The 115,343-nt window shown below is 51.6% G+C and carries 100 protein-coding genes, 1 tRNA gene and 1 pseudogene (1 of these 102 running past the window's edge); 32 read left to right on the top strand and 70 right to left on the bottom strand.

What is annotated here, in order from left to right; translation table 11 throughout:
• The 16 genes from bamC to HV832_RS09705 all read right to left on the bottom strand — a co-directional run.
• A protein-coding gene (gene bamC, locus HV832_RS09780; protein WP_176803654.1) for an outer membrane protein assembly factor BamC crosses the window boundary here: on the bottom strand, window positions 1-152 show its 5' end (the start). The gene continues 1,015 nt to the left of window position 1, outside the view; the window shows 152 of its 1,167 coding nt (coding positions 1-152); the start codon lies at window positions 150-152; its stop codon lies off the left edge, out of view.
• Between the two features lie 78 nt (window positions 153-230).
• Window positions 231-1,115: a 4-hydroxy-tetrahydrodipicolinate synthase gene (dapA, locus tag HV832_RS09775; protein ID WP_176803653.1), complete on the bottom strand. Its 885-nt coding sequence runs from the start codon at window positions 1,113-1,115 to the stop codon at window positions 231-233.
• Between the two features lie 90 nt (window positions 1,116-1,205).
• The gene (locus tag HV832_RS09770) at window positions 1,206-1,811 is read right to left on the bottom strand and encodes a class I SAM-dependent methyltransferase (protein ID WP_176803652.1); all 606 of its coding nucleotides are present in this window, start codon (window positions 1,809-1,811) and stop codon (window positions 1,206-1,208) included.
• A gap of 11 nt (window positions 1,812-1,822) precedes the next feature.
• Complete coding sequence (locus HV832_RS09765; RefSeq protein WP_176803651.1) at window positions 1,823-2,485, bottom strand: site-2 protease family protein; 663 nt, start codon at window positions 2,483-2,485, stop codon at window positions 1,823-1,825.
• Window positions 2,486-2,582: 97 nt separating this feature from the next.
• Window positions 2,583-3,206 carry an L-threonylcarbamoyladenylate synthase gene (locus HV832_RS09760; protein WP_176803650.1) on the bottom strand — a complete coding sequence of 208 codons (624 nt, stop codon included), beginning with the start codon at window positions 3,204-3,206 and terminating at the stop codon, window positions 2,583-2,585.
• A 52-nt stretch (window positions 3,207-3,258) separates the two neighbouring features.
• Window positions 3,259-4,134: a protease HtpX gene (gene htpX / locus HV832_RS09755; protein ID WP_176803649.1), complete on the bottom strand. Its 876-nt coding sequence runs from the start codon at window positions 4,132-4,134 to the stop codon at window positions 3,259-3,261.
• A gap of 67 nt (window positions 4,135-4,201) precedes the next feature.
• The gene (locus tag HV832_RS09750) at window positions 4,202-5,056 is read right to left on the bottom strand and encodes a 3',5'-nucleoside bisphosphate phosphatase (protein WP_176803648.1); all 855 of its coding nucleotides are present in this window, start codon (window positions 5,054-5,056) and stop codon (window positions 4,202-4,204) included.
• A 109-nt stretch (window positions 5,057-5,165) separates the two neighbouring features.
• Window positions 5,166-7,430 (bottom strand): TonB-dependent receptor plug domain-containing protein, encoded by a 2,265-nt coding sequence (locus tag HV832_RS09745; protein ID WP_176803647.1) that lies wholly within the window; start codon window positions 7,428-7,430, stop codon window positions 5,166-5,168.
• 458 nt (window positions 7,431-7,888) lie between these two features.
• On the bottom strand, window positions 7,889-9,409 hold the full coding sequence (purF, locus tag HV832_RS09740) for an amidophosphoribosyltransferase (protein ID WP_176803646.1): 1,521 nt from the start codon (window positions 9,407-9,409) through the stop codon (window positions 7,889-7,891).
• Window positions 9,410-9,431: 22 nt separating this feature from the next.
• A complete protein-coding gene (locus HV832_RS09735) occupies window positions 9,432-9,920 on the bottom strand; it encodes a CvpA family protein (RefSeq protein WP_176803645.1) in 489 nt (162 codons plus the stop codon).
• A gap of 15 nt (window positions 9,921-9,935) precedes the next feature.
• On the bottom strand, window positions 9,936-11,045 hold the full coding sequence (locus HV832_RS09730; protein ID WP_176803644.1) for an SPOR domain-containing protein: 1,110 nt from the start codon (window positions 11,043-11,045) through the stop codon (window positions 9,936-9,938).
• 68 nt (window positions 11,046-11,113) lie between these two features.
• Complete coding sequence (gene folC, locus HV832_RS09725) at window positions 11,114-12,403, bottom strand: bifunctional tetrahydrofolate synthase/dihydrofolate synthase (protein ID WP_176803643.1); 1,290 nt, start codon at window positions 12,401-12,403, stop codon at window positions 11,114-11,116.
• Between the two features lie 60 nt (window positions 12,404-12,463).
• The gene (gene accD / locus HV832_RS09720; RefSeq protein ID WP_176803642.1) at window positions 12,464-13,336 is read right to left on the bottom strand and encodes an acetyl-CoA carboxylase, carboxyltransferase subunit beta; all 873 of its coding nucleotides are present in this window, start codon (window positions 13,334-13,336) and stop codon (window positions 12,464-12,466) included.
• A gap of 103 nt (window positions 13,337-13,439) precedes the next feature.
• Window positions 13,440-14,237 (bottom strand): tryptophan synthase subunit alpha, encoded by a 798-nt coding sequence (gene trpA / locus HV832_RS09715; RefSeq protein WP_176803641.1) that lies wholly within the window; start codon window positions 14,235-14,237, stop codon window positions 13,440-13,442.
• A 198-nt stretch (window positions 14,238-14,435) separates the two neighbouring features.
• Window positions 14,436-15,713, bottom strand: coding sequence for a tryptophan synthase subunit beta (trpB, locus tag HV832_RS09710; RefSeq protein ID WP_176803640.1), 1,278 nt, complete (start codon window positions 15,711-15,713; stop codon window positions 14,436-14,438).
• Between the two features lie 114 nt (window positions 15,714-15,827).
• Complete coding sequence (locus HV832_RS09705; RefSeq protein ID WP_176803639.1) at window positions 15,828-16,487, bottom strand: phosphoribosylanthranilate isomerase; 660 nt, start codon at window positions 16,485-16,487, stop codon at window positions 15,828-15,830.
• Window positions 16,488-16,613: 126 nt separating this feature from the next.
• On the opposite strand from HV832_RS09705, the gene HV832_RS09700 reads away from it, so the two are divergent.
• Complete coding sequence (locus tag HV832_RS09700) at window positions 16,614-17,396, top strand: WecB/TagA/CpsF family glycosyltransferase (RefSeq protein WP_223827241.1); 783 nt, start codon at window positions 16,614-16,616, stop codon at window positions 17,394-17,396.
• A 170-nt stretch (window positions 17,397-17,566) separates the two neighbouring features.
• Here the strand turns inward: HV832_RS09700 and aceA are convergent, their stop codons facing one another.
• Window positions 17,567-18,862 carry an isocitrate lyase gene (aceA, locus tag HV832_RS09695; RefSeq protein WP_176803638.1) on the bottom strand — a complete coding sequence of 432 codons (1,296 nt, stop codon included), beginning with the start codon at window positions 18,860-18,862 and terminating at the stop codon, window positions 17,567-17,569.
• A gap of 360 nt (window positions 18,863-19,222) precedes the next feature.
• Window positions 19,223-21,664 carry a hypothetical protein gene (locus HV832_RS09690; protein WP_176803637.1) on the bottom strand — a complete coding sequence of 814 codons (2,442 nt, stop codon included), beginning with the start codon at window positions 21,662-21,664 and terminating at the stop codon, window positions 19,223-19,225.
• A 68-nt stretch (window positions 21,665-21,732) separates the two neighbouring features.
• Between HV832_RS09690 and HV832_RS09685 the strand changes: the two genes are divergently transcribed.
• Complete coding sequence (locus HV832_RS09685; protein WP_176803636.1) at window positions 21,733-23,064, top strand: O-antigen ligase family protein; 1,332 nt, start codon at window positions 21,733-21,735, stop codon at window positions 23,062-23,064.
• A 10-nt stretch (window positions 23,065-23,074) separates the two neighbouring features.
• On the opposite strand, the gene HV832_RS09680 is transcribed toward HV832_RS09685, so the two are convergent.
• The 5 genes from HV832_RS09680 to HV832_RS09660 are packed head-to-tail and all read right to left on the bottom strand — an operon-like array spanning window position 23,075 to window position 28,217.
• Window positions 23,075-24,118 (bottom strand): acyltransferase family protein, encoded by a 1,044-nt coding sequence (locus HV832_RS09680; RefSeq protein WP_176803635.1) that lies wholly within the window; start codon window positions 24,116-24,118, stop codon window positions 23,075-23,077.
• A 24-nt stretch (window positions 24,119-24,142) separates the two neighbouring features.
• Window positions 24,143-25,081: a glycosyltransferase family 2 protein gene (locus tag HV832_RS09675; RefSeq protein WP_176803634.1), complete on the bottom strand. Its 939-nt coding sequence runs from the start codon at window positions 25,079-25,081 to the stop codon at window positions 24,143-24,145.
• 4 nt (window positions 25,082-25,085) lie between these two features.
• Window positions 25,086-26,033, bottom strand: coding sequence for a CpsD/CapB family tyrosine-protein kinase (locus HV832_RS09670; protein ID WP_176803633.1), 948 nt, complete (start codon window positions 26,031-26,033; stop codon window positions 25,086-25,088).
• Window positions 26,026-27,465 (bottom strand): Wzz/FepE/Etk N-terminal domain-containing protein, encoded by a 1,440-nt coding sequence (locus HV832_RS09665; RefSeq protein ID WP_176803632.1) that lies wholly within the window; start codon window positions 27,463-27,465, stop codon window positions 26,026-26,028. Before HV832_RS09665 ends, HV832_RS09670 begins: the two co-directional genes overlap by 8 nt.
• Before the next feature lie 8 nt (window positions 27,466-27,473).
• On the bottom strand, window positions 27,474-28,217 hold the full coding sequence (locus tag HV832_RS09660) for a polysaccharide biosynthesis/export family protein (RefSeq protein ID WP_176803631.1): 744 nt from the start codon (window positions 28,215-28,217) through the stop codon (window positions 27,474-27,476).
• Window positions 28,218-28,815: 598 nt separating this feature from the next.
• Between HV832_RS09660 and HV832_RS09655 the strand changes: the two genes are divergently transcribed.
• Together HV832_RS09655 and HV832_RS09650 are read left to right on the top strand one after the other, a co-directional pair.
• Complete coding sequence (locus HV832_RS09655; RefSeq protein WP_176803630.1) at window positions 28,816-29,760, top strand: glycosyltransferase family 2 protein; 945 nt, start codon at window positions 28,816-28,818, stop codon at window positions 29,758-29,760.
• 87 nt (window positions 29,761-29,847) lie between these two features.
• Window positions 29,848-31,197 carry an undecaprenyl-phosphate glucose phosphotransferase gene (locus tag HV832_RS09650; RefSeq protein WP_176803629.1) on the top strand — a complete coding sequence of 450 codons (1,350 nt, stop codon included), beginning with the start codon at window positions 29,848-29,850 and terminating at the stop codon, window positions 31,195-31,197.
• 12 nt (window positions 31,198-31,209) lie between these two features.
• Here HV832_RS09650 and HV832_RS09645 read toward each other — a convergent pair whose 3' ends face one another.
• Window positions 31,210-32,262 carry a GNAT family N-acetyltransferase gene (locus HV832_RS09645; RefSeq protein WP_176803628.1) on the bottom strand — a complete coding sequence of 351 codons (1,053 nt, stop codon included), beginning with the start codon at window positions 32,260-32,262 and terminating at the stop codon, window positions 31,210-31,212.
• Entirely contained in the window at window positions 32,259-33,524 is a 1,266-nt protein-coding gene (locus tag HV832_RS09640) for a YihY family inner membrane protein (protein ID WP_176803627.1), read from the bottom strand. Before HV832_RS09640 ends, HV832_RS09645 begins: the two co-directional genes overlap by 4 nt.
• A gap of 73 nt (window positions 33,525-33,597) precedes the next feature.
• Between HV832_RS09640 and wrbA the strand changes: the two genes are divergently transcribed.
• The 4 genes from wrbA to HV832_RS09620 are packed head-to-tail and all read left to right on the top strand — an operon-like array spanning window position 33,598 to window position 36,478.
• Window positions 33,598-34,209 carry an NAD(P)H:quinone oxidoreductase gene (gene wrbA / locus HV832_RS09635; RefSeq protein ID WP_176803626.1) on the top strand — a complete coding sequence of 204 codons (612 nt, stop codon included), beginning with the start codon at window positions 33,598-33,600 and terminating at the stop codon, window positions 34,207-34,209.
• The gene (locus tag HV832_RS09630) at window positions 34,206-34,592 is read left to right on the top strand and encodes a DUF2069 domain-containing protein (protein WP_176803625.1); all 387 of its coding nucleotides are present in this window, start codon (window positions 34,206-34,208) and stop codon (window positions 34,590-34,592) included. The genes wrbA and HV832_RS09630 overlap by 4 nt, the downstream gene beginning before the upstream one ends.
• The gene (locus tag HV832_RS09625; RefSeq protein ID WP_176803624.1) at window positions 34,579-35,991 is read left to right on the top strand and encodes an FAD-binding oxidoreductase; all 1,413 of its coding nucleotides are present in this window, start codon (window positions 34,579-34,581) and stop codon (window positions 35,989-35,991) included. The genes HV832_RS09630 and HV832_RS09625 overlap by 14 nt, the downstream gene beginning before the upstream one ends.
• Before the next feature lie 16 nt (window positions 35,992-36,007).
• Entirely contained in the window at window positions 36,008-36,478 is a 471-nt protein-coding gene (locus HV832_RS09620; RefSeq protein WP_176803623.1) for a DUF4124 domain-containing protein, read from the top strand.
• On the opposite strand, the gene HV832_RS09615 is transcribed toward HV832_RS09620, so the two are convergent.
• From HV832_RS09615 to HV832_RS09580, 8 genes are all read right to left on the bottom strand, one after another.
• Window positions 36,469-37,311: an FUSC family protein gene (locus HV832_RS09615; protein ID WP_176803622.1), complete on the bottom strand. Its 843-nt coding sequence runs from the start codon at window positions 37,309-37,311 to the stop codon at window positions 36,469-36,471. The genes HV832_RS09620 and HV832_RS09615 overlap by 10 nt on opposite strands.
• A gap of 549 nt (window positions 37,312-37,860) precedes the next feature.
• A complete protein-coding gene (locus tag HV832_RS09610; RefSeq protein WP_176803621.1) occupies window positions 37,861-38,811 on the bottom strand; it encodes a TonB-dependent receptor in 951 nt (316 codons plus the stop codon).
• 132 nt (window positions 38,812-38,943) lie between these two features.
• Window positions 38,944-39,321, bottom strand: coding sequence for a DUF2946 domain-containing protein (locus tag HV832_RS17595; protein ID WP_176803620.1), 378 nt, complete (start codon window positions 39,319-39,321; stop codon window positions 38,944-38,946).
• Window positions 39,322-39,678: 357 nt separating this feature from the next.
• Window positions 39,679-39,755: transfer RNA gene (locus HV832_RS09600), tRNA-Arg, on the bottom strand.
• 111 nt (window positions 39,756-39,866) lie between these two features.
• Window positions 39,867-41,210, bottom strand: a complete 1,344-nt coding sequence (glmM, locus tag HV832_RS09595) for a phosphoglucosamine mutase (RefSeq protein ID WP_176803619.1) — start codon at window positions 41,208-41,210, stop codon at window positions 39,867-39,869.
• 14 nt (window positions 41,211-41,224) lie between these two features.
• On the bottom strand, window positions 41,225-42,064 hold the full coding sequence (gene folP / locus HV832_RS09590; protein ID WP_176803618.1) for a dihydropteroate synthase: 840 nt from the start codon (window positions 42,062-42,064) through the stop codon (window positions 41,225-41,227).
• 65 nt (window positions 42,065-42,129) lie between these two features.
• Window positions 42,130-44,019, bottom strand: coding sequence for an ATP-dependent zinc metalloprotease FtsH (ftsH, locus tag HV832_RS09585; protein ID WP_176803617.1), 1,890 nt, complete (start codon window positions 44,017-44,019; stop codon window positions 42,130-42,132).
• Window positions 44,020-44,140: 121 nt separating this feature from the next.
• Entirely contained in the window at window positions 44,141-44,785 is a 645-nt protein-coding gene (locus HV832_RS09580; RefSeq protein WP_176803616.1) for an RlmE family RNA methyltransferase, read from the bottom strand.
• A 32-nt stretch (window positions 44,786-44,817) separates the two neighbouring features.
• On the opposite strand from HV832_RS09580, the gene HV832_RS09575 reads away from it, so the two are divergent.
• On the top strand, window positions 44,818-45,291 hold the full coding sequence (locus tag HV832_RS09575; protein ID WP_176803615.1) for a YhbY family RNA-binding protein: 474 nt from the start codon (window positions 44,818-44,820) through the stop codon (window positions 45,289-45,291).
• A 108-nt stretch (window positions 45,292-45,399) separates the two neighbouring features.
• Here the strand turns inward: HV832_RS09575 and greA are convergent, their stop codons facing one another.
• From greA to HV832_RS09555, 4 genes are all read right to left on the bottom strand, one after another.
• On the bottom strand, window positions 45,400-45,876 hold the full coding sequence (gene greA / locus HV832_RS09570) for a transcription elongation factor GreA (RefSeq protein WP_176803614.1): 477 nt from the start codon (window positions 45,874-45,876) through the stop codon (window positions 45,400-45,402).
• 122 nt (window positions 45,877-45,998) lie between these two features.
• Window positions 45,999-49,217: a carbamoyl-phosphate synthase large subunit gene (carB, locus tag HV832_RS09565; protein WP_176803613.1), complete on the bottom strand. Its 3,219-nt coding sequence runs from the start codon at window positions 49,215-49,217 to the stop codon at window positions 45,999-46,001.
• 3 nt (window positions 49,218-49,220) lie between these two features.
• A complete protein-coding gene (carA, locus tag HV832_RS09560) occupies window positions 49,221-50,375 on the bottom strand; it encodes a glutamine-hydrolyzing carbamoyl-phosphate synthase small subunit (RefSeq protein WP_176803926.1) in 1,155 nt (384 codons plus the stop codon).
• A 291-nt stretch (window positions 50,376-50,666) separates the two neighbouring features.
• Window positions 50,667-51,074: a GlcG/HbpS family heme-binding protein gene (locus tag HV832_RS09555; RefSeq protein WP_176803612.1), complete on the bottom strand. Its 408-nt coding sequence runs from the start codon at window positions 51,072-51,074 to the stop codon at window positions 50,667-50,669.
• Window positions 51,075-51,248: 174 nt separating this feature from the next.
• Between HV832_RS09555 and HV832_RS09550 the strand changes: the two genes are divergently transcribed.
• Complete coding sequence (locus HV832_RS09550; RefSeq protein WP_176803611.1) at window positions 51,249-51,809, top strand: C40 family peptidase; 561 nt, start codon at window positions 51,249-51,251, stop codon at window positions 51,807-51,809.
• A gap of 215 nt (window positions 51,810-52,024) precedes the next feature.
• On the opposite strand, the gene HV832_RS09545 is transcribed toward HV832_RS09550, so the two are convergent.
• The gene (locus HV832_RS09545; RefSeq protein ID WP_176803610.1) at window positions 52,025-52,957 is read right to left on the bottom strand and encodes a patatin-like phospholipase family protein; all 933 of its coding nucleotides are present in this window, start codon (window positions 52,955-52,957) and stop codon (window positions 52,025-52,027) included.
• On the opposite strand from HV832_RS09545, the gene HV832_RS09540 reads away from it, so the two are divergent.
• The 3 genes from HV832_RS09540 (at window position 52,944) to HV832_RS09530 (ending at window position 56,317) form a co-directional block, all read left to right on the top strand.
• Window positions 52,944-53,162, top strand: a complete 219-nt coding sequence (locus HV832_RS09540; RefSeq protein WP_176803609.1) for a hypothetical protein — start codon at window positions 52,944-52,946, stop codon at window positions 53,160-53,162. The two genes, HV832_RS09545 and HV832_RS09540, sit on opposite strands and share 14 nt — an antisense overlap.
• A gap of 258 nt (window positions 53,163-53,420) precedes the next feature.
• Window positions 53,421-55,502 carry a bifunctional 2',3'-cyclic-nucleotide 2'-phosphodiesterase/3'-nucleotidase gene (locus HV832_RS09535; protein ID WP_176803608.1) on the top strand — a complete coding sequence of 694 codons (2,082 nt, stop codon included), beginning with the start codon at window positions 53,421-53,423 and terminating at the stop codon, window positions 55,500-55,502.
• Between the two features lie 74 nt (window positions 55,503-55,576).
• Window positions 55,577-56,317: a tetratricopeptide repeat protein gene (locus HV832_RS09530; RefSeq protein ID WP_176803607.1), complete on the top strand. Its 741-nt coding sequence runs from the start codon at window positions 55,577-55,579 to the stop codon at window positions 56,315-56,317.
• Window positions 56,318-56,716: 399 nt separating this feature from the next.
• On the opposite strand, the gene HV832_RS09525 is transcribed toward HV832_RS09530, so the two are convergent.
• The 4 genes from HV832_RS09525 to HV832_RS09510 form a co-directional block, all read right to left on the bottom strand.
• A complete protein-coding gene (locus HV832_RS09525; RefSeq protein ID WP_176803925.1) occupies window positions 56,717-57,712 on the bottom strand; it encodes a S49 family peptidase in 996 nt (331 codons plus the stop codon).
• 14 nt (window positions 57,713-57,726) lie between these two features.
• A complete protein-coding gene (locus HV832_RS09520; protein ID WP_176803924.1) occupies window positions 57,727-58,086 on the bottom strand; it encodes a Rieske (2Fe-2S) protein in 360 nt (119 codons plus the stop codon).
• A 22-nt stretch (window positions 58,087-58,108) separates the two neighbouring features.
• Window positions 58,109-58,768, bottom strand: coding sequence for an HAD-IIIA family hydrolase (locus tag HV832_RS09515; protein WP_176803606.1), 660 nt, complete (start codon window positions 58,766-58,768; stop codon window positions 58,109-58,111).
• Window positions 58,769-58,883: 115 nt separating this feature from the next.
• Window positions 58,884-59,846 (bottom strand): RluA family pseudouridine synthase, encoded by a 963-nt coding sequence (locus HV832_RS09510; RefSeq protein ID WP_223827239.1) that lies wholly within the window; start codon window positions 59,844-59,846, stop codon window positions 58,884-58,886.
• A 663-nt stretch (window positions 59,847-60,509) separates the two neighbouring features.
• Here HV832_RS09510 and HV832_RS09505 point away from each other — a divergent pair.
• From HV832_RS09505 to HV832_RS09465, 9 genes are all read left to right on the top strand, one after another.
• The gene (locus tag HV832_RS09505; protein WP_176803604.1) at window positions 60,510-63,431 is read left to right on the top strand and encodes an Rne/Rng family ribonuclease; all 2,922 of its coding nucleotides are present in this window, start codon (window positions 60,510-60,512) and stop codon (window positions 63,429-63,431) included.
• 418 nt (window positions 63,432-63,849) lie between these two features.
• Complete coding sequence (moaA, locus tag HV832_RS09500; RefSeq protein WP_176803603.1) at window positions 63,850-64,974, top strand: GTP 3',8-cyclase MoaA; 1,125 nt, start codon at window positions 63,850-63,852, stop codon at window positions 64,972-64,974.
• A 51-nt stretch (window positions 64,975-65,025) separates the two neighbouring features.
• Window positions 65,026-65,637, top strand: coding sequence for a molybdenum cofactor guanylyltransferase MobA (gene mobA / locus HV832_RS09495; RefSeq protein ID WP_176803602.1), 612 nt, complete (start codon window positions 65,026-65,028; stop codon window positions 65,635-65,637).
• 9 nt (window positions 65,638-65,646) lie between these two features.
• Complete coding sequence (moeA, locus tag HV832_RS09490) at window positions 65,647-66,954, top strand: molybdopterin molybdotransferase MoeA (RefSeq protein ID WP_176803601.1); 1,308 nt, start codon at window positions 65,647-65,649, stop codon at window positions 66,952-66,954.
• Between the two features lie 138 nt (window positions 66,955-67,092).
• Window positions 67,093-67,926: a peptidylprolyl isomerase gene (locus tag HV832_RS09485; RefSeq protein WP_244954609.1), complete on the top strand. Its 834-nt coding sequence runs from the start codon at window positions 67,093-67,095 to the stop codon at window positions 67,924-67,926.
• Window positions 67,927-68,072: 146 nt separating this feature from the next.
• Complete coding sequence (locus HV832_RS09480; RefSeq protein ID WP_176803600.1) at window positions 68,073-68,411, top strand: ComEA family DNA-binding protein; 339 nt, start codon at window positions 68,073-68,075, stop codon at window positions 68,409-68,411.
• 112 nt (window positions 68,412-68,523) lie between these two features.
• The gene (locus HV832_RS09475; protein WP_176803599.1) at window positions 68,524-69,768 is read left to right on the top strand and encodes a porin; all 1,245 of its coding nucleotides are present in this window, start codon (window positions 68,524-68,526) and stop codon (window positions 69,766-69,768) included.
• Between the two features lie 3 nt (window positions 69,769-69,771).
• On the top strand, window positions 69,772-70,200 hold the full coding sequence (locus HV832_RS09470) for a type 2 periplasmic-binding domain-containing protein (RefSeq protein ID WP_176803598.1): 429 nt from the start codon (window positions 69,772-69,774) through the stop codon (window positions 70,198-70,200).
• Between the two features lie 19 nt (window positions 70,201-70,219).
• A complete protein-coding gene (locus HV832_RS09465) occupies window positions 70,220-71,839 on the top strand; it encodes a diguanylate cyclase domain-containing protein (RefSeq protein ID WP_176803597.1) in 1,620 nt (539 codons plus the stop codon).
• A gap of 1 nt (window position 71,840) precedes the next feature.
• On the opposite strand, the gene HV832_RS09460 is transcribed toward HV832_RS09465, so the two are convergent.
• From HV832_RS09460 to HV832_RS09440, 5 genes are all read right to left on the bottom strand, one after another.
• On the bottom strand, window positions 71,841-73,301 hold the full coding sequence (locus HV832_RS09460) for a DNA recombination protein RmuC (RefSeq protein WP_176803593.1): 1,461 nt from the start codon (window positions 73,299-73,301) through the stop codon (window positions 71,841-71,843).
• Window positions 73,302-73,344: 43 nt separating this feature from the next.
• Entirely contained in the window at window positions 73,345-73,764 is a 420-nt protein-coding gene (locus HV832_RS09455; RefSeq protein WP_176803591.1) for a group II truncated hemoglobin, read from the bottom strand.
• Window positions 73,765-73,804: 40 nt separating this feature from the next.
• On the bottom strand, window positions 73,805-76,315 hold the full coding sequence (locus tag HV832_RS09450; RefSeq protein WP_176803589.1) for an ABC transporter permease: 2,511 nt from the start codon (window positions 76,313-76,315) through the stop codon (window positions 73,805-73,807).
• A 161-nt stretch (window positions 76,316-76,476) separates the two neighbouring features.
• Window positions 76,477-77,718 (bottom strand): cystathionine gamma-synthase family protein, encoded by a 1,242-nt coding sequence (locus HV832_RS09445; protein ID WP_176803587.1) that lies wholly within the window; start codon window positions 77,716-77,718, stop codon window positions 76,477-76,479.
• Between the two features lie 297 nt (window positions 77,719-78,015).
• The gene (locus tag HV832_RS09440) at window positions 78,016-78,906 is read right to left on the bottom strand and encodes an alpha/beta fold hydrolase (RefSeq protein ID WP_176803585.1); all 891 of its coding nucleotides are present in this window, start codon (window positions 78,904-78,906) and stop codon (window positions 78,016-78,018) included.
• 142 nt (window positions 78,907-79,048) lie between these two features.
• Between HV832_RS09440 and HV832_RS09435 the strand changes: the two genes are divergently transcribed.
• Window positions 79,049-80,761: an acetate--CoA ligase gene (locus HV832_RS09435; protein WP_399310518.1), complete on the top strand. Its 1,713-nt coding sequence runs from the start codon at window positions 79,049-79,051 to the stop codon at window positions 80,759-80,761.
• 88 nt (window positions 80,762-80,849) lie between these two features.
• Here HV832_RS09435 and HV832_RS09430 read toward each other — a convergent pair whose 3' ends face one another.
• On the bottom strand, window positions 80,850-81,482 hold the full coding sequence (locus tag HV832_RS09430) for a flagella assembly protein FlgT middle domain-containing protein (RefSeq protein ID WP_176803583.1): 633 nt from the start codon (window positions 81,480-81,482) through the stop codon (window positions 80,850-80,852).
• A gap of 151 nt (window positions 81,483-81,633) precedes the next feature.
• Between HV832_RS09430 and HV832_RS09425 the strand changes: the two genes are divergently transcribed.
• Together HV832_RS09425 and HV832_RS09420 are read left to right on the top strand one after the other, a co-directional pair.
• A complete protein-coding gene (locus HV832_RS09425; protein WP_176803581.1) occupies window positions 81,634-82,203 on the top strand; it encodes a GNAT family N-acetyltransferase in 570 nt (189 codons plus the stop codon).
• Between the two features lie 137 nt (window positions 82,204-82,340).
• Complete coding sequence (locus tag HV832_RS09420; protein WP_223827238.1) at window positions 82,341-82,994, top strand: head GIN domain-containing protein; 654 nt, start codon at window positions 82,341-82,343, stop codon at window positions 82,992-82,994.
• A gap of 215 nt (window positions 82,995-83,209) precedes the next feature.
• Here the strand turns inward: HV832_RS09420 and HV832_RS09415 are convergent, their stop codons facing one another.
• Window positions 83,210-83,983: a ferritin-like domain-containing protein gene (locus tag HV832_RS09415; RefSeq protein ID WP_176803920.1), complete on the bottom strand. Its 774-nt coding sequence runs from the start codon at window positions 83,981-83,983 to the stop codon at window positions 83,210-83,212.
• Between the two features lie 230 nt (window positions 83,984-84,213).
• On the opposite strand from HV832_RS09415, the gene HV832_RS09410 reads away from it, so the two are divergent.
• From HV832_RS09410 to HV832_RS09395, 4 genes are all read left to right on the top strand, one after another.
• Window positions 84,214-84,738 (top strand): gamma carbonic anhydrase family protein, encoded by a 525-nt coding sequence (locus HV832_RS09410; RefSeq protein ID WP_176803579.1) that lies wholly within the window; start codon window positions 84,214-84,216, stop codon window positions 84,736-84,738.
• A 92-nt stretch (window positions 84,739-84,830) separates the two neighbouring features.
• A complete protein-coding gene (gene hslO / locus HV832_RS09405; RefSeq protein WP_176803578.1) occupies window positions 84,831-85,757 on the top strand; it encodes an Hsp33 family molecular chaperone HslO in 927 nt (308 codons plus the stop codon).
• Window positions 85,758-85,974: 217 nt separating this feature from the next.
• The gene (locus tag HV832_RS09400) at window positions 85,975-87,027 is read left to right on the top strand and encodes a MerR family transcriptional regulator (RefSeq protein ID WP_176803576.1); all 1,053 of its coding nucleotides are present in this window, start codon (window positions 85,975-85,977) and stop codon (window positions 87,025-87,027) included.
• Between the two features lie 36 nt (window positions 87,028-87,063).
• Window positions 87,064-88,386, top strand: coding sequence for an MFS transporter (locus HV832_RS09395; RefSeq protein WP_223827236.1), 1,323 nt, complete (start codon window positions 87,064-87,066; stop codon window positions 88,384-88,386).
• Window positions 88,387-88,453: 67 nt separating this feature from the next.
• Here the strand turns inward: HV832_RS09395 and HV832_RS09390 are convergent, their stop codons facing one another.
• The 11 genes from HV832_RS09390 to metE all read right to left on the bottom strand — a co-directional run bounded on the left by HV832_RS09390 (window position 88,454) and on the right by metE (window position 103,733).
• Window positions 88,454-89,629 (bottom strand): acyl-CoA dehydrogenase, encoded by a 1,176-nt coding sequence (locus tag HV832_RS09390; protein WP_176803574.1) that lies wholly within the window; start codon window positions 89,627-89,629, stop codon window positions 88,454-88,456.
• 94 nt (window positions 89,630-89,723) lie between these two features.
• Window positions 89,724-91,226: a 3-hydroxyacyl-CoA dehydrogenase gene (locus HV832_RS09385; protein ID WP_223827235.1), complete on the bottom strand. Its 1,503-nt coding sequence runs from the start codon at window positions 91,224-91,226 to the stop codon at window positions 89,724-89,726.
• A 322-nt stretch (window positions 91,227-91,548) separates the two neighbouring features.
• Entirely contained in the window at window positions 91,549-91,878 is a 330-nt protein-coding gene (ftsB, locus tag HV832_RS09380; RefSeq protein ID WP_176803570.1) for a cell division protein FtsB, read from the bottom strand.
• An 83-nt stretch (window positions 91,879-91,961) separates the two neighbouring features.
• The gene (eno, locus tag HV832_RS09375; RefSeq protein ID WP_176803568.1) at window positions 91,962-93,245 is read right to left on the bottom strand and encodes a phosphopyruvate hydratase; all 1,284 of its coding nucleotides are present in this window, start codon (window positions 93,243-93,245) and stop codon (window positions 91,962-91,964) included.
• A 202-nt stretch (window positions 93,246-93,447) separates the two neighbouring features.
• Window positions 93,448-94,302, bottom strand: a complete 855-nt coding sequence (gene kdsA / locus HV832_RS09370; protein ID WP_176803566.1) for a 3-deoxy-8-phosphooctulonate synthase — start codon at window positions 94,300-94,302, stop codon at window positions 93,448-93,450.
• A 3-nt stretch (window positions 94,303-94,305) separates the two neighbouring features.
• Window positions 94,306-95,943: a CTP synthase gene (locus tag HV832_RS09365; protein ID WP_176803564.1), complete on the bottom strand. Its 1,638-nt coding sequence runs from the start codon at window positions 95,941-95,943 to the stop codon at window positions 94,306-94,308.
• Window positions 95,944-96,042: 99 nt separating this feature from the next.
• Complete coding sequence (locus HV832_RS09360) at window positions 96,043-96,972, bottom strand: lipid A deacylase LpxR family protein (protein WP_176803562.1); 930 nt, start codon at window positions 96,970-96,972, stop codon at window positions 96,043-96,045.
• Window positions 96,973-96,986: 14 nt separating this feature from the next.
• Window positions 96,987-97,811 (bottom strand): alpha/beta fold hydrolase, encoded by an 825-nt coding sequence (locus tag HV832_RS09355; protein ID WP_223827234.1) that lies wholly within the window; start codon window positions 97,809-97,811, stop codon window positions 96,987-96,989.
• A gap of 109 nt (window positions 97,812-97,920) precedes the next feature.
• A complete protein-coding gene (locus HV832_RS09350) occupies window positions 97,921-100,431 on the bottom strand; it encodes a DNA internalization-related competence protein ComEC/Rec2 (protein ID WP_176803560.1) in 2,511 nt (836 codons plus the stop codon).
• Complete coding sequence (locus tag HV832_RS09345; RefSeq protein ID WP_176803917.1) at window positions 100,431-101,252, bottom strand: TatD family hydrolase; 822 nt, start codon at window positions 101,250-101,252, stop codon at window positions 100,431-100,433. Before HV832_RS09345 ends, HV832_RS09350 begins: the two co-directional genes overlap by 1 nt.
• Before the next feature lie 153 nt (window positions 101,253-101,405).
• Window positions 101,406-103,733: a 5-methyltetrahydropteroyltriglutamate--homocysteine S-methyltransferase gene (gene metE / locus HV832_RS09340; RefSeq protein WP_176803558.1), complete on the bottom strand. Its 2,328-nt coding sequence runs from the start codon at window positions 103,731-103,733 to the stop codon at window positions 101,406-101,408.
• Between the two features lie 96 nt (window positions 103,734-103,829).
• Here metE and HV832_RS09335 point away from each other — a divergent pair, with 96 nt between their 5' ends.
• The gene (locus tag HV832_RS09335) at window positions 103,830-104,756 is read left to right on the top strand and encodes a LysR family transcriptional regulator (protein WP_317889319.1); all 927 of its coding nucleotides are present in this window, start codon (window positions 103,830-103,832) and stop codon (window positions 104,754-104,756) included.
• Window positions 104,757-104,797: 41 nt separating this feature from the next.
• On the opposite strand, the gene rraA is transcribed toward HV832_RS09335, so the two are convergent.
• Together rraA and HV832_RS09325 are read right to left on the bottom strand one after the other, a co-directional pair.
• On the bottom strand, window positions 104,798-105,298 hold the full coding sequence (rraA, locus tag HV832_RS09330) for a ribonuclease E activity regulator RraA (protein ID WP_176803554.1): 501 nt from the start codon (window positions 105,296-105,298) through the stop codon (window positions 104,798-104,800).
• 55 nt (window positions 105,299-105,353) lie between these two features.
• On the bottom strand, window positions 105,354-106,577 hold the full coding sequence (locus HV832_RS09325; protein ID WP_176803552.1) for an MFS transporter: 1,224 nt from the start codon (window positions 106,575-106,577) through the stop codon (window positions 105,354-105,356).
• A 162-nt stretch (window positions 106,578-106,739) separates the two neighbouring features.
• On the opposite strand from HV832_RS09325, the gene HV832_RS09320 reads away from it, so the two are divergent.
• Complete coding sequence (locus tag HV832_RS09320) at window positions 106,740-107,522, top strand: AraC family transcriptional regulator (RefSeq protein WP_176803550.1); 783 nt, start codon at window positions 106,740-106,742, stop codon at window positions 107,520-107,522.
• Between the two features lie 88 nt (window positions 107,523-107,610).
• On the opposite strand, the gene clpB is transcribed toward HV832_RS09320, so the two are convergent.
• The gene (gene clpB, locus HV832_RS09315; RefSeq protein WP_176803548.1) at window positions 107,611-110,199 is read right to left on the bottom strand and encodes an ATP-dependent chaperone ClpB; all 2,589 of its coding nucleotides are present in this window, start codon (window positions 110,197-110,199) and stop codon (window positions 107,611-107,613) included.
• Between clpB and HV832_RS09310 the strand changes: the two genes are divergently transcribed.
• Window positions 110,200-110,478, top strand: coding sequence for a hypothetical protein (locus HV832_RS09310; RefSeq protein WP_176803546.1), 279 nt, complete (start codon window positions 110,200-110,202; stop codon window positions 110,476-110,478). It begins immediately after the preceding gene.
• Here HV832_RS09310 and HV832_RS09305 read toward each other — a convergent pair.
• The 7 genes and pseudogenes from HV832_RS09305 to HV832_RS09275 all read right to left on the bottom strand — a co-directional run bounded on the left by HV832_RS09305 (window position 110,471) and on the right by HV832_RS09275 (window position 115,196).
• A pseudogene (locus tag HV832_RS09305) lies at window positions 110,471-110,817 on the bottom strand (GFA family protein). The gene HV832_RS09310 and the pseudogene HV832_RS09305 overlap by 8 nt on opposite strands.
• A 90-nt stretch (window positions 110,818-110,907) precedes the next feature.
• Complete coding sequence (gene pip, locus HV832_RS09300) at window positions 110,908-111,876, bottom strand: prolyl aminopeptidase (RefSeq protein ID WP_176803544.1); 969 nt, start codon at window positions 111,874-111,876, stop codon at window positions 110,908-110,910.
• Window positions 111,877-112,073: 197 nt separating this feature from the next.
• Complete coding sequence (gene crcB, locus HV832_RS09295) at window positions 112,074-112,457, bottom strand: fluoride efflux transporter CrcB (protein ID WP_176803542.1); 384 nt, start codon at window positions 112,455-112,457, stop codon at window positions 112,074-112,076.
• Window positions 112,454-112,957, bottom strand: a complete 504-nt coding sequence (gene moaE / locus HV832_RS09290) for a molybdopterin synthase catalytic subunit MoaE (RefSeq protein ID WP_176803540.1) — start codon at window positions 112,955-112,957, stop codon at window positions 112,454-112,456. Before moaE ends, crcB begins: the two co-directional genes overlap by 4 nt.
• A 3-nt stretch (window positions 112,958-112,960) precedes the next feature.
• Window positions 112,961-113,218, bottom strand: a complete 258-nt coding sequence (gene moaD / locus HV832_RS09285) for a molybdopterin converting factor subunit 1 (protein WP_176803538.1) — start codon at window positions 113,216-113,218, stop codon at window positions 112,961-112,963.
• An 82-nt stretch (window positions 113,219-113,300) separates the two neighbouring features.
• A complete protein-coding gene (locus HV832_RS09280) occupies window positions 113,301-114,515 on the bottom strand; it encodes a molybdopterin molybdotransferase MoeA (protein ID WP_176803536.1) in 1,215 nt (404 codons plus the stop codon).
• A 132-nt stretch (window positions 114,516-114,647) separates the two neighbouring features.
• Complete coding sequence (locus HV832_RS09275) at window positions 114,648-115,196, bottom strand: outer membrane lipoprotein (protein ID WP_223827233.1); 549 nt, start codon at window positions 115,194-115,196, stop codon at window positions 114,648-114,650.
• Window positions 115,197-115,343: the final 147 nt, after the last annotated feature.

Here is a 115,343-nt window from a genome sequence, read left to right as displayed (position 1 = left end):
GGGACCTCCAGCGAAGCGGTTGTCACTTTTCCTGCACTCTTATAATCAATTTTATTGGGCTCGATCATATTACTGATCGAGCTGCAGCCGGCTAATCCGATAATAGCGACCGCTCCGATAATCCCATTTTTGGCGACAAAGCTTTTTGCCATGTGAAAGTCCCTAGATTGATAATCAATTAAACTGCACCTGCGCCGCGGACAATGCATATCATTGTCCGCCGGGGATGCTTATTGTAATACACCTGCTTCACGCATCGCTGCACGCACAGTTTCGTGATACTGCTCCGCCAGCGGCACGAGCGGCAAACGGATTCCTGACGGGATCAGTCCCATTTCTGTCATCGCCCATTTCACTGGCAAAGGGTTTGGTTCAATGAATAACTTGTTATGCAAAGGCAGCATACGATTATTGATGCTGACGGCCTGACGGATGTCTCCTCGCATGGCTGCCGCACACAGTTCGCTCATGGCTTTTGGTGCAACGTTTGCAGTGACGGAGATATTTCCTTTACCACCGCAGAACATCAGGCTCATAGCAGTCGCATCGTCACCCGAATACACGGCAAAATCTTCAGGGGCGAGGCGGATCAGGTCTGTACCGCGCGCGATATTACCTGTTGCATCTTTCACACCGATAATGCCCGGTACCTGCGCCAGACGCAAGATTGTATCGTTCGACATATCCGCGACGGTACGGCCAGGGACGTTATACAAAATCACAGGAATATCGACAGATTCAGCGATTTTTTTGAAGTGCTGGTACATCCCCTCCTGGGTAGGACGGTTATAGTAGGGCACTACCTGCAGGGACGCATCGGCGCCGATCTGTTTGGCAAACTTTGTCAATTCAATGGCTTCAACCGTGGAATTGCCGCCAGAACCGGCAATGATGGGAATGCGCTTATTCGCATGCTCAACCGTCACACGGATCAGCTCGCAGTGTTCTTCGACTGAAACGGTCGGGGATTCGCCAGTAGTTCCGACGATCACAATACCATCAGTTCCTTCTGCAATATGCCAGTCGATCAGTTTGCGCAAGCATGGCAAATCAAGACTGCCATCCGCATGCATAGGGGTCACAATCGCGACCAGACTTCCCTGAATATTTGTCATGTTAGTGCAAGAAAAAAAGTAAAACTCCGATTGTAGCGGATACACCATCAATCTGGGCGCAAATGGAATGTAAATAGCTGAAATGAAGACTCAAAGTACCGCCGTCCGGAGACAAAGAGAATCCTGCTCAGTCAGTGCGCTCGTCCTGCGTGCACATATCCTCTGCACCATCGCGGCCTTGGGAGTTTCAATAACACCATTTTCGTAAGCAATGATCTGCATCTGAACAAGAGGATTAGACTGCATTTGCTGCAGAAGTTCGCCTGTGCGTAGCAGAAAATCCGGATTGGATGGTCGCCCGAACTGCGCATTGCCATCTGAGAATGTCTCATAAACCAGTAGGCCCCCTTCTTTAAGGCTGGCGAGCAAATGCGGAAATAGCGGTCTGTGCAAATAATTGCAGACAATGACACTGTCAAACGTATGCTCGCCAAACGGCCAGTGAACACCATCCGGCCCGGATTCCAGATCATGCAGCATCGTTTCGGCGCCAAGCTGCTGCAGCGCATGCAATGCAGCGGGATCGCGATCCAGCGCCAGTACCGGTCTGCCCTGCGCCAACAGCCACTGCGTATGCCGGCCACCGCCGCAAGCCAGATCCAGACACAGGCCTGGTGGCAACACCGGAGTGAATCGCCGGACCCAGCCGGACGGCGGCACTGCTGGCGCAGAAGAAACGAAGGCAGCTTGTTGCATAAATTTCCCGACTACATGCCCAACAAAAGCGTCAGGGGCGACAACAGCAACTGTATCAGCATGCTCGATACCATCATGACAGGCATCAACCAGAATTGCAGCACGTGCAGCATCACCAGCGCCATCACAATGAAAAATCCATATGGCTCGATCTGGGCAAATTTATACGCCAGCTTATAAGGCAGCAGGCTGACCAATATCCGCCCCCCATCCAGCGGCGGCACAGGGAACAGATTGAACGCAAACATGACCAGATTGGTCAGCAGGCCTGCATTCGCCATTTTCAGGAAATACGGTTCAGTAACGCCACCCGCCTGTAAGAATATATCCATACATACCCAGCCAATTGCCATGACAAAATTGGCAGCAGGGCCCGCCAGTGCGACCCACGCCATATCTCTTTTCGGTTTGCGCAATTGAGAAAAATTGACCGGCACCGGCTTGGCATAGCCGAACAAAAAAGCGCCACCTGTTGCCACATAGAGAACAGCAGGGATCACAATCGTCCCCAGTGGATCAATATGCACCATCGGATTCAGGCTTACCCTGCCCTGACTGTATGCTGTCATGTCACCGAAATATTTCGCTGCGTAGCCATGCGCAGCTTCATGCAGGGTGATTGCAAAAATCACTGGCAACGCATAAACCAGCACAGTCTGTATCAATTCATTCATAAAATTTCAGTCACTCTCATTCAGATTCAGGTATCCGGAAAATCATCCGTCACAGAACGCAGTATTCAATCTGCTGGCAGGATATTGACCAGCAAAATTACAAACCAAACAGGCTGGCATCTCCACGCCCCTGCCGGATCAGCTCCAGTGTATCGTGCGTCATATCAATCACGGTTGTGGGTGATAAGCTGCAGGCACCGCCATCGATGACCAGATCGACCAGTTTTTCAAGTTTTTGGCGAATCTGCTCGGGGTCAGTCAGTGGCTCACTCTCGTCAGGCAAGATGAGTGTGGTTGCCAGCAAGGGTTGCTTCAGTTCATGGATCAGCGCATGAATGATTTTATTCTCAGGCACCCGCAAACCGATGGTTTTTCGTTGCGGATGGCTCAGTCTGCGCGGTACTTCTTTCGTCGCTTCCAGAATCATGGTGTAAGGGCCGGGAGTTGCCGCCTTCAGCAAGCGATACTGGCGGTTGTCCACCTTTGCGTACAAGGCAATCTCAGACAGATCCCGACACAATAAAGTCAGATGGTGTTTTTCATCCACGCCACGGATACGACGCAAACGCATGACCGCCTCTTTGTCATCCAGATGGCACACCAGCGCATAACCGGAATCGGTCGGTGCAGCGACTACCCCCCCCTGATCAATGATCTGCACTGCCTGCTTAATCAGCCGCAGTTGGGGATTATCGGGATGAATTTGAAAGAATTGGCTCATAAAAAGAATAAGGCGGCAGCCAAAGCTACCGCCGCAAATCACTACACGGACATTATTTCAGATTTTGCAATGCTGCGATACGTTCTTCCATCGGAGGATGCGAAGAAAATAAAGCGCTCCAGCCAGGCTGATCGCTGATTCCTGACGCAGCCATCGATTTCGGCAATTCGCCCGGCTCCATACCACCGAGTCGCGCCAGAGCATGAATCATCGGCTGGCGGTTTCCCAACAACCGCGCTGAACCGGCATCAGCCCGGAATTCGCGCTGACGTGAAAACCACGCCACAATCATGGATGCGGCGATGCCAAAAACTATCTCGCAGACAAACACGGTAATCATGTAACCAATACCTGGCCGGTCATCATCACCATTCCGGAATACTGTTTTATCAATCGCATATCCGACAACCCGCGCCAGAAAAACGACAAAGGTATTCACCACGCCCTGAATCAGAGTCATGGTGACCATGTCGCCATTGGCAATGTGCGCCACTTCGTGCCCGAGCACCGCCTCAACCTCTTCCTTGGTCATGCTTTCAAGCAGACCGGTGGAAACCGCGACGAGCGCAGAATTTTTAAATGCGCCGGTTGCAAAAGCGTTCGGCTCGCCGTTGTAGACAGCAACTTCAGGCATCGCAATGCCGGCACGCTCCGACAATGCCTTAACGGTATTAACCAGCCACAGTTCAGTCGATGAAGCAGGCGTTTCGATCACGCGCGCTCCGGTGGACCATTTGGCCATGGGTTTGCTGATCAGTAGGGAAAAAATAGCCCCGGTAAAACCGACGACCAGCGAAAACGCCATCAGCGTGCCCATTTGCAGGCCATTGGCGGTCAGATAACGGTTTACCCCGAGTATCGAAAGCACAATGGACATCACTGCCATGACAGCCAGATTGGTCAGCAAAAACAGAAAAATACGTTTCATCCGGATTCTCCCGATAAAAGGAAAGAGTCAATCAATTGGCTTGTATATGGAGTGTGATGTGCTGATTTCAAGTCAGTGGCCAGTTTTCCCAGACTGCTTTGGATGTCGCGGGAAGTGCAGGCAAGCGGCCAATATCGACTTCGGCATCTTCCGGCGAATGAAAGTCGGAACCACGGGATACCAAAAAACCATACTGATTCGCGATGCGGGTGTATTCGTCGTACTGATCCGGCGTATGGCTGCCAGTGACGGTTTCAATGGCCACGCCGCCCAGGGTCCGGAATTCATGAAACAGACTGTCAAAAGCAATCGGGCTGAACTCATATCTTCCCGGATGCGCAATGACTGCCTGACCGCCTGCGCCCCGTATCCAGTCAACGGCCTCTGTCAGCGTAGCCCAGCGATGCGGCACAAAGCCCGGCTTGCCATCGGCCAGATAATGCCGGAATACCTCCGCCACCGAGCTGCAGGCGCCAATTTCGACCAGATAACGGGCAAAATGCGAACGGGAAATCAGATCAGGGTTGCCCACATACCGCAACGCACCTTCAAAGGTACCGTGGATGCCTGCAGTACGTGCCAGATCATCCGCCATGTCATGCGCGCGGCGCTCACGTCCGGAACGGGTTTTTGCCAGCCCCTGTACCAGAGCAGGATTCTGCTCATCAATACCCAGGCCAACAATATGCACGGTCTTACCCGCCCAGGTGACGGAAATTTCAACACCCGAAACAAAAGGCATGCCCAGCGACTGCGCCGCAGCGCGCGCCTCGGCAATGCCGCTGACTTCGTCATGATCGGTCAGCGCCCAGAGCTCAACTTCATTGTCGGCAGCGCGCTGCGCCAGCGTGGCAGGAGACAGGACACCATCGGAAATGGTGGAATGGCAATGCAGATCCGCATTCAATAACAGGACAGACATAATCAACCTTGAACAAACTATTTCACACAACACATTAATTCAAGTCTGATTGTACTCCTGCTGTTTCTATTGCGCTGCAGCAGCCCGATTTAACGACTGCTGCAGACCATTACAGTTTCATTTCCAGACGCAGGGTCCAGGTGGTATAGGTTTTGGCGGTAATGTAATCAATATGATTCAGGTTTGCCGTAGTGAGCTGGCTGCTGCTCAGGAAATCACTGCCCTGCAGATTATTGGCGGAAAAACGCAATTGCAGATCGGGAGAAAATTTCCAGAGACCATATAAATCCAATTGCCGTTTAATACCCGTCAAACTGAGCTGCTGGTTGGTGGACTGAGTGTAATACGCCGGTGTCCAGTTGATGTTGCCGCCAAGGGTCAGCGGTGTGCCGCCGATGCGATAGTCTACCCCTAGATTAGCTGTCTGGGATGGCTGCGTATCAAGGCGGTTATTCGGTCCCTGAATATCATCCACGCTGGACCAGAAATGGCTGTAATTGCTGCGCAAATCAATAGCAGGCCCATTCGGGAAAAATTCCTGCAATTGCAATTTTGCTTCCAGCTCCACGCCTTTGGTGATGGCATGGCCAATATTGACCGGGGAAGAAACCCAGCGCGGACCGGTCGAGGTATTCACCAGTTGCGTGGTACGCCGCATCAGATCATCAATGCTGCGGACAAACAGGTTGGCGCTCAGGATTCCGGCACGGGTCAGGTAATGCTCAAAAGCGAGATCAAGTCCTTTGGACAGCTCTGGCTTCAGATTCGGATTGCCGGTACGGTCCGGCCGCGTCGGGCTGTTCAGGTTGGAAATACTGGGCAAGGCGATCAGATCATTCAACGCTGGCGCCCGGTAAGTGCTGCTGAGGCCGATCCGGAACTGATCCCTGGAATCAGGAATCCGCCAGACACCATGTACAATCGGGCTCCAGACGCGACTGTCATTATTCACAGTACCGGAAGATAGTGTGCTGGAAGTATGGATACGTTCCCAGCGCAATCCGGCATAGGCGGCGAGCTGCGGATTGATATCGAATTCATCCTGCACAAACAAGGCAATGCGTCTTGTGCTGGCATCCAGATTATCGCCGGAATCAGCGAACTGTGGCAGGCCGTTGTCGAGCGACGTACGGGTCTGGGTGCGTTTGCCGGCTTCCAGCTCCCATCCTGCCGCCAGAGTCTGGCCCTCTCCGATTGGACGCATATATTTGCCGCCGGTATTCAGGCTGCTGTCACGGGTATTGTTAACATCGGTAATCAGGTCGATCTGATGTCCACTCTGATCGAATTGTGTGCGCAGCGAGGAACTGTCCATTTTTCCCAAGCCACCGCCAAATTTCACGGTCAATTTGCTGCTGTCCTCAAAGCGATGTTGCCAGTTTCCAAAGCCGCGCAAAAATGTCGTATCCGCATGGGCGGAAGACGAGGCCGATGCGTAAGGTGCGGGCGCTAACAAAGTTGGCGACCTGTACAGCAGGTCAACCTGACTCTGCCCGCTCGAATCGCTGCGGGAATTCATCAGAAAAGGCTGCAGCATCAGGGTATCGCCATTTTCAAAGCGATAATTGAAACGCGGCGTCAGGTGAATACCGGTAGTCTGACGGTTGGTCAGATCATGCTGATTCTGCAGCAGCGTCGTATTTCCGGCGCCATCCTGCTCCTGGGTGGCGGTTTCTGTATCGTCATGCTTCCGGTTCTGAAATACCGATCCGCTGATGGCATAACTCAGGTTGCCGATCTCACCCGGGTAAGTCAGGGACACATTCGGCGCAAGACGGCCCTGCTCGGAACCGAGCGATATCTTGAGATCGGTATTTTTCTGCTTGTATTCCTCACGCAAAACGATGTTGATCGTCCCGGCAATTGCCTGCGTACTGAATTCCGCCACTGCACCGCGCACGATTTCAATCCGCTCGACCTGATCCGGTGTCAGCGAGTCCATCGAAAAACCACGGGGCGCGCGCTCGCCGTTGATGAGAATCTGGGTATAACCGTTACCCATCCCACGCATACGGATGTCTCCGCCACGCCCAGGACGTCCACCTACGGTCACGCCAGGTAAGCGCTTCAAGACTTCGCCGATAGTGGTGTCGCCGTTCCGGTCTAATTCATCGCGACCAAAAATCAACTTTGCGGCTGTTGCCTGACGCCGCTCGTCCAGATCAGAACGCGCTCCGCTGATCGTGACTTTCTGCACTGATTCCGGATTTTCCTTACCGGCTTTATTTGGCGGCGTTTTAACTGGCAATAGCTTGGGATCATCTGTGGCACTGACCGGATAATTGGCAACGTCCTGCGCCCGGACAACCGATACAGGTAACAATGTGGCGGCAATAGCCAGCGTCAGCGATGAAATACGGCAGAGAATCGGCATGGGAAAGAAAGTGAAAATATCGGCTTCATACTGTGCCGTTTTACGACGACATGCAGTACCTCAAACAGCGCTTATTCATGAGTCGGATTTCACCGGAATGCGCTCTCTGCGCACCGTAACAATAACCATCTCATTAAAGCAATGTCATTGTATTTTTCTCAGCCAGTACACACCAGCACTCAAGGCTTGCGTTTTGTATGGAATTGAAACAGGCAAGCGTAGTCGATACTTTGTGATACCTCCTGACTCGTCTGAAATGACACTGCCTGTGAATCACTGAAACGAGATTGGGAAATAAATTATCACGCCAACATACTCCCACCCAGTATATTTACACTCCCTTTATCGACGATGAGAAGCAGCCATTTTCAGCATATACTCCCATAAAAAAAGCCTGCTCTGAAAATCAGGGCAGGCTTTTTATCTCACAATTCCCGCTGTGCCGGGAATGGTCTGAGTCAGTCAGACTGAACAGACAAATTCAGATTCAATTGAGAACGCAGCAAATCCTCCGCCTCGGGGCGAGTATTGCTGCGCGCGGTTTCCAGCTTATCGAGATAAGCCGGTGTCACGTCGCCAGTTACGTAAAAACCATCGAAGCATGATGCCTCGATATTTTTCAATACCGGATTCACGTCTGCAATAGAACGTTTCATGGCAGAGACGTCCTGATACACCAGCGCATCCGCCGTAATTTCGCGACACACTTCTTCTTCGCTGCGGCCATAAGCAATCAGCTCGCTACGGGTTGGCATGTCAATACCGTACACATTAGGGAACTGCACCGGCGGCGCCGCCGAAGCAAATATCACGCGCTTGGCGCCGGATTCACGGGCCATCTGCACGATTTCACGGCTGGTCGTTCCGCGTACGATGGAATCATCCACCAGCAAAACGCTTTTTCCTTTGAATTCCTGGCTGATCGCATTGAGCTTCTGACGTACCGATTTACGGCGAATCGACTGTCCTGGCATCATGAACGTGCGCCCGATGTAGCGGTTTTTGATGAAACCTTCGCGATAGCTGAGATTCAGTTTTTGCGCCAGTTCCATCGCCGATGGGCGGGAGGAATCGGGAATCGGCATCACCACGTCAATCTCGCCATGCCCGAACTGATTACGGACTTTCTCTGCCAGATATTCGCCCATTTTCAGGCGGGTCAGATAAACGGATGCACCGTCGATAATGGAGTCTGGGCGAGCCAGATACACATACTCAAACGCGCAGGGATTAAGGCTGGGGTTATCTGCACATTGTTGCTGATACAGCTGACCATTCAGATCGATGAACAGGGCTTCTCCCGGCTCGACATCGCGCAGGAAAGTAAAGCCCAGGCCTTCGAGCGCGACTGACTCGCTGGCAATCATGTATTCGACGCCGGCGTCTGTATTGGATACGCCGATGCACAGAGGGCGAATCCCGTAAGGATCGCGGAAAGCCAGCAGGCCATAACCGGCAATCTGCGCCACCACCGCATAAGATCCGCGCACCCGGCGGTGCAGCATGGCAACGGCACGGAACAGCGCTTCCGGGTCCAGCGAATAACCGCTGGTCACTTCCTGAATCTGATGCGCGAGAATGTTCAGCAGCACTTCGGAATCGGAATCCGTATTCAGATGACGGCGGTCGTTCTTGAACAATTCGATTTTGAGCTCAACTGCATTGGTCAGATTGCCGTTATGCGCCAGCACAATACCGAACGGCGCATTTACATAAAATGGTTGCGCCTCTTCTTCACTGGTCGAACCGGCTGTCGGATAACGCACCTGACCAATACCGACGTTACCCGGCAGGGAGCGCATATTGCGAGTGCGGAATACGTCGCGCACCAGACCATTCGCTTTATGCATCGCAAATTTATTACCGTGACTAGTGGCGATACCAGCCGCATCCTGACCACGATGCTGCAGCAACAACAGCGCATCATAGATCAGTTGATTAACGGGATTACTTGAAACAACACCGACGATGCCACACATGGTGGACTCCTAAAAAGACAAATTAAAACCGTACATGACTGGAAACCGACGCTGGCAAAAACGGGATCACCGTATTCGCCGCGGTTTCTGCCAAAGGACTGAACACGGCATTTTTCCAGAATGCCTGTTGCGGCATGGAAGTCATCCCGCACACCAGCACAGCCGCCAATACCAGCACACAACCACGTGCCAGCCCAAATAATCCCCCCAGACCGCGGTCTGCCAGCGACAGGCCGCTCGCCTTGATCACCGCATCGACCGCCATCATGACCAGCGCCATCAGCAAACGGACACCGATAAACAAGGCCAGAAACGCAATAATCAACCGGACAATCTGCCCCGGGAAAAGCGATGGCAGCCAACCGGCCAGCACTTCGCTATAGGCGTTGGCAACCACGAAAGCAACGATCCAGCTCACCAGCGAAAGAATCTCTTTAATCAGACCGCGCATCGTGCTGATCACGATTGAGCAGATCAGGATAATCAGAACCACATAATCAAAAAGCGTCACGATGAATGCATCCGGTTAATTCGGCACCAGCGTGCCATTGAGCCCTTGCTTCACTAAGCGGGCGCGCATTTTTTCCGCCTCATCTCTCGAGGAAAATGGTCCCACCCGCACACGGATTTTTTCGCCTGAAGCAGTCGCCACTTTCTGCGTGTAGGAACGAATGCCAGCGGCTTTCAATTTTGACTGCAGTTCATCCACCTTATCCTGGCTGGCCAATGCCGCCACCTGTACCTGGTAAACCGAAGCTTTTTCGGCAACATCGGTTTTCCCAGCAGGTCTGGCAATCGGTTTGGGTGGTGCTTTTCCTTCCAGAATAGCCATTGCACGGGCTGCTTCATCCTCATTACCAGCAGGTTTCTGTGTTTTGACAGCCGGATTGGCGGAAGCGGCCGACTTGATATCAGGGTGTTCGGTTTTGCGTTCTGCTTTCACAGCAGGTTCTTTGACAGTATATTTGTCCCCTTGCGTAACGGTTGTTTTGGTATCGGCTTTTACTTCTGTTTTTGGCTCAGTCCTGAGTTCATTGCGGGCATCAGGCTTCACAGCGGAGAGATTGTCACTTTTGCCGTCAGACCGCGCAGGTGCAGCCGACGTCGCCGTTACTGTTTTTTCCGGCCGGTTCTGACTGAGCGCCGTCACGGTGGCGACCGTTGCCGCCCCGGCAGCCACTACGGCAGCAGTTTTTCCGGCAGGCTGAGGAACATCCCGTTTTACCTTGTCTGCGCTGACAGGATCGATAATTTCTTCTCCGGCATCATCGGCGCTGACGATAGTTTTACGTGGATTGACCTGCTCTGCCGGCTGACTGGCACTGCTGTCATTTGCCTTGCTGTCTTTGGATGGAATCCTGATGGCGATGTCGTCCGGCAGGGGTCTGGGTTCAGAGTCGAGCAGCATTGGCAAGCCGATGATCGCCGCCAGCGCCAGTGCGACCGCACCAATCAGGCGTCTTCTAGCGCGTTTTTTTTCAGGCAGGACAGGATCATCAGTTTTACGACGGCTGGCATCGGCCTTCTTGCTGCGGCTGCGCGACTGTGCGCTGTCTTCTTCGGCACGGGAGCGGAATTCGCCGCTGTCGTGGCTGTCAGATGTTTCCTGCTTTTTAAAACGCGAGAACAAACCCATGAGCGAATAATCTGTTTGGTGGACATTGTTTTACCCCTGAAAATCAGGGGTAAATCCGCAAAATTGCCTTAATGCAGCGCTGACCTTCTGGCGCGCATCACACCCGCAACCGTCAGGAAAGAACCGAAGACCACTATTCTATCATTTTCACCCGCCTGATTCATGGCCTGCGCATACGCCTGCTCAGGGGAGTCAAAGGTCTGGATGGTTTTTTCCGGATCAGCCAGCACCCCGGCATCCAGCAGTTTCTGTTGCAACTGCAAGGCCGTTGCCGCCCTTGGCAGCGGCAGACCGGTTACATACCAATGATCAATCTTTCCTTTCAGATGTGAGATCACGCCATCAATATCCTTGTCCAGCATGGAGCCAAAAACCGCATAGGTATAAGCATGAAAACCCATATTGTCGAGATTTTGGGATAGCGTCGCCGCTGCATGCGGGTTATGCGCCACATCCAGCACAACAGACGGCCTGCCGGGCATCACCTGAAAACGCCCGGGTAAATCGATCATTGCCAATCCGGTACGGACTTCCTGCGCACCCACCGGCAATTCAATCCGCAACACCTCCAGTGCAGCCAGTACCGCCGCCGCATTCAGCAACTGATTCGCGCCGCGCAGACTCGGATACCCGAGTGAATTGCGGCGCTGGGAACGTCCACCGTAATTCCATTGCTGCTTATCGCCGCTGTAATTGAAATCGCGGCCAAATAACCAGAGATCGGCGCCAATCGTATTTGCATGATCAATCAGCGATTGGGGCGGCAGCGGATCACCGCAGATAGCCGCTCTACCGGGGCGGAATATTCCGGCCTTCTCAAAGCCGATTTTTTCGCGGGTATCGCCGAGGTAATCGGTATGATCAATATCGATGCTGGTCACGACAGATACATCGGCATCAATCACATTCACCGCATCCAGACGTCCGCCCAGTCCGACTTCCAGAATCACCACGTCAAGCGGCGCTTCCGACAATAGTTGGCAAATTGCCAGCGTAGTGAATTCAAAGTAGGTCAGCGAAGTAGTCTCCCTCGCCTGCTCCACTGCTGTAAATGCCTTGATCAACGCGGCATCGCTGACGTTTTCTCCATTGATACGGGCACGCTCATTGAAGTCAAGAAAATGTGGCTTGCTGTATAGCCCAACCCGGTAGCCGGCCTGCATCAGAATCGACTCCAGCATGGCACAGGTCGAGCCCTTGCCATTGGTTCCCGCTACCATGATGACAGGGCAATGGAACTGCAAACGGAGGCGATCTTTAACCGAAGCAACGCGCTCCAGTCCCATGTCGATTTCTTTCGAGTGACGCGTTTCAAGCAGCGTCAGCCATTCCGGCAAGCTTACGGGTAAATTTGGCATAAGATAAAAAAAGCCCGAAGAACAGCGTTTCGGGCTTGGGGTATCAGAATAAAGAAAAAATCAGGCAACGGCTTCAGCAGGCTGACTTTGCAGCAAGGCTAACAAACGGGCAATTTCCTCACGCATCTTGCGGCGGTCAACGATCATGTCAATCGCGCCTTTCTGCAACAGAAATTCAGAACGCTGGAAACCTTCCGGCAGTTTTTCACGAACGGTATTTTCAATCACGCGCGGACCGGCAAAGCCGATCAGCGCTTTCGGCTCGGCAATCACGACATCACCCAGGAACGCAAACGAGGCCGAAACGCCGCCTGTGGTCGGATCAGTCAGCACCGAGATAAAGGGCAATTTTTTTTCAGCCAATTTCGTCAGCATGGACGTTGTTTTTGCCATCTGCATCAGCGACAGCACGCCTTCCTGCATACGGGCGCCACCACTGGCAGTAATGCAGATAAACGGCACTTTCTGTTCCAGCGCAGCCTGCGCACCACGGACAAAACGCTCCCCCAGCACAGAACCCATTGTGCCGGCCATGAATTCATAGGCGAAACAGGACACGACGACCGGCACTGCCATAATGGAGCCGCCCATCACGACCATGGAATCGGTTTCCCCGGTACCTTCCAGCGCGTCTTTCAGACGGTCTGTGTATTTTTTACTATCTTTGAATTTCAGCGTATCGACGGGCAGAATTTCCTGTCCGATTTCATAGCGGCCGCCGGCGTCAAGCAAAGCGTCGAGACGTTCACGGGCACTGATGCGCATGTGATGACTGCATTTCGGGCAGACATGAATATTGGCTTCCAGATCAGAACGGTACAACACGGCCTCGCAGGACGGGCACTTGACCCACAGTCCTTCAGGGATCGATTTGCGGTTTGCGGATTCCGAACGTTGTATGCGCGGTGGCAACAGTTTTTCTAACCAACTCATGTTTTCTCCTCATTGCTACTGACAAATCCAGGGGCTTGCCAGTGTCTGATTCTCTGATGCAAGAACCGTTCAGCGATCTGTTTTTCAACAGCAGGCGCGTATTTTACTCGTCCAACGCCTGTCTGACACCAGAAATAAAACTTTTTACTGCAGCAACTGCCTGTTCCGGCGGGGTGTTTTCCAGCTCCTGAATAATCCGGGACCCAATCACCACGCCGTCTGCCACTGAGCTGATCGCTCTTGCAGTGGCACCGTCACGGATACCAAAACCGACGCCTACCGGTACGTTCACATGCTTCCTGATCCGCGGAATCATGTCTGCGACGGCAGTCAGATCCAGATTGCCGGAACCGGTCACCCCTTTGAGTGACACATAATACACATATCCGCTGGCAATTTTTCCAACCTGCGCCATGCGCTCATCGGTAGATGTCGGCGCCAGCAGGAAAATCGTGTCCATGTCATGTTGCTGCATTGCCGATGCAAATTCTTCGCACTCCTCGGGCGGATAATCCACCACGAGCACTCCGTCCACTCCGGCTTCGGCAGCCTGGCGGATAAAAGCCTGCTGCCCCAAACGTTCGATCGGATTAGCGTATCCCATCAACACAACCGGTGTTTCTGAATTGTTGACTCTGAATTCGCGGACGAATTGTAATACATCACGCAAACCAACTCCAAATTGCAGCGCCCGCTCCGATGCGCGCTGAATGACCGGGCCATCCGCCATCGGGTCGGAGAAAGGCACGCCCAACTCAATAATATCCGCCCCGCCATCGACCAGGGCATGCATCAGCGGCACCGTCATGGCGGGTGCCGGGTCACCGGCGGTAATAAAGGGAATCAGTGCTTTTCTGTTTTGTGCTGCCAGTGCAGCCAGAGTGCTTTTTATTTTTGACATAGTATGATATGAAAACCTGTTGATCTGCCCGTTAGTACGAGCCACAAAGTGTGTCGGGAGGCATTCCAAAAATCCAGATACTCCCCCTCAGTATATTTTGAAGCCCTTATTTTTCATTGACCTCAGATGAGTTTTATAAAAATATGGGGGAGTATCTGTTTTTTTGATTCTTTCTGATTTTTTCTGCCTGAACCGCAGTCAGAATTTCAATCCGGCGCGTTCTGCCACTGTATGCATATCCTTATCACCACGACCTGACAAATTGGCCAGCACAATCTGATCTTTGGGCAATGTCGCCGCCAGCTTGGTGGCATAGGCGAGCGCATGACTCGATTCCAGCGCCGGAATAATACCCTCGATCCGACAGCAATCATGGAATGCTTTTAATGCTTCTTCATCGGTAATCGTCACGTATTCGGCGCGGCCACTGTCCTTCAGCCAGGCATGTTCCGGTCCGACTCCGGGGTAATCCAGTCCGGCTGAAACGGAATGCGTTTCAATGACCTGTCCGTTTTCGTCCTGCAGCAGATAGGTCCGGTTGCCGTGCAGCACCCCGGGGGAACCCGCCGTCAGCGAGGCCGAATGGCGACCGCTTTCTATTCCGTCGCCTGCCGCCTCGACGCCGATCAGCCGGGTTTCGCGATGATCGATATAAGGATAAAAAATGCCCATCGCATTTGAACCGCCACCAACACAAGCCACCACATAATCGGGCTGACGTCCGGTCAGTTCAGGCATCTGCCACAGACATTCTTCACCAATCACCGACTGAAAATCCCGCACCATCATCGGATATGGATGTGGCCCCGCCACGGTGCCGATGATGTAAAACGTGTTATCGACATTCGCCACCCAGTCGCGCATCGCTTCGTTCAAGGCGTCTTTCAGCGTCTTTGACCCCGATTCGACCGGCACCACCGTGGCGCCGAGCAATTTCATCCGGTAAACGTTCTGCGCCTGACGCTTCACATCTTCAGACCCCATATACACCACGCACTCCAGGCCAAAACGCGCGCAGATAGTGGCGGTTGCCACGCCATGCTGACCCGCACCGGTTTCAGCGATCACGCGCGGTTTGCCCATGCGCTTGGCCAGCAAAGCCTGGCCGATGACGTTATTGATCTTATGCGCCCCGGTATGGTTCAGGTCTTCACGCTTAAAGTAAATCTGCGCGCCGCCCATCAGATCAGACCAGCGTTTGGCGTGATAAACCGGGGATGGCCGGCCGACAAAATATTTCAGTTCATTTCTGAATTCAGCCAGAAATGCCGGATCGTGCTGATACCTGGCATAAGCATCACGAAGTTCATTCAGGGCATGCGTCAGCGTTTCAGAAACAAAGCTGCCGCCATAAGGACCAAAATGGCCACGACTATCCGGCAAGTGGTAGCCGGCAGACTGGTAAATGGCTTGTTTGGCCTGTTGATTCAGGGATTGACGCTCGAACTGAGCGTCGAGGGATTGCAATTCTTTCATAATTATCCTTTGTCGGGTGATCATGCGCTGCACGCATGGCAACTGGCATATTCACCTGTGTCTTGGTCTGGGCTTTCCGGAAAAGCAGCACAAAGTCTGCACCACGTCCCGTCATTACCGGCAGGCTTCGTGTACCGCACGAGTAAACGCCTGCACCTTTACCTCATCCTTTACACCTTTCGACAGCTCGACGCCACTGCTGACATCGACCGCAAAAGGCCGCACCTGACTAACTGCGCCAGTCACATTTTGAACGCTCAAGCCACCACTTAAAACGACCCGAGGCGCGAGCTCTTTTGGAATGAGAGACCAATCAAACACCTTTCCACCGCCGCCATAACCATCTACGAAGGTATCCAGCAGCAAACCATTAAACAAAGGACTTGCATCACGATATGTACGTTCACATTCTAGCAAATCGTCAGCGCTTGTGTCAGGCCGGATACGGTATGCCCGGATAAACGGCCGCTGCACGCTGGCTGCCAGTGTGGCACACTGCTGCGGCGTTTCGTCTCCATGAAATTGTAGCAACTGTACCGGAGCCTGCTCCAGCACGGTGCGCAATTCAGACTCTGTCACATTCACAAACAATCCTACGGACATCACAAAGGGAGGGAAAGTGCGCAGCAGATCTGCCGCCTGCGCGGGCGTGACATAGCGCGGGCTGGCCGGATAAAACACCAGTCCAACCGCATCTGCTCCGGCAGCAATCACGCTTGCCACGTCTTCAGGCCGGGTCAGGCCGCAAATCTTGATTCTGGTTCTGCCTGTCATTATCAAACTCATAGATCGGATACATAATTTTTCATTGTACCCTTAGCCATTGTTTTTCTGAGCAGGCACCTGATAATGCAGGAAGTTCTGCGATAATCCAGAGATCATCCAGATCCCAATCACACCATGCCGACCGCCGACCGCCGCATTACGACCCTGTTTGATTTACCGATCCGGAGGATGCGCTTTCTTGAAGCCAGCCAAACCCTGATGGCCGCCGCCATCCGGCACGATCAGCCATCTCAGATCGTGGTGACGCCGAATGTGGATCATATTGTGCGACTGGATCAGCAGCCAGAATTCAAAAAACTGTATGCCACGGCAGATTATATTTTTGCAGATGGCATGCCCGTGGTCTGGGCCAGCAAAATGACCGCCAACCCGCTACCGGAACGTGTCACCGGCGCAGATTTATTCGTCGCCCTGTGCAAGGAATGTGCACAGAAAAATCTGCCCGTATTCATCCTCGGCGGTATGCCCGGACAGGAACAGGAACTGCAGGAAGCCTTTGCCCGCATCTATCCTGGGCTGCCAGTCAGTATTTTTTGTCCATCAATGCAATTCACCCCCGATGGCAATGAGGCTGACACCGCTATCGGGCGCATTCAGGACGCCGGTCCTGCTATTTTATTTATCTGCCTCGGCATGCCGAAGCAAGAGTATTTCGCTTTTCGTTATCGTCGTGAAATTCAATCCAGGAATGTGCCGTTAATTCTGTGCGTCGGCGCAGCAATGGAGTTTGCACTCGGCCAGAAAAAAAGAGCGCCTCTATGGATGCAAAAAATCGGGATGGAATGGTTCTGGCGCCTGGCTTCAGAGCCCCGCCGCCTGTGGCAGCGCTACACGGTTCAGGGCAGCCGTTTTTTCGGCATTCTGCTCAGGGAGCACCGAAAACTCCGGCAATCCTAGCCCGCACACGCGCACAATAGACATTGATATCAACACAGCAAAAAGCCGCGCAGACAATAATCTGTGCGGCTTTTTCTTTACTACGGGAGACTGTTTCCCGGCATCACACCGGCCTGCTGAACGATATCGAGCCAAACGGTCGACGGTCATTCAACATTAAAGCAAATCGATTAAGCAATTTTCTTTTCAAAGAACTGCTCATCTTCAGTGGAGCCATGCAATGCTGTCGTCGAAGACTGGCCTTGCTGAATAGTCTGGGTCACTGCATCGAAGTAGCCGGTACCAACTTCACGCTGATGCTTCACTGCTGTAAAGCCTTTTTCTGCCGCTGCGAATTCCGCTTCCTGCAGCTCAACGAATGCCGACATCTGACGACGTGCATAACCATGCGCCAGGTTGAACATGCCATAGTTCAGTGCATGGAAACCAGCCAGTGTGATGAACTGGAATTTATAACCCATCGCGCCGAGTTCTTTCTGGAATTTTGCAATCGTTGCATCATCCAGATTTTTCTTCCAGTTAAACGATGGCGAGCAGTTATACGACAGCAGCTTGCCTGGGAACTTGGCATGGATCGCATCCGCAAATGCTTTAGCAAATTCCAGATCAGGCTTACCAGTTTCACACCAGATCAGATCAGCATATTCAGCGTATGCCAGACCACGGGAAATCGCCTGCTCCAGACCTGGCTTGGTTTTGTAGAAGCCTTCCACAGTACGTTCGCCAGTGCAGAATGGCTTGTCGTTTGCATCAACATCGGAAGTCAGCAAATCTGCGGCTTCAGCATCAGTACGTGCCAGAATCACGGTTGGTGTGCCCATAATGTCAGCAGCCAGACGTGCCGCATTCAGCTTTTCAACTGCTTCGCGGGTAGGAACCAGAACCTTGCCGCCCATGTGACCGCACTTCTTAACGGAAGCCAGCTGATCTTCAAAGTGAACGCCGGAGGCGCCAGCTTCGATCATCGCCTTCATCAGTTCAAAAGCATTCAGAACGCCGCCAAAACCGGCTTCTGCATCAGCAACGATTGGCGCAAAGTAATCGATATCATCTTTGCCTTCAGACCATTGGATCTGATCAGCGCGTGTCAATGTGTTATTGATGCGCTTAACGACCAGCGGAACAGAGTTCGCTGGATACAGAGATTGGTCAGGATACATTTCACCAGCAACGTTGGCATCGCCGGCAACCTGCCAGCCAGACAAATAAATCGCTTTAAGGCCAGCTTTCACCTGTTGCATTGCCTGATTACCGGTCAACGCGCCCAGTGCATTGATGAATGGCTCGTTATTGACCAGATCCCACAACTTGATCGCACCGTTTTTCGCAATTGTGTGCTCCACCTTGATGGAACCACGCAGACGAACTACGTCTTCGGCTGTGTAGTTACGCTTGATACCTTTCCAGCGTGGATTGGTATCCCAGTCTTTTTGCAATTCTGCTACTTGTTGTGCGCGTGTTGTCATGCTGCTCTCCTGTGGTCAAAACAAATGAAATGTGAATTCCGTTGAGATCAATAATAGGAGATTTTTTGCGCAGCAACAAGGTCTTATATAAGACATATAACAAATATTTATTCTTTTAAATTCATACACTTAAATTTATTTTTTTGCGATACGAAATAACTTTTCTTAAAATGAGAAAATAAATTTGTGCAAATGGCGACTATCTTTTCACAATACGAGAAATCAATTTCACATTACAATATTTTGTCTGAAATATTCAATTCAGAAGATTATTCTGCCGACATGCTGATGCAGATACCGCGCAATCCGGATCAGATCATCCTGCATACCGATAAAACCGTTCAGCATCAAAAGTAAGTTTCAACGCAGACCTGAAAAAATCAGCTCAAACCAGGGAGATGACTGATGCAGCGAAACAGAGAAGCCACCTTTAACTACGGCAACATCCCTATCGGGCACAGCAGCCAGCCTGTTACCATCTCCATCGAGGGGATACACGATCAGATGTTTGGCAGACGACGGGTAAAAAAAACTGGCGGCAATTCGCTCCGTCCATACCGGCCCGGTTGCATCTCTTGCTCCGGATATTTGGCGGGTATGCGGCAGGTCCGGCTCCAGTGTCCACCACATCCTGTCTCCGGCATAGGGGATCAGTTCTTTGGGACGCTGCGGCATCTCGCCAGGCTGGCTGCCGGTAGTTGCCCCGCTGAGGCTGAGCAGCACGCGGCGCGAAGTGACCAACGGCGAAGCATCACGACTCATCAGTGTCATCACGCCATAGTGCCTGCCACCAAATACCGGTAAAAATGGCATATCCTGCGTGACGATCATTCTTGATGCTGTAGTTCCTGCAAAAACAGCACTGTACGGCGTAATAACCTGTAGATGATGCAACTCTGCGTTATAACGAAGAAACTTCTCATTTTTTATCACCGCGTTGTCACCCTGCTGATTTTCTCTCCCCTCCGGTCCCTGATTTTTTCCGGTCGCCAAACCCGTACCGGCATTTCCCTGGAACGGCAGTGAAAAATCAACCGAGATTTGGCGTGTTAACACCTGCTGCGAACTGACCTGTTCATGCTTTTCCAGATAATCCAGATACCCCGGAGAAGAAACTCCCTCCCCCAATGCGCCCAGCATCTGGCGCTTTTCCATTGGCACGGAAAGAATTTTCCGCTCGCGCAACACCGGAATCTGAAAATAACGGAACATGGCAGCAGACATGCCGACATGCACCAGTTGACCGGTCATTCCGGTCAGCCCAAAACTGTCCGGTAAAGCGTTCCAGGTCTTGCCGTCGCCATACTGAAAGAAAAACAATCCATCCCAGTCCTGTGTACCCGCGACCGCGGTCATGACCGGGATGATTTCGGCACTCTGACGATTTGGATACGCCTGATTGAATTCGCTGATGACAAACGGCTTCCTGACGTCGCGATAAAAGGCTCTGGATAACAATCCATTCCACCCCTCACGAAGTACGGACTGATCTCTAATACGCCAGTCATGACTGTCCCAGGATTGATGCGGGAAGTCGTAATGATCTACATAAAAATGCTCGTCGACATAATCCATCTCCCGTTGTGCATCGATATTCAACAAGCCGCCGAAATACGCCTGCGTACCCGTGACGGGAACCAGGCCGCCCACCTCGGCATGGACGGTATTGCGCAAGGTATCGACATATTGTTTATCCATCTCGATCAGGAAACGAACAAAATCCAAGACTCTGCGCCCGGCGCCGGCCTGATGTAATTCCAGGCCGGGCTCGAGTATGTCTGGTACCTGCCACCCAAGACGATTCAGTACGCGGTACAGAAAATACTTCATGCGCCCCAGCCATCCTTCACCGTGCGCCAAAACAGCATTTTCAGTGCTTTTTACCAACAACGCCCCCTGCTTGGGCAGGTCACAGCTTCGCCACAGACTGCAAGCCTGAGCCAGGCTGCCATGTTGCCGCACCAGCCAGTGCTGCCAGTGTTGCTGCAAGATGCGTTCGTATTCGCCTGGCAATTGATCCAACTGTTTTCTTTGCCATGCGCCGGTCAGCGAAGATTCATTATTGATTTCCACCAGCGCCAGCACCGGATCATTGTTCAACTGCAACCGGCGTAGCAGTTGCTGGGTATATTCGACCTGCAATGCGATCATGCGCGGCTCGAACAAATGCAAGGGATGACTGGCAAACGGCATGGATGCGCCCGGCGGCAAGGGAGTCAGCTGATCCACTGCATAACGGAAGGTGTAGCCGACATGCAGATTCAGGTTCACATACAGTCCCTCTTCCTTCAGGGCATCCATGAATACCCGCAAGCGATGAAGTGCCGTCTGATTAAAGCTGGGGAAAGCGCCGGTCGTCAGAATTCCCAGGGGCTGCTCATCACTGTCGCTCAGCACCGAATCCAGATGATGCAGACGTACCGCATTGAACCCGAGTGCCCGCAAACGCCGCGCAATGACCGGCGCATCTTCCTCGCGTGGGAAATTGGCAGCATCCGACAGGTTGATGCCAAACAGTCTGACCCGCTGGTCGTCACGGGTGCGGGGCAGATGATCCGGCCCAACCCGGAAAAAATGTCCATCTTTCGCAAATAACTGATCTGCCGGATTTAACGTGTGATTCAGCGCAGAAAAATCGGCAATTGCCGGGAGTTTATTTTCGTCGATTTGAAACGGATACCATTCCAGTGCTTCGCCCATTACCGGACGGATACCGCAACAAATCAGCAAAATAACCGGGAAAAGGAAGCTGACACAGTGAACCCGGAATAAATGACGCGTTTTGCAATGAAAATAGTTCATGAATTAAATCGCCACAGCTAAGCAAGCCATTAGAATATCGCACAAACAAATAAGAAACGTATCCGCTGATGAAGAATCCCCGGCCACTTCCGCCAGACCAGCTCGCTGTATATGAGATCCACATCATCAGGCTCATGGTGGTGCTGTTTGTCGTTTTTTCGCTGCTGCCTTATGGCTTGTCATGGGACTACACCGGCTCATCTGCCCTGACGATGGAAGGTTCGATGACCACCAAACTGGAATGGGGCAGCTTGTTCGCAGTTTCTGCAGTCTTACTATATCGCCATCTGCCAACGGTATTAAAAGATCTGCGTGTCATCAATCCTTTTCTGCTGATGGTGCTGTTATGGTGCGCCTTATCAAGCCTGTGGTCACCACTGCCGCTGGTCACTTTCAAGAGAGCGATTCAGCTATACGGACTCGTCATGCTGGGTCTGGCCATCCAGTTGGCTCCGAATGCGCTACAGCTACTGGTGAAAACCATGCTATACACACTGATGTGCATCCTCGGTCTGTCGCTCCTGATCGTCATTGTCTCGCCATCAACCGGCATTGACTATGAACTTGGCCGCGCATGGCGCGGAGCGCTTTCCCAGAAAAATGAACTGGGCCAGGTAGCCGCCATGTCCATCCTGCTATGGCAGGTACGATCCTGCATGAAAAAAGTGGATGTGAAAATTCTGATGCTTTCTCTGCTGCTCTGCTTCTTCATGCTGGTCATGAGTAAAAGCTCTACCAGTATGATCATCACTATTGTCACCAGCGGTATTTTTCACACCTTACGGAAACACCATCTTGCATCGATCTATCCACTGACGCGCATCTTCCTTGGCGTGTTCTGCCTGATACTGCTGGCGGTCTATGTGTTTTACATGCAAGAATCCCGTCTCCCCACCTGGCCGGAAATTACCGCACCGATTGCAGGTATTTTTGGGAAAGGTACCGATCTGACCGGCCGGACCGATATCTGGGAGCTGATCTGGGTTGAAATTCCTCGCCATCTGCTGATTGGGCTGGGCTACGGCTCGTTCTGGCTGGGGCCGGACAGCCTTTCGCAATTCATCATTGATGCCCTGCACTGGATTCCACTGCAAGCTCACAATGGCTATCTTGACATACTGAATGAACAGGGAGCGATCGGATTAGCTTTGACAGTCATGACCTTACTGATGCAGGCACGATCACTGACCTTACTGGCTCGTGGCGACCGGGTGCAAGCCGCCTTCTGGAGCGCCATGTTATTAGTCGTAGTGGTAACAAATTTCACGGAAAGCAGTCTGTTCCGTGGTTTCGGATTTCAAAACGTCTTGTTCATTTGCGCACTGACCTCGGTCACATCGGCAACGCGCCGCCTGAATCAGGTTGACCAAGAAACGACGCAAACCATCAACGCAAGATAGATAAACTGACTTAGTGAGAATAAGGGTGACCAAACCTCTGAAACGGCTGCTCGATCAAACGATAAGACAGATCAGAGAGCACAAATGACGCGACCAGCAAGAGCGCCATCCGCGACAGTAATGACCAGTCTGGCAACCAGAACGTGATCGCTCCCAACATCAGCCAATGATACAGATACAGAGAATAGCTGACCCGCCCGATATAAGCCATCGGACGCGAACCCAGGATACGCGCAGCCAACCCTTGCTGCAGCACCAACGTTGAAAACATCATCAGCAAGGCGATGCCTTGCAGGGAATAGCGCCAGGATTCGCGAAAATCCTCACTCCGGTATAACAATGTCGCCAGCAACAGTGCCGCACCGCCCGTCGCCAGCCATCGACTGTTTAAAACCTGGTGCGTCCCGGGGTAGCGTGCCAGCAGCAACGCAAGACAGGAACCATACAGAATCGAGTCGGCACGCGTATCCGTCGCTTTATAAATCCGGAATCGCGCCAGATGCTCCTGTCCCACGCCATACACAAGATATAAACGCCACAACAGGATCGATACGATAAGCGTTGCGATGAGTTGTAAAAACCGTCTCGGTGAGGCGATCAGCAACACAAACGCAAACGGAAACACCATGTAAAAATGCTCTTCGATGGCCAGCGACCAGGTAATTCCCAAAGGAGAAGGAAGTGTATGACCGCTGAAACCCACAAAAATATCAAAATAATTTGCGAAGTAAAAAAACACGGCAAACAATTCCACCCAGCGCCATTCCACATGTGCGGCATACATGACCGATAACGCTATCACTACAAAAACCAGCAGCGCTGGCAGCAGCCGGAAAAATCGCCGCAGATAGAATTTTTTAATATTCATCGCGCCATTCTTATCCCACTCCCGAATCATGAGGCGCGTGATAATAAAACCGCTGATGAAAAAGAAAATCGTCACGCCGAGGCCACCGGGAACAATATGACCAAGCCAGGCATGCGAAATCAGCACCAACAAAATGGAGACCGCCCGCAAGCCATCCAGAGCCTGCAGGCGTGAAGAATTATTCATATCCGTCATTCAAAAGATGCTGCATTATTTTTCACCATAGGCAGCAAATAGTCGGCCACGAAAATGGTTTAATTTGCCCAACTGAGAGACGCATATCCGCAGCCAGGAAAAGGCTTTCAGCGGAGCAAACAACATCAACAGTACACTGAATAACAACGCCGCTCCGGCCTGCACAATGGCTTTTATTGAGAGAAAAACTGCCCGCTTCCGACGTTGCTTCAGGGGGATGCATGCCAGCTCGGTGCGCATATATAACTGCCCGGTACGGAACGACCTGTTAAGCAACCAGGTTGCCGTGGCACGCTCGACAGGAACGATTTCGGAGACAGGCGCCTCATCGCACCAGATCATGCGTGCTCCTGCGAAATCCAATTGTCTGAACAGCATGGAATCCTCACCGCCGGTCTGGCCATAGGCAGGATCAAACGGTCCGGCATCCGGTGAGCCGGTGTCAATGGCGGTTAACGTCTGTTTCCGGACCAGCACATTGCCGCTACGCGCATCCTGAAGACGAATCTGGGTACCGGTCAATAATCGTCTCCGGTCAAAATAAGCACCACGACGGATCCAGCCGGGAACAGCATTCTGATATTCGGGCACGACCGGCGCAAACACCACATCTGCCTGATATTTTTGCTGCGCTGAAAACAGATTCAGTAACCAGTCGCGCTCAGGGCACTCATCATCATCGACCATGCCGATCCAATCAGCACTCGCGGCGTGAATAGCCGCATTCCTGGCTAAAGAAATATTTGGCGTCTGCAGCGCCAATGCAATCAGCCTGTTGCCATATTGATGCCCGAAATCAGTCAACACCTGTGCAGCGGACTGCGCCGGATCGTTATCAACGACGACGACCTCCAATACATCGGAAAAACCCTCCTGCGAAAAAACAGCCTGCAGAAGGCGGCGTAAAAGTTCGGGACGCCGGAATGTGCAAATACAGATACTGACCCGGATCATAAAATCAGTTCTGTCCCAGATAAGTTTTCAGAAAAGACAATCCCGGCAACGATATCAGGCGATTGCGCCATCCCTTTACATGACTGGCAGCAGACGACTCATTAAAGATCGTTCCGATAATATCGACCCCTGCTGCCTGCATCGTACTTTGTGTTTGGCGGATATCGTTAATCAGAGTCACATCCTGTTTCGCTACCAGCAGCGCATAACCCAACTGGTGCGCAACCAGCTGAGCATCGGAAGCCTGCGTCGCAGCATAAGTATCAACAACAAATGTATCAAACTGACCTGCACAGGACTCTAAAAGCTGACTCATTCGCGGAACACGCAAGATTTCCAACGGATTAGGAGGACGCGGCCCCGATGGCAATATATGCAGATCAGGCATCAGCGGAATCAACGCTTGCTGATACGGAATACGACCTGCCAGAACCGACGAAAGCCCATCCTGGGTGCCAAGTGCCAGATAGTCATGTAGATTGCCAGTACGTAAGTCGGCATCAATCAATAACGTCTTCCGCCCAATCTGAGATAAGGCAATTGCCAGACTGATCGCCATATAACTCTTGCCCTCATCAGAACCCGGACTGATCAGCGCAATACTGATCTTTTCCTGCGTACTGAAGCGCAATAACAATTCGCTGCGTAAACGACGAATTTCTTCTGCCTCTTTTGAGAACGGCGCATGCAAAAAACGCAGCCCCGGATCAGCAACACCATTCATTAATTCTTTGCTGCTGTAGCCAAACTGCTCTCCCAGCGCAGAATCAATTTCTGCCTGACTCAGCAATCCCAGACTCAATGCAGCATCGCCAAAACGCAGTTTTTTGAGTTTCTGTTCCTGCGCAATCTGCTCAATCTGCTGAGCTGTCAGTAAGCCTTTTTGCAAAAATAACTCACCAAGACGACCAACTCTGACGGATGCATGTTCCGGGTTTTTCCATTCAGACATGCGATGTTCCTTCCGTTTTCCGGCCATCGGATTTCACTTTCCATATGCTTTCACCAAAACCGATATGCGCCATCACCGGCACACTGAATTCCTTTTCCAGATCTTCAAGACAACGCACGCGCCTTTGTGAAAGCTCAAGCAAAAAAGCTGTGCTTAATGCAAACAATAACCCTGCGATCATGCCAAAAATCAGATTTTTTCTGAGAATCGGCTTGGCATGTTTCTTGGGCAAATCGGCCCATTGCATCACTGTTGCATCGGAAATCGCCACATTACTGGTCATCAGCAATTCATCAAACTTCTGAATCGCTGCGTTATACACTTTTTGCACACTGTCCAATTGGCGCTGATAGGAACTGATGACATCACGATGTTTTTTATTTTCGAATGTCTTTTTCTGATAACTCGCCAACTCATCTTCCATGACCTTTTGTTGCTGTGCCAACCGTCCTTCAACTGCCATTAAAGAATCCATAGCCGTTGCCGCCTCGCGCTGCAGCTTATCGTTTAATGCCTGCCGTTCATTCTGGATGGCGATGTACCTGGGATGACGCACACCCAGTGTCGCCTTCGCATTTGCCAGTTGTGCATCGAGTGCGATCAATGCGGATTTGACGCCGGATATATGACCGATACCTGCAATTTCAGGAATATCAGAATTCAGATTTCCTTGCTTCAGCAGTTTTTCCAGTGACTGCCGCTTTGCCTGTGCTTCTACTTTCTGTAGCTGAATATCCAGAATCCGTGCACTGAGGGAGCTCATCTGACGAGATTCCACATCGACGCGTTCATCCACATCCACGATCTGATATTGCTCCTGATAGGCAGTGAGTTTTTTCTGGATATCATCCATCTGCCGGCTCAGTGATTCGAGTTGGGAGTTATACTGCTCCTTGCGCGCGCGCGCCGGGGCATTCATCATTTCCAGCGACAAGTTGATGTAAGCCTTGACTACGGCATTGACCACATCACGCGCATGTTCGGGCGTGGATGCAGCATATTGAATTTCAATCACGCGACTGTTTTTGTGTGGAGCAACCTCAATATTACGGGTGATTGATTCTGCGATAATACGCATTGCGCTCTCTGATCCATACTGCGCAATCAACTTCTTGTTCGCAGGAACATCCTGCAAATGCAGATCAGCGATTACACGCTCGGCAACCTGCACACTTTTGATCACGTCGAATTGTGTCTGCAGATAGCTCTCGTCCTGCAAAGGGTGAAACTGCTTGCCGCTGATAGGATCATTCATGCGGTAATCAATATAAATATCCGCAACTGCCACATAGGTTTTCGGTAACAGAAAACTGGAAATACCTGCCAGTAAAACAGTGATGACTACAATCACAAAAATCAGGTGCCGTCTGGCGCGCAGCATGGCGCCAATCTGCGTGAAGGAGAGAATGAGTTCGTTAGAAGAAGGTCGCATCGGCTGTGTTAAAAAATTCTTTCGTTAACAAACACCACATCACCAGGCAACACCGGATCGGTCAGAGTGGCAGGAACTGCCTGTATATTGCCACTATCCGATTTCCGGTAAATCAACATGCGTGACGTTGATCCCCTGTCAGTGACACCACCGCCAATCGCCAGAACACGCATGATGTTCAGCTCGGTTTCCACCGGATACATACCTGGTCGCCGGACTTCACCATACACATAAAAATTCTTCTGCTGCCCAATAATTAACACATCATTCGGTAAAACTGATTGCATCAGCGCGGTCTGATTTTTTCCCTCCTCCAGATCCAGCTTCAGAGAAAGCACTTCCTGAGGTGCCGTTGCGCTGGCAGATAGCTTTCTACGCAGAACACGCAGACTTTTATCTGCCCTGGTAGTAGTTCCGCCCGCCAGACTCAGCGCCTCAAGCATGGAGACCGGTCCCTGTAAGGGATATCTTCCGGGGCGCAACACTTCTCCCAATACAGAAAAACTACGGCTGATTTGCTGAACGACTTTGACTGACACTTTCGGGTCCAGCAAATATTGTCCCTGTTCCAGCTTACGGGCAAATTGCATGGCGACTTCGCTGGCGGTTTTACCTTTGACTTCAATCACGCCAACCAGAGGCAGCGTAATGATGCCGCTTGCCCCCACCAACACGTCAGCACTCATGTCAGGTTGCCCGAATACCGTGATCAGCAACTGATCCCCCTCGCCGATTACATCTGGAAATTGCACTGACTGACTCAGTCCGGCATCAACCGGCTTATCCGGGATAGTGTCTGATGCTGAGATCTTGGATGCAGATGGTAACCTGCGCAGCGCAGCCTCCATCTTCAGCGGAGCAACAGAATTCGTTTCCTGCGCAAAAAGCGTACTCCAGCCAACACATAACAGAAAGGTAAGCAGCACTTGCCTTGCCAGGCACAAGTTCACTTTAACGATGAGAGGGAAGATCATTACACACTAAAAAAAGAATCAATCGGATTATTCTATCTTGCCAATGCCGGTGAAACAGGATATTTCTCCTGAATGGATGAATATTACTCAGGCATTCTTTTGAGTGTGAAGAAATAAATGCCGCATAACAATTATTAACCATTAACAAATTGTAACTTAACTCTTGCTCATATAACATTACCAGACGTATTTCATCGACGGGAACAAAAATTATTTGCCTCCTGGCGTGCTTGGCGCGATGCAGAAATCAGTTAATCGTCCTGTCTGATGATGATTGTCTCTGCGCTTTAAAACACACTAATACGATAGTCAGCATCATAAGTTTATGTCTGTCCTGAGATTGAAATAGATTCTGCCAATGACTGAAAGCCGATCCATGACCACAACACCGCCCCCCCCTGTCACGCCACCGTCTCCACAGGACGTGTCCAGTCACCCGCAGACAGTGGTTCCGCTAGTCATCATTGCCCCCGTCAGGGATGAAGCCGGGCTGATTCGCCTGACGCTCGATTCCATGGTCAGACAGACCGTGAGGCCGGTTGAATGGATCATCGTGGACGACGGCTCAAAAGATGAGACACCTGAAATCGTCCGTCAATATGCCCGCCAATACCCCTTCATACGCCTGGTGCAGCGACCAGACCGGGGATTCCGGAAAGTCGGCGGCGGGGTCGTGGCAGCCTTTAAATACGGCATTACCCAGATAGCAAACCAGGACTACGCCTACATTGCCAAACTCGATGGCGATATGTCTTTTGGTCCGCGCTACCTGGAAATCATGTTCGAAAAATTTGCAAACGACAGCAAACTGGCCGCCGTCTCAGGCAAAGTATTCCGGGAAGAAGACGGAAAGAAAATCGAGGAAATCATCATTGATGAGCATGTCGCCGGACAATTCAAACTCTACCGCCGGGAAGCATTTGAACAAATCGGTGGTTTTGTGGAGGAAGTGCTGTGGGATGGCATCGATGTTCATACCGCCCGGATGAAAGGCTGGAACACACTCAGTTTTTATCACCCTGATGCCATCCTGATGCACCACCGGCTGATGGGATCATCCGATAAAAATGTGTATCGCGGCCGCTTGCGCTGGGGACGGGGTATCTGGTTTATGGGTTACCATCCTTTATATGCAATCGCTTCCGGAATTTTCAGAATGCGTGAAAAACCGTTTGTCATTGGCGGCCTGCTGATTATTGCGGGCTATCTGGGGGCCGCACTGAGAGGCGCTCCCCGTTATGACAATCCGGAGTTCAGACAACATTTGCACCAATGGCAGTTGGCCCAGATCAAAAATCTGATATTCAAAAACAAAACCTGATAAAACCCAGTTCAGTTTATGTTCAATTCTTATTCTCCGGAACGATCATCCCAGCCGGCACATCTACTTTCTGTATTGATAGGGATATTGTTCGGATCAGTCATCTGCATAACATTATTTGTCATCATTATTAATGTTGAACATGTCGAACCAGAGATTTTTGGGGTACGCCTGCTGATTGCAGCACTCACCAGCGTGATTGTATTTTCCAGTCATCGCCTGCTGAATGCCCTGCAAACAAAAAAGCCACTGACCATATTTCCCAAACTGACCTGGCGCTGGTTTGTCGTTTTCATGGTGGTTTTACTGACCGCCTATGTTGATAAAGCGGCAGAACAGCTATCGCGTTTGGTGATGCTGCTGTGGCTGGCAAGCACACCTTTCGTGCTGATGCTGACAGCAATACTGGTTCGGGCTACCGCGATCCTGTACTACTCGAATCCGGCGCGCCGCCGCAAGGCCGTGATCGTCTGGGCTAATTCAGCCTGTGCTGATCTGGTTAAGGAATTGCGTAGTTCCCCGCTGGCAGCCATTGATGTAATCGGTTTTTTTGATAACCGGAGTGAAGCCCGTCCCCCTGCAGATTTAAAAAAACTGGGGAATCTGAACGAGGCCGTTGACTGGATCGTGGATCCGGCTACCGGAAAAATCAACGTCGATGTGGTTTTTATCGGTCTTAGTAATAAAGAACCTGCAGATCTCATGGAGGTCATCGAAGTGTTATACGACAGCACGGCAACCACTTATTTTGTTCCAGAGTCTGCCATCTTTGGCATGCCAGGCATACAGTTAAGGGAGTTGGCCGGAAAACCGGTACTGGCGTCTACCGAAACTCCATTCATCGGATTAGCCGCGCTACCCAAGCGCTTGCTGGATCTGATCGGTGCCACGATCGGACTGATTTTATTGTCGCCGGTCATGCTTGTCATTGCCATTGGTGTCCGTCTCAGTTCGCCCGGTCCGATTCTGTTCAAACAAAAACGCTATGGAGTCGCCGGAAAACCAATCAATGTTTATAAATTCCGCAGCATGAAAGCCACTCCGTCTGATATGCCAGTGATTCAGGCGAAGGTCGGGGATACCAGGGTCACCAGATTCGGCAGCTTCATCCGCAAAACCTCGCTGGATGAATTGCCACAGTTATTCAACGTACTCCAAGGTAATATGAGCCTGGTAGGTCCACGACCCCATGCAATTGAACACAATGAGCTATACCGGAAGCTCGTGACTGGTTATATGTTCCGTCACAAGATCAAACCGGGGATTACCGGCTGGGCGCAAGTCAATGGACTCAGGGGAGAAACGGAAACGCTGGAAAAAATGCAGGCCAGGGTTGATTATGATCTGTATTATCTCCAGAACTGGTCGATCTGGTTTGATATCGTCATTATCTGGCGCACAGTCAAGGTTCTGTTCGGTGACAAAAACGCTTACTGATTTCTGAAAACTTCAGTGTTGTTTCCATTGACGGATCAATTTTCCAGCAGCTGACTGTTTGAGATTCTGCCGCAGCGAACGGTAACACATCTGTACATCGCGAATCAGGTGCGGAGCAGCGATGGCTCCTTCACAAAGGGGAATAAAATCAGTTGCGAAACGCTGTTTGTAAGCCTGCTCTCCCCGCCCCAGATCAATCAGGGTAATACCATGCTGCTGCGCCTCTCTGGCACAAGCGGCAAGCAGAATCAGACCCGGTGAAAACTCGGCATAATCCGTGTCATACCATGGAAACCAGTAATGCAACACCTGGCCAGAGCGCATACCAAAATGGGCCGCCACCAGATGATCTCCGGCATACAGGGTTGAAAGCATGCCGGAAAATTCCGGCGAAGTCTGCTCAAAAATATTATTCACTGCATCACGTATCCAGGGCACCGCAAATATGTCATGTTTCGCACCCACAGTTTTAATAAACTGAGCTGACTTTCCCTTCAATAACGCCAGGAAATCATCACGGCTGCGGGACTCCATGACAAAACGCAACGGCCCAGCCTTTTTTGTCAACTTGCGCTGATTGGTTTCCGTTTTCTTGAATAAGGAAGCATCACGTAATTGAGTCAGCGTTTGCATATATGCATCAAATCCGCCAGCCAGATTCAATGTCAGCGAGCGGCTCTGCTCCCAGGAAAACGCAGCAAACTCCCTGCGTTCGGCAGGCATGTGATTAAACCCCATATAATGCACCTGCGCTGCGCGCAACATCTCTAAGACGGGAAGCGTCATTCCGGGTGAGCATACCGGTCCCTGATAGTCAGTCAGACTGCCGCCAACCGGTCCGGCAACCAAAGCGTTCTTACGCTGAAAAGGGAAAAATCCAATAATCTGGTTGTGATCTTCGATCACCAGAACCCTGACATCTGGCTGTGCCACAGCCATGATTCTGGTATAAGCCGGATGATAATACGGACTTTGAAAAACAGGTGACAGGTTGCGCTGATGCAGCCATACACGCTCTAAAACAACATCAATTTCATCGACACTGATCTGGCTGAATTTCATCATTGCGCTGATGCACTGTTGTTCATATTTAAAAAATATTGCTCCAGGTTTTTTTGGAGACTGGATTCAATCACTTCCTCTACCAACGCCGATAACTGGCTACCCCGCACCGGTTCAAATACGAATACCTTATACACATCAGCCAGCCTGAGTACACCGGGATGAATAGCTAAGGTCCACAATTCGTTCCCCTCCCCACCACTGCGCCACCATGTTCCAGATTGACTCTGGGACAGATCGGGAGTGATTTTTGCCACCCACCCCATTTCCAGCATTCTTTCCAGCAAACCTTCAATTTCGTCCAGTCCAAACCGGGTCTCCAGCCGGATTTCAGATACCTGAACAATTGCATTGCTTTTTTTTGCTCTTGCCCTGACCAAGATACGAAGGATATTCATGGCATCCTCAAAAGCGCTACCCGGTGTAGGGACATGCCACCAACGCTCATACTTCACGACGGGTAATGCCGCCGCAATCACTGCGCCAATCAGGGTAATGAGCCACGATAAATAAATCCACACCAGAAATATCGGAATAGCCGCCAAAGCACCATACACAATAGTGTAAGTTGGAAAATGCGTGACGAAGATAGCAAATCCACGCTTGGCAATCTCAAATGCACATCCTGCAAACAGGCCGCCCCAGGCTGCATCGCGCCAGTTAACTGTACGGTTTGGTACCGACATATACAGCAGTGTAAAAGCGCCAGTCGTAAACAGAATTGAAATCAGGGTGAAAACCATTCCTCCCAGAAATGGTACTGTGCCGACCATGCCGCTGGTCGCCGTGAACAGGTAAGAAGTAATCGAAATCGAACCACCGATCAGCAATGGCCCCAGTGTCACAATCGCCCAATACACCAGAATCCGCTGAAACAGCGGACGGGAGCGCTTGACTTGCCAGATCTGATTGAATGAGCGATCAATCATCGCCATTGTTGTAACTGCCGTCAACATTAATGCAATACCGCCGACTGCGGATAGTCTGGTGGCCTTGGTTGCAAACTGCGTCAGATAACCGAGTATTGTATTTGCAATTCCCTTCGGCATCAGATTCTGTACAAAATACGCCTCCAGCGAGGCGCGGAATGTATTAAACAACGGGAAAGCTGTAAAAATCGCCAGTGCAACCGTCAGAATAGGAACCAGTGCCAATACCGTCGTAAAAGTCAGACTGCCAGCCACCTGCGGCAAACGTCCCTCACGCAAACGGCGGCGTGCAAACTGAAACAGATTCTGCAAATGCTTCCAAGACAATCCTGGCATAAAATTCTTCACTCCTTATACAAGGTTGCTATTTTACTGATTGCATGACAATAAAGCCCCATATAATCGCACTATGAATACAACAAATTTAAATATTCTGGTTTTATATTACTCCCGGCATGGAGCAACCAGAAAAATGGCTGAACTGATTGCGCAAGGCATAGAGAGTGTCCCCGGCTGCGATGCCCGCTTACGGACTGTCCCGGCAATCTCTCCGATATCCGAAGCCACCGCCCCGGATATTCCGGAAAGCGGTGCCCCTTATGCAGAACTGTCGGACTTGTGCGAGTGCGCAGGGCTGGCACTCGGCTCTCCCACCCGTTTTGGCAACATGGCTTCTGCCATGAAATATTTTTGGGATAGTACTGCCAGTGAATGGCTATCCGGCGTCCTGACCGGTAAACCGGCCTGTGTTTTCACCTCCACCGGCAGCCTGCATGGCGGACAAGAATCCACTCTGCTCAGCATGATGCTGCCGCTGATGCATCACGGTATGCTACTCATGGGTATTCCGTACGGCGAAGCCGATTTAATGACCACCTCGTCCGGAGGAAGCCCGTATGGCGCCACGCACTGGTCCGGACTGGATGGGAAACACGCTATATCGGAAGAAAGCCGGCGTCTGACCATCGCTCTGGGTAAACGTCTGGCAGAAACCGCCATCAGACTAAACAGCGCATCATGATTAGTTCACGCCAAAAGCAGGCTCATCTGCTTGCCTGTTGCAGCCTGATCACGCTGATCCTATTGTGCATTTCCTGGGAAATGTGGATCGCGCCGCTGCACGCTGGCGGATCCTGGATTGCGCTGAAATTTCTGCCACTGCTGTTTCCGTTACGCGGAGTGCTGGTAAAAAACAATTACACCATGCAGTGGACCTCCATGTTGATCTGGCTGTATTTCACCGAGGGTGTCGTACGCGCCTACAGCGATACAGGAACTTTATCGGCAAGACTGGCGTGGCTGGAAATCGCTTTATCACTCAGCTATTTTTTATGGATCATGATCTATCTGCGTCCGCTTAAACAGGCCGCAAAAGCACGTAAAAAACAATATGTCGAAAACTGATTTTTTAAATCTGTGTCGCCAAGTTACCGGAGCAGATCAAGTAATCACCGATACGGATTCCCTGCAAACTTACGAATCCGAATGGCGGCAACGCATCAGGGGCAAAGCGCTGGCAGCAATCCGCCCGGGCTCTACGGATGAAGTCGCACAGATCGTCCGTCTATGTCAGCAGTTCAGGGTTCCACTCGTACCACAGGGCGGTAATACCGGACTGGTGTACGGCAGTATTCCGGACCATCAGGGCAACGCCGTGGTGCTGTCCCTGAAACGGATGCAGACAATCCGCGAGCTGGACATAGACAATGAAACGATCACTGCGGAAGCCGGCTGCCTGCTCGCACAAGTGCAACAGGCGGCTGCGGATGCAGGAAAACTGTATCCTTTATCGCTGGCATCGGAAGGAAGCTGCACAATCGGCGGGAATTTATCCACCAATGCCGGAGGAACCGCCGTGCTGCGTTACGGAAATGCCAGAGAATTATGCCTGGGACTGGAAGTGGTGACCGCCAACGGCGATATCTGGCATGGACTCAAAGGGCTGCGCAAAGACAACACCGGATATGATCTGAAAAATTTATACATCGGTGCGGAAGGTACGCTCGGCATCATTACTGCCGCTACTTTAAAACTATTCCCCGCACCGCGGGCCAGCTGCACGGTATTGGCTGCTCTTGCAACGCCGGATGCAGCCTTGCACTTATTAAATGCCGCCAAAAATTATCTGGGGCCGACATTAACCGGTTTTGAGTTGATATCGGACTTTTGCCTGCAATTGGTACTCAGACATTTTCCGCAGCTACGTCATCCATTCCGGCAAACTGCCCCATACTACGTACTGCTTGAAATTGCCAGCCATGAATCGCAGGAGCATGCGGCTGGATTTTTACTCGATCTGCTGGAAAAAGAGTCCGACCAAAATCAGCTGCAGGATGCTGTCGTTGCAGAATCGAGGCGTCAGGCACAAACCTTGTGGAACCTCAGAGAAAATATTTCGATGGCCCAGGCTGCGGAAGGGAAAAATATCAAACATGATATCGCTGTTCCTGTGTCATCAATCCCGGCATTCATTGCAGAAACCAATGCGCTGCTGCACCGGCACTTCTCCGGGTGCCGTATTGTCTGCTTTGGCCACATGGGAGATGGAAATCTGCACTACAACATCTCCGCCCCTGAACACACATCCGGCGAGATTTTTTTAAAACAGCAGGCGCTAATTAACCGTATCGTGCATGATCAGGTTCACCGGTTTAACGGCTCAATCTCCGCGGAACACGGTTTGGGAACGTTAAAAAAAGAAGAGATCCGACGTTACAAATCCGCGATCGAACTGAATCTGATGGAAACCATCAAAGCAGCACTTGATCCGCACAATCTCATGAATCCTGGAAAAGTCCTGTAACCAGAAAGAAACCTCTATGTCTCAGCGCAATAAGCTTTTTCTGTCGAAACTGAGTTCCCTTATTTTCCTGTTGACGCTTTCAGGCAGCAGTCTGGCAACGGTTTACCGCTGCGAGCAGCAAGGAAAAATTCAATATAGTCAGACCCCCTGCCCGTCCGGGCAAACAGGACAGGTATTGCATCAACCACTTCCTCCAGCGCCATCCGAATCGGAAAAAGCGCAAGCTACCGGGATCGCGAATCAGGAAAAAGCCGCAGCCAATAAACTGGAAAAAGACCAGCATACCAGAGAACAAAAACAGGAACGGGAGCTCCGTCAACTCAGCGCACAACGGGAAAAACAAAAAAAACAGTGCGATCGGGCACAACTTCAGGTGAAATGGGCGAAAGAAGACGTACATCAGGCACAACCCAAAGCAGAGGCCAGGGCAAAACAAAAACTAAAGCGGGCGAATGAAAAAGCTGCTCTGGCTTGCCATCACTCCTGAACCGCTTTCATTTTCCTGGCAGCATAGCTGAGCATACCCGGATGATGCATAATGCTGCCACCAATAAAACCGACCACACTGCCGATCACAATATCTGACAATCGTGTCATCACCAGTGTTTCGGGTGGAATGTGAATTGTCCCGCCTTCAGCAAACAGCATCGTCATCGGTGTAATAAAAATCACGGCCAAGCCATAGTTCCGGACTACCAGCGACTCCACAATAAAATTCAGAACAACAATACTGACTGCATACGTCCAGACATTGAGGGAAAGTGAAAAAACCATCCACGCCAGCCCCATGCCCAGCACGGTTCCGGTGATCCTGTGAATATTCCGGTGCCAGACCGACCTGAAATTCGCTCCCTGCATGATCGCCAGACAGGAAACCGGTACCCAGTAAGGATTAGGTAATTTGAGCATCAGCGACAGCAAATATGAAGCACCGACAAAAAAACCGACGATGCTCGCCTCTAACATAATCAAAAATAACTCCTGCTTTGAACGTGATGGTTTTGCGGGCTGCGTCAGCCCTAATACCGGCCCTGAAAAAACAATCAGTGTGTAAATAAAGGCCACCAGACAAGACAGCATGCATCCCAATGCGAGCAGGCCGATTCTGACCGGAATCAACGCAACATCAAAAGGTAAAGTGCTGCCGATTGTCGCTATAAAAATAAAGAAAAAACTGCCGGGCGGGGAAATCGAATAATAGCGGCAGATGATTTCAACGAATACGACGGTCAGCGCCAGCACTATCGCAGACAAATAGGGATTGATGCCAGCGACGATCGCCAGCGTGAAGCACGCCAGAAAACCGAAAGTACACATCATCAGACTCTGCATACGATGCACCAGTGCTGTTTTTGGCAGATATAAATCACCAGTGTTCCCATACAAACCAGCAAAGCGTAATCCATCCGTCCGCAATAGGCACCAGCAAAGACAGGAATCGCCATGCATACGGAAGCAACTAATGCGATATGCCACGGACGCGAGGGTATATTCAGTCTCAGCAAATGCCGTATCTCAACCGACAGATGACTGAACCATATCCGGATCTGGATTTTATCAATACGCATTATTTCTTTACTCCATATTTCATTTTTGGATTTGCTGATAACCAGCATCTTCCAGTTTACCCCTCCTCAAAGATTCATGAGGCCATCGCGGAATGGCTTCAACGGTGATTCTGTCAGGCTATCAACCAAGCCGCCCATTTGCATCACAAAAGGACTACTCAATCGTATACAAAAAAACTACTTACATACTGAATCTATAAATGACCTCCCGGAAAAGGAAGCGAACACAAGTCCGTTTGTGGCGAGAGGTCATCGAGAAAATAGAAAAAGAAAATAAAATGTCATCCTGATTCAGGCCAATTCAAAATCCCATACTTGTCCCTATCGAAACAGTATATTTCGGAGCTAGTTGATACCCATTCAGACTCTGATATACCGGTATCTGCAAAAACATATACAGCCTGAGGCGCTCAGACCCACTCCAGGTGAGGCCGGGACTGACATACAAAGTCTTGCCACCGCTATCATCCGGAGACGCATTCACACCAGAATCTTTCGATGAAATCCGTCCATTCAGCTGCAATTGCGGAATCCATGTTCCCATACCTGCATACCGGATTCCCGCATTCACATTCAGACTTTTTCCAGGCTGATAGCCATCATTATGATTCAAAGGAAGCTGGGCCATTGCTTGAATAAAGTAATCCCAATCAGGAGAAAGCTGATTAAATTGAAAAATCCCAGCAATCAGATCTGTCGTCCCACTGCCCGGTTGTAAACCGCGATCCAATGACTGTCCGGCCAGTGCACCGCTGTTAAAATTTTCAGTATGGCTACCTGTTGCCAGTTTCAAGCCAAGTTGAATGCCCAGATTATGATCTGTAGTCAGTCCCGTATACCGTCCAATCACCTTTATATCTCCCAGACTATGGGTATGAGATGCTCCGGCATCAGAGCCATCAAAGGCAAAGCCATTCGTCGCATGAGTGCGATCGATGTAAGGCAGCTGTACAGTGACTCCCCAATCCGGTGACGCCGTGTAATCCACGCTCGCCGTCAGGTACTGATTTTTTGTATACAGCTCCTGCTCATGCCCATCTACTGGCCAAGTCGTGGCTTTATCAGTCCCGCTTCGTATCTGGTTTTGATTCAAGAAGTCATAGCGCAGATCGAACCGAAATCCCGGATCGGATGAAAAACCCTGATTTTGCCAATCCGAGCTAAGCGAACATCCACAGCTGGCACAGGAAAATGCAGCCGCAGATGAAAAAGAGAAAATGGTGCCCACCATTATTTTTAAAACTGTTTTCATGTCATTGCTTCGAATAAAGACTGATACAAGCAACCCACTACGGACTCGGTTGCATCAGCAGGTTAGCAAAAAATACTGTCATCATCTGTCATGAATCAGGCAATCGCCAATCCATTCAGACTAACCATCGAATCAACATGCAGGTGGTGCGCGGGTTTGGTATGCGCTGTAAGAGCGATCTGAAGGAACTACGTTATCCTCGGGTACTACAGCAATCCTCGACCGGATTAAATCTGGCCAATAACTATTACTAACAGGAGGATATGCATTCTCGGAGTCCAGACTCAGCAAGCAAAGCGCACAATGCTTATCTGATGGGGAAAAATCAGTTTTCTCAGAGAATAAATGCTTGATCTGAAAAAAAGAATTTGTTGCACTACAAATACTATCCGTCCCCGGATTACGAGTACTGAGAGAATGCAGTAATGAGGGGGCAATGAATGCAAAAAGCATGGCCCCTATCAGGAGCCAGGCAATGCGCTTTTTGTGCGAGTCACTGAAATAAATCATTTTGCCGGATATTCCGTACTGCCAGAGTTAATATCTGATTCTATGTAGTTCAATGATTGGTTGATTTGATGCAGGACATAAATTCCTCAACTACATGCGTGATGGGAGATTTAAACAAAATCAATCTTCCAGCCAATCCAGATCGAAAGGCGCAAAACAGTTTGAAAGAAAGCGGGCAAGAAAAATTACATGAAAAAATGAATTGAATCAATTTCAGAAAAAGTAGCAAGTTGCAGTTGCACCCTATTTAGAACAGCGAAATATCTTGCATTTTCAGAACGGGGTTACATAGCTGTTACATGAAACCAAAAAGCAAAAAGCCCAGACAAAATGTCTAGGCTAAGTGCTTGATTCTATTGGCCTGCCCAGCAGGAATCGAACCTGCGACCCCGAGCTTAGAAGGCTCGTGCTCTATCCAACTGAGCTATGGACAGTCTGATTTCCGGATCAGTGCCACGGAAAAACTGAAGGCTGAATACTACATGTTATCCGTCCTTGTTTCAAGAATGGGATGTGATTCATTCCAAATCGGCTAATATAATCCATCAGATTTTATCGATACAGGTAACCAGACGGCGTGCGCAGGAGGTCGCCAGTTCCCTGTCATCCGCCTCAACCATGACACGGATTAACGGTTCTGTTCCTGAAGGTCGGATTAATACCCGTCCCCGGCCATCCAGCAGCGTTTCTACATTCTTTTTTTCCTGCATCAGCGCTTCATTTTTTTGCCAGTTAAATCCAGGAACAACCCGCACATTTAACAAAACCTGAGGAAACAATGTCAGTTCATCAAAGCATTGATCCAGGTTTCGCCCCATACGGCGCAATGCAGACAAAACCTGTAACGCAGAAACAATCCCATCTCCGGTTGAATGCTTGTCCAGACAAAGCAAATGACCCGAACCTTCACCACCCAGTATCCAGCCATGCTCCTGCATTTGCTCCAAGACATAACGATCACCTACTTTGGCCCGGATAAAACCAACACCGAGTTTTTTCATCGCGATTTCAACCGCCATGTTGGTCATCAGTGTCCCGACGACGCCTGCCACGGGACCAACGGCCAGACGGTCGATCACCATCAGATACAACAGTTGATCACCATCGTAAATTTTGCCATTTTTATCGACCATTACCAATCGGTCAGCATCACCATCCAGAGCGATACCCAGGTCGGCGTGATTGGCGCGAACTGCAACCGCCAGCGCATCCGGAGCCGTTGCACCAACCTTTTCATTAATATTTAAGCCATTAGGTACATTACCAATAGCAATCACTTCTGCGCCCAGCTCATGAAACACATGAGGGGCAATGTCGTAAGCAGCACCATGCGCACAGTCAACCACGATCTTCAGGCCACGCAAATCCAATTCATTGGGAAAGGTGCTCTTGCAAAATTCGATATAACGACCGTTCGCATCACGCAAACGATGTGCTTTTCCGAGATATTCCGAACTCACGCACTCCATCGGTTTCTCAAGCTCAGCCTCGATGGCGAGTTCAGTTTCGTCAGCCAGTTTATTGCCTGACGCAGAGAAAAATTTAATCCCGTTATCGTCAAAAGGATTATGAGACGCCGAAATCACCACCCCGGCGGACAATCGCAAAGCTCGGGTCAGATAAGCCACGGCAGGTGTCGGCATAGGCCCGGATAACATGACATCCACACCGGCAGCTGCGAAACCCGCTTCCAGCGAGGCCTCCAGCAAATAGCCTGAAATACGGGTATCTTTGCCGATCAAAACTGTAGGACGCTTATCGGTATGCACTCCAGTTTGTACCAAGACCTTACCTGCGGCATAGCCAAGACGCATCACAAAATCCGGAGTAATCGGTGAAACACCTACCCGTCCGCGAATGCCATCTGTTCCAAAATATTTTCTTGTCATAATCTTTTATCCAGTTACACCAATGCCTGCCATACATTTAAAACATCAACGGTTTCAGCAACATCATGGACGCGCAAAATCGCTGCTCCACGCTGTGCAGCTAACAGCGCTGCCGCCAGACTACCCGCAATCCGACGTTCGACCGGCCGACCAGTCAGATCACCAATGATGGTTTTGCGTGAAATACCGACCAACATAGGTAGTTTAAGTTTATGTTGAAGCGCATCAATTCCACAAAACAGCCCAATATTATGCTGCCGGCTTTTTCCAAAGCCAAAACCTGGATCGATACAAATATTTTCCTCAGAAATACCTGCTGCAAGCAATGCCTGCACCCGGTCCTGCAAGAAATATTCAACTTCCGTGAGGACATCCTGATATTCAGGTGAAATCTGCATGGTTGCCGGTAAATTTTGCATATGCATGACACAAAGGCCTGCATCCGTCCCGGTAACCGCAGTGATGGATTTGGCAGAGGCAAACCCGTTGATATCATTGATCATGTCCGCACCTGCCAGCAATGCCTCACGCATGACTTCCGGCTTGTAGGTATCGATTGACAAAGGCTTTCCGCAATCACGCAGTGCAAAAATCACCGGCATGACCCGATCGAGCTCTTCATTCAGCGACAGGACTTGCGAGCCCGGCCTGGTCGACTCACCACCGATATCGATGATATCCACACCATCCCGTATCATCTGCTCAGCGCGAGAAATTGCGCTGTCCAAAGAGAAAAACTGTCCGCCGTCAGAAAATGAATCCGGCGTGATATTCAGGATTCCCATGACCAGGGGTTTTGCCCCTTGCTGATACAAAGGAAACCGGTATCTGCCACATTGAAAATAAGTCGTCATCAACAATAAAGGTAAGGATTTCTCCTTACCTTTTTGAATTTTATTAATAATTTACGTGGTCAGCGTCAGGCCGGTGCTGTGGCATTTGCAGGCATGCCGCCCGAAGGATTGTCGCTGGAGGATTTTCCTGCTGACTGCCCTAATTTTGGAGGACGCGGTTCCAGACCATTCATGATGTCGTTGACCTGATCAGCATCAATGGTTTCCCATTCGAGCAGCGCTTTCGTCATCACCTCGACTTTTTCGCGATTCGCCTCCAATAACTGACGGGCATGAGCATATTGTTTATCCAGAATCGTCCGAATCTCCGCATCCACTTTCTGTTGCGTCGCTTCGGAAATCGTTTTGGAAGACATGCCAAAATAGCCTTCCTGCTGATTATCCTCATAAACCATAACGCCCATACTGTCAGACATACCGAAGCGTGTCACCATGGAGCGCGCCAGCTTGGTAGCACGAGCAAAATCGTTTGATGCGCCAGTTGACATCTGGCCAACGAAAATTTCTTCCGCGATACGACCACCGAACAGTATCGAAATTTCTTCCAGCATCTTGTCTTTGTAGCCGCTGATCTGATCATGCTCTGGCAGTTGCCAGGTCAAGCCGAGTGCGAAACCGCGCGGCATGATGGTGACTTTATGTACCGGGTCAGCCTTTGGCAAAAGTTTAGCGACCACCGCATGACCTGATTCGTGGTAAGCCGTATTGCGGCGCTCTTCCTCACGCATCACCATGGATTTACGTTCAGGTCCCATGAAGATTTTGTCTTTTGCATCTTCAAAATCGAGCATCTCTACCAGTCGCTTGTTACGGCGGGCGGCAAACAGCGCCGCCTCATTGACCAGATTAGCCAGATCAGCGCCGGACATACCCGGAGTGCCACGAGCAAGAATATCCGCTTTGACATCGCTGCTGATAGGAACCTTGCGCATATGGACATTCAGAATCTGCTCACGACCACGGATATCCGGTAATCCGACCGAAACCTGACGATCAAAACGTCCCGGGCGCAGCAAAGCCTTATCCAGCACATCGGCACGATTGGTTGCAGCAATCACAATCACACCGGAATTAGCTTCAAAACCATCCATTTCAACCAGCATCTGGTTCAGAGTTTGTTCCCGCTCATCATTACCACCACCCATACCGGCGCCACGGTGACGGCCAACGGCATCAATCTCATCAATAAAAATAATGCACGGAGAATGTTTTTTAGCATTCTCAAACATGTCCCGAACGCGCGAAGCACCGACACCGACAAACATTTCAACAAAGTCAGAACCGGAAATGGTGAAGAAAGGGACTTTGGCTTCGCCAGCGATAGCGCGCGCCAACAGTGTTTTACCTGTTCCTGGCGGTCCCACCATCAGAATACCCCGGGGAATACGTCCGCCCAGTTTTTGAAATTTGGTTGGATCACGCAGAAAATCGACAACTTCAGTGACTTCCTCTTTAGCCTCGTCGCAACCCGCCACATCGGCAAAGGTGACATTATTATTGGTGTCATCCAGCATGCGGGCTTTGGATTTGCCAAAGGAGAACGCTCCGCCTTTACCACCACCCTGCATCTGGCGCATAAAGAAAATCCAGACGCCAATCAATAACAACATGGGGAACCAGGAAATAAACACCTGGGAAAGGAAGGATGGTTCTTCTGGTGGTTTATTATCAAATTTGATGCCATTATTGACCAGATCACCAACCAGACCACGGTCAAAAATCGTCAGCTGAGACTTGATTTTCTTACCGTCAGACGTAATGGCAGTTACTGTACGATTGGCATCATCAATCGTAGCCTCTTTAATATGCTTCGCTTTTACTTCATCAAGGAACTCTGAATAAGGCACAGAAGCCATACCAGTACCAATGCTCTTCCCTTCAAACTGCTTGAAAAGCGTGAAAAGCACGAGGGCAACCACTACCCATATAGCTGCTTTTGAAAACATATTATTCACGAGAACTCCTTGGACGCTCTAAGCGCCATTTGATACGTAATCATTCATTCTACCCCCATTGGGCAGAGCTTGCTAGTTGGCATATGCTGTCAGCATTGACGATTATCAAGTGCAAAATCAGTCATTCCGGATGTTTTAAACCTTTTCCAAGTAAAAATATCTCCGATGATTTGTCCTTGCTCGCTTTAGGTTTTTTATTCATGACGAGTTTGAACTCATCCTTAAACATATTGACAATATTATTGTAACTTGGTCCATGAAAACACTTGACCAGTAAAGAGCCGCCGGGCTTTAAGTGCGCGCGCGCAAAAGCAATCGCGAGCTCAATGATGTATTCCACACGAGCCGCATCCACCGTCGAATTTCCTGACAAATTGGGCGCCATATCCGATAAGACAAGATCCACCTTTCGTCCCATGAGTTTTGATTCCAGCTGATCCAGAACTTCGTCCTCACGGAAATCTCCCTGAATAAACTGGACATCCGCAATCGGCTCCATTGGCAACAGGTCCAGAGCAAATATTTCTCCCAGAATCCCCCCACCTTCCTTGCCAGCGAGCTTGTTTCTGACATACTGAGACCAACTACCCGGTGTTGCACCCAGATCCACAATCACCTGTCCCGGCCGGATCAGTTTTTCAGCCTCATCAATCTCTTTCAGCTTATAAACAGCGCGCGCACGGTAACCCTCTTTTTGTGCCAGCTTCACGTAAGGATCGTTAATATGATCGTGGACCCAATTTTGATTGAATTTATTTTTTGCCATTCGCGTAAAATACAGCCTTGAAAGGAATTATTATGTTAAAACTTACGCCCGCCGAAAGAAGCGAACTCAGATCCGAAGCCCATGCATTAAAACCGATTGTATTGATCGGTGAAGCTGGACTGACACCTGCCGTGCTCAAGGAAATCGATGCTGGCCTCAATGCACATGGACTAATGAAAGTCCGGGTTTTTGGTGATGACCGCGAAGCACGTATCGCCATGTACGACGCAATCTGCGCAGAACTGAAGGCAGCACCGGTTCAGCACATCGGCAAGCTTCTGGTAATTTATCGCCCCAAAACCGACAATATCAAAGAAACCAAGCTGGTTAAAAAGGGAAAAGGCCTGCGCGAAGTCACGATCGTGAAACCCAGTGCCAGCGGCACCAAAAAACCGACTGTTTCCAAAGTGATGGTTAAAGGTAACGAACGTGTTACTCAGGGTGGCAATGTCAAACGCGCCAAACCCCGTCAGGCCAGCATGAAGAAATCGTCTTTGGGGAAATAGCAAAGCAATCAGGCATCTGCCACAGACAAGATGACCCGGCGCAAGCCGGGTTTTTCTTAACCGCTATACCTTTTTACTCATTCGCATAGCGTTCAAAAACGGACAAGATCAGACGTACAACACTTCCAGCACTTCATATTCACGAATACCGGCCGGTGCCTGAACACCGACCACATCTCCGGCATATTTGCCGATCAATGCGCGCGCAATCGGAGATGTGATAGAAACCTTGCTGAGCTTAATATCCGCCTCATCTTCGCCAACGATCTGATAACTGACTTTCTGTTCGTTCTCCAGGTCTTCAAGATGCACTGTTGAACCAAACACCACACGACCTTCCGCATCCAGCGTAGCCGGATCAATAACCTGCGCAGACCCCAGCTTTCCCTCCAGTTCTGCAATGCGACCTTCAATAAACGCCTGGCGCTCTTTCGCCGCATCATACTCCGCATTTTCAGACAGGTCACCCTGAGCGCGAGCCTCTGCAATCGCATTAATAACGGCAGGACGCTCCTTTGTTTTCAAATTGTGCAATTCCTGCTTTAACAATTCTGCACCAAACTTGGTGATAGGCACTGTACTCATATTATTCACATTGATCAAAGTAAAAATACAGAGGTCACAGCCGACATAATTAACACTATGCCTTTTGTGACCTCTGTATCAAAAATTCAGTGCCGGAAAAACTACCGGCACCCTTGTTTGCGTCAGTTTAAGGTCTTATGCAAGCCTTGTAAATCATAAACATGCAATTCGTTCAAATAACGCATACCTTCAACCGCCGCCTCTGCACCGGCAATCGTGGTAAAGGTAGTTGCACGCGCAATCAGTGCTGAAGTGCGGATTGCACGGGAATCGGTAATCGCATTACGTTTTTCCTCGACGGTGTTGATGACCAGAGCAATTTCATTATTTTTGATCATATCAACAACGTGCGGGCGACCTTCCACCACTTTATTGACAACAGACACCGGAATTCCTTCCGCTGCAATCGCCGCAGCCGTCCCTCTGGTCGCAACAACAGAGAAGCCCAGCTCGACCAGATCTTTGGCCACTTTGACGCCGCGCGGCTTATCGCTGTTTTTGATGCTCAGGAAAACTTTGCCGGAAGTTGGCAACTTCACACCGGCTCCCAGTTGTGATTTCACAAAAGCTTCGCCGAAGGTCTTGCCCACGCCCATGACTTCACCGGTCGATTTCATCTCAGGTCCGAGAATCGTATCGACGCCGGGGAATTTCACGAACGGGAATACCGCTTCCTTCACACTGAAATACGGCGGCACCACTTCTGCACCGATACCTTGCGAATCCAGCGACTGACCAACCATGCAGCGCGCCGCTATTTTGGCCAGTTGCAAGCCGGTTGCTTTCGATACATAAGGAACAGTACGCGAAGCACGTGGATTGACTTCCAGCACAAATACTACGTCCTGCCCCTCTTTGTGCTGAATAGCGAACTGCACGTTCATCAAACCGACTACGTTCAGGCCTTTTGCCATCAGCGCGGTCTGGCGTTTGAGTTCCGCAATCGTTTCTTGGGACAGAGAATATGGTGGCAAGGAGCACGCAGAATCACCAGAGTGAACACCAGCCTGCTCGATGTGCTCCATGACACCACCGATGAAAGTACGATTACCGTCTGACAAACAATCGACATCAACCTCAATCGCATCATTTAAGAAACGATCCAGCAATACGGGAGAATCATGTGATACCTTGACCGCTTCACGCATGTAGCGCTCCAGATCGCGTTGCTCATGCACGATTTCCATTGCACGTCCACCAAGTACATAAGATGGACGCACCACCAGCGGATAACCAATTTCCTGCGCCAGCGCGAGTGCCTCTGCTTCAGTACGTGCGGTGCGGTTTGGCGGCTGGCGCAAGCCAAGCTCCTGCAACATTTTCTGGAAACGCTCGCGATCTTCCGCCGCGTCGATCATGTCGGGAGAAGTACCGACGATAGGTACGCCGTTCGCTTCCAGGTCAAGTGCCAGCTTCAAAGGTGTCTGACCGCCATATTGCACGATGACGCCGACTGGTTTTTCCTTATCGACGATTTCCAGCACATCTTCCAGCGTCAGCGGCTCGAAATACAAACGATCAGAGGTGTCGTAATCTGTCGATACAGTTTCCGGATTACAGTTCACCATGATGGTTTCGTAGCCGTCTTCACGCATCGCGAATGCTGCATGCACACAGCAATAATCGAACTCAATACCCTGGCCGATACGGTTAGGACCACCGCCCAACACCATAATTTTCTTCTTGTCGGTCGGATTTGATTCGCACTCTTCCTCGTACGTCGAATACATGTAAGCAGTATTCGTTGCAAATTCGCCGGCACAGGTATCCACGCGCTTGTACACCGGACGCACGTTCAGGGCCCGGCGTTTTTCACGGATAGCCGTGTCCGTGGTTTTCAGCAGTTTGGCGAGACGACGATCAGAGAAACCTTTTTTCTTCAGCGTCAGCATCATGTCTTTATCGATGCTATCCAGACTTTGTTCATCCAGCCACAATTCGATATCGACAATATCTTTGATCTGCACCAGGAACCAAGGATCGATGTGCGTCAGTTGATGCACCTCCTCCATAGTAAAACCTTGAGCAAAGGCATCACCCACATACCAGATACGATCCGGGCCAGGCTCACCCAGTTCTTTTTCCAGAATTTCGCGATCCTGGGTTTTTTCGTTCATGCCATCGACGCCAACTTCGAGACCGCGCAAGGCCTTCTGAAAAGATTCCTGGAAAGTGCGGCCAATTGCCATCACTTCACCAACGGATTTCATTTGCGTCGTCAGGCGATTATCTGCCTGTGGAAATTTCTCGAATGCGAAGCGTGGAATCTTGGTCACAACATAGTCAATTGACGGTTCGAACGACGCCGGCGTTGCTCCACCGGTGATTTCGTTGCGCAACTCGTCGAGCGTGAAACCGACTGCCAGTTTCGCCGCGATTTTAGCGATCGGAAAACCGGTTGCTTTCGATGCCAATGCTGACGAACGCGAGACGCGTGGATTCATTTCAATGACAATCATACGTCCATCAGCCGGATTGACCGAGAACTGCACGTTGGAACCACCAGTATCAACACCGATTTCACGCAATACTGCCAACGAGGCATTACGCATGATCTGATACTCTTTATCCGTCAGCGTTTGTGCCGGAGCAACAGTGATTGAGTCACCAGTGTGTACGCCCATCGGATCCAGATTTTCGATGGAGCAGACGATGATGCAGTTGTCCGCCTTGTCGCGCACGACTTCCATCTCATATTCTTTCCAGCCGATCAGCGATTCTTCAATCAGCAATTCATTGGTCGGCGATGCTTCCAGACCGCGCTTGCAAATCGTTTCGAATTCTTCCGGATTGTACGCAATGCCGCCACCGGTGCCGCCCATCGTGAACGAAGGACGAATGATAACCGGGAAGCCAACATCCTTTTGTACTGCCCAAGCTTCATCCATCGAATGCGCAACGCCGGAACGGGCAGAACCCAAACCAATTTTGGTCATCGCATTCTTGAATTTCAGTCGGTCTTCTGCTTTATCAATCGCCTCAGGCGTTGCGCCGATCAGCTCAACTTTGTATTTATCGAGCACACCGTTGCGCCACAGATCGAGCGCGCAGTTCAGCGCAGTTTGTCCACCCATGGTCGGCAGAATAGCATCTGGTTTTTCCTTGGCGATAATGCGTTCAACCACCTGCCAGGTAATCGGTTCGATGTAAGTCACATCGGCCATTTCCGGGTCGGTCATGATGGTCGCCGGATTGCTGTTGACCAGAATGACGCGATAACCTTCCTCGCGCAAAGCCTTACACGCCTGCGCACCGGAGTAATCGAATTCGCAAGCCTGTCCAATAATGATAGGACCAGCGCCGATGATTAATATGCTTTTTAAGTCTGTACGTTTTGGCATTTATTATTCTCCTGTTTTTGCCGTGGTCATCAATGCGGTGAAGCGATCAAACAGGTAGGAAATGTCGTGCGGACCCGGAGACGCTTCAGGATGCCCCTGGAAGCAGAAAGCTGGTTTATCAGTACGCGCAAAACCTTGTAACGAACCATCAAACAAAGACACGTGCGTGACACGGCAATTTGCAGGCAAGGAAGCCGCATCAACTGCAAAACCATGATTTTGCGAGGTGATCAATACTTGTTTCGTATCCAGATCCTGCACCGGATGGTTTGCGCCGTGGTGACCAAATTTCATCTTGAGTGTTTTCGCACCGGAAGCCAGCGCCATAATCTGATGCCCCAGACAAATGCCGAAAGTCGGAATGCCTTTTTCGATCAATTCTCTCGCAGCAGCGATCGCATAATCACAAGGCTCAGGATCGCCGGGACCATTCGATAAAAATACGCCATCAGGATTTAACGCCAGCACATCAGCAGCATTTGATTGCGCCGGCAGCACAGTGACCTTGCAACCGCGCTCAGCCAGCATGCGCAGGATGTTGCGCTTCACGCCGAAATCAAAAGCAACGACGTGGAATTTCGGATTGGTGAGCTGACCGTAACCCTCACCAAGCTTCCACTCAGACTCGGTCCATTGATATGCCTGTTTGGCCGATACGACTTTCGCCAGATCCATGCCGGACAGTCCCGGGAAAGATTTTGCTAGCGCGATCGCTTTTTCCGCATCATCCCCCACCAGAATCGCACCGCCCTGCGCACCTTTTTCACGCAGGATGCGCGTCAGTTTGCGGGTATCAATACCGGCAATCGCGACGATGTTCTGAGATTTCAGATAATCGGAAAGGGAGGATTCGGAACGGAAATTGGACACCAGCAAAGGCAGGTCTTTAATGATCAGGCCGGCAGAGTGGATTTTGTCAGACTCAACGTCTTCGGCATTGATGCCGGTATTGCCGATATGCGGGTAGGTCAGCGTGACGATCTGGGAACTATAGCTGGGGTCAGTCAGAATTTCCTGATAGCCTGTCATCGAGGTATTGAAAACCACTTCGCCGACAGTATGACCGGCAGCGCCGATCGCATATCCTGTGAAAATGGTTCCATCTGCAAGAGCAAGTATCGCGGTGTCCTGGCCGGAACGAAGAAGGGACTGCGGAATGGGCAGCAAGGGCAACTCCTGTATTGTTACCGCCGCTGCGACGCCCCAAGCTGTCGTTTTCCCCAGGCCGAGCAAAGTTGCCGCGCAGCCTGAAAAAAGATAATGGAGCGATGTGAATTTGGGTAGGCGCTACGGCGAGATTTCGGATTAGTTAAACCCTCGAATTATAGCCTGAAACAGCCTTTCAGGCAAATTCCCGCCGCAGAAATCCTGCGCCATCATCCGCAAATTGCATCCGGCTGCACGAGGGTGTGATCAATGTGCCATCATCCCATGCAGCCTTGAACCAAATTACAGTCCCAGTGCTGCAATCCCTGCTTTAGCAATCTGTGCATCTTCCTGGGATTTGACACCTGAAACACCAACTGCGCCTACGCAAAATCCATCTGCCATGATTGGTACGCCGCCTTCCAACATACCCTCCAGCACAGGCGCACTCAGGAATGAATAACGACCATTATTGATAATGTCTTCATAAATTTTGGACTCACGCTTGCCCAACGCGGCAGTTACCGCTTTGGCAGGTGCAATGTGCGCAGAAATCGGCGCCACGCCATCCAGACGCTGCAGCCACATCAGATGCCCGCCATCATCGACAATCGCGATGACCACCGGCCATTGGTTCGCCTTCGCTTCTGCTTCGGCTGCAGCCGCAATTTTTTTCGCATCATCCAGAGTCAGCATTGGTTTGGTTTGCATCTTTTCCTCCATGTCAAAGTGCCGCGATTGTACGCCAGAGATCGATAATCAGGAGTAAAAACAGTTTTGCCTTCCAGCCTGAGTTTTCAGATTAACCAGAGAAGCAGTCAAAAGGTTTACATTGTTTGTAACTTCGCTTAAAGTGGGGCGGTTTTCAAGGACAGGGCCCCAAAGATGCAGAGAAACGTTTCCAGGATTATCAACTTTAAAAGATTTGCGCTCCTAGCGCTGCTCGTTGCGTCCCTGCAAACCACTTTCTGCCAATCCGCCTCGGCTGCCGACACCCTCACTTCCGGCACAGACACTTCCTCTTCCACACTGAGCAAATTACAGGAAATCCGGCAACGCGCCGCCGACCTGACCATGAGAGCCATCGATTTCATGGGTATCCGCTACAAGCGTGGCGGCAGCACTCCTGAAAACGGACTGGATTGCAGCGGATTCGTCCGTCTGGTGTTTAAAGATGCGCTGGGTGAAAACCTGCCCCGCACAGCCGCAGAGATCAGCCGCGTCGGAGAAAACGTGGACCAGAAAGATCTGCAACCCGGCGACCTGGTGTTCTACAACACATTGCGCCGCGGCTTCTCGCACGTTGGTATTTATCTGGGTGACAATAAATTTATCCACTCGCCATCAGCCGGCGGACAGATTCGTGTTGAAAGTATGGATATCGCATACTGGAAAAAACGCTTTAATGGCGCCCGCCGCATCAGCGAAGAAAACACCAAGCAGTAATCATGATGACCTCGCCGGATACAACTCTCCGGCAAAAGCAGATCAATAGTGCGTTCAGGAAACACTCTGCAGATGCTCCGTCCTCATTACGAGGGCAGTCAGCGCCCCCCATAACAGATGCGCACATACTCCCCCTGCTTTTCAATCAATCCAGCCTGATACCAGTGTCAATATTGGCACCTGAAACATACTCCCCGGAGTATGCTTTCATTCAATTACCGCTCCTGCAACAGTCTGATTTTTTGCCTTAACTCTGGCATCGCCAGCATTGCCGCTTTTTCACCAGCCAGAATCGCCAGATTGCGCCCTGCAAAATCACTGCCTTTCATACTCGGCAACTCAGGACGGATCACGATATCGGCCTGCTTCAGTTCAAACTGATTAATGCTCTGCCCCATGATGGTCACTGTCTGCAGCAGAATATCGATAGTACTGCTGCCACTCTGGGTTTCTGGCTGCTGGGAAATATTGACCGCGATTACCAGATCGGCCCCCATATCACGCGCAAACCGGACTGGTACCGGCGCCACCAGACCGCCATCGACATACTGCCGGTCATTGATTCTGACTGGCTGGAACACAGCCGGGACCGCCGAAGACGCGCGCACTGCGGTGCCAGTGTTGCCCCTCTGGAACAACACAGCCTGCCCAGTGGACAAATCGGTCGCCACCGCACCAAACGGCTTTTTCAATTTTTCAATAGGCACGTGACTCACCATGCGATTGACGTACGCCTGCAAAGCATCGCCCTTTAAAACACCACTGGATTTAGAAAACAAAGGTAAAGACCAGTCAGAAATGGTTGCTTCATCCATTTCCAGCGCCATCTTTTGCAGGGCAAAGCCATTATTCCCCGCCGCATACATGGCTCCGACAACACTGCCCGCACTGGTTCCCACGATCACGTCAGCAAAAATCCCCTGCGATTCCAGCGCCTTGATCACGCCGATATGCGCAAAACCGCGGGCAGCCCCACCTCCCAGCGCCAGTCCGATCCGGACAGGACGAGGTGTTTTTTGCACCGCTACCGGCGCGGCTTGCTGCGTAACCGCTCCCTGAGTTGCAAGCGGCGTCGTGCCACAGGCAGACAGCATCAGCGCCGTGGTTGCAGCCACCAGCATAGGAAAAACATCAATGCGCCGACGCATTGCATTCAGTGAAGAAAATATCGACATAAACCTGCGATCCCAGCACAAAAATCAAACGCAAACAAAACAGGGCAAAAAAATGACGACCGCCCGCGAGAGGATGAAAGCCATCCCAAAAGGCAAAGATTATATGACCTTCCCGGTAGGGCTGCACATCCTCATAAACGCAAAACATCATCGATCAGTTCATTTTGAACGATTTTAAAGGTTGATCACTTTATTTTCGGCACAATAAAAACCAGACCGGACATCAAACATCAGATGAAAATTTCGCAGCACTGCCTATAACGATGCAAAGCTGTCATCATATTGACATATTCACCATTGATAATTGCCCGATCATCCGGATCAGGATGAAAAATAAGCGACCTGCTCAATAATGATTTACTTCAAAAAGCAATCGATTGCGCAATCGTTAAAATCATTTAAAACAAGTCTATAAAAATCCACTGGGAATCATCCAATGAAAAAACTTATCTGGCTTTCCCCGCTGGCAACGCTCACGCTTGCAGCCTGCGGCAACAGCAACATCCTCAGCACGACTCCGGCTATCCCTGAAGGTACCACATTGAAAGTGGCGTTGCTGGAAACGACAGACCTGCATCAGAATATCCTGAGCTACGATTATTACGGACTCAAAGCAGACACCAGCCTGGGACTGGAGAGAACCGCAGCCCTGATCAACTCTGCACGCGCAGAAAACCCGAACACTGTTTTGCTGGATGATGGCGACGTGATTCAGGGCACACTGCTGGGCGATTACCAGGCTGTCGCCTCCCCGGTTCCTTGCAGCGGCACCATGGCGATTCACAAAGTCATGAATGCCTTGAAATACGATGGCGCCGGCGTTGGCAACCATGAATTCAACTACGGCCTCAATTTTCTGAGCCAGATCACCAATACTGATTTTGGCATCAGCGATGTGACCAAACCAAGCAATTGCGGCGCCCCGAGTTTCCCTGTGGTGCTGGCCAACGTGGTCGGCGCAACCAGCCAGAAGCCGATTTTCAATCCTTACTCTATCATTCCGAAACAGTTCTCCGCCATCAAACCGGATGGCACTTCCATGAACGTCACGCTGAACGTTGGCATCATGGGCTTTGTACCGCCACAGATCATGGATTGGGATCAGAAATATCTTGCCGGCAAAGTCATGGTGAACGGTGTCGTTGAAACCGCAAACCAATATGTTCCCGAAATGCGCAACAAAGGCGCCGACCTCGTCGTCGCACTGTCGCACGGCGGCCTGGATGCATCGGCGTACAGCCCTAAAATGGAAAACGGCAGCCTGTATCTGACGACTACCGGCATCGATGCACTGATGCTGGGCCACTCACATCTGATTTTCCCACAGGCGAAAGAAGTCAACGCGCCGAAAATTGATGCTTCACTGGCTGCACTGCCTGTGGATAAAGTTGATACCGCCAAGGGTCTGATCAATGGCATACCGGCAGTCATGGCGCAAAGCTGGGGCCGCCGCCTGGGCATCATTCAGATGACATTGAAGTACCAGAGTGGAAAATGGGTGGTTCAAAAAGATCTGACCAACGTCGAAGCGCGCGGCTTCAAATACAAAGACGGCATTACCATCGTTGATCCCGACGCGTCTGTGGCACCACTGGTTGATACGGAACACAAAGCAACACTTGCTTATGCAACCCAGCCACTGGGCACGACAACCGATTTTGAAATGTCCGCCTATTTTGCACTGGTCGGTGATGTCAGCGCGATTCAGATCGTGAATCAGGCACAGATCGATTATGTTAAAAACTTCATTGCCAACTCCACCAATGCAACGATCGCAAGCTACAAATCAATTCCAGTAATTTCTTGCAGCGCACCGTTCAAAGCTGGCCGTAATGGCGCAACCGACTTTACCGATGTGGCGCCAACCGCCACCAGCACCAGTCCAGTCGGTCTCCAGGTGCGCAACCCGGGCGACCTCTATTTGTACGGCAATAACAATCTGCAGGCCGTTAAAATCAAAGGCTCCGATCTGAAAAACTGGCTGGAAACTTCCGCCAAACAGTTTGCCCAGATCAATCCGGCGCTGACCACCGAGCAGGATCTGGTTCCCTCCTACTCAACTATCTACAACTATGATGTGTTTTACGCTGAAAACAATGCACTGCAATACCAGATTGACGTCACCCAGCCAGTCGGAAGCCGTATCCTGAATCTGACCTATGCCGGCAAGCCGGTCGCAGCCACCGATGATTTCATCGTTGGCACCAATGATTATCGTGCTGGCGGCGGCGGTAATTTTCCGGGAATCGACGGCAGCAAAACCATCATCAAATCACCGGACGCCAATCAGGCTGTTGTCAGCAACTACCTGAAAAAGCAAAGCAAAATCACGCTGGCGAATAATGGTTCCGGACAGAGCTGGAGTTTTGTCAAAGTCGCGACGCAAGGTCCGGTCATTCTGCGCTCTGCACCTGGCAAACTGGCTGTTGCCAATGTGGCAGGTCTGGCACGCGTGAAATCCGAAGGTGCACTGGATGCCAATGGCTTCTCCAAATACGCCATTGACCTGAGCAAATAAGCAACTATTTTCAGAACCTTGCACCACCGCACTTCCATATTTAGTGGAAGTGCGTTTTCCCGTTTAAATAAACCATGAAAATATTGTTGATCGCCACCCTGTTCAGCCTGCTCGTCAGCGCATGCACGCCAGCCCCCAGCGCTCTGCCCACGACTGCTGAAATTGAATCAGCAGGAATGCGCGCCATGCACGGACGGCAATACGAAGCTTTTCAGCATCTCCGCAATTGGGCAAAGCAAGGAAATCCACAGGCACAACGTGAGCTGGGACTAGCGCTCAGCACCAGAACCGATCAGTATCAGGAAGCAATTCACTGGCTGGAGCAAGCCGCCAAGGCCGGCGACGCACAAGCGCAATTCGCCATCGCTGAAGCGAATTACAAATCAGGATTAGGTTTAACTCAAAATTTCACACTGGCCTGGCAATGGTATGAACGGGCAGCCAGCCAACACCACCCCAAAGCCAGCTTCATGCTCGCGCGCATGGCGAAATATGGGGAAGGCACCAGACAAGACCTGCCAACATCGGTTCACTGGCTGCAAATCGCCAGCGATCAGGGAAATGCGCAAGCGATGTTTCTGCTATCGAATGCCTATGCTGCAGGTGAAGGAATACAAGCGAATTCCCAAAAAGCCAGAGAATGGCTGGAACGTTCTGCCGAAGGTGACTATCCGGTCGCTATCCAGGCTCTCGCTCTTGAGCTGGGAGAATCCGTAGAAAAAGGAAAATCCCAGCAGACCGATGCGCAGATATCGCGGCATTTAATCAAAGAAGCGTCAGATGAGCGATTATTGAGATGGAATAGATACCAATAGCAAAGAAAAACAGGAAGAAACGTTTTTTATGCGTTATTTCCACATTTCATTTTTTGTACCCTGTAACAAAAAAGACGGCAGCATTGCACTACCGTCTTCTTATGCTTCGCCAAAAATAACGAGGAATCCGAGAAACCTCAATTCGCAATCATTGCGGAGTCATAATGCATCAATTGTCTTTCTACTTCGCACATAACCGGCACAACAGAAACAACCGGGGCTCAAAAAACAATAACTCTGAAAGTAAGATAATTTTTTATGCCGACCTCCCGTTTTGAACCAGTTACAGCTTCACTATAGGCTTTTCATCAAAAACCGGAAGAAAATTAAAACTATCTGCATCGGATACAAGATTGAGAAAATTAAATAAATTAAATAACTCAACCCTCCACCACATCATCAATGCAAAAAGTTTTTATTCCCCTTCCACAGAGAAGTCATTGCAGCAGCCCCCATCGAGGCGCCGAATTTCTTTAAAACCCTCTCCGGCAAACCATCTTTCTGCGTATAGTCGACAACGTTATCAGCCTTAAATACATCACGGGCAACTGAGTCGATCGTGCCAAAATCGTCCGCAAGTCCCATTTCAACAGCCTTACTGCCAATCCAGAACAAGCCGGAGAATGTATCAGGTGTCTCTTTCAGACGTGCCCCCCGCCCTTTGCGCACGACATCAATAAACTGGGCATGTATCTCATTGAGCATTGCTTGCGAATAAGCTTTCTGCTTTTCCGTCTGCGGAGAAAATGGATCCATAAATCCTTTATTTTCACCTGCAGTCATCATCCGGCGCTCGACCCCCAGCTTACTCATTAAACCAGTAAAACCAAAACCATCCATCAGCACACCGATAGAACCGACCACACTGGCTTTATTCACATAGATCTTATCTGCCGCCGAAGCAATGTAGTAGCCGCCTGACGCACAAATTTCATTCACGACAACATACAGTTTTTTATCCGGATACTCTGTCCTGAGACGAACGATTTCATCATTAATCATGCCTGCCTGAACCGGACTCCCGCCAGGACTGTTAATGCTGAGAATAACGCCAACCGACCCATCGTCTTCAAACGCGCGATCCAGCGCAGGAATCACCTCACGCGCGCTACCACTACCCTCTGAATCAATTTCGCCATCAATTTCGACTAATGCAGTATGGCGGCCAGGACTTTTCATTTCTATATCACTTAACCCTGCGATCTGGTAAATACCCAATACAATCAGTATCAGGGTCGTCAATTTAAAGAAAATTCCCCAACGCCTGCGTAAACGCTGTTCGCGTAAAGTTTCAAATGCCAGTTTTTCCAGGACATCCCGCTCCCAGCCAGCACTGGAAGCATTTGCGTTCGTTGTTACAGACGTATCCGTTTTGGGTGTTTGTTCATTTATCATCACGTCGACTTCAATCAGGCAATAACGGGTTGAATATAATCATCAGGGTGCCAGTAAATCATTCCATCCGATTCGGTTACATGAATTTTTCTCAAACGGGCTCCCCGACATGGCCCACCTGAACAATGGCCTGTTTCAGGCTGATAAATAGCGCCATGAGTTGCACACATAATGTAAAGTCCGCTCGATTCCAGAAATTCACCGGGATTCCAGTCCAGTTCCACCGGCACATGGGCGCACCGGTTCAGATAAGCATGCACAGCACCCGCATAGCGAATTACAAAACCAACCGCATCGTCACTGCCGGCAGTGACCGGAAACCGAACCCCCAATCCCCCCTCAATCAGGGCGTCGGACTGGCAAATAGATATCATTGTCACTATCGCTCCACTATTGTCAGGCGTTTTGCATCAACCATGCATGCAAATCACGCACGGTTTTTGCCGAATACAAGGGATTCAGCGCAGCCAGCGCATCGGCCTGGTGCGCGCCGTATTCAACAGCCACAGAAGCGGCGCCGGCATTGTTTGCCATCTGCAGATCATGCGTGGTGTCACCAATCATCAGCGTTCTCTGCATATCCTGCCCCAGCTCCCGCGTCAGTTCCTGCAACATCGCGGGATGCGGCTTGGAAAAGGTTTCATCAGAACATCGTGTTGCATCAAATACTGAAGTCAGTTTTGCTGTATGTAACGCACGACTAAGGCCAACCCTGCTTTTACCGGTTGCCACTGCCAGAAAATATCCTTCCTGCGCCAGCTCATTGAGCATATCCCGTACTCCATCAAACAATGGCAGCTCGTGATCTTTAAGCAAATAATGGTAACGATAGCGCTCTACCATCCGCGGATAGTATTTAGGGTCGATATCCGGCATCGCTGCTTTCATCGCATCAGCCAGCGACAAACCGATCACATAAGATGCAGCATGATGATCCGGAACAGGCAAACCAAGGTCCTTGGCCGCAGCCTGAATGCACTGCACGATCGTGGCAGTGCTATCCATCAGCGTACCATCCCAATCAAAGACAATAAAATCGAACTGCTTTTTTGACATGTTCTTGAATGCTCAGTTATTTCAAAATGGCAACTATGTTGCCGGAAAATAACGTCATCATACCACTTTGGGAAAGTAAATTTTGAGCGACTGGTCCACGCTACGATTCACAGGATCATCCCAGGCTTAACAAAAATGCCTCGCAATCTTCAGGTAATCTGGCATTTACCGTCATAACCTTTCCATTTTCCGGATGCATAAAAGTAATCTGATGTGCGTGCAGGAACATCCTTTTAAAAGCGCCATGATCCGTATTTGCTTTCTGTAAGGATTTATTCAAGGCGAAATCACCATATTTTTCATCTCCGACAATCGGAAATCCACTGGCCGACAAGTGCACCCGGATCTGGTGGGTACGTCCCGTCTTTAACTCCGCTTCCAACAAAGCAAAACGTTGATATTTTTTCTTCAGAGAAAATACCGTATGAGATGCCATCCCATCTGCCTGCACCCGCACCCTTCGCTCACCGTCTGCAGTCGTATATTTATGTAATGGCAATTTGATATGCTGCCGGGCATTTTTCCAATCCCCCGCAATCAAAGTGTAATACCGCTTGTCAGTTACGCCATCACGCATTTGTTCATGCAAATTAGTTAATGCAGTACGTTTTTTTGCAATTAACAGTATTCCGGAGGTTTCACGATCCAGACGATGCACCAGTTCCAAAAATTTAGCTTCCGGCCGGGAAGCCCTGAGTTGTTCAATCACACCATAGCTGACACCGGAACCACCATGCACAGCGACACCTGCCGGTTTATCAATAATCAACAAATAAGGGTCTTCATGCAAAATAGGAAATTCCAGCTTAGGAACCGCCTGTACAGATGTTTCGGCGACACGTATAGGCGGAATCCTTACAACATCTCCTTCTGCCAGGCGATACAGCTGATCTATCCGCCCTTTATTCACCCGCACCTCACCGGAGCGTAAAACCCGGTAAATATGGCTTTTCGGAACCCCTTTGCAAATGCGCAGCAGGAAATTATCGATACGCTGACCAGCTTCTTCCTCTGAAATAGTCAACAACTGCACGCGTGGCTGCGACGTCGAAGCCTGCTCCGGGAAAGAACTTTGCATTTGTTTTTGCTTCGTTTTCCGATTAATTGTCGCTAAGTCCTTCATTTTGAATATATAATCATTTGTGCTTCAGCAATTACGCTTGAGCAGTGTAAGAGAAATAAACGACTATTTTACACAGGGGTCAGTTCATCAGCCTCGCCTGTTTGCAAATATGATGAAAAAGATGTGTATGCGACGGCGTCTGCAACCGGGGTAATAACCGACTGTTATTATCAGGTCTGAGCAGAAGCGGTTGGATCAGAGAGTACAGATAGCAAGGATAAATAGGATAAGAAACGCTGGTTCGCACTGCACCGCGACGCTTATCCTGAATGATTTTTGTAGTAAAGGCGATTCCGTCAGGCACAACAGAAGAAGATGGCCTGACACCAAAGTTGCGCATCGCCTAGCGTTGACTTCAGCTATTGCACAAATATAGCTGAAGAAATAATGCGGGGAACGTGTGCACTCGGCTTTTTATTGAAATCTTACGCGCCTGGCGCGAAGCAGAGAAAATGACGAAAATCATTGTATTCAGCCTCGTGCTGATTGCAGTCATTCCGCTGCGGCGCTGGCATTTTTCCTGTTCTCATACTCCGTCCTGCATACATCCCCGATAGCACAGCTGCCTTATCATAAAAAAGTGCGGCAAAAGATGACCAAAAGGTCACGGAGTAAAAAATGAAACGTATGTTGTTCAATGCAACGCAGCAAGAAGAGCTGCGCGTTGCCATCGTCAATGGGCAAAAACTCATCGACATCGATATTGAGACTGCCGGTCGCGAATTGCGCAAGTCAAATATCTACAAGGGTGTCATCACCCGCATCGAACCCTCCCTCGAAGCCTGTTTCGTCAACTATGGCGAAGAGCGTCACGGTTTCCTTCCTTTTAAAGAAGTGGCCCGCACCTACTTTAAAGAAGGTATTGATGTGCGCAATGCCTCCATCAAGGAAGCACTGCGCGAAGGCCAGGAAATTATGGTGCAGGTTGAGAAAGAAGAACGCGGCAACAAAGGTGCGGCGCTGACTTCATTCATTTCACTGGCCGGGCGTTATCTGGTGCTGATGCCAAACAATCCTCGTGGTGGTGGCGTATCGCGCCGGGTTGAGGGCGAAGACCGCCAGGAATTACGCGAAACCATGGATAAACTGGATTTGCCATCCGGCATGTCCGTTATTGCCCGTACAGCAGGTATCGGCCGTAATGTGGACGAACTGCAATGGGATCTGAACTACCTGATGCAATTGTGGCGCGCAATCGAAGGTGCCGGCAAGTCTGCACCGGGCGCCTTCCTGATTTACCAGGAATCATCCTTAGTCATCCGTGCGATCAGAGATTATTTCCAGCCGGATATCGGTGAAATCCTGATCGATACTGACGATATCTACGAACAAGCTCAGCAATTCATGAGCCACGTGATGCCTGACATGGTGCATCGCGTCAAGCGTTACAGCGACGACGTACCGCTGTTCTCACGCTTCCAGATCGAACACCAGATCGAAACCGCATACAGCCGTACCGTGCCACTGCCATCCGGCGGCGCGATTGTGATCGACCATACCGAAGCACTGGTATCGGTTGACGTCAACTCGGCTCGTTCGACACGCGGCGGCGATATTGAATCGACTGCGTTCAACACCAATCTGGAAGCGGCTGAAGAGGTTGCGCGCCAATTGCGTCTGCGCGATCTGGGCGGTCTGATCGTGATCGATTTTATCGACATGGAAAATGCCAAAAACCAGCGTGAAGTGGAAACCCGCCTCAAAGATGCACTGCGTTATGACCGTGCACGCGTCCAGATGGGTAAAATTTCCCGCTTCGGCCTGATGGAGTTGTCGCGCCAGCGCCTGCGTCCTTCATTGTCTGAAGGTAGTCATGTAACCTGCCCGCGCTGCAACGGCACAGGGCATATCCGCGATACCGAATCCTCCGCCCTGCAAGTCCTCCGCATTATTCAAGAAGAGGCGATGAAGGAAAATTCGGCAGCTATTCATGTACAAGTGCCCGTCGATGTGGCAGCTTTCCTGCTGAATGAAAAACGCGGCGAAATCCTGAAAATTGAAACGCGCCATCGTGTGACCGTGATCCTGATCCCGAACAAACATCTGGAAACGCCGCATTACAAACTTGACCGCCTCAAAAACGACGATCCGCGCCTGGAAGACCATCACGCCAGCTACGCCATGGCAGAGCAGGCCGATACCGATATCGGTTACAACAAACGCCAGAAAGAAGACGTGAAACCGCGCCAGGAAGCCGTCGTCAAGAGCATCACACCTGAGCAGGCGCCGATCGTGGAACGCAAAGAACCTGCACCGGCAGTACCACCGACACCAGCAGCGCCGGGCTTTTTCGGCAAACTGTTTGGTTTCTTGTTTGGAAAATCGGAAGCCGCGCCAGCGCCATCCGCTGAGGCAGAAGAGAAACCAGCAGAACGGGAACGCAACGGACGCAATCCGCGCAGTAATCAACGCAATCGCAACCGTCGCAACCGCGAAGACCGGGAAGATAAACCAGCCTCTGCGCGCAATGACAAAGCAGAAGTAACTAAACCTGCAGTCGCCGAACAGCCATCCCGTCCGGGCAAACAGGCAAAACAGCCAAGGGAAGAACGCGAGCCACGCGAAAACAAAGAAGCCAAAGAGCCGGCAGAAGGCCGCCGTGAACGTCAACAACGCCTGCGTGAGGAACGCAAGGAAGTGATGTTAACGGAAGCCAAAACCGAGGACAAGGACAGCATTCAGAAACACGCTGATCCAGTGCCAGTTCAGGTCATGCCCGACGCAGCGGTGCAAAATCAGGAAACAGGTCCTGACAATGAGCTGGGAGAACAAGGTGAAGAGCGTCGCCGCCGCCGCCGCCGCGGTGGTCGTAACCGCAACCGTCGTGAACGTGAAGCAGGTGAAATTAACGAACAGGGCGAATTACCTATTGATGCAAACGGTGATACCAGCCTGTCGCCGGTATTTGAACCTGTGGCAGAAATTGCTGAAAATCACGTCGCCCCAGCTTCGGTTGCCCAGCTTGATTCTCAGACTGAACTGGTTGCTGTGACGCATATAACAGAAGTCACTACAACAACACCAGTCCAGACGGAGACGGCATCCGCTTCTCAAACTGCTGCTGATACTCACGTGACAGTTGAAGTACCGCCTGCAGTAACGCCTGTAGTTGAGGCAGCAGTTGTATCAGCGCCAGCAGTTGAACCGGAACAAGCCGCAGTCACTGCAGCTGCAATTGTAGATGCAGTTCCCGCTGTACATCAGGAACCTGCATCCATTCCAGCACAACCGGTGAATGTAGCGCCTGCCGTAGCCACCCCGGTCACTCCTGAGATCACTGCTCCGGTAGAAGTCACAACACCTGCTGAAGTCAAAGCGGCCTCGACTGCCGCGCTATCCACAGTCATGATGCCCGTTGATGATTTGCGCCAGATGTTGCAAGCAGCAGGTCTTGAACTGGCCAGCACGGATCCGGTAAAGTTGCGTGCGGCGCAGGAAAACACCGGGAAGATCGTACCGGTGCAGCGCATTCCGCGTGAGCGGAAACCGCTGCCACCAGCCTCCAGCGAGCCGCTGGTTCTGGTTGAAACACGGCGCTGACCTGAGCACAAAAAACCGGCAAGCCCGAACAGGCCTTGCCGGTTTTTCTTTCAGGACAATACCCACTAGTACCATACCGTGAAAGTAAGACAAAATACCAATCCATGGCTGCGTTACAAGTTACTTGGGAGTAGCCGCTTTAAACAGGTACTCGATACCTGTATCGTTTTTTCATGATTCTCAGTCAGACTGACGAATCGCAGTAAAGCATCTCACTCCAGAACCGCTTCTGGCGCTGACCAAGCACTTTCATCAACTTTAGTAGCTCACAGGTCAGATTTCGATGACGTGCAGTGATCTGATAGAAAAAACACTGCTGGATACTCAGTAACTATCCTGATTCGCCAGAGTCCGGTGAGTTACCGTTACTCATGGTATTGTGTGAGTCCATCCCCGACTTTTTTACTTTAGTATTGCAATGACGGAAAAATTCATCCCGATCACCGACATGCGCCAACATGCTCCCAGATCGGACATTCCCGCAGAATTGATTGCTCCTGCCGGACATCTGGCAGACAGATTGCAACGGCCCTTACATGATCTTCGTATCTCTGTCACAGACCGTTGCAACTTCCGGTGCGTGTACTGCATGCCCAAAGAGCTGTTCGATAAGCATTACCAATACCTGCCACATAACGATTTACTCAGTTTTGAGGAAATCACCCGGCTGGCCCGGATTTTTGTTGCACATGGTGTCCGCAAAATCCGGCTGACAGGTGGCGAACCATTGCTACGGAAAAATATCGAAGACCTGATTGTCATGCTGGCCACCCTGCGCACTCCGGACGGCGAAAAGCTCGACCTGACATTAACCACCAATGGTTCCTTGCTGGCGAAAAAAGCCTCTGCCCTGAAAGCAGCAGGACTCAGCCGCATTACCGTGTCACTCGACTCGCTGGACGATGATATTTTCAAACGCATGAACGATGTCGACTTCCCCGTTTCTGATGTCCTGACGGGTATTGACGCAGCACATGCTGCAGGCCTGGGACCGGTCAAAGTCAATATGGTAGTCAAAGCAGGCATCAACGATCAGGAAATTGTGAGCATGGCGCGTTATTTCCGGCATACGCCGCACACGCTCCGTTTTATCGAGTACATGGACGTCGGCGCCTCCAATGGCTGGCAATTGAATGAAGTGATTCCATCGAACGAAATTGTGCGCCGCATACAGGAAGCTGGCATGCCTCTGATCCCGCTCAAATCCAGCCGTATTGGAGAAACTGCGGAACGCTGGCAACATGTCGGCAGCAATAGCGAAATCGGCCTGATTTCCAGTGTGACGCATGCGTTTTGTGGAGATTGCAACCGGATTCGTCTTTCCACGGAGGGTAAATTGTACACCTGCCTTTTTGCCAGCCAGGGGCATGATTTACGCGCCTTATTGCGGGATGTTAAACAATACAGCGATCTTCAGTTATCGAATGCGATTGCGGCCATCTGGCAACGCAGAACCGACCGGTATTCCGAATTACGCAGCCTGCAGACCAAAGCGTTAAATGATCAAACGAAAAAAATTGAAATGTCTTATATCGGGGGCTGAATTTCCCCCATTCTGCCATGATCTCAGCACAGGTTTTTGAAAGCATTTTTTATGACAGGGATTGATCAACAACTGATTACCGGACTGATTCTGGCCGGCGGGCGCGGTACCCGCATGGGACAGGTCGATAAAGGTCTGCAAAATTTTCGTGGCGCGCCAATGGCATTGCATGCACTGATGCGATTATCCCCGCAAGTTGGTGAAATCATTATCAACGCCAATCAGAATCTGGCTGTCTATGAAAGTTTTGGCACACAGGTGTGGCCGGATCAGATCGAAGGTTTTGCCGGTCCGCTGGCAGGTGTACAAACCGGGCTACAGCATTGCGAAACACCTTATATGCTGACCGTGCCTTGTGACTCCCCCTTATTGCCGGAAAATCTTTGTGCCTGCCTATCCTCAGCCTTGCTCAATGATGATGCCGATCTTGCGCTGGCCGTGACGCTGGAACAGGAATATGGCATTACCCGCCGTCAAACGCACCCGGTATTTGCGCTGATGAAATCCAGCATACTTCCCTCGCTGACTGATTTTCTGCAACAGGGTGGACGAAAAGTCGACGCCTGGTTTCAACACCTGCGCATCACTGAAGTGGTCTTTGAAGACAGCAACGGTTTCAGGAACATCAATACCCTGCAAGAACTACGTCAATTTGAATGCTGATATTCCGCTATGAAATCCCTCACTCCCTCTGCTTCCCCCTCCTGCTTGCAAGAAATTGTCAGTTGCTTGTCTGATTACGACCCGGATGCCCTGTCCGTCTCGCAGGCACAGAACATCATCCGGCAATTTATAGCCCCCGTGCAGTCCGTCGAAAAAGTCGCCATACGTCAGGCATTGGGACGGGTCCTTGCCAAGGACATGATTTCCGGAATTGATGTTCCGGCACACGATAACTCCGCCATGGACGGTTACGCATTGCGCGGCAGTGATCTTCCAGTGACAGATCCGCTGATATTCCGTGTTATTGGCACAGCTTATGCAGGGCGTGCCTGCGACAGCGCGGTTGCTGCCAACGAATGTGTTCGCATCATGACGGGAGCCGTTATGCCTGTCGGTTGCGATACTGTGATTCCGCAGGAGTTCACCGTCGATGCCACCGATGCTACAGTCACCATCCCCGCCGGAAAAGTCCACCCCGGCGACAACCGCCGGCTGAAGGGCGAAGATCTGACGACAGGGCAGGTGGCGCTGAAAAAAGGCAAGATTCTGCGCCCTGCCGATATCGGGCTGCTCGCCTCGCTCGGAGTGGCCGAGGCGCCTGTCCAGCGCCGGTTGCGCGTTGTTTTTTTCTCCACCGGAGATGAGCTGCGCTCCTTAGGCGAACCGTTGGATACAGGCTGCGTTTATGACAGCAACCGCTACACACTGTATGGCATGCTGCAACGGCTTGGTTGCGACATCATTGATATGGGCGTCATCAAAGATGATCCGGCAGAACTCGAAGCCGCTTTTCGTTCTGCCTGTGAAAATGCAGACGCCATCATCACGTCGGGTGGGGTTTCAGTAGGCGCTGCAGACTATACCAAGCAGATCATGGCAATGCTGGGCGATGTCGCCTTCTGGACCATCGGCATGCGCCCGGGCAGACCAATGGCATTCGGCAAAATCCACTCCGGTGGCAAAAGTGCTTATCTGTTTGGTCTGCCGGGCAATCCAGTCGCAGTGATGGTGACCTTCTATTTCTTTGCCCGTCAGGCATTGCTGTATATGATGGGGGCCGACGCTGCACCCTTGCCCCTGCTTCCCGCCATCAGCAAAACTGCCATCCGCAAACGCCCCGGCAGAACCGAATACCAGCGTGGAGTACTGAGCATCAATCAGGATGGGCAGGCCGAAGTCGTCGTTACAGGCTCTCAGGGTTCAGGTATATTGCGCTCTATGTCAGAAGCAAACTGTATGATTGTGCTTCATCATGAGCAAAATCAGATACTGCCAGGCGATCAGGTGAGTGTTTTATTATTTGAAGGACTGATCTGAGTGCCTTGTCGTGGCATAATCCGGCAGACATAAAATCGTTTATTCGCTGCTGCGGCAGCGGTATGCATCACGATTGTTCCTTGGGTTGCCATATCTGGCAAGCAGGTACAACGCATTTTTCTATATATGGAGATCAGATTGAACGCATCAAAATGGTTATTAGGTGCCTGTGCATCCCTCGCTTTGCTGAGCGGTTGCGGCGGAAAAAGCACGGCAACCGTACTCGCCAGCGTCAGTAAAGTGACGATTGACCAGGTTGCTTACCGTCAGCCGATGATGATGGTGATTACCGGCCAGAATCTGGATAAAGGCATTACCGTGACCAATCCCGGTTGCCTCAGTCTGACAGAAGTCGCTGGCGGCAGCCCTACTCAGCGCACATTCACCTGCAAAATTATCGCGGTGGGCACATTCAATGCCACGGTGACCAATGCGAATGGCGGCAGCCTGTATTTCGCCTCACTGACATCGACTCTGGCGGCGGCACCACAAGTCACCCTCGGTACCAGCCAGGGTAATATCGTTGTAGAGCTGAATCCGGCGAAAGCACCAGTGACCGTCGATAATTTCCTGAATTATGTCGAGAGTGGTTTTTACCCAAACAAGATCTTCCACCGCGTCGAAAAAAATTTCGTGATTCAGGGTGGCGGCTACACCAGAGATCTGACACTGGCCACCACATCGGCAGCCATCAAGCTTGAAACCGGACTCAGCAATACCCGCGGCACCATCGGCATGGCCAGAACTTCGGCTGCAGACTCCGCCACGTCACAGTTCTATTTCAACGTGATCGATAACAGTGCCGCATTTGATGCGAACACCACCAATACCGGCTATGCCGTCTTCGGCAAAATCGTATCCGGACTTGATGTGATGGATCAGATCAGCAATGTGCCGGTATCCGCACAAGGCGGGTTATCGAACGTACCGGTCACTCCAGTGCTGATCACCTCTGCCAAACGTACTCAATAAAAGGATGGCAGCATGTTATGCTGTCCTCGTGTGCTGCCAGATTCTCACAATTGTTTCATCGCCGTTCGCAGTACACAGGTTCTGTGTATCCCACCATCACGGAACCTGCAGGACTTAACATCAAACTCATGAAATAAGGAGAGAAAATGAAGAATTACGCTAAACTTCTGGTACTCGCCAGTATCTGTCTGGGTCTGCAAGGTACTGCACTGGCAGCCAAAGATGATGCAAAGAAAGCTCCGGCCAGCGCAGCCGCCAGCGCCAGCGCCAGCGCCAAAGCAGAGCTGATGGACATCAACAGCGCCAGCAAAAAAGAACTCGCGACGTTGCCGAAAATCGGCGATGCCCGTTCCGATGCCATCATCAAAGGTCGCCCATACCGCGGCAAAGATGAATTATTGTCCCGTAAAATCCTGACCGAAGATGTTTATAATGGCATTAAAGACATGATTATTGCCAAGCAAAAAACTGCTGAGAAAAAATAATTAATTTCGTTCTGCCGGTATTCTGCAGCCAGTTCACACTGGCACAGAATACCGCTCATCCTTCAGTATTTTTGCTGAAAAATGATTTGCAGTGCAATCGCAGGATGCGTCTATGTTCAGTCTATTGCCTCGCTTTTTCATTTTCGCGCTCAGTACGCTCATTTCCCTGACTGCCCTCGCAGACGAAAGCAGTAATTTTACCATTACTGGATTTGGCACAATCGGCGTGGTGCATAACAGCACCCGTGACGCAGATATCATCCGGGACCTTTCACAAAACACCGGAACCGGCCGTACGCGTCAGAATGACACCAATATGGACAGCAATCTGGGCTTGCAGGCAGAAGCGCATCTGAATGATGTCGTTGATGCTGCAGTTCAGGTAGTCAGCCGCTACGGTCCGAATGAATATAAGCCGGAAGTCACCTGGGCTTATGCAAAATATTCACCCAGCGACACCGTGCAGCTCCGGCTGGGTCGTCTTGGCTTTGATGTTTATCTGCTTGCAGATTCGCGCAATATCGGCTACTCCTACATCTGGGTACGCCCGCCGATTGATTTTTTTGGCAATCTGATCGTTTCCTATTTTGACGGTTTTGATACCGTCATCAACCGGGATCTCGGTCAAGGTCAGATCAGGCTTAAAGTTTTCTCCGGGCTGGCGAGAGAAAAAATTTATAACGGCATTTCTAACCAGTTTTTTTCACTCAATGGCTCCAAACTTACGGGCGGCCATGTGGAGTACCAGCAAGGTAACTGGACATTCCGTATTGGCCATTCACAACTACGGTTCGCCAACGAAAACCCGGTCAACAATCTGATTACACCGGTTCTGAATAACCCGACATTTCAATTGTTTTATCCGGGCGCCTCCCAACTATCACAGAAAGTGTTGATGCAGGATAAAAATGCACACTACACCTCGTTAGGGATCGTGTATGATAAAGGCCCCTTGCAGGCACAGTTGATGTTGAGCCGTATCAATTCAGGCAGTCTGTTTTTCCCGGGGTCAGATGCCGCTTATCTATCGGCCAGCTACCGGATCAAAAACTGGACACCCTATGTGACCTATTCCGGTGTCCGTCCCAGCGGAGATCGTGCCAACATTCAGATCAGTCCGCAATTGCCGCCGGAAGTACAGGAATTCCTGCAAGCATTAAGCACTGGACTGAATGATCAGCTCAGCAAGCAAAATACCATAACGGCAGGCGTCCGGTATGACCTGTCAGAGAATGTCAGCGTTAAAGTTCAGCTTGATCATATCCGCAGTCAGGGCAGTTTTCTGATCCGGAACGACCTGCCCAACTGGAATGGCCGGGCGACACTGCTGAGTCTTGCTGTTAATTTTATTTTCTGACCCATGACGACAACCCCGTTGCGCATCCTGCTGTTAATGACGTGGCTGCTGTGCGGCAGCGCAGCGGCTGAACTCGTTGTCATTGCCAATCATAACAGCGGTATTGATAAATTGAGTAAAGATGAAGTCATTAATCTGTATATGGGACGTAACCATAAACTACCCAATGGACTCACCGTGCTTCCGCTGGACCTGAATAGCGCCCATGAAGAAAAAGCGACTTTCTATGAACAACTGGTCGGAAAGGAAATCGCAGAAATCAACTCCTATTGGGCGCGTCTACGCTTTTCAGGTCAAGGTTACCCGCCGCGCCAGCTTGACTCTGCGGACGAAGTCATTAATATCGTCAGCGAAAATAAAGGCGCCATCGGCTACATTGACAGGAAAAAAATAGACAGAAGAGTTAAACTGATTTACATCGTCAATCCTTAACTGACTACGTATCTTGCGCATGCGTGAACTGATCCGTAATAGTATCGTCTTTCGCAGTGCCTCCGCAGTACTTGGAGTCAGCTTCTTCATTGGCATTTTATTTTCCGTTGCCAGCTACATTTATTTTGTCGATGAAGAACAGGATCAGACTGTTAACACAGTTTATGACTTGCTGGCATCCCTTGAAAATACCGCCAGTATTGCCTGCTACATCAACGATCAGAATCTGGCCAACGAAGTCGTGAATGGCCTGGGCAGAAATGCAGATATCAGTCAGGTCAGCATCAACGTCAAAGAAACGATCCTTGCTAAATTGGTCAAACCCACACCACCTCACCACCCCAGTATCGCTACTTTATTCCGAAAACATATCAACCACATCGATCGGGATATCTCATCTCCGTTCAACAGTTCAGAAAAAGTCTGCACCGTTCATATGGAGATCAATCAGGATGCGGTTTTTGAACACAGCACATCCAAAGCGCGTTTCGTCGTTGCACTGCTGCTGTTCCAGACCGTGCTGATCGCGCTGGTACTGGTTTATATCATGTACCGGATGGTGACAAATCCGATTAAATCGATTTCTGACCGGCTACATACATTACTTCCCCAAAACGGGGAATTACTGCCGCATCCACACCGGTATACAGGTGATGAACTGGGACAACTGGTCAATGATGTGAATAATATTATTTCCGATCTGGTGTCATCGCTGGATGAAGAAAGACATCTGCGGGTCCAGCATGCATTGGGAGAAAAAAAGTTCCAGGCCATCTTCGATAATGCCGAAACCGGCATCTTTCAGATGAACGAACACGGCGAGCTGATTTCCTATAATCAGGCACTGGCACGCATGCTTGATCTTCCCACCGGCCAGACAATTGCTTCACATGCTTTACTGGAGCGAATCAGCGGACAGGAGTTGCGACTGCATCTGATGATTCATTCCGCCATCAGCGAAGCACAGATTCTGTCTGAAGATTTTTATATTGAACTCGGTCAGAATAAAAAGAAGTGGCTCAATATCGTTGTACATGCTGCCGAGAATGGCGTGCTGCAAGGACTGATTAATGATGTCACTGAACGTAAGCAACAAGAGGAAAAAGCGCATCAGCTGGCGGTCACTGATCATCTTACCGGACTGAACAATCGGCTCGGACTGGACAGGGAAATGGCGCGACTGGCGAAAGAAAACGCCAATGGGACCGGATGCCCGTTCTTTTTACTGTTGATTGATCTCGATAAATTCAAAACCGTGAACGATACTTATGGTCACAGTGCCGGTGACATCGTACTGGTTCATTTCGCGAAAATTCTGTTGCGCACGCTGAGAAAAACCGATTTCATTGCCCGTCTTGGCGGCGATGAGTTTGTGCTGCTGCTAAGAGGACTGGATGACCTCAGTAAGGCTGAAGAGATTGCACGGAAAATTATTTCCCAGGCATCACGACGGATTGACATCAGTCCCGATACCCAGGTGCAGATCGGGACCAGTATCGGTATCAGCTACACGCCTGCTAGCGTATTTTCACCGGAAGACCTGCTGGCACAGGCAGACGCTGCTATGTATGAAGTAAAACAGCATGGCAGAAATGCCTATCAGGTCGCGCCGTATTTTCCAGATGATTCTGCCAGATAAATCAAGTATCGCCTTCATCCTGTCCGTGTTCTGACGGATCGTCCGTAATCCCCAGCAAATCCTGAGCAGCATCAACAGGTAAAGCCTCGACCTGTTTCAGTTTCCGAGTCATCTGACGGGTTCTGACTTCGGCCTGATCAATATTTTTTGCAGCGCGCTCCAAAGCAGTTTTAGTCTGCGCCAGTACGCTGCCGAACTTATCGAATTCTGTTTTGACTGCTCCCAGCACTTGCCAGACTTCAGAGGAACGACGCTCCAGCACCAACGTGCGGAAACCCATCTGCAGGCTGTTGAGCAATGCAGATAATGTCGATGGCCCGGCGATTGATACCCGGCAGCTACGCTGTAAATCATCCGCCAGCCCCGGACGACGCATGACTTCAGCATACAGCCCCTCCGTCGGTAAGAACAGAATCGCAAAATCGGTCGTCAACGGCGGTGAAATATATTTATCTGCAATGGTTTTGGCCTCATTCCGAATCGCCCGCTCCAGCTCTTTACCGGCGGCAGCCACACCTTCTGCGTCCGCTTTTTCCGCTGCGTCGAGCAGGCGCTCATACTGCTCCTTCGGAAATTTTGCATCTATCGGCATCCATACCGGTGCCCGGTCATCTTCTTTTCCCGGTAGCTTGATCGCAAACTCGACCCGTTCTCCGGTTCCGGGGACGGTTTCGACATTTTTCGCATACTGATCCGGAGTCAGCATCTGCTCCAGCACCATTTCAAGCTGTACTTCGCCCCAGGTGCCACGGGTTTTGACATTCGTCAGTACCCGTTTCAGATCACCAACACCAATCGCCAGCTGCTGCATTTCCCCCAGCCCCTGATGTACTTTTTCCAGTCTGTCAGAAACCAGCTTGAAGGATTCCCCAAGACGTTGCTCTAATGTGGCATGGAGTTTTTCATCCACTGTTTTACGCATTTCTTCCAGTTTTCCGGAATTTTCTGCTTGCAATTGCTGAATTTTTTGCTCCAGCGTTGCCCGGATTTCCTGCATGCGCTGCGCATTTGATTCTGTCAGACTGTTCAGAGTCTGCTGCAAGGTATCGGCAAACAGCTTCAGGCTGGCGCTTTGCTCCTCACGTGCGCTTTGTCCTTGCTGTATCAGGGTTTGCCGCATCTGCTCCAGCTGTTGGGCGAAACTGTCAATCTGCCCTTTTTGTAAAGTCGCAACATTGGTCATCTGTGTTACCAGAGTTTGCTGGAAACGACTGAAATTTTCTGCCTGCTCCTGCCTTGCGGTCAAAGCGCCGGACAGCATCTGTTCACGCAAGGAGCGCTCGGTACGCTCCTGACTCATCATCTGCTGTTGCTGCCCTTGCTGCAAAGTCTGTTGCAAAATCTGCAGTTCTGCCACCTGCTCAGTAAGACCAGCGTCATTTCGTCGTCGCAAAAACAGCATCAGATTCAATGCCAACAGCACCAGCAACACAGCCAGACTGATTAATTCAAATAAACTCATAGTTTTAATCAAAAAATACAAAACAAGGATTCTGGATAATGTATCAGCCGGGCGTATTTCTCATCCAGTCCGCAGTCTGGTAAAAAGACTGCATCAGATGCTGCTGTAATTCTTCGTTAACAGTGACATCCTGCATGGCCCATGCCATGCAGCGCAACCACTGGTCACGCTCATTGCTGGCAATCGCAAAGGGCAGATGGCGGGCACGCAAACGCGGATGTCCGAACTGACTGATATACAAATCCGGCCCACCCATCCAGCCGGACAAGAACCAGAATAACTTGTCACGTGAGCTGTCGAGCGGTGTCGGATGCATCGCGCGAATACCCGCAAACTCAGGCTCCAGCTCCATCAGATCATAAAAACGGTCGACCAGTTCGCGCAATTTATCGGCGCCGCCAATCAGAGTATATAAATTTTCAGAACGAGTTTCCCGATCTGCGTTGTTTGTTTCTGCATTCATTTTTTATTCAATTCTTATCATGAGCGTTACCCAAAATGACTCAGGCATTTCTGAGACTGAGCAATGGCGGTTGCTTCAATACCTGCCGCAAGCCAACCCAGCCGCCGATCACGGCACAGACTCCGCCAGCGACCAGCCCTGTCACCCAGACCAGCGCTGAAAAATGCCAGTCAAAATGAAAACTGTAGCGTGCCAGCGCCCAGCCAATGGCACTGGCACCGCTGGCGGCAAGCAAACCGGCCAGACCGCCGGTAAGTAAAAACTCGACCCACTGCGCATGCGATAATTGTGAACGCGTTGCTCCCAGCGCACGCAGCAGCGCCGCTTCGCGCATCCGAATATCCTGTGAGCCCGCCAGAGCGGCATACAGCACCAGAACACCGGACGCCAGCGTGAACAGAAACAAAAATTCGACCGCCGTCATCACCTGATTCAGGACGTCCTGAACCTGCCGTATCATGATGCCGACATCCACGACGGTAAGGTTTGGGAAATCCTGCGTCAGCCGGTTAACAAAGACCTGATCTGTCGCCGGCAGATGAAATGCCGTAATCCAGGTCTGTGGCATCTGGCGCATCGCCGCCGGATTGATGATGACAAAAAAATTCACCCGCATCGAACTCCAGTCCAGCTTACGCAAGCTGGTAATTCTGGCGCTGACCTGTTGACCGGCGACATCGAATGTCAGCTGATCACCCAGTTTCAGACGCAGGGTTTTGGCAATTCCCTCTTCCACTGACGCTTCGGGCTCGGCTGCGTGACTGTCGTCATACCACTGACCGGCAACAATGCTGTTCATCTCCGGCATGTCATTCATGGTAGACAAATTAAACTCACGATCCACCAAACGTCTCGCCTGATCTTCCTGATAGGTTTCCTGACTGATGGCTCGCTGGTTCACCTCAATCAGACGCCCCCGAATCATCGGATACATGCGGGGTTGTCCAAATGCCGAAAGACGCTGCCGGATGAGGTCTTTCTGATCCTGCTGAATATTGATCACAAACTGATTGGGTGCGTCAGCCGGAGTAGCCTGCTGCCAGGCAGTCATCAGATCACCACGGACCAGTGTCAGCAGCAACAATGCCATCAGACCCAGTGCCAGCGCCACGATCTGCAGGATAGTCGCACCCGGCCGGCGTTGTAATGCGTTAATGGCAAAACGCCATGCTGCCGCAGAAAACAGATTCCTCATCCGTTTCAACGATAAGACACAGAACCAGGCAATCAGCGCAAAGACGGCGATGCCGGCAACAAATGCTGCTGAAATCAGCAAACCTATTCGGAGATCGCCGGTCTGCCACAATAACAAGCCGACGAACATCAGCAAACCCAGTACATAAGTTGCCACGGTAAGCGGTTGCGGAACATCCTGCTCACGCCGGATCACCCGGTTATGCGGAACGTTTCGTAATTGCAGTACGGGAGGTAAAGCAAATCCAAGCAACAACAGCAAACCGGTCAATAATCCCTGCAAGGCCGGCAACAAACTGGCAGCAGGCAAGTCTTTGGCCACCAGTTTTCCCAGCCATTCAAGCAACACATAGTGTCCGGCATATCCCAATAAAATTCCGGAGAGACTGCCGACGATACCGAGTATCAGGAATTCTGTCAGATAAATCTGCAAGACCTGATTCTGCGTCAGGCCAAGACAACGTAACATGGCGCAGGCGTCCAGATGGCGTAGCATGAAACGCCGTGCCGCCATTGCAATCGCAACAGCAGCCAGCATGGCTGACAACAGGCTGACCAGCGACAAGAATTGTTCTGCACGATCCAGGGCCGCACGCATTTCAGGACGACCGCTCTCCAGTGACTCAAGCCGGATGCCCTTGATCTGCTGCTGCGCAATCGCCTGCTGCAGCGTATCCTGATATGTTTTGATTTTTTCAGGAGCCCCGGCCAGCAACAGGCGGTAAGTCACCCGTGAACCGTCCTGCACCAGACCGGTCGCAGCCAGATCATCCATTGCAATCATTACCCGTGGCGCAAAGTTCATGAAACCTGCTCCACGGTCAGGTTCATTGGCAATCACCCTGGTGAAACGAAAGGTTTTATCACCCAATCGGATCGGGTCACCGGGCCGCAAGTTGAGCGCGAGCTGCAATGCCGGATCAAGCCAGACTGTACCCGAAGCCGGGATGTCTTTAGTGGCAACACCAGTACCGGTCGTCATACCTGGCGGCTGCAACTGGAGATTACCGCGCAAGGGATAATGGTGGCTGACTGCCTTCAGCGAAACCAGCCGGGCGGCCGCCTGTTCGCCCTCCCCTGCAATCGCCATGCTGGGGAAAACCACGGTCTCTGCCATTTGCAATCCACGTTGCCGTGCCTGCTCACGCCAGTCCCCGGATATAGGCTGATCGGCACTGATCAGCAGATCCGCCCCAAGCAACTGGTGCGCATCGCGATTCAACCCATTGCGCATCCGGTCCGTAAAAAATCCGACCGACGACAAGGATGCGACCGCAATCATCAGTGCAACGATCAGGAATCGCAATTCCCCTGCACGCCAGTCGCGCATGGTCATGCGCCATGATAAAACAAACATGATTACCCCTTGTCTGAAACTGGAAAAGTGATCACACGACTGGCCGCTACGCCTTCCGTCCGTGAAGGCAGCCTGGCGTTATTGTACAAACCACCTGCTGGAGCGACCATTCAAAAAACCGTGATCTCAGCCCCGGTTGATATCGTTCAAAGCCAGTCAGATCAGGCCTGTAAAGCCTGCGCAAAATCATGTAATAAATCCGACGTGTCTTCAATACCGACAGATACCCTGATGAGTGAATCGGCAATACCCATCTTTGCCCGCTGCTCTGCCCCCATTTCAAAGAAGATGGTGTGCGCCACAGGAATCACAAGCGTACGGGTATCTCCCAGATGGGTCGCATTGATTGCCAGCTGCAGCCGGTTCAGATAATCAAAACAGTCGATTTCAGGTTGTAATTCAAAACTGAATAAGGCTCCGTAAGCACGGAATAATCCGGTTGCCAGCGTATGCTGAGGATGAGAGGCCAGCCCGGGATAATGCACTTTTGCCACCCTTGGATCAGCTTCAAGCATCGCTGCCAGCGCTGCCGCATTTGCGCAGGCGCGCTCCATGCGCAAAGCTATTGTTTCTGCGCCGATGGCAATCTGGTGTGCAGCTTCAGGAGATAAAGACGCACCAAAATCACGCAAAGCCTTCGCACGTATCTGTGCCATGCCTTGCGCCGGTGCAGGCTGTTTACGGAAATTAGGCGCAATATTCGGAAAATTGGTCCAGTTGAACAGACCCGTGTCGGTCAGGGCGCCGCCCAAGACATTGCCATGACCGGCGATATATTTAGTCAGAGAATTCACCACCAGACCAGCACCCACACTCTTGGGGCGGAACAGGTAAGGTGAAGTCATGGTGTTATCAACGACAAACAGTATCCCGCGAGCCTGACATAAATCGCCGATACGCTTCAGATCAGCAATCTGGGTACGCGGATTGGCGACGGTTTCCACAAATACCATACGGGTGGCAGGCGTCAGTGCCGCTTCAACGTTGGCAACATCCGTCGCATCCACCATCGAGACATTCAGGCCCTGTGCTGCCGTGGTCTGCCAAAGACTATTGGTATTACCGAATAAAAACCGGGAAGAAACAATATGATCCCCCTGCCGTAGCAATGCCTGAAACACTGCACCGATCGCGGCCATGCCGGTGGCAAACGCAATCGTGGCAATGCCATCTTCCATTTTGGTGATTTTATCTTCGAGTGCCGAGACCGTCGGATTACCCTGGCGGCCATAACGATAACCGGATTGCTTGCCCTGAAAAACATCTGCCAACGCGCGGGCATCTTTATAGCCAAACATGACTGCCGTATGTACAGGCTTATGAACGGAACCGTGCTCTATTTCTTTCTGACGGTCGTTATGCAGGATGGTCGTGGTAAAACCGCAGGAAATCTTGTCACTCATCTTTAAATACACCTTGAATTGGCCAGCATTAGCAAATACAGAATTTCAGGATGACACAAAAAAATAGCGGCAAAACATGGCGATGAAGGCAATGCAGATTGCGCGGCAAGACACCAAGTATCGCTGTCGTATTTTGTGTAAGTCCTTAGCCTGTCAGTGTACCGCAGATAACCTTATCTCATGATGACAGGATTGGCCTGAGTACGATCGCATGCTGAATCTGATCATTGGAATCTTCCTCAACCTGCCGCCTTTTACCGGACTGCAGGTGACGCGAAAAAAAACGACATCAACAAATTATCTGAGTAAAAAATCCTCAATCAGACTTGCCAGCAATTCCGGCTGGTCATGATGCAGCATATGCCCTGCATTGGTGATCATCTCCTTCTGCAATTGCGGAATATGTGCCAGGCGCCGGTCAATCTCTGCCTGCGCCTGCTCTTTCGGCCCCATCCAGTGCCATACATCGGTATCATCAGCCTGCATCCACAATACCGGTGCGGTGATCTGCCGCCAGCACGCCATGACTTCCTCGACATGGAATAACAGCGGGCTGGTCTGTTTATGTGCAGGGTCGCCTAAGATGACCCACCGCCCTTCCGAATCCTGTTTTGCCCAGCAACCGGAAAGAAAGGCTGCACGCTCATCCGACAAACGCGGATTGGTCTTTTGCAGGCGTGCAGCAACTTCGGCCTGCGAAACGTAAGTCCGCAGCGACGGCGGTCGCCGCAATTCATCAAGCCACTGACGATAACGGCCCGGGGCCTGCTCCGCATGGGTGGCAGGTAAACCGAAACCTTCCAGGTTCACCAGCCGACGCACCCGTTCAGGCCGTGTGCCAGCATACAGACCAGCCACATTCGCCCCCATACTGTGGCCCAGCAAATTCACAGGACCTTGCGGTACGTAATGCTGCAGAACGGCATCCAGGTCACCCAGATAATCCGGAAACCAGTAGGTATCCGTTCCCGGTGTATCGGTCAGGCCAAATCCCCGCAAATCCGGCGCGATGACATGCCAGTCGTGCTGCAGATGATCCACTACAAACTGAAATGATGCTGACACGTCCATCCAGCCATGCAGCATGACAATTAATGGCGCATCTTCATTACCCCAGTGGCGGACGTGGTAACGTAAACCACGGACTTGAATGAACTCAGAACGGGAAGGCAGACGGGCAATAGACATGGCTGATTAATTCTTTTCATCAAGAAAATCTTTCCGGCAAAGCTCAGGAAAGAACGATATGCAGTAGGATGCAGATATCTGAAACGCAAGGATAACACTGACAACAATAGAACGACCGTTCGATAATTATAACGGAGACCCGATGAAACCGCAGGACACCCTCAAATCGCAGGTGACAGACATGGCTGCAGATAGCGTCGATCATTATTCAACGCTATACCGGAATTTCCGGTGGGAAGTTCCACTGTATTTCAATATCGCCGAAGCATGCTGTCGACGCTGGGCGTCTGAGACAAAACGTACCGCCATTTATCACGAAGACAGTGCAGGCAACACCAGCCGCCTGAGTTACGCAGGTTTATCCAAGGCAGCCAATCAACTGTCTCACCTGTTGCAATTACAAGGCGTACAGCGTGGCGATGTAGTCGCCTGCATCATGCCGCAACGGCCAGAGACGGCCATTACGATCATGGCCTGTCTGCAGATGGGGGCAATCGTGATGCCGCTGTCTTTTCTGTTCGGGCCGGAAGCGCTGGAATACCGGCTGCAACATAGCGAAGCCAAAGCACTGATACTCGACAGCAGCGGACTGGATGCCTATTTATCAATTGCCCGGAGCTGCCCACACCTGCAGACCCTCATTACCGTCGATTGTCCACATGCACCTGCCGATTTCCCGCATCTGGAATGGGCAAATTATCTGCCGCAAATGCCGGTTGATTTTGAAATGATCCAGACCCGCGCTACCGATCCGGCAATTCTGATTTACACCAGCGGTACCACAGGCGCACCAAAGGGCGCGCTGATCCCTCATTCGGCAATCATTGGCAATCTGACCGGCTTTGTCGCTTCCCAGAACTGGTTTCCCAAAAAGAAAGATGTGTTCTGGTCACCGGCCGACTGGGCCTGGACTGGCGGTCTGATGGATGCGTTGTTGCCATCACTGTATTTCGGTCAACCGATTGTCGGCTATCAGGGTCGATTCACCGCAGAAACGGCGTTCTATCTGCTGGAAAAATACAAAATCACCAATACCTTCCTGTTCCCTACCGCCCTCAAAATGATGATGAAAGCGGAACCCGCACCGCGTGAAAAATACAAATTGAAACTGCGTGCCATCATGAGTGCCGGAGAAGCCGTCGGGGACGCTGTATTCCACTGGTGCGAACAGGCGCTGAATGTCATCCCGAATGAAATGTTTGGCCAGACAGAGATGAACTACATCGTCGGCAACAGCCACCAGCAATGGCCTGCCCGCCCCGGTAGCATGGGGCGCCCCTATCCGGGTCATCAGGTTGCTGTGATTGATGATGATGGCAAGCCGGTCGGCGCAGGAGTGACCGGTGAAGTTGCCATGCACCGCTTTGATATTCATGGTCATCCCGATCCGGTGTTTTTCCTCGGCTATTGGAAAAATGATTCCGCAACCCGCGATAAATTTTCCGGCGACTGGTGCCGCACCGGCGATCTCGCCTATGCTGATGTCGATGGTTATCTGTGGTATCAGGGTCGGGCAGATGATATGTTCAAGGCAGCCGGCTACCGGATTGGTCCGTCAGAAATTGAAAATTGTCTGGTCAAGCATCCTGCTGTCGCCAATACTGCGGTGGTTCCCAAGCCGGACAAAGAACGCGGCAATCTGGTCAAAGCATACGTCGTGCTGAGCCCTGGCTACAAAGCCAGTGACAAGCTGATTCTGGAATTGCAGAAACACGTCAAGGGAAAACTCGCTCCCTATGAATATCCGAAAGAAATTGAATTTATCGATGCCTTGCCCATGACGACAACCGGCAAAGTGCAGCGGCGGGTACTACGCCTGCAGGAGCAGGAAAGATTCAAACAAAAACGTACGTAATATCTGCAAGAAACGGGCTGTCCGGCTCACCAACCGGCAGTCTTTCACCTTCCTCCATATTCAGGCCATGCCGGGCGGCTTAATCACCTCAGGGCAAACTCAGGATTTTGGCACCCATTTTCTGCGCAATCTCGTCCAGCAACCCATCGATGGCTTTTCCATAAACTGTTGCCTGAAATCCGGCGCCATCAAATACATGTTCTCTGCCGATCTGCACATCACCGGTTACACTCGTGGAAAATTCGTAACGCTGCACCAGCACTCCGGCCAGGGCATCATATAAATGGATTTCCAGTTGCAGCGCCCTGTGTTTTTTCTCCCGCAATCCCAGCCACACCGGCTCGGTATGAACTCCGGCGTTCAGAACTTGCCCTGCAATCACGTACTGCACATGATACAAAGCCGCAGTCTGCGCCAGCAATTTACTATCCGCCTGACTGAATTGCCAGTCGAGCGATAATAAGTCCGGTGTTGTTTTGATCTGAAATGACGGAGTTTGTGCCAGACGGCGTACCAGTGCCCGCGGTAACCCCTGTGCAATGTCATCAATATCCTGAACCTGCGCTGGCTTATTCACGGCAAACCCGGTCAGTAATACGGTAATTGCGGCTCCTCGATTCACACGGACAGTCTGTGCTGCAGCATCGGAAAAACTCACCAGTACACCGGAAGCACCAAGCAGAAACAACAACCGGAACAGAATGGATATCAGAACTCGCATGATAATATTCACTAATTCAAAAGAGGAATGTGTGCATCTGCAAAATCTGCTGATGCGCTGCCAGCAGTGGCATTATTTAAACACATCTGTCCGGTGAAATGCGTTTTTGCCGGCGCTATCGCTTCTACAATATCCGGAACAGCATGCTGCAATGATCTCCTCAGCCCGTCTCCACATACGCCTGGCTCATACCGATGACAGCACCGCCCTGCTTGCTTTTGAGCTGGAAAACCGGAGGCACTTCGAACAATGGATCGCCAGCCGCGGCGCAGCATTCTACACACCTGATAATGTTCGTGAGAGCCTGCGGCAAGCACAGTGGCAGGCGCAAGCCCAGCAGGAATTGCATTACCTGGCATGGTATGGCGATGAAATCGTTGGTCGCATCACTCTGCGCGGCATTGAAAAAAAGGATTATTTCAGGGCGACCCTGGGCTACCGTTTCAGCGCCCGCCATGGTGGACAGGGTTACGCCACCGAAGCCGTTAGCGCAGTAGCTCACCATGCTTTTGCAACACTCGGTCTGTGGCGCATTGAAGCAATGGTCATCGCGGACAATCATTCATCGCTGGCGATCATGCGGAAATGCGGATTTACCCAATTTGGTCACGCACATTCTGCCTTGCTGCGAAATGGAAAGTGGATGGATCTGCTGTATTTTGAACGACACGCCAACCATTCAGAGGATGTCGCAGTCGGCTCTGCGAGCCCAGATCAATGATCAGTCTTCCTGCTAAAAAAAGCATTCTGAACCATGAATTTTGCACTTTGTCGCAAGAAGGTTTCAGTATTGGTGATGCCGGCAGATAATCGCCGCATTCCGGCTGACTCCGGTTTCACTTACTTTCTCTGGAGAACATGATGCGCATTCAACCAAATCGTTCTGCTGTCACGCTGTCTGGCCTGTTTTTCTCTGCGTTTTTATTCTGCCACGCAGCGATAGCGGAAGATTTCAGCCGCAACGTCGCCAGCTTTAATGTCATCAAAAGCCACAGTGCGATGAATGTGACGGTGGAAGTCGGTAAAACGCAGTCGATTACCATTAAAGGCAATGAAAAATTTGCTTCCAGAGTGATCACTGAGGTGATCGGCAATGAACTCATTCTGTCTTATAAAGAAAAGCACAACATCCATATTTCGGATGATGCGCAAGTCATCATTACCGTTCCGCAACTCAATCGCTTCAAAATGGAAGGAGCCGGCCTGACGAAGCTGATCAACATTAACAGCGATGAATTTGAGTTGTCTTATGAAGGTGCAGGTATGCTGGTTGCAACGGGAAAGACCAAATATCTGCGGTTACGCGCACAAGGTGTCGGACTGGTTGAAACCAAAGATCTGGTGGCGGAGCGGGCCGATGTGAATGTGGAAGGCATTGGCGCAGTTTCGGTCAACGCCCGCGAAAAACTGAATGCCAACGTACAGGGTATCGGCACCCTGACCTATTACGGAAATCCGAAGCAACTGGTGAAAAGCGTCGAGGGTATAGGCAGCATTCATGCCGGCGACTAAATAACTCACTGAAATAGTTCAACGCCGCGTACCGGTCAAGGCAACGGGTTCAACACAACTGGGAAAAAATCAGTTTCTGGTCAGAGGTGCGCTGAACGCGGCAGTCTGGAATACATAATCAGCGCTCTTTCATCGCTACTGCGCCTGATCTGGAATGCCCGCAGGTATTGGTATTGATGCGTTTATCCGGCCGCGGATGGCCGTTTCGCGGGCATTTACGTCAGTGCCATCAGCTCATTTTCATCGAAACCGGCAGCACGTCGTCCTTCCAGATTGAAAGGCCCGCGCAAACGCGGGGCTTTGTATTTTTCGGCCAACACGGCATAAGTGGCGACCGGATCAAGCTGCTGTTGTTGACATAATGTTTTATACCAGTCGTTACCGATAGCGACATGACCAATTTCATCGCGGTAAATAATATCCAGAATATCGGCAGCCGCCTGATCTCCGGCCTGCGCCAGTTTGGCGGCAATACCGGGGGTCACATCCAGTCCGCGCGCCTCCAGCGTGCGCGGCACCAGCGCTAGTCGGGCAATCAGATCCTGACTGGTTTTTGCTGCCATTTCCCATAAACTGTTATGCGCTGTAAAGTCACCGTAGGCGTAACCCAGCGTCTGCAAATGCGCTTGCAGCAGTTGAAAATGACAGGCCTCTTCCCTGGCGACTTTCAGCCAGTCGCGGTAAAAGCGTTCCGGCATACCGGGAAAACGCCAGAGAATATCGCAGGCCAGATTAACTGCATTCAGCTCAATGTGTGCCAGCGCATGAATCAGCACTGCCCGGCCTTCCACGGTATGCATGGCACGACGCCCGACCTGACCGGGCGTGACCAGTTCCGGTTTCACCGGGCGGCCGGGAATGCCTTCGGGAGTCGTGATCTGACAACAAATGTCGAGCACCACCGTATCGGGGATGGCCAGCACACGCCGGCACTTGCTGCCGGTATCGCAATCAAGCAATGCCAGCAGGGCTTCATGACGTAACTCCATCATCACCTCAGTGTTCAAATCGTTCAATCAATGCATGACTCCGGCACAGCATGGCACGGAGCGTTAAAATAGCGTATCCGGGATGATTTTAATCAATATCAGGGCAAAGTACCGTCCACCATCATTCCCTTGATGCCATTGCAATCACTCGCGCTGGTTTCTGCCATCAGGCTGTCTTCTGGACCTGTGGACGAAAGCAGTTTTTTCAGCCGCTATTTTACGGAATTATTATGCCCATCTACCAATTAGGTGATATCGCACCGGAAATCGATGCCTCTGCTTACATTACCGATACGGCAAAAATCATTGGCAAAGTCCGCATTGAAGCCAAAGCCAGCATCTGGTTTGACGTCACCATCCGCGGCGACAATGAGTTAATCACTGTCAGTGAAAACAGCAATGTGCAGGAAGGCTGTATTCTGCATACCGATCCCGGGTTTCCTTTGACGATCGGTCCTAATGTGACGGTTGGCCATCAGGCGATGCTGCACGGCTGCACGATCGGCGAAGGATCGCTGATCGGCATTCAGGCGGTGATTCTGAATGGCGCTAAAATAGGAAAAAACTGTCTGGTCGGCGCTGGTGCACTGGTTACCGAAGGTAAAGAATTTCCGGATAATTCACTGATCATCGGTTCACCAGCCAAGGCTGTCCGCGAACTCAACGACGATGACCGCATGCGGATGCACATGAATACCGCTAACTATGCACAACGCGGCCAGCTTTACAAAACCCAATTGCGCCGTATCGACTAATTTTTCCGGACCAGCGCCGGTTCTGACGCAATCAGACTGACTCTGCGCATCCGCTTTACACTGCCCCCCTTGGGATCGTACACAATTGCACTATGACTGATACTTTACAAAAATTTATGTTTGAACACGCCGGCGTCCGCGGCGAACTGGTGGAACTGGAAACGGCATGGCAGCAAATGCAGTCACACCGCACTTATCCAAAAGCGGTACAAATCGTTCTGGGTGAACTGATGGCGGCTTCAGCGCTGTTATCTGCGAATCTGAAATTTGACGGTACGATGATTATGCAGATTCACGGCGATGGTCCGGTCAAACTGATGGTCGTGGAATGTGACGATCAGCTGCGCCTGCGAGCCACAGCCAAGCTGGCCGACGATGCCGTGATTGAAGACCATGAGACCCTGCGCGATCTGGTTCATGCACATGGACAGGGACGTTTCGTGATTACGCTGGACCCTAACGATAAACTGCCTGGCCAGCAGGCCTATCAAGGTATCGTGCCGCTGGATGGCGATAACATTGCCACCATCATCGAAAATTATATGTTGCGCTCCGAACAGCTCGATACCAAACTCTGGCTGGCTGCCGACAATCAGGTAGCCCGCGGCCTGCTGCTGCAAAAGTTGCCGCATACCGGCGGTATCGAAGTAAAGACAGAAAATCCCGAAGAAGCCTGGAACCATGCAGTGATGCTCGGAGATACCCTCAAACGTGGAGAAATGCTGGAACACAACATCAGCACGCTGATGCACCGCTTGTTCTGGGAACAGACGCTGCGGGTGTTTGACCCATTACATCCAGTGTTTCATTGCAGCTGCACCCGGGAAAAAGTCGGCGATATGTTAAAAATGCTGGGCAGTACAGAAATTGAGAATACCCTCGCCGAGCTGGGGGAAATCGACATCAACTGTGATTTCTGCGGTAAGCATTACGCCTTCGACCCGGTAGACTGTGCTCAGCTGTTTGTCACCAGCACACTGGCAGACGGCACCCAGCCTGCCAGTAATATGAAACACTGATACACAGCGTCAGCGGTAGCTGCTCCCCACTGGTTACTGCTGCCTCCTTTCCGGCAATGCTGATGGCCTCACGCTTATCAGCATTAATCCCGCCTGTCTTTTTCAGACTATCTCAGACACTCACCTCAGCATCAAAAACCCTTGACCATGACGCAACGTCAGACTTTATAGTGTCATTCATCAGATGATTGCTATTGACGAAAAGCAGAAAATACCCATGCGACTCAAAATCGGAGAGCTGGCAAAACGCGCCGGGCTGACAGTACGTACTTTGCATCACTACGACAGCATAGGACTGTTACGTCCTACCGCCCGTTCAGAGTCGGGCTACCGCCTGTATAGCCGGGAAGATGTTACCCGCCTGTTCCGGATACAAACCTTACGCCGCCTGCATTTACCCTTAACCGAGATCGCCACTCTGATTGACCGGGAACAGACTGGCTTACAGAGGCTGATCAGCGAACAGCTGGAGATAGTCGATCAGCAAATCAAAAAGCAGCAGTTATTGCAGCAGCGCTTACAAACCTTGCACCATCTGCTCGAGGCGAACGATCAACTACCGCTGGATGACTGGCTGCTGGCGTTGGAAATGTACAGTGTCGCCGACCGCTACTTCACTCCGGAAGAGTTACTCTGGCTACGTTCAGGACAGCAGAAACAATTGCTCGATCAGGCCATCCGCCCATTGATTACAGAAGTCCATGCACTGATGGAAAGACAGACTCCACCTTCCGATCCGGCAGCACAGGATCTGGCAGTCAGATGGATCACCATCACGAATGACTTGATGCCAAATATGCCGCGCTATGTGCTGCATTTGTCGCGTCTGCACAGAAATGAACCGGGAATCCAGGCATTGACGGGTGTGAATGGGGAACTGATCGACTATATCAGCATGGCATCCATCGAAGTCCGGTATGGCATCTATCGTCGTTATCTGACTGAAAAAGAATTGCGCTTTTTTAAAACATCTTCGTTTCAAAATGCAGATGCGTGGAATACCCTGTTTTCTGATATCCGGGAAAAAATGCTGGCAGGTATCCCTCCAGTGGCGGACGAGATGCAACCTTTGCTCCGGCAATGGCGTAACCTGTTTCTGGATGCCTGGGGCAATGACATGCAGGTCGTACAAAAAGTACGTGACATTCATCGCCAGGAAACCGGTGTTCTGCTCGACGGAGGCCTGTCTGACAGCCTGATGCGCTATGCACGGGAAGGCCTGATACATCTTGAAGCGCAACTCCGGCAAGCGACGACAAAAGAAAAATAAGCATTAAAAATCAATACATCAGGAATGGAAAAGTTGATGGAAAAACCTGTCATGCCACCCACGTCAACCTCAGTGCCGCCATCGCCGCGCGCAGCCTTATTGTCCAATCGCTCTTTCCGCTGGCTGATCAGCGGCGGCATGATCTCCATGCTCGGAGACCAGTTCACGCTGATTGCTCTGCCCTGGCTGGTGCTGAAACTATCCACAGATCCACTGGCACTTGGCATTGTGCTGGCACTGCTGGGGATCCCGCGGGCTGTCTTCATTCTGCTGGGAGGTGCGATTGTTGACCGTTATTCACCGAAGCGGGTCATGATGCTGACCAAATACATTAATACGGTCTTGCTGGGACTGCTGTCTGCCATTTTACTGAGCGGGGAACTTCAGTTGTGGATGGTATACGGCTTTGCGCTGGGGCTCGGCATTTCCACCGCATTCAGCATCCCTGCAGGGAGCTCCATGTTGCCGCATGTGGTAGAACCTGCGCAGTTTCCCATTGCGAACAGCATCATGCTGAGTCTGCGACAATTCACCATGTTTGCCGGCCCTGTGTTGGCAGGTCTGATGATCTCGCTGACGGCCAGCAGCAAACAATCTCCGGTGACAGATTCTTATGGACTGACTGCAGCTTTTCTGACGGACTGTCTCAGCTATGCCATTTCTGCCTGGACATTGAGCCGGGTGGTTACCCGTCATTTATCCAAACCCGCACACGACGACAGGCAATCCCGGCATCTCATGCATCAGGTATGGGATGGTCTGCGTTTTTGCTGGGAATTGAAAGAATTGCGCACCTGTTTTCTGTACTGGTCTGCGATTGCTTTTTTCATCATGGGGCCAATGCAGCTGGCAATGCCTTTGCTGGCAACCCAATTGAATAACAGTGCTGGAACACTCGGTCTGCTGAGCGGTGCGCACGGTGCCGGCGCTTTACTCGGTATGCTGATATCTGGCATACGTCCCGGTATGCGTCTCGGCAATCTGGGGCGGACACTACTGCTGGTCGATCTGATTATCAGTCTGTTATTCATGCCACTGGGACTGATTCATCACAGCTGGCAAGCCGTGCTGTTGCTGGTTTTGATTGCCAGTCTCGGGGGTTATTTGCAGGTGGCAGTTTTCACCTGGATACAGACACAGGTACCGCCGCAGATGATGGGACGGGCGATGAGCATGTTCATGTTTATTTTTCTCGGTATCGGCCCGGTGTCGTCAGCACTGACTGGATGGCTGATGCGCAGTATGTCTTTACCACAGCTGTTTTTGCTGTGCGGAAGTATTTTGTTGGTGATCGTTTTCATCGCATTCGCGGCATCACCGATACGACATATCAGCGAACGCCGGAAGAGCGCCGCATAAAACCCTTTGCCAAATAAAAAAACGCACATAACTGTGCGTTTTTTTGATCAGAAAATACCTGGCATCATCAGAAAGCAGCGATACCAGTTTGCGCACGGCCCAAAATCAACGCATGGATATCGTGAGTACCTTCGTAGGTATTCACTACTTCCAGGTTCACCAGATGGCGGGCAATACCGAACTCATCAGAAATACCGTTACCACCGAGCATATCACGCGCAACACGGGCGATTTCCAGTGACTTACCGCAGGAGTTACGCTTCATAATGGAAGTGATCTCAACGGCCGCAGTACCCTCATCCTTCATTCTTCCCAGACGCAGACAGCCTTGCAAAGCGAGGGTGATTTCTGTCTGCATATCCGCCAGTTTTTTCTGGACCAGCTGATTGGCTGCCAGTGGTCTGCCGAATTGTGTCCGGTCCAGCGTGTACTGACGCGCCGTATGCCAGCAGAACTCAGCCGCACCCAGCGCACCCCAGGCAATACCATACCGCGCAGAATTCAGACAGGTGAATGGCCCCTTCAGACCTTCCACATGCGGCAGCAGATTTTCTTCCGGCACGAAAACTTCATCCATCACGATTTCGCCAGTAATAGAAGCACGCAAGCCGACCTTTCCATGAATCGCAGGTGCCGTCAGTCCTTCCCAGCCTTTTTCAAGAATGAATCCGCGGATACGGCCATCATCGGTTTTGGCCCAGACGACAAACACATCGGCAATCGGGCTGTTAGTGATCCACATTTTTGCGCCACTCAGCGCATAACCGCCAGGTACGGTTTTGGCTCTGGTCACCATGCTGCCGGGGTCAGAACCATGATTTGGCTCGGTCAGGCCGAAGCAGCCTATCCATTCGCCGCTGGCGAGTTTCGGCAAATATTTCTGCTTCTGCGCCTCGCTGCCAAATTCATTGATCGGCACCATCACCAGCGAACTCTGCACACTCATCATGGAGCGATAACCAGAGTCGATACGTTCCACTTCACGTGCCACCAGACCGTAGCAGACATAGTTCAGACCTGCACCGCCGTACTCAGCCGGAATTGTCGAGCCCAACAGACCAAGCTCACCCATTTCACGGAAAATCGTCGGGTCAGTACGCTCGTGACGGAAAGCATCCAGAACGCGTGGTGCCAGTTTTTCTTCACAATAAGCACGGGCAGCTTCTTGCACCATGCGCTCTTCTTCGCTCAACTGCGACGACAATAACAACGGATCTTCCCAACTGAATACTGCTTTGGCCATCTGATTTTCTCCTGAATCTGATTTTCATAGTGATAGCAAAATACCGCCAGCATGACGGCATGCTGCTCTTGAGCCTATTTTTTACTCTTTGTTTTTATCTTTCCGCCACATGCAGCAACGACAGTCCCAACTGCGCACGTCTGACCAGCCAGGGACTTGGACGATAGCGCGGGTCGCCGGTACTGTCCTGCATGTTACGCAAGACAGATAGTATACGCGATGCCCCCAGTTTGTCTCCCCATGCCAGTGGCCCAAACGGATAAGCCAGTCCTGCCAGCACTGCCTGATCCAGATCCTGTGGACTGCAGATACCCTGCTGCACGATATCGCAGGCAATATTGATGATGGTCGCCAGCACGCGCTGCACGACGAAACCGGCGCTGTCCTGAATCAGCGTTGCCGGCATTCCATGCTGAGCGCAGCGAAGCTGGAGTCCCTGCGCCAGCTTCAGGTCAGTCGCCGGATTCAGCATCAGGGTCAGATGACCGTGACAAGCATTCAAGCTGTCAATACCGATGGTACGTCGTGGATTCAAGCCGAGCCGCGCTACGCAGGTACTGACATCTTCACCATCGGGACTCACGACAGCAACAGCATCTGCTGCTGGCAGGTGACCATAATCCACAACAATATCAATTCGCTCACACAGATCGTGCAATGCATCCAGCGCCAGCGGATTTTCCGGACTGAGCCAAATGCGGCCCTGCCAGACCGTCTCCTGCGGCAGCAGCGGAGCTTCGGAGACCGGCGGATAAGAATAAAACCCCTGCCCTGTCTTGCGTCCCAGCACGCCTGCCTGCACCCGCTGCGCGGCAATGTAATTCGGCCGGTAACGCGGTTCTTCATAATATTGATGATAAATCGACTCCATGACCGGATGCGACACATCCAACCCGGTCAGATCCATCAACTCAAACGGGCCGAGACGAAATCCTGCCGCCCCGCGCATGATCTGATCGATTTCTGTAAAATCTGCCACATTTTCCTGCAATATTCGTAAGGCTTCTGTCACATAGCCACGTCCGGCATGGTTCACAATAAAACCGGGTGTATCTTTTGCGAACACTGCGGCATGACCTGTGTCATTAATCAGCGCCTGTAGCAACGGTGGGACATGAGCTGCGGTCAACAGACCGTTAATGACTTCCACCACCTTCATCAGCGGTACAGGATTAAAAAAATGCAGTCCTGCCACACGTGATGGCAAACGGCTACCTGCAGCAATGGCGGTCACGGATAAGGATGAGGTGTTGGTCGCCAGAATGCATTCATCCTTAACGATCTGGTCCAGCTGATGAAATAACTGTTGTTTCACATCCAGTTTTTCGACAATCGCTTCAATCACCAGATCGCAGACGTGCATCGCCTCAAGTACCTCCACGACATGAAGATGCGACCTGGCGGTGGCTGCGACATGGGGAGTAATTTTCTGTTTCTGTTCCAGTTGGTCCCACTGCACAAAAAGTGCTTGCTTTGCCATGTCTGCGACCTCGGGAATGCTGTCAAATAACAGCACCTGAAAACCTGACTGCGCGATTAACTGGGCGATTCCCTTCCCCATTGCTCCTGCACCGACAATACCAATGACACGCAACATAGACAGACTCCGGATAGTGGCCGTCGCTGCAATGTTAAAGCCCATACGGTTACTGTTGAGGCAAAACAAGGATAACGACCATGGCTGAACAATATGTTTCTATGATAGCCCGATAAATGGAAGGTATTTTTTTATTGAGCGCAATATTTTGATAATTTTCAGCCAAACACCGCTGCCGCAGTGCATGGTCAGATTTATGTCAGTTCATGCGAACATGCGCTGTGCATGGCTTGCAGTAGCAAGGATGCAATACACGGGTCGGTCAACTCGGCTTCTTCTGTCGCAGCCATGTCCGAACCAGATCAGACACTCAGAGGAAGGATTAATGCAGGTCGGGGGAATGACTGGCGGGCATGACTGCGACAGAAGAAGCCGGCGCGCGCGGATCGAGAATCTGAACAAAAATCTCGTCTTTTTTGATCATACCCAGTTCAAAACGGGCGCGTTCCTCAACTGAATCGGTACCGGTTTTCAAGTCCGACACTTCAGACTCCAGCTTGGCATTACGTTCCTTGAGTTTTTCATTACGACCCTGTGCCTGCGCAACCTGGCGCTCAAATTCCCAGACACGCAGCCAGCCACCTTTACCCAACCATAAGGGGTACTGGATCAGCAATAACAGCACAGCAAAAGAAACGGTAATCAGGCGCACAAAAACTCACATCGGAATCGGATTCACAGATAACTCACTGCCAAAAAAAGGGGAACCGCGTTCCCCTTTTTTAAGATACCAGATTACTTCAGATTGTAGAAGGCGTCACGACCTGGGTAGCTGGCGATTTCACCCAGATCTTCTTCAATACGCAGCAACTGATTGTATTTGGCCATGCGATCGGAACGGGACATGGAACCTGTCTTGATCTGCAAAGCATTCAGACCAACTGCGATATCAGCAATTGTGCTGTCTTCTGTTTCGCCGGAACGATGAGAAATCACCGCTGTGTAACCAGCACGTTTGGCCATTTCAATCGCAGCAAAAGTTTCCGTCAGCGTGCCGATCTGATTGATTTTGATCAGGATGGAATTGGCGATACCTTTCTGGATACCCTCTTTCAGAATCTTGGTGTTGGTCACGAACAGATCGTCGCCAACCAGCTGCACCGTCTTGCCGAGCTTTTCAGTCAGAATCGCCCAGCCTTCCCAGTCGCCTTCAGCCATCGCATCTTCGATCGAGATGATGGGGTATTTATCAACCCAGGTCGCCAGCAAATTGGTGAAATCGGTTGCGGACAGAGTCAAACCCTCGCCTTCCAGATGGTATTTGCCATCCTTGTAGAATTCGGAAGCGGCGCAATCCAGTCCCAGGGCAATCTGTGTTCCAGGCTCATAGCCGGCTGCTTCAATCGCCTGAATGATCAGCTTGATGGCGGATTCATGGTTATCAACGGACGGTGCAAAACCACCTTCATCACCCACTGCCGTCGTCAGATTTTTGTCGTGCAGGATTTTTTTCAACGCATGGAATACCTCTGCACCGTAGCGGATCGCTTCACGGAAAGTCGGAGCGCCAACCGGGATAATCATGAATTCCTGAATATCGAGGTTATTGTCAGCATGCGCACCGCCGTTGATGACGTTCATCATTGGCACTGGCAACTGCATCGCGCCGGAACCGCCGAAATAGCGGTACAGCGGCAGGCCAGCCTCTTCAGCGGCAGCTTTGGCAACCGCCATCGAAACCGCCAGCATCGCATTTGCGCCGAGGCGGCCCTTGTTTTCAGTACCGTCCAGATCAATCAGCGTACGGTCGAGGAAAGCCTGTTCATTTGCATCCAGACCCATGATCGCTTCTGCGATTTCGGTATTGATGTGCTCGCAGGCTTTCAAAACACCCTTACCCAGATAGCGTGATTTGTCGCCGTCGCGCAATTCAATCGCTTCGCGAGAGCCAGTCGAAGCTCCGGACGGGACAGCAGCACGGCCCATGACACCGGATTCCAGCAATACATCACACTCAACAGTTGGGTTACCGCGTGAATCAATAATTTCACGGCCGATAATATCAACGATGGCACTCATTCAATTCTCCTAAACGATCAATATTGCGAACAAAGTAAAAAACAGTGCTGACCTGAGCAGACCGCAGATGCGGGTGACATGCTGCGAAGCGCCGGAACCTGATGCGACAGGATGTCAACTCCATCCGGATTCCGGAAACATCAACGCACTTCGTCGCTTAGCGACAGGTTACCGCCACGAAAACGAAGTCTGCCAACATCAATTAACTGAAACTGGATTCCAGAAATCCATTCTTCTTGACGACACGATCCAGATCGATCAACGTTGTCAGTAATTCTTTCATGCGACCTAATGGTACCGCATTCGGTCCGTCGGATTTTGCTTCAGCCGGGTTCGGGTGGGTTTCCATGAACAGGCCGGAAATACCTGCCGCGACGGCAGCACGCGCCAGCACCGGTACAAATTCACGCTGACCGCCGGATGATGTCCCCTGGCCACCCGGCAACTGCACAGAATGCGTCGCATCAAATACAACCGGGCAATTGGTTTCGCGCATGATGGCAAGCGAACGCATATCCGATACCAGATTGTTGTAACCGAACGAGACGCCGCGCTCGCAAGCCATGAAATTATCTTCATTCAGACCTGCGGCTTTTGCTGCGGCACGCGCCTTGGCAATCACATTGACCATATCATGCGGCGCCAGGAACTGACCTTTTTTGATGTTCACAGGTTTACCGGAACGGCCGCAGGCTTCAATGAAATCGGTCTGACGGCACAGAAATGCCGGCGTCTGCAAGACATCAACAATCGCAGCAACCGGAGCGATTTCATCAATCGCATGAATGTCGGTGAGCACCGGCACGGCAATCTGCTTTTTGACTTGTGCGAGTATCTCCAGCCCTTTATCCATTCCCAGACCGCGGAAAGAGGTACCTGAAGAGCGGTTAGCCTTATCAAACGATGACTTGTAGATAAAAGGAATACCGAGCTCCTGCGTGATTTCCTTCAGCGTGCCGGCTGTATCGAGCGCCATTTGTTCTGACTCGATCACACAAGGACCGGCAATCAGGAAAAATGGATGGTCAAGGCCAACATCAAATCCACATAATTTCATGCTTTATTTTCCTTCTGCATTTTTGTGAGCGAGTGCTGCTCTGGCAAATGCAATAAACAGCGGATGGCCATCACGCGGTGTCGATTTGAATTCCGGGTGATACTGAACACCGAGGTAAAAAGGATGCACGTCACGCGGCAATTCCATGATTTCGCACAGGTCTTCTGTTGCAGTGCGCGAGGACACGACCAGGCCAGCAGCTTCAACGCGACCCAGATAATGATTATTCGCTTCGTAGCGATGACGGTGACGCTCAGTCACGACATTACCGTAGATTTCTGCAGCCAGGGTACCAGGCTTGATCGCACAAGTTTGCGCCCCCAGACGCATCGTACCGCCAAGATCAGAATTCTCGTCACGCGTTTCAACTTTACCGTCCTGATTTTTCCACTCATTAATCAGCGCAACCACTGGCTGCTCAGTCTCAGGATCGAACTCGGTCGAATTTGCCATCGTCAGACCAGCCATATGGCGCGCGTATTCGATCAGCGCGACCTGCATACCGAGGCAGATGCCGAGGTAAGGAATTTTATTTTCACGGGCATAACGAGCTGCCATGATTTTACCTTCAACGCCACGCTTACCAAAGCCACCCGGTACCAGAATCGCATCGTATTTTTCCAGCGACGTTGTACCGTGCGCTTCGATTTCTTCCGAATCCACATACTCAATGTTGACGCGGCTTTCAGTGTGGATACCGGCGTGACGGAGCGCTTCAGTCAACGACTTATACGATTCGGTCAGATCGACGTATTTGCCAACCATGCCGATGGTGATTTCCCGCTTAGGGTTTTCCAGAGCATAAATCAACTTGTCCCACATCGACAGATCAGCCGGTTTCGGGCTGATGGCCAACGCGTCGCATACAATCTTGTCGAGCCCCTGATCATGCAGCATTTGCGGGATCTTGTAGATGGTATCGGCATCCCAGACCGAGATCACGCCCTCTTCGGGGATATTGGCGAACAGCGAAATTTTCGCACGTTCATCATCGGGAATACGGCGATCGGCACGGCACAACAAGGCATCCGGGAAAATACCGATTTCGCGCAATTTTTGAACGCTGTGCTGAGTCGGCTTGGTTTTCAATTCACCGGCAGCTGCAACATAAGGTACCAGGGTCAGATGAACAAACGCAGCAGCATTACGACCTGCACGCAGACTCAGTTGACGCGCAGCTTCGAGGAAAGGCAGCGATTCAATATCGCCGACCGTACCGCCGATTTCGACCAGCGCGACATCGGCGCCAGCCGCACCGCGATGAATGAATTCCTGGATTTCGTTGGTGATATGTGGGATCACCTGCACGGTTTTGCCAAGGTATTCGCCGCGCCGCTCTTTGCGAATTACGGATTCGTAAATCTGGCCGGTGGTGAAATTATTGACTTTCTTCATCTTGGAACTGATGAAGCGCTCATAGTGTCCCAGATCCAGATCGGTTTCTGCGCCGTCGTCGGTCACAAACACTTCGCCGTGCTGGAATGGACTCATGGTGCCAGGATCAACGTTGATATACGGATCCAGTTTGAGCATGGTGACTTTGAGGCCGCGCGATTCAAGGATAGCAGCGAGAGAGGCGGCAGCGATGCCTTTGCCCAGTGAGGAGACTACGCCCCCGGTAACGAATACAAACTTAGTCATTGCAGAAGGTGCCGGACGGCACAAGCGGGAAATTCGAATTATACATCACTCTGATACATGTCCACGAATTCCCCCTGCTCTTCAGTTTGTTTTTTGATTTCACATCATGCAGGAAAATTGCAATCTGACAAAATTCTGGGCACCGACGGCATTGGAAACTTCCTTGATTTCATTGGCACGCCGGATAATCGAAGCACTCAGGACATACCGATCACTTTGCCACAGATAGCCTGCCTCAATTTCTCCGCCGCTATGTTTTGCGTGGACTTTAGGAATTTCGCGATTGAAGTATCCGCCTTCAATCGTAGCGTTATACCCGATCGCACTGGCTGCGATGCGTGCAAAACCATAGCTTGCCGGCTGATACGGCAAGGCATTCAGTCGCCCGGTACGGAATTCCAGCTGGGCGCTGGCATCGGTGATGACATTACCGAAACGGGCTTTGATACGCGGTGTCAGATCGGTGCCAGAAAAGGGGAGCAAACGCCCAGGCGAATACTCGCCTGACAAGATCGCGCCGAATTCGCTGCGGTATTGCGTGCTCCAGCCTTGCGGTAAAGGCTGCTGAATCAGCCGGTGCAGATGATTCTGGGTCCATTCACCACCGGCGCAATGACCGATGCAGCCGAGGTCCAGCCCGACACGCCAGCTGCGGCCTGTGGCTGCTGTTTTCTGGTGAAACATGCCGGCATACAGCCAACCGGTATAAGGATGGTCAATCGCCGGAATCTGGGCAGGCGGCAGTTTGATATCGGTCGGAGTATATAAATCCTGTCCAAAACGCCAGCCATATTCGGAGACTTCCAGATCGGAACGCAGATAGCTGGTCTGCTGCAAATGAATACCGCTTGTATAGTAGCGGTCGTCCCGGTTCAGCAGCAGGCTATCATTCTCGATCTCAAGTTGCCAGACTGATTTTCCTTCAGTGCGCACCTGCTGCATTTCCTGCCACGAAATAACCGTGTCACTGTCTGCTGCCAGCACTGTGGCGCAGCCCAGCCATAACGGGGAACATACAAGAACTGCCAAGAATTTTCTGATCATCATCTCTGTTTCACTGTCTCTAATTGAAAAGAATCAAGCATCGCCAATACAGCCTTAGCGGTTTGTTCAGGCGCCTCCATCGGGATCAGATGTCCGCCCTGAATCAGCGTGTAATGCGGCCCCATCAGCTGCCGGGTGTAAAAATCACCGGCCTGTGCGCATTCTATCGATTCCGTGCCACCAACAAAACCCACCGGCATCGCAGGCGGACGACGCACCAGTCGTCCCAGTCCATGCGGGAGTGTCCGGTAAATCGCTGTCTCCACTTCCCGCTTAAAACGCAGCGTCACTCCTTCCGCGCAAGGTTCAAGACCTGCATGCAGATAATCCCGCAGAACTTCAGGCGGCCAGATTGCAAAGATCTCTTTGGAAGAAAAATGCTGATACGCAGCTTCTTTATTCTTCCAGATATGTTTGCGTTTTTCAGCAAAACGGGCCGGGGAAAATTTTTTGTCCAACTTTAACCATTTAAACATTCTGAGCAGGAAAGCACGCCAGCCGGCAACAATCGGTGAATCCAGCACCACCACTGCTCTGACCAGATCAGGGCGGGCACGGGCCGCCATCAGCGACAGGATGCCGCCGAGAGAATGTCCAACCAGAATCACCGGTTCGCTATAACGGACGGACAAGGTGTCAATCAACTCCTGCACCAGAAAGCGCCAGCCGTCAGTGACAGGGTATTTCGGATCATGCCCGACCATATCACTAGTCCGCACCGTGTAGCGCTCACCGAGCTGTTCCAGAAAAACACGGTATGTCCCGGAGGGGAAACTATTGCCGTGAACAAAATGAATAATTGGTTTTACCGGAAATTCCATCATATCGGATTGAATGTGCGATGCCTGCCTGATTTGTGTTGATGATTCATATCTGTTTTGTCTTTCTGAGTATGCCTGATCCGGATTGGATCATGGTGTGCCTACCGCGGTCTTACTGATCGTACCAGTAACGTCGATGCTCCTGCCTGAATCTGGAAACATGCAATGATGCGCCGAATTCCAGCGTGATTGCACCTGATTCATCGGTTCTTAGACGATTTATTCCAAAATCAGCATAACGTTGAAACACCTCCGGTTTGGGATGGTGATAGCGATTCAGATACCCGACCTGAAAGATCGCCAGTGTCGGACTGACTGCGCGCAGAAACGCCGGTGTGGAAGATGTACCGCTGCCGTGATGTGGCGCCAGTAATACATCGGCATGCAGTTTTTCAGGCTGCATATGAATCAGTTCATCTTCCTGCGTGGCTTCGATATCGCCAGGCAGCAGCATAGAAAAATCAGGTGCCGACACTTTCAGGGTACAACTGCGGGCATTGGGTTTCCATTTACTGCTCTCGTAACTGGCGGAAACGGGTTGCAATATCTCAAAATGCACACCATCCCATTCCCATGACTGCCCGCTGATGCAGCGTTGGTGCGCCTTTGCCTGCTGCACCAGTGGCGCATCCTCCCTGAGAGAACTGCTGACGAGCGTGACAGGTAATTGCTGCAGAATACTCAGCGCACCGCCGGAGTGATCATTATCCTGATGCGACACCATCAGCATATCGAGCTGGTGGATGCCGTGTGATTTCAGAAATGGCAGAATCACCCGGCTACCACCATCCGAACCCGGTGCGTAAAACGGGCCGGTATCGTAGAGCAAGCGGTGTTGTGCGGTTTCCAGCAGTAAAGCCATGCCCTGACCGACATCGAATGCCGTTACCCGCATCTTTCCCTGCGCCACAGGCTCCGGCGGCACCAGCAATAAGGGCAGGCAGCAAACAGCACCGAGCCAGCGCATCGGCCAGCCGCGTGGCGCCAGCAGCCATATAATCCCGGCCAGCGCCAGCACAAAAATCCACCAGGATGGCAAGGCCGCGTTCCAGACTGCAAACGGCAGCTGACTGCACCAACTCAGCACGCCTGCCAGCATTTGCACCAATCCGTGGGCAGCCAACAGCAGCCATCCCGATAACGGAGCAGGCATAATACTGCCCAGCAAGGACATAGGCGTCACCACCAGACTGATCAGCGGAATTGCCACTGCGTTAGCGACCGGACTGATAAGTGAAATCTGGCCGAACAGCAACATCGTCAATGGCACCAGCCCCACCGTGACAGCATATTGCGTGCGGGCTGCCGCATTCAGAATCGCATACCAGTGGCCGCGCCAACTGTCTGGCGCGTTACTGCTTGCACCATGAGCTTCCTGTATTTCACCTCCACTGCCAGCGGCGTAAATAATGACGCCGACTGCAGCAAACGACAACCAATAACCCGGGGACAGCACTGCCCAGGGATCAGCCAGCATCACGGCTGCCAGCGCCAGACACAGTACGGAAGAAATCCGTGTGATGCGTCCGTTCCACATCGCCACTGCCACCACCAGCAGCATCACCATCGTCCGCTGCGCCGGCACACCAAAACCTGCCAGCGCCACGTACAGAATCGCCATCAATGCGCCTGCCAGCGCAGCAACTTTCTGCGCCGGAATCCGTAAAGGCAAGGCGAGATCAAGGAAAAATGAGCGGCGCCACAACCACGACATCAGTCCGGCAAACATGCCTGCAATCATCGTGATATGCAGCCCGGAAATGCTGATCAGATGGCCAATCCCGACCCGGTTGAATACCATCCAGTCTGACTGTGGAATCTCACGCTGATCGCCGATCACCAGGGCCACGATGACGCCGGCATAAGGCGCATCCGGTAACGCAGCATGCATGCGCGCCCGAAGCGATGCCCGGCTGCGTTCCACCAGATTGCCGGCACTCCAGACAAATTCCTGCAGCTTCCGGTTTGGCGGCGATGCTGCGCCATCAGCTTCTGCAGCATTTCTCACGTTTCCTGTTGCGCGGATTCCTTGCTCCAGCAACCAGACTTCATAATCAAAGCCATCGGGATTCGCATTGCCGTGCGGCCGTTTCAGACGTACGCGAAGCTGCCAGCGCTGACCGGGCTGCACCATCTGCCAGTCCGGGCTGATGTTTTGACTCTGCATACCGAAGCCATTATTCATTGCATACCAGGACAGACTCAGCTTCTGCGGCAGATTTTGTCTTTCCTGTGGCGTCAACGCATTGTCCTGCCAATCCTCGACAGCAAAATCAAACCGTTGTCCCTGAGCCAGTTGCAAAGGCAGGCTGGCAACTGTTCCGGTAACGGTCAGGTCGCGCCCTTCCCATGCTGCTGGTAATTCTTGCCGCATGGCTGCATGCGCCAATACGGCCGCCCAGATAAATCCAGCTAAGGCAGATAGCAGAAAAACGGCAAGCAGCCGCCCGGCATGTGCGGCAATTGAATACGGTTTTCCTAAAAATCGGGGTATGCGGCGAAGCAGAAGCAAACCGGGCAGCAGCGCCATCAGGAGCCAGCCCAGATGTGACAGTTGCGGTAAATGCCCTTGCTGTTGCAGCAGCGCGGCACCAGCCACCACACCAAGACAAGCCGTACGCATCAGTCTGCCTGTGAATCAGGAATCATCATGCGCGGCAGAACGGCTAACGCGTTCCGGGTTGTTGCCGCCGCGATTTCATGCGCAGACAGGCCACGCAGCTCTGCCAGTATCCGGGCAATGCGCGGCAGCTGTTCCGGACTGTTGGGCTGCCCGTCCAGCCAGCTGGGGGGAATGTCCGGCGCATCAGTCTCCAGCACAATCGATTCCAGCGGCAATCCGGCTGCCAGCCGCCTGATCTGCAAGGCACGGGTAAAGGTCATTGCGCCGCCAAAACCAAGCCGAAAATTCAGACCGATCAGCGACTCCGCCTGCTGAATGCTGCCATTGAACGCATGAGCAATGCCGCCTGCCACAGAAAAACGGCGCAGATATTTCAGAATCATGTCCAGCGAACGCCTTACATGCAGCAAAACCGGTAAATCAAAATCACGGGCAATTTTTAATTGTTCGGTATAAAAAAATTCCTGCTTTTCCCGCAACGGACTTTCAGTCAGCTCGGGCACAAAATAATCCAGCCCGATTTCACCGATCGCCACCAGACGCCGGTCTTCACATCCCGCTTGCAGGCGTTGTGCGACTTGTTCACGCAAAAACACCAGATCCTGCTCCTGCGAAACGGCCACATACATCGGATGAATACCGAGTGCATAAAAGCAGGCCGGATGCTGGTGTGCCAGCGCCGTTACTGCTGCAAAATTATTTTTATGCACCGCGGGCAGCACGATACCGGACACACCGGCACCCGCCGCCGCATCCGCAATGACGAGTGAGGCACCGGCAAATTCGCTGGCATCCAGATGGCAATGGGTATCAATCAGCATCATGCCGCCTGCTCAGTAAAATCAAAGGACGTGAAGATCATGCCCCGATTATGAAGGATGTCGCCGTCCGGACTCAAGCGGAATGCAATGCCGTACAGCCTGTCCTCTGAACAGGCTGTATCTGCCGCGCAGGTAGCCTTAGTTCAGCGACGCTCAGCAGCAACCGGCCTGTTCATGTTCATCACTTTCAGACACGGATGCCCGCAGCAATTTTGCGGCCTGCACCATGTTCCCCAGCGCAGTTACCGTTTCCGGCCAGCCACGCGTCTTCAGGCCACAATCCGGGTTGACCCATAAACGATTGTCAGGGATCACGCTGCGCGCCTTTTCCAGCAGCCGCTGCATCTCACTGACGCGGGGAATGCGTGGCGAATGGATGTCGTACACGCCGGGGCCGATCTCGTTCGGATAAGAAAAACTGCCGAAGCCATCCAGCAACTCCATATCCGAACGAGATGTTTCGATCGTGATGACATCAGCATCCATCGCGGCAATCCAGGGCAGGATATCGTTAAACTCGGAATAACACATGTGTGTATGAATCTGGGTCTCGTCCAACACACCTGCCGAGCAGACCCTGAAAGCATGCACCGCCCAGTCCAGATACGCAGCCCAGTCGCGCTTCTTCAACGGCAAGCCCTCGCGGAAAGCCGGTTCGTCAATCTGTATCATGCCAATGCCCGCTTTTTCCAGATCGCTGACTTCATCACGCAAGGCCAGCGCAATCTGCAAGGCAGTCAGCGCACGCGGCTGATCATCCCGTACGAATGACCATTGCAACATCGTTACCGGGCCAGTCAGCATACCTTTGACGGGCCGGTCAGTCAGGCTCTGTGCGTAGCGGCTCCAGCTGACCGTCATTTCATCCGGCCGGTATACATCGCCATAGATCACAGGCGGCTTCACACAGCGCGATCCGTAGCTCTGCACCCATCCGTTCAGGGTGAATGCATAACCCCACAACTGCTCACCAAAATATTCCACCATGTCGTTCCGTTCCGGCTCACCATGCACCAGCACATCGATATCGAGCGCCAGCTGTTGTCCGATCACATGGCGGATTTCGGCACGCATTGCTTCCAGATAATCAAGATGTGCCAGATCTCCACGTTTATACGCTGCCCTTGCCTGGCGAATAGCCGCGGTCTGAGGAAAAGAGCCAATCGTTGTGGTTGGAAACAGTGGTAACTGAAAGCGTTGCTGTTGCCCGATAATGCGTTGGGAAAACACGCTGCCGCGCTCCACATCAGCGGCTGTCACCTGTGTCAGCCGTTTCTGTACCAGCGGATTATGAATACGCGACGAATGGCGCCGTTGTGTAAGCGCCCGATCGGCAGCAGCAAACTGCGCAACGAACGCAGCGTCTGCCGCAGTCACCGACGGCACTGCAACATGTATCAGTGCCTGCTTCAAAGCCTGAATTTCAGCCAATTTTTGCACTGCAAACGCCAACCAGTCACGGATATCTGCATCCAGCGCTGTTTCAGCGTCCAGATCAACCGGGACGTGCTGCAAAGAACAGCTGGCAGCAATCCATAAATCATCACCTAATCTGGCCCGCAGCGGTTTCAGCCATTCCAGCAAGCGGGACAAATCAGCGCGCCAGATATTGCGCCCATCGATCACCCCTGCCGACAACACCCGACCTGTCGGCCAGTCAGGCAATAAGGATTCCAGTTGCTGCGGCGCCCTGACCAGATCCAGATGCACGCCAGCGACCGGTAACGCGTGCAACAAAGGGGCTCTGTCCTGTACAGACTCAAAATAAGTCGCCAGCAATATTTTGGGTGACTGCGTTGCCAGCACCCGGTAAGCCAGAGGAAAAGCATCCAGCCATTGCGGCGCCAGCTCCAGCGCAAGTATCGGTTCATCCAGTTGCACCCATTCCACCCCGGCAGCCAGCAAACGTGCCAATACGCACTGATAGGCGGGAAGCAAACGTGCCAGCAACTCCAGCGGATGCTGCAGCCCCTGTTTTACCTTGCCCAGATACAACAGGCTCAATGGACCAAGCAGCACCACTTTTGCACTGTGCCCCGCTGCCTGCGCTTCTGCCAGCTCCTCAAACAGCCAGTCCGTACCACCGTCAAACGTCGTTTCTGCTGTCCATTCCGGCACCAGATAGTGATAATTGGTATCAAACCATTTCGTCATTTCCATAGCCACATGCTGCGTATTACCACGCGCGGCAACAAAATAATCGTCCAGCGTCAGGGCCGCGGCATTAAAGCCAAACCTCTCCGGCAGAGCACCCAGCAAAGCCAGGGTATTGAGTACCTGGTCATACCAGGCAAAATCGCCCACCGTCATCATATCCAACCCCGCAACCGCCTGTTGCTGCCAGTGTCGAAGCCGCAATTCGCGTCCGGTTTCCTGCAAAGTAGCCGCAGTCACATCACCGCGCCAGTAGGCTTCCAGTACAAATTTCAGTTCACGCTGCGCACCGATGCGCGGGAACCCCAGAATATGTGCCTGTGTCATGTTTTGATCCTTGTTTCGTTCATCGTGCTTCCATCATGAAAGAAAGAGGACTATTATTCAAACGACATATTTTAAGAATCAACTTGAATTTCATTCATAATGCAATCGATACTCGAACTGCGCCATCTGAAAACCCTGCAGGCTTTGCGTGAGGCAGGCAATCTGTTGCGGGCCTCTACCTTGCTTAATGTCACGCAGTCCGCCCTGTCCCATCAGGTGAAATTACTGGAAGACCATTACGGCGTCGCCTTGTTTGAACGCAAGTCAACACCGCTACGCTTTACGCCAGCCGGGGAACGCCTGCTACAGCTGGCGGAGCAGGTACTGCCGCTGGTTGCCAACACTGAACGCGATCTGGCGCGGCTGGCGCAGGGTGTCGCCGGCCAGCTGCGGATTGCGGTGGAATGCCATACCTGCTTTGACTGGCTGATGCCGGCAATGGATGTATTTCGCCAGCGCTGGCCGGAAGTCGAGCTCGATATCGTGTCCGGCTTTCAGGCCGACCCGGTCGGGTTGCTGTATCAGCATAAGGCGGACGTCGCGATTGTGTCGGAAATCGATCATGCGGAGAGCGTTGCTTACCACCCGCTGTTCCGGTTTGAAATCGTGGCACTGATTGCAAAGGATCATGCACTGGCGAAAAAAGACGTGTTGCAGGCCTCAGATTTTGCGGATGAAACCCTGATTACCTATCCGGTGCCGGATGAGATGCTGGATATTGTCCGCCAGGTGCTGAAACCGGCGAACATCGAACCGACTGCCCGGCGCACTACCGAGCTGACCGTCGCCATGCTGCAACTGGTCGCCAGCAAACGCGGCATTGCCACACTGCCGCTATGGGCCGCACAGAATTATCTGAACCGGCATTACGTGCTGGGAAAACGGATTACTCAGCAAGGGCTGACAGGCAGGCTGTATGCTGCCTGCCAACCAGAACTGAGTGAAAAAGCCTATCTCGCGGATTTTGTGGAAATCATCCGCGAAACCAGCTATCTGAATCTGAAAAATATCGAGCTGATCTGAGCGTTCAAATCTTGCGCAATACAGTTTGGGTCGCAAGAAAATCAGGCGTTATGCAATGGTTTTCTCGATACCAGCACACCGTCGGCATCGGCATAAATCCAGTCACCGGGATGCACGGCGGTATTGGCAATCGTGATTTTCAGATCACGTTCGCCACCGCCGCGCTTCACACTTTTGACCGGCACCGCTGCCAGCGCACGAATGCCGACCGCACAGGCATTGAGCTCTTCAGTGTCGCGCACGCAGCCATTCACCACGATACCGGCCCAGCCGTTTTTTTCCGCCAGCACACCCAGATTGCCGCCAACCATCGCGCAACGGAAACTGCCGCCACCATCAATCACCAGTACCTGGCCGTGACCGGGTGTTTCCAGTATCGTCCTGACCATACCATTGTCTTCAAAGGCTTTCAGAGTGACCGCCGGTCCGCAAAACTGGCTGACCGCGCCAAAGCGCGTAAATACCGGCGGAATGGCGGCCAGTTCACCACTGGCTAATAAATCTTCGTTGGCATCACAGATATCGCTGGTTGCAAAATTCATGCTGGTTTCCTCGTTGGATAATGAAGTCGCTGATGCGCCCCATTCTAGCCGCCAATCAGGCAGCCGCCAATGCCCGGGTCCGTCCGCCGACATTCACCGCCGTCAGGATCGCCAGCACCTGGAATCCGCCAACGCACAGAAATACCCAGGAAGGATGGTGGCCATCCATGATCATGCCAAACAGCAGCGGCGCCACCGCCAGCCCGGAATCAAGGCCAGAATACACAATGCCATAGACGCGCCCTGTCGCATTTTTCGGAGCCGCAGCACGGATCATCAGATCACGCGAAGGGCCGGCCATGCCGGAACCAAAGCCGACAGCGGCCATCAACAGAATTGCCAGCGGCGCATTGGCCCAGCCGGTCGCCAGGACGACTGAAAAAATGCCGGCAAAACTGAAGGCCAGCGCAATGGTGCGGTCATGATTTTTAGCTCGCGCCGCCAAAAAACCTCCCCACAACATGCCGCCAGCAGAAGCCAGCATGAACATCGTGTATGCCGTGGTGGCCGACGCCAGCGACATACCATACAAATCACGCAAACTGGCAGCAGAAAAACTCTGAATACCACCCAGCGCCATCGCGCTGACAAAGAAAAAACCAAAACACATCCAGACCGCCGGTATTTTGAGGAAATCCAGCGCGCCTGCCGAATGTGTCTGCTGTGTTACCGCGGCATGTTGCGCCTCGTCGGTATGCAGCAGATCCCGGTAAATTACCAATACTGCCAGCACGATCAGCGGCAGAAACGCCGCGCAGAACAACGCCGTGCGCCAGCTGCTGAACTGTGCAATCGTCACCAGGAACACGGGTGCCGCTGCCCAGCCCAGATTGCCGGTGATCCCGTGTACGGAAAACGCATACCCCAGCCGGGCAGGTGAAACGCGCTTATTCAGCAACGTGTAGTCGGAAGGGTGAAACACACTATTCCCCACTCCTGCCAGCATCGCCCCTGCCAGCAACATGCCGTACTCCTGTGCCGCAGACAGCACCAGCGCGGACAAGCCCAGACAGGTAATTCCGAAAAACAGCACAGCACGGGCACCCAGCTTATCAACGACAAATCCGGCCAGCGCCTGGCCGATTCCTGACACCACAAAAAATGCCGTCATCAGCAGTCCTAATTCGGCATACGACAGTGAAAAGGCTTCTTTAATCCATGGAAATAAAGGTGCCAGAATCATATGGAAAAAATGCGAAATTCCATGAGCGATGCCGACCAGACTGATGACCATCGCATCCTGTTTCAGGTTCGCGGGTGTAGCGATTGTTGTATTCATAAGCTCTCCGGTAAAAACATCCTATTCCCTGCATCTGCGCAAAGAAACAGGTTTTGACACCATCAGCGATGGCAATGCATACAGTCTAAGCAAATTATGCGCGGCTGATTTAAGATAGAAAGCCAATATTTATCGCAAAACTGCCAATCCAAAAATACGCCTATGCCAGTTCCAGTCGTCACCCACTACCAGCCCCACCCACCGGAAAGCCATCCCACACGACAACGCCCGGTACGGCTGGTCGCCCGAAATATGAAAAACGCCCGCAATCTGGCGCCACATCATCATCCATGGGGACAGCTGACCTACACGCCCAAAGGCATGCTGCAGGTCATTGCCGATAACACCATCTGGTTTGTCCCGCCGATGCGGGCAATCTGGATTCCGCCGACAATCACACATGAAATCCGCACGCTCGCTGATTCCCAGTTACGGGTGCTGCAGATCCATGCCGATGCCAGCCCCTTTTCCGGTCAGCGCTGCGTCGTGCTGGAGGTTTCGGGATTACTCAAAGAGCTGATTGCCGGCATGGCGCAATTCGATGGCCCCTGCGCGCGCGAAAGCAGAATGACGCAAGTCATTATCGATGAACTGCAGCACGCCAGACCGCTCCCGATCGACCTGCCGATGCCGGGCGATAAGCGCCTCAAAACACTGTGCGAACTTCTGCTGGCCAATCCGGCCAATAATGCCAATCTGGACCAGCTGGCGCGACAGGCCGGCGCATCGCCACGCACACTGAGCCGTCTGTTTGAACGGGAGCTACACATGCGCTTCAACAACTGGCGCCAGCAAATGCGGCTGGCGCGCGCCACCCCGTTGATCGCCAGCGGCATGCCGCTGTCACAGGTCGCCGCCGAACTCGGCTACACCAGTCAGTCCGCCTTTTCTGCGATGTTCAAAAAAACGCTGGGACAACCACCCTCTGCATTTTTCAACAGATAACAGGATGCGTTATCCGCCATAAAAAAAAGGGGTGGCATTTGCATGCCACCCCAACTTGCTTTCCTGATCGGGTAATACAAAAACGGTGTCACTGCCTGCTGAATTCCAGCTCTCCGTTTTTCGCTTCGACCACGATCGTGTCTTTTGGACCAAACTTGCCTTGCAGGATTTGCTTGGACAACACATTTTCGATTTCCTGCTGTATTGCCCGCTTCAGAGGACGTGCGCCATACACAGGATCAAAACCGGCTTCGGCGATTTTCAGCAAGGCAGCATCGCTGACCTGCAGCCCCATCTCCATCTGATGCAGACGTTGCTCCAGTGTTTTGAGCTGTATCTTCGCAATCGCACCGATGTTTTTCGCATCCAGTGCATGGAATACCACGATCTCATCAATCCGGTTAATGAATTCAGGCCGGAAATGGGTTTTCACTTCACCCATCACCGCCATTTTCACTACCTCAGGGTCGCTGCCTTCCATTGCCTGAATCTGATGCGAGCCCAGATTCGATGTCATCACGATTACCGTGTTTTTAAAGTCCACTGTGCGCCCCTGACCATCCGTCATGCGACCATCATCGAGTACCTGCAGCAGCACATTGAACACATCGTGATGCGCCTTTTCCACCTCATCGAGCAGGATCACGCTGTATGGTTTGCGGCGCACAGCCTCGGTCAGATAACCGCCCTCTTCATAGCCAACATAACCCGGTGGCGCACCGATCAGGCGAGCGACGCTGTGTTTCTCCATGAACTCACTCATGTCGATACGGATCAACGACTCTTCAGTATCGAACATGAAATTGGCCAAGGCTTTACACAACTCTGTTTTACCAACACCAGTCGGGCCAAGGAACAGGAAAGAACCATATGGACGCCCTGGGTCACCGAGCCCTGCACGCGAACGGCGGATCGCGTCGGATACGGCGACAATCGCCTCATGCTGACCGACCACGCGTTCATGCAGAGCATCTTCCATGTGCAGCAGTTTCTCGCGCTCGCCCTGCATCATGCGGGAAACCGGAATACCGGTTGCACGTGACACGATTTCTGCAATTTCTTCCGCACCAACCTGAGTCCGCAACAGTTTATTTTTGGGCGTACCTTCCTGCCCGGCAGTCGCTGCATCGGCCTGTTTGAGTTGTGCTTCCAGCTCTGGCAAACGGCCATACTGCAACTCGGACATGGTTTGCCAATCGCCCTTACGTTTTGCCTCGTCCATCTGCAGGCGGATTTTTTCGATCTCTTCCTTGATGTGCGCACTGCCCTGCACCATCGCTTTTTCTGCTTTCCAGACTTCTTCCAGATCAGCATATTCGCGTGACAGTTTGCCGATTTCTTCTTCAATCAGTGCCAGGCGTTTATGGGAAGCCTCATCCTTCTCACGCTTTACCGCTTCACGCTCGATTTTCAGTTGAATCAGACGGCGGTCCAGCTTATCCATCACCTCCGGTTTGGAGTCGATCTCGATCTTGATTTTCGATGCCGCTTCATCAATCAGGTCAATCGCCTTATCTGGCAAAAACCGGTCGGTGATGTAGCGATGCGACAATTCCGCTGCCGCCACAATCGCCGGATCGGTGATGTCGACGCCGTGATGTACTTCGTATTTTTCCTGCAAACCGCGCAAGATCGCAATCGTCGCTTCCACGGTCGGCTCATCGACAATGATTTTCTGAAAACGACGCTCCAGCGCTGCGTCTTTTTCTATGTATTTGCGGTATTCATCCAGTGTGGTCGCACCGACGCAATGCAACTCGCCGCGTGCCAGCGCCGGTTTCAGCATATTGCCGGCATCCATCGCGCCTTCTGCTTTACCCGCGCCGACCATGGTATGCAGCTCGTCGATAAAGACGATAGTTTGCCCTTCATCGAGTGCGATTTCTTTCAGTACTGCTTTCAGGCGCTCTTCAAATTCACCACGGAATTTCGCACCCGCCAGCAACGCTGCCATATCCAGCGATAACACACGTTTCGACTTCAGACTGTCCGGCACTTCGCCATTGACGATACGCTGCGCCAGACCTTCGACAATCGCCGTTTTACCGACACCAGGTTCACCGATTAATACCGGATTATTTTTACTGCGGCGTTGCAGAATCTGGATCGCGCGGCGGATTTCATCATCGCGGCCAATTACCGGATCGAGCTTACCCAGACGCGCCCGCTCAGTCAGATCAAGTGTGTATTTTTTTAATGCTTCACGCTGTCCCTCAGCGTCCTGCGAATTCACGTTGCCGCCACCGCGCACTGCAGAAATCGCTGCTTCCAGCGATTTACGGGTCAGGCCGTTTTCACGCGCCAGTTTACCGGCGTCGGATTTATCATCCGTCAGCGCCAGCAATATCATTTCACTGGCTAGAAATTCGTCACCGCGTTTTTGTGATTCCTTGTCCGCCAGATTCAGCAGACCAGTCAGCTCGCGGCCGATCTGTACCTGTCCATCGGTGCCGGTGACTTTCGGCAAACGGTCCAGCGCGCTTTTCAGCCCTGCCAGCAAGCCATTGACATTCACGCCAGCCCGCTGCAGCAGCGAGCGGCTGCCACCGTCTTCCTGATTGATTAATGCCAGCAGCACATGCACCGGCTCTATATATTGATTGTCATTGCCAACGGCCTGACTCTGCGCGTCAGCCAGTGCTTCCTGTAACTTGGTAGTGAGTTTATCGAGACGCATTTGCTGCTCCTGAATAATGAATTACCGCTACAATTTGGGACACCCTTGCTGATTTCAAGCATTCTGCAAGATACTGCCTACCTGTTTTTGCGGCAAATCAAATTTAAAAAAATACGTCTTGAATTACGTATTGTTTGCGCCATATCAGTTTTTTTTGTGCGCCTCACCAACTTCCTGCCGGCGGCACGATGGGAACAAAATGCAGTGATGCGCACAATAGGCGCTGTGCCTGCCGCCATCGCTGAGAACCGGGCCGCCGCAGCGTTTTTTGTTAGATAGCGCGACCGTCGTAGTGGTGAACCGGGATAGCCGCAGGATCAATATTCTCGATACAACGGATATTGATCGCAGCAACGGCCTGACCTTGTGGATCAGTTCCCTCTGCATAAGGATGCATTCCGCAAACCGGGCAAAACCGGTGCCTGATCAGGTGCCGATTGAAAGTGTAAGTGCTGGCAGCGGCATCCGGTGTCAGCAAGCAGAATTTTTCCCGCGGAACAAACCAGAGCAAGGAGCCTTTCCGCTGACAGATCGAACAATTACATCCAGAGCACTGTCGATCTCGCCTTCGACCTCGAATGCAACCCTGCCGCAGTGACAACTGCCCCGATAATTCATTTTTTGCTCCTCGACTCCAGATGTCAGGGAAGTCTACTCTGTATTACACCTGCATTATTAACAATATTAAATTTATAATCAATGTAAGAATCAGGAAAACCGCTGCTGAATTTTAAAATCCTCCGTCGCCCGCACCAGCGCAGCTGCGATCCCCGGTTCCATCGCAGCATGGCCGGCATCTCCGATAACGTGGTATGCGGCCTCCGGCCATGCCTGATGCAGGCGGTACGCTGATACCGGAGGGCAAATAACATCGTAGCGGCCTTGTACGATCACGGCTGGCAAATGGCGGATTTTGCCGATATTGCGGATCAAGGCATCGTCATCCATGAATGCGCCGTGCTGCATGTAATGCGCTTCCAGACGGCCAATGCCGAGACTGACTTCATCGGATTCAAAACTGGCAATCGCGGCCGCCTGTGGCTTCAAGAAGAGGCAGGAACCTTCGTAGCGACTCCAGTTCCGGGCGGCTTCGGTGTAAATCGCAGGGTCATCGCAAAACAGGCGTTTGACGTAGGCTTGCAACAGGTCGCCTCTTTCGACCTCTGGCACACCTTCGGCAAATTGCTGATGCACTTCGGGATAAAAATACTGCATGCCATTCACAAACCACTCGACCTCGGTTTTGGTACACAGAAAAATACCGCGCAAAATGAAGCCAAGACAGCGTTCCGGATGCGCCTCGCCATAGGCCAGCGCCAGTGTGGAGCCCCAGGAACCTCCAAACACGAGCCATTGTTGAATACCGAGCATGACGCGGATTTTTTCAATATCCTCAATCAGGAGCGGCGTGGTGTTATTCCGGTATTCACCCAATGGCGTCGATTTACCGGCCCCGCGCTGATCAAACAGGACGATGCGGTAATGGGCAGGGTCGAAGAACCGGCGGTGCGCCGGCGAAGTGCCTGCTCCGGGGCCGCCGTGCAAAAACAGCACCGGCTGACCGTCAGGATTACCGCACTCTTCCCAATACAGGGTATGCAGTGCATCGACTGCCAGCGTACCGGTACGGTAAGGTTCGATTTCAGGGAAAACAGTGATCATGGCTTCGGTCGTCATGTGGTCAGCTCAGTAGGTTGTGTTTAACGGAGGATCGCGATTGATGCGCAATATCCGAGATGCGCCGCCCGATCCATCCGATATGCATGGCAAAGATGAGAGGAGAAAGCTTGCTTCAGAAAAATACTCCCCCGGGTATATTTTAAAGCCCTTTATCTACAAAGAAGATAAGGCGAAAACCATATATACTCCCCATTTTAGCCAACGATAGCACGGTAGCTGGCAAATCCGGCAAAGCAGCACAGCAACGAACCGAACAAATGCACGCTGATGTGCACCAACGCCCAGCCGAATTCCCCCCGCTGCAGCAAGGTCATGGATTCGGCAGAAAATGTGGAAAACGTGGTCAGGCCACCGAGAAAGCCAGTCACCAGAAATAAGCGCCAGGCAGGTGATAAATCAGGATAAGCCGTAAAAAAAGCCACCGCCACCCCGATGATGTAACCGCCGCCCAGATTCGCCGCCAGCGTACCCACCGGTAATTGCATCAGTACGCCATTGAGCCATAAACCCAGTCCCCAGCGCAGCCATGCTCCCAGTGCCGCACCGCTGCCGACCGCCAGCCAGCCGAGCCAGCTCATGGTTTGACTCCTTCCGACAAGTCGAAATCTGCAGCGACATTCTGTTTGGCGATGCCCCATTTCGTCAGCGCATGATCGTCGGCTTCACGGGCATCGACCCAGCGCGCGCCATCCGGCGTCTGTTCTTTTTTCCAGAATGGCGCCTGCGTTTTGAGGTAATCCATAATGAATTCGCAGGCAGCAAATGCCTCGCCGCGATGTGCAGATGCGACTGCCACCAGTACAATCTGATCCAGCGGCTGCAACAAGCCCACACGATGGATCACCAGCGTATCCATCAGCGGCCAGCGCTGCCCTGCTTGCCGGACGATCTGCTCCAGCGCCTTCTCCGTCATGACCGGATAATGTTCCAGCTCCATAGTGTTGACCTGCTGTCCGGCATTCATGTCGCGCACGACGCCGACAAAACTGACAACGGCACCGATCTGCGGATTGGAACGGCGCAGAGCAGCAACCTCGCTACTCAGATCAAAATCTTCAGTCTGCACCCTGACCGTCATTACTTATCCTCCCGTGACTGGTGGGAAAAAAGCTACTTCCGAGCCCTCGGTCACCACCTCCGCAGCATCGCACATGACGTGTTGATAGGCAGTGCGCAGGGCGCGGTCTTCCGCCAGCACTTCTGCCCACAGTCCGCCGCGCGCACACAGCCAGGTACGTACATCACCGACTGTTTTCACATCTGACGGCAGCTCGGCCGTTTCTTCAGAAACACCAAGCTTTTCACGCACACTGGCAAAAAAACGTAATTGAATTTTCATGATCAACCGAATCAAAACAATCTGAAATACATTTCTGGAAGTATATCTGCTGAAATCCATCAGCCAATGATGCTACCAATCATTAAAACGCACTGAAAGGAATAAAACGCACCAGGTCACCGGAATGAATGGCCTTAGAAGGCGGCACATCCACCAGCCCATCTCCCCAGACGGTGGAGGTCAGCACGCCGGAGCTCTGATTGGGAAATAAATCCAGACCACCCTGCACATTCACACGGGCACGCAGGAATTCATTGCGACGATCTGGTTTCAGCCAGTCAAAATCAGCCCGCATGCTGAAAGCCTGAGGCATGACGTCTGTCACGCCCTGCAAACGCAGCAGGAATGGTCTCACGAATAGCTGGAATGTGATGTAGCTCGATACAGGATTCCCGGGCAAGCCAAGGAAGAACGCCCGGCCAACTTCGCCAAACACCAGCGGCTTGCCGGGTTTGACGGCAATCTGCCACATATTCAGACGACCTTCCGCTTCGACCGCTGGCCGTATGTGGTCTTCTTCGCCAACCGAGACGCCGCCCGACGTGATGATCAGGTCGTGTCCTTGCGCCGCCTGACGCAAGGTATCACGTGTTGCCGCCAGAGTGTCTGGTACGATGCCGAAATCTATCATGTCACAGCCGAGATGCTGCAACAGACCCGTAAGGGTAAAACGATTGGAGTTATAAATCGCACCGGGTTTCAGCGCTTCACCCGGCATAGTCAGTTCATCACCGGTGAAGAACACGGCCACCTTTGGTCTGCGTAATACCGGCAGTTGCGCCAGTCCGACCGAAGCAGCCAGTCCCAGCTCCTGACCACGCAACCGGGTGCCGACAGGCAGGATTTCAGCACCTGCACGGATATCTTCCCCCTGCCGCCGTATCCATTCGCCGGCTTGCGGACAAAGCTGAATCACGACATGATCGCCATCCGCCTGACACTGCTCCTGCATCACGACGGCATCAGCACCGTCCGGTATCATCGCACCTGTAAAAATCCGCGCTGCCGTACCGGGCTGCAGATATTGCCCTGTCTGTCCGGCAGGAATCCGCTGCGCCACACGCAAACGCGCCTGACCACCGACACAATCTTCAGCACGAACCGCATAGCCGTCCATGTGCGTATTATCCATGGGTGGCACATTCAGCTGTGAGGATTGCGGCACAGCCAGCACCCGGTTGTATGCGTCCTGCGTCGGGATTGTCTCAATATCCCGGATCAGGGTCTTGTCGTTAATGGAAGATAATAAAAAGTCCAGCGCCTCAGCAACGCTCAGCATGGTTTTCTTTTCGGTCATAACTATGTCAGGTTTATCAAACAGATATCCTGACATTGTATCCCGAAGCCGCATTCGGGACACTGCTGCAAATGGAGAAGACAACCGTGCCGGAGTAACTAGCGGCAACATGCTCCGCCGTTACACGCCCTGTCACATCAGCTGCAACTGACCATTCCTGAAGGTGACAGAAACCTGATCACCAACCCGGTAACTATAGCCATCAACCAGTATCGTGCGGCGCTCACCATTACGCATCTGCAATGTCAGCTCAGTTTTTCGCCCGGGTGCCGCATTATTCCGCTCGACCTGATTGCCAATCATGCCCCCAGCGATCGCTCCACCGATAGTCGCCAGATCGTTCCCGTTACCTTTACCGACCTGATGCCCCAGCACACCACCGATCAGTGCACCCAATGCAGTTCCGGCACCGGAAACCTCACCGCCGGTCACGATCTCACGCACATCCACGATAGTCGCCTGCTCGATATACGAACTCTGATAAGACGGCTGAGAAACCGGCGGATAATAATCCTGCCTTCCCTGATACCCGGAAGTATATCCACGTGAATCATTCGTGGAATAAGAATCGGGATACTGATTGGGATAGGTATGGGAATAATTGTCGGCATAGCGCTGATGCGCACAACCACTAAATAAACCGATGATGAGGAATGCACTTGCGATGACTCTGTATTTCATTTCTGGCTCCGAAATAATCATTCATAACTGAATGTAGCTATAACGGTACAGCATCATTTCGTGTTGACAATTATCCATATTGATTCTGCGATTGCCGTCTTTGCCTCCCGCGGAATTCAAGCGTTCGCTCTTTCTGCGCCCGCGCTC

This window comes from Cognatundibacterium oligocarboniphilum (assembly GCF_013377855.1).
GTDB classification, from domain to species: domain Bacteria; phylum Pseudomonadota; class Gammaproteobacteria; order Burkholderiales; family Burkholderiaceae_D; genus Undibacterium; species Undibacterium oligocarboniphilum.
This window is presented reverse-complemented; position numbering and strand designations above follow the sequence as displayed.

Coding starts and splice junctions, on each gene's coding strand:
- HV832_RS09700 (WP_223827241.1), top strand. CDS start 16,614: ATGCCGACCGCCGACCGCCGCATTACGACCCTGTTTGATTTACCGATC.
- clpB (WP_176803548.1), bottom strand. CDS start 110,199: ATGCGTCTCGATAAACTCACTACCAAGTTACAGGAAGCACTGGCTGAC.
- HV832_RS09680 (WP_176803635.1), bottom strand. CDS start 24,118: ATGAATAATTCTTCACGCCTGCAGGCTCTGGATGGCTTGCGGGCGGTC.
- HV832_RS09705 (WP_176803639.1), bottom strand. CDS start 16,487: ATGACAGGCAGAACCAGAATCAAGATTTGCGGCCTGACCCGGCCTGAA.
- moeA (WP_176803601.1), top strand. CDS start 65,647: ATGAAATCCCTCACTCCCTCTGCTTCCCCCTCCTGCTTGCAAGAAATT.
- accD (WP_176803642.1), bottom strand. CDS start 13,336: ATGAGTTGGTTAGAAAAACTGTTGCCACCGCGCATACAACGTTCGGAA.
- HV832_RS09615 (WP_176803622.1), bottom strand. CDS start 37,311: ATGATGTGTACTTTCGGTTTTCTGGCGTGCTTCACGCTGGCGATCGTC.
- HV832_RS09750 (WP_176803648.1), bottom strand. CDS start 5,056: ATGTCTGTCCTGTTATTGAATGCGGATCTGCATTGCCATTCCACCATT.
- folP (WP_176803618.1), bottom strand. CDS start 42,064: ATGACGACTTATTTTCAATGTGGCAGATACCGGTTTCCTTTGTATCAG.
- HV832_RS09345 (WP_176803917.1), bottom strand. CDS start 101,252: ATGCTGATTGATACCCATTGCCATCTGGATGCCAGCGAATTTGCCGGT.
- hslO (WP_176803578.1), top strand. CDS start 84,831: ATGACTGATACTTTACAAAAATTTATGTTTGAACACGCCGGCGTCCGC.
- pip (WP_176803544.1), bottom strand. CDS start 111,876: ATGACGACCGAAGCCATGATCACTGTTTTCCCTGAAATCGAACCTTAC.
- HV832_RS09645 (WP_176803628.1), bottom strand. CDS start 32,262: ATGATGAAATTCAGCCAGATCAGTGTCGATGAAATTGATGTTGTTTTA.
- HV832_RS09480 (WP_176803600.1), top strand. CDS start 68,073: ATGAAGAATTACGCTAAACTTCTGGTACTCGCCAGTATCTGTCTGGGT.
- HV832_RS09385 (WP_223827235.1), bottom strand. CDS start 91,226: ATGTTGCGTGTCATTGGTATTGTCGGTGCAGGAGCAATGGGGAAGGGA.
- HV832_RS09550 (WP_176803611.1), top strand. CDS start 51,249: ATGCAGAGAAACGTTTCCAGGATTATCAACTTTAAAAGATTTGCGCTC.
- HV832_RS09655 (WP_176803630.1), top strand. CDS start 28,816: ATGACCACAACACCGCCCCCCCCTGTCACGCCACCGTCTCCACAGGAC.
- HV832_RS09575 (WP_176803615.1), top strand. CDS start 44,818: ATGTTAAAACTTACGCCCGCCGAAAGAAGCGAACTCAGATCCGAAGCC.
- HV832_RS09625 (WP_176803624.1), top strand. CDS start 34,579: ATGTCGAAAACTGATTTTTTAAATCTGTGTCGCCAAGTTACCGGAGCA.
- HV832_RS09545 (WP_176803610.1), bottom strand. CDS start 52,957: ATGCGTCGGCGCATTGATGTTTTTCCTATGCTGGTGGCTGCAACCACG.
- purF (WP_176803646.1), bottom strand. CDS start 9,409: ATGTGTGGCATCGTCGGTGTTGTTTCAAGTAATCCCGTTAATCAACTG.
- HV832_RS09430 (WP_176803583.1), bottom strand. CDS start 81,482: ATGCGAGTTCTGATATCCATTCTGTTCCGGTTGTTGTTTCTGCTTGGT.
- HV832_RS09510 (WP_223827239.1), bottom strand. CDS start 59,846: ATGCAAAGTTCTTTCCCGGAGCAGGCTTCGACGTCGCAGCCACGCGTG.
- greA (WP_176803614.1), bottom strand. CDS start 45,876: ATGAGTACAGTGCCTATCACCAAGTTTGGTGCAGAATTGTTAAAGCAG.
- HV832_RS09475 (WP_176803599.1), top strand. CDS start 68,524: ATGTTCAGTCTATTGCCTCGCTTTTTCATTTTCGCGCTCAGTACGCTC.
- HV832_RS09440 (WP_176803585.1), bottom strand. CDS start 78,906: ATGTCTATTGCCCGTCTGCCTTCCCGTTCTGAGTTCATTCAAGTCCGT.
- HV832_RS09350 (WP_176803560.1), bottom strand. CDS start 100,431: ATGCGTACGGCTTGTCTTGGTGTGGTGGCTGGTGCCGCGCTGCTGCAA.
- HV832_RS09415 (WP_176803920.1), bottom strand. CDS start 83,983: ATGGAGTTACGTCATGAAGCCCTGCTGGCATTGCTTGATTGCGATACC.
- HV832_RS09460 (WP_176803593.1), bottom strand. CDS start 73,301: ATGAGTTTATTTGAATTAATCAGTCTGGCTGTGTTGCTGGTGCTGTTG.
- HV832_RS09535 (WP_176803608.1), top strand. CDS start 53,421: ATGAAAAAACTTATCTGGCTTTCCCCGCTGGCAACGCTCACGCTTGCA.
- HV832_RS09455 (WP_176803591.1), bottom strand. CDS start 73,764: ATGAATGCAGAAACAAACAACGCAGATCGGGAAACTCGTTCTGAAAAT.
- htpX (WP_176803649.1), bottom strand. CDS start 4,134: ATGAAACGTATTTTTCTGTTTTTGCTGACCAATCTGGCTGTCATGGCA.
- moaD (WP_176803538.1), bottom strand. CDS start 113,218: ATGAAAATTCAATTACGTTTTTTTGCCAGTGTGCGTGAAAAGCTTGGT.
- HV832_RS09280 (WP_176803536.1), bottom strand. CDS start 114,515: ATGACCGAAAAGAAAACCATGCTGAGCGTTGCTGAGGCGCTGGACTTT.
- HV832_RS09555 (WP_176803612.1), bottom strand. CDS start 51,074: ATGCAAACCAAACCAATGCTGACTCTGGATGATGCGAAAAAAATTGCG.
- mobA (WP_176803602.1), top strand. CDS start 65,026: ATGACAGGGATTGATCAACAACTGATTACCGGACTGATTCTGGCCGGC.
- HV832_RS09515 (WP_176803606.1), bottom strand. CDS start 58,768: ATGTCAAAAAAGCAGTTCGATTTTATTGTCTTTGATTGGGATGGTACG.
- HV832_RS09395 (WP_223827236.1), top strand. CDS start 87,064: ATGGAAAAACCTGTCATGCCACCCACGTCAACCTCAGTGCCGCCATCG.
- HV832_RS09540 (WP_176803609.1), top strand. CDS start 52,944: ATGCGCCGACGCATTGCATTCAGTGAAGAAAATATCGACATAAACCTG.
- wrbA (WP_176803626.1), top strand. CDS start 33,598: ATGAATACAACAAATTTAAATATTCTGGTTTTATATTACTCCCGGCAT.
- HV832_RS09445 (WP_176803587.1), bottom strand. CDS start 77,718: ATGAGTGACAAGATTTCCTGCGGTTTTACCACGACCATCCTGCATAAC.
- trpA (WP_176803641.1), bottom strand. CDS start 14,237: ATGTCAAAAATAAAAAGCACTCTGGCTGCACTGGCAGCACAAAACAGA.
- HV832_RS09465 (WP_176803597.1), top strand. CDS start 70,220: ATGCGTGAACTGATCCGTAATAGTATCGTCTTTCGCAGTGCCTCCGCA.
- HV832_RS09390 (WP_176803574.1), bottom strand. CDS start 89,629: ATGGCCAAAGCAGTATTCAGTTGGGAAGATCCGTTGTTATTGTCGTCG.
- eno (WP_176803568.1), bottom strand. CDS start 93,245: ATGAGTGCCATCGTTGATATTATCGGCCGTGAAATTATTGATTCACGC.
- HV832_RS09355 (WP_223827234.1), bottom strand. CDS start 97,811: ATGATGGAATTTCCGGTAAAACCAATTATTCATTTTGTTCACGGCAAT.
- HV832_RS09365 (WP_176803564.1), bottom strand. CDS start 95,943: ATGACTAAGTTTGTATTCGTTACCGGGGGCGTAGTCTCCTCACTGGGC.
- HV832_RS09630 (WP_176803625.1), top strand. CDS start 34,206: ATGATTAGTTCACGCCAAAAGCAGGCTCATCTGCTTGCCTGTTGCAGC.
- carB (WP_176803613.1), bottom strand. CDS start 49,217: ATGCCAAAACGTACAGACTTAAAAAGCATATTAATCATCGGCGCTGGT.
- HV832_RS09610 (WP_176803621.1), bottom strand. CDS start 38,811: ATGAAAACAGTTTTAAAAATAATGGTGGGCACCATTTTCTCTTTTTCA.
- HV832_RS09400 (WP_176803576.1), top strand. CDS start 85,975: ATGCGACTCAAAATCGGAGAGCTGGCAAAACGCGCCGGGCTGACAGTA.
- HV832_RS09505 (WP_176803604.1), top strand. CDS start 60,510: ATGAAACGTATGTTGTTCAATGCAACGCAGCAAGAAGAGCTGCGCGTT.
- HV832_RS17595 (WP_176803620.1), bottom strand. CDS start 39,321: ATGATTTATTTCAGTGACTCGCACAAAAAGCGCATTGCCTGGCTCCTG.
- HV832_RS09435 (WP_399310518.1), top strand. CDS start 79,049: ATGAAACCGCAGGACACCCTCAAATCGCAGGTGACAGACATGGCTGCA.
- trpB (WP_176803640.1), bottom strand. CDS start 15,713: ATGAAAGAATTGCAATCCCTCGACGCTCAGTTCGAGCGTCAATCCCTG.
- HV832_RS09410 (WP_176803579.1), top strand. CDS start 84,214: ATGCCCATCTACCAATTAGGTGATATCGCACCGGAAATCGATGCCTCT.
- HV832_RS09640 (WP_176803627.1), bottom strand. CDS start 33,524: ATGCCAGGATTGTCTTGGAAGCATTTGCAGAATCTGTTTCAGTTTGCA.
- HV832_RS09690 (WP_176803637.1), bottom strand. CDS start 21,664: ATGAACTATTTTCATTGCAAAACGCGTCATTTATTCCGGGTTCACTGT.
- folC (WP_176803643.1), bottom strand. CDS start 12,403: ATGCCAAATTTACCCGTAAGCTTGCCGGAATGGCTGACGCTGCTTGAA.
- HV832_RS09765 (WP_176803651.1), bottom strand. CDS start 2,485: ATGAATGAATTGATACAGACTGTGCTGGTTTATGCGTTGCCAGTGATT.
- moaE (WP_176803540.1), bottom strand. CDS start 112,957: ATGACGGTCAGGGTGCAGACTGAAGATTTTGATCTGAGTAGCGAGGTT.
- HV832_RS09320 (WP_176803550.1), top strand. CDS start 106,740: ATGCCAGTTCCAGTCGTCACCCACTACCAGCCCCACCCACCGGAAAGC.
- HV832_RS09325 (WP_176803552.1), bottom strand. CDS start 106,577: ATGAATACAACAATCGCTACACCCGCGAACCTGAAACAGGATGCGATG.
- HV832_RS09425 (WP_176803581.1), top strand. CDS start 81,634: ATGATCTCCTCAGCCCGTCTCCACATACGCCTGGCTCATACCGATGAC.
- metE (WP_176803558.1), bottom strand. CDS start 103,733: ATGACACAGGCACATATTCTGGGGTTCCCGCGCATCGGTGCGCAGCGT.
- HV832_RS09580 (WP_176803616.1), bottom strand. CDS start 44,785: ATGGCAAAAAATAAATTCAATCAAAATTGGGTCCACGATCATATTAAC.
- HV832_RS09760 (WP_176803650.1), bottom strand. CDS start 3,206: ATGAGCCAATTCTTTCAAATTCATCCCGATAATCCCCAACTGCGGCTG.
- aceA (WP_176803638.1), bottom strand. CDS start 18,862: ATGACAACACGCGCACAACAAGTAGCAGAATTGCAAAAAGACTGGGAT.
- rraA (WP_176803554.1), bottom strand. CDS start 105,298: ATGAATTTTGCAACCAGCGATATCTGTGATGCCAACGAAGATTTATTA.
- HV832_RS09675 (WP_176803634.1), bottom strand. CDS start 25,081: ATGATCCGGGTCAGTATCTGTATTTGCACATTCCGGCGTCCCGAACTT.
- HV832_RS09275 (WP_223827233.1), bottom strand. CDS start 115,196: ATGAAATACAGAGTCATCGCAAGTGCATTCCTCATCATCGGTTTATTT.
- HV832_RS09530 (WP_176803607.1), top strand. CDS start 55,577: ATGAAAATATTGTTGATCGCCACCCTGTTCAGCCTGCTCGTCAGCGCA.
- HV832_RS09620 (WP_176803623.1), top strand. CDS start 36,008: ATGTCTCAGCGCAATAAGCTTTTTCTGTCGAAACTGAGTTCCCTTATT.
- HV832_RS09520 (WP_176803924.1), bottom strand. CDS start 58,086: ATGATATCTATTTGCCAGTCCGACGCCCTGATTGAGGGGGGATTGGGG.
- HV832_RS09470 (WP_176803598.1), top strand. CDS start 69,772: ATGACGACAACCCCGTTGCGCATCCTGCTGTTAATGACGTGGCTGCTG.
- HV832_RS09730 (WP_176803644.1), bottom strand. CDS start 11,045: ATGGGTTTGTTCTCGCGTTTTAAAAAGCAGGAAACATCTGACAGCCAC.
- moaA (WP_176803603.1), top strand. CDS start 63,850: ATGACGGAAAAATTCATCCCGATCACCGACATGCGCCAACATGCTCCC.
- glmM (WP_176803619.1), bottom strand. CDS start 41,210: ATGACAAGAAAATATTTTGGAACAGATGGCATTCGCGGACGGGTAGGT.
- kdsA (WP_176803566.1), bottom strand. CDS start 94,302: ATGAAATTATGTGGATTTGATGTTGGCCTTGACCATCCATTTTTCCTG.
- HV832_RS09770 (WP_176803652.1), bottom strand. CDS start 1,811: ATGCAACAAGCTGCCTTCGTTTCTTCTGCGCCAGCAGTGCCGCCGTCC.
- dapA (WP_176803653.1), bottom strand. CDS start 1,115: ATGACAAATATTCAGGGAAGTCTGGTCGCGATTGTGACCCCTATGCAT.
- crcB (WP_176803542.1), bottom strand. CDS start 112,457: ATGAGCTGGCTCGGCTGGCTGGCGGTCGGCAGCGGTGCGGCACTGGGA.
- HV832_RS09685 (WP_176803636.1), top strand. CDS start 21,733: ATGAAGAATCCCCGGCCACTTCCGCCAGACCAGCTCGCTGTATATGAG.
- HV832_RS09420 (WP_223827238.1), top strand. CDS start 82,341: ATGATGCGCATTCAACCAAATCGTTCTGCTGTCACGCTGTCTGGCCTG.
- HV832_RS09665 (WP_176803632.1), bottom strand. CDS start 27,465: ATGCGACCTTCTTCTAACGAACTCATTCTCTCCTTCACGCAGATTGGC.
- HV832_RS09450 (WP_176803589.1), bottom strand. CDS start 76,315: ATGTTTGTTTTATCATGGCGCATGACCATGCGCGACTGGCGTGCAGGG.
- HV832_RS09745 (WP_176803647.1), bottom strand. CDS start 7,430: ATGCCGATTCTCTGCCGTATTTCATCGCTGACGCTGGCTATTGCCGCC.
- HV832_RS09525 (WP_176803925.1), bottom strand. CDS start 57,712: ATGATAAATGAACAAACACCCAAAACGGATACGTCTGTAACAACGAAC.
- HV832_RS09670 (WP_176803633.1), bottom strand. CDS start 26,033: ATGTCTGAATGGAAAAACCCGGAACATGCATCCGTCAGAGTTGGTCGT.